The organism is Streptomyces sp. NPDC008139 (assembly GCF_042957025.1).
Classification (GTDB): Bacteria; Actinomycetota; Actinomycetes; order Streptomycetales; family Streptomycetaceae; genus Actinacidiphila.
Genome location: NZ_JBIBHM010000006.1, coordinates 114,414 through 228,436, shown reverse-complemented (window position 1 = coordinate 228,436; position 114,023 = coordinate 114,414). Strand labels below are relative to the sequence as shown.

97 protein-coding genes, 3 tRNA genes and 2 pseudogenes (2 of these 102 cut by a window edge) are annotated in these 114,023 nt (G+C 70.8%); 44 read left to right on the top strand and 58 right to left on the bottom strand.

Features of this window, described 5'->3' with window-relative positions; genetic code table 11:
• A protein-coding gene (paaN, locus tag ACFZBB_RS14590; RefSeq protein WP_391121586.1) for a phenylacetic acid degradation protein PaaN crosses the window boundary here: on the top strand, window positions 1–1,404 show its 3' portion. 273 nt of this gene lie to the left of the window's left edge; only the last 1,404 of its 1,677 coding nucleotides appear in the window; the start codon falls outside the window, past its left edge; the stop codon is at window positions 1,402–1,404.
• Between the two features lie 9 nt (window positions 1,405–1,413).
• Here paaN and ACFZBB_RS14585 read toward each other — a convergent pair whose 3' ends face one another.
• The 3 genes from ACFZBB_RS14585 to ACFZBB_RS14575 are packed head-to-tail and all read right to left on the bottom strand — an operon-like array spanning window position 1,414 to window position 4,303.
• Window positions 1,414–2,298: a TrmH family RNA methyltransferase gene (locus ACFZBB_RS14585; RefSeq protein WP_391121583.1), complete on the bottom strand. Its 885-nt coding sequence runs from the start codon at window positions 2,296–2,298 to the stop codon at window positions 1,414–1,416.
• A gap of 38 nt (window positions 2,299–2,336) precedes the next feature.
• On the bottom strand, window positions 2,337–3,641 hold the full coding sequence (locus ACFZBB_RS14580; RefSeq protein WP_391121580.1) for an HTTM domain-containing protein: 1,305 nt from the start codon (window positions 3,639–3,641) through the stop codon (window positions 2,337–2,339).
• Window positions 3,638–4,303 (bottom strand): DUF5819 family protein, encoded by a 666-nt coding sequence (locus tag ACFZBB_RS14575; protein WP_391121577.1) that lies wholly within the window; start codon window positions 4,301–4,303, stop codon window positions 3,638–3,640. The genes ACFZBB_RS14580 and ACFZBB_RS14575 overlap by 4 nt, the downstream gene beginning before the upstream one ends.
• Before the next feature lie 299 nt (window positions 4,304–4,602).
• On the opposite strand from ACFZBB_RS14575, the gene paaA reads away from it, so the two are divergent.
• From paaA to ACFZBB_RS14545, 6 genes are read left to right on the top strand one after another with little or no spacing between them, the layout of a single operon-like run.
• Window positions 4,603–5,586: a 1,2-phenylacetyl-CoA epoxidase subunit PaaA gene (paaA, locus tag ACFZBB_RS14570; RefSeq protein WP_391121574.1), complete on the top strand. Its 984-nt coding sequence runs from the start codon at window positions 4,603–4,605 to the stop codon at window positions 5,584–5,586.
• Complete coding sequence (gene paaB, locus ACFZBB_RS14565) at window positions 5,583–5,879, top strand: 1,2-phenylacetyl-CoA epoxidase subunit PaaB (protein WP_188279883.1); 297 nt, start codon at window positions 5,583–5,585, stop codon at window positions 5,877–5,879. The genes paaA and paaB overlap by 4 nt, the downstream gene beginning before the upstream one ends.
• Window positions 5,876–6,682, top strand: coding sequence for a 1,2-phenylacetyl-CoA epoxidase subunit PaaC (paaC, locus tag ACFZBB_RS14560; RefSeq protein ID WP_391121571.1), 807 nt, complete (start codon window positions 5,876–5,878; stop codon window positions 6,680–6,682). Before paaB ends, paaC begins: the two co-directional genes overlap by 4 nt.
• A complete protein-coding gene (gene paaD / locus ACFZBB_RS14555) occupies window positions 6,676–7,209 on the top strand; it encodes a 1,2-phenylacetyl-CoA epoxidase subunit PaaD (RefSeq protein ID WP_391121568.1) in 534 nt (177 codons plus the stop codon). Before paaC ends, paaD begins: the two co-directional genes overlap by 7 nt.
• On the top strand, window positions 7,210–8,292 hold the full coding sequence (locus ACFZBB_RS14550) for a 2Fe-2S iron-sulfur cluster-binding protein (protein ID WP_391121565.1): 1,083 nt from the start codon (window positions 7,210–7,212) through the stop codon (window positions 8,290–8,292).
• A 49-nt stretch (window positions 8,293–8,341) separates the two neighbouring features.
• The gene (locus ACFZBB_RS14545) at window positions 8,342–9,496 is read left to right on the top strand and encodes an acyl-CoA dehydrogenase family protein (RefSeq protein ID WP_391121562.1); all 1,155 of its coding nucleotides are present in this window, start codon (window positions 8,342–8,344) and stop codon (window positions 9,494–9,496) included.
• Window positions 9,497–9,511: 15 nt separating this feature from the next.
• On the opposite strand, the gene ACFZBB_RS14540 is transcribed toward ACFZBB_RS14545, so the two are convergent.
• The 3 genes from ACFZBB_RS14540 to ACFZBB_RS14530 form a co-directional block, all read right to left on the bottom strand.
• A complete protein-coding gene (locus ACFZBB_RS14540; RefSeq protein ID WP_391121559.1) occupies window positions 9,512–9,844 on the bottom strand; it encodes a rhodanese-like domain-containing protein in 333 nt (110 codons plus the stop codon).
• Window positions 9,845–10,063: 219 nt separating this feature from the next.
• Complete coding sequence (locus ACFZBB_RS14535; protein ID WP_391121556.1) at window positions 10,064–10,888, bottom strand: hypothetical protein; 825 nt, start codon at window positions 10,886–10,888, stop codon at window positions 10,064–10,066.
• Between the two features lie 213 nt (window positions 10,889–11,101).
• Window positions 11,102–12,550, bottom strand: a complete 1,449-nt coding sequence (locus tag ACFZBB_RS14530; RefSeq protein ID WP_391121553.1) for a DUF2252 family protein — start codon at window positions 12,548–12,550, stop codon at window positions 11,102–11,104.
• Window positions 12,551–12,699: 149 nt separating this feature from the next.
• On the opposite strand from ACFZBB_RS14530, the gene ACFZBB_RS14525 reads away from it, so the two are divergent.
• Both ACFZBB_RS14525 and ACFZBB_RS14520 read left to right on the top strand, forming a co-directional pair.
• Entirely contained in the window at window positions 12,700–16,023 is a 3,324-nt protein-coding gene (locus ACFZBB_RS14525) for a SpoIIE family protein phosphatase (RefSeq protein ID WP_391121549.1), read from the top strand.
• Between the two features lie 51 nt (window positions 16,024–16,074).
• Window positions 16,075–16,515 (top strand): MarR family transcriptional regulator, encoded by a 441-nt coding sequence (locus ACFZBB_RS14520; protein WP_391121546.1) that lies wholly within the window; start codon window positions 16,075–16,077, stop codon window positions 16,513–16,515.
• Between the two features lie 175 nt (window positions 16,516–16,690).
• Here ACFZBB_RS14520 and ACFZBB_RS14515 read toward each other — a convergent pair whose 3' ends face one another.
• Both ACFZBB_RS14515 and ACFZBB_RS14510 read right to left on the bottom strand, forming a co-directional pair.
• Entirely contained in the window at window positions 16,691–17,266 is a 576-nt protein-coding gene (locus ACFZBB_RS14515; protein WP_391121543.1) for a TerD family protein, read from the bottom strand.
• Between the two features lie 296 nt (window positions 17,267–17,562).
• A tRNA-Leu gene (locus ACFZBB_RS14510) sits at window positions 17,563–17,646 on the bottom strand.
• A 415-nt stretch (window positions 17,647–18,061) separates the two neighbouring features.
• Here ACFZBB_RS14510 and ACFZBB_RS14505 point away from each other — a divergent pair.
• From ACFZBB_RS14505 to pknB, 6 genes are all read left to right on the top strand, one after another.
• On the top strand, window positions 18,062–18,973 hold the full coding sequence (locus ACFZBB_RS14505) for an FhaA domain-containing protein (RefSeq protein WP_391121540.1): 912 nt from the start codon (window positions 18,062–18,064) through the stop codon (window positions 18,971–18,973).
• A 10-nt stretch (window positions 18,974–18,983) separates the two neighbouring features.
• Entirely contained in the window at window positions 18,984–19,511 is a 528-nt protein-coding gene (locus ACFZBB_RS14500) for an FHA domain-containing protein (protein WP_355336703.1), read from the top strand.
• 57 nt (window positions 19,512–19,568) lie between these two features.
• Window positions 19,569–21,110, top strand: a complete 1,542-nt coding sequence (locus ACFZBB_RS14495; protein WP_391122264.1) for a Stp1/IreP family PP2C-type Ser/Thr phosphatase — start codon at window positions 19,569–19,571, stop codon at window positions 21,108–21,110.
• A 79-nt stretch (window positions 21,111–21,189) separates the two neighbouring features.
• The gene (locus ACFZBB_RS14490) at window positions 21,190–22,575 is read left to right on the top strand and encodes an FtsW/RodA/SpoVE family cell cycle protein (RefSeq protein WP_355336702.1); all 1,386 of its coding nucleotides are present in this window, start codon (window positions 21,190–21,192) and stop codon (window positions 22,573–22,575) included.
• Window positions 22,572–24,038, top strand: a complete 1,467-nt coding sequence (locus tag ACFZBB_RS14485) for a penicillin-binding protein 2 (RefSeq protein ID WP_355336701.1) — start codon at window positions 22,572–22,574, stop codon at window positions 24,036–24,038. Before ACFZBB_RS14490 ends, ACFZBB_RS14485 begins: the two co-directional genes overlap by 4 nt.
• 264 nt (window positions 24,039–24,302) lie before the next feature.
• Window positions 24,303–26,282, top strand: coding sequence for a Stk1 family PASTA domain-containing Ser/Thr kinase (pknB, locus tag ACFZBB_RS14480; RefSeq protein ID WP_391121537.1), 1,980 nt, complete (start codon window positions 24,303–24,305; stop codon window positions 26,280–26,282).
• An 87-nt stretch (window positions 26,283–26,369) separates the two neighbouring features.
• Here pknB and ACFZBB_RS14475 read toward each other — a convergent pair whose 3' ends face one another.
• The 5 genes from ACFZBB_RS14475 to ACFZBB_RS14455 form a co-directional block, all read right to left on the bottom strand.
• Window positions 26,370–27,104: a class E sortase gene (locus tag ACFZBB_RS14475; protein ID WP_391121534.1), complete on the bottom strand. Its 735-nt coding sequence runs from the start codon at window positions 27,102–27,104 to the stop codon at window positions 26,370–26,372.
• Window positions 27,105–27,107: 3 nt separating this feature from the next.
• The gene (locus ACFZBB_RS14470; protein ID WP_391121531.1) at window positions 27,108–28,475 is read right to left on the bottom strand and encodes a class E sortase; all 1,368 of its coding nucleotides are present in this window, start codon (window positions 28,473–28,475) and stop codon (window positions 27,108–27,110) included.
• Window positions 28,472–29,149, bottom strand: a complete 678-nt coding sequence (locus tag ACFZBB_RS14465) for an aminodeoxychorismate/anthranilate synthase component II (protein ID WP_391121528.1) — start codon at window positions 29,147–29,149, stop codon at window positions 28,472–28,474. The genes ACFZBB_RS14470 and ACFZBB_RS14465 overlap by 4 nt, the downstream gene beginning before the upstream one ends.
• Entirely contained in the window at window positions 29,146–29,346 is a 201-nt protein-coding gene (locus ACFZBB_RS14460; RefSeq protein WP_355336696.1) for a hypothetical protein, read from the bottom strand. The genes ACFZBB_RS14465 and ACFZBB_RS14460 overlap by 4 nt, the downstream gene beginning before the upstream one ends.
• A gap of 120 nt (window positions 29,347–29,466) precedes the next feature.
• Window positions 29,467–30,171 (bottom strand): DUF881 domain-containing protein, encoded by a 705-nt coding sequence (locus ACFZBB_RS14455; RefSeq protein WP_391121525.1) that lies wholly within the window; start codon window positions 30,169–30,171, stop codon window positions 29,467–29,469.
• A gap of 215 nt (window positions 30,172–30,386) precedes the next feature.
• On the opposite strand from ACFZBB_RS14455, the gene crgA reads away from it, so the two are divergent.
• Entirely contained in the window at window positions 30,387–30,644 is a 258-nt protein-coding gene (gene crgA, locus ACFZBB_RS14450; RefSeq protein WP_188281586.1) for a cell division protein CrgA, read from the top strand.
• 295 nt (window positions 30,645–30,939) lie between these two features.
• Here the strand turns inward: crgA and ACFZBB_RS14445 are convergent, their stop codons facing one another.
• Together ACFZBB_RS14445 and ACFZBB_RS14440 are read right to left on the bottom strand one after the other, a co-directional pair.
• Window positions 30,940–31,794 carry a rhomboid family intramembrane serine protease gene (locus tag ACFZBB_RS14445; RefSeq protein ID WP_355336694.1) on the bottom strand — a complete coding sequence of 285 codons (855 nt, stop codon included), beginning with the start codon at window positions 31,792–31,794 and terminating at the stop codon, window positions 30,940–30,942.
• A 171-nt stretch (window positions 31,795–31,965) separates the two neighbouring features.
• A complete protein-coding gene (locus ACFZBB_RS14440; RefSeq protein ID WP_391121522.1) occupies window positions 31,966–32,493 on the bottom strand; it encodes a peptidylprolyl isomerase in 528 nt (175 codons plus the stop codon).
• Window positions 32,494–32,749: 256 nt separating this feature from the next.
• Between ACFZBB_RS14440 and ACFZBB_RS14435 the strand changes: the two genes are divergently transcribed.
• A complete protein-coding gene (locus ACFZBB_RS14435) occupies window positions 32,750–33,562 on the top strand; it encodes a DUF5324 family protein (RefSeq protein ID WP_391121519.1) in 813 nt (270 codons plus the stop codon).
• Window positions 33,563–33,932: 370 nt separating this feature from the next.
• Here the strand turns inward: ACFZBB_RS14435 and ACFZBB_RS14430 are convergent, their stop codons facing one another.
• The 3 genes from ACFZBB_RS14430 to ACFZBB_RS14420 all read right to left on the bottom strand — a co-directional run bounded on the left by ACFZBB_RS14430 (window position 33,933) and on the right by ACFZBB_RS14420 (window position 39,764).
• On the bottom strand, window positions 33,933–35,534 hold the full coding sequence (locus ACFZBB_RS14430) for an MFS transporter (protein WP_391121516.1): 1,602 nt from the start codon (window positions 35,532–35,534) through the stop codon (window positions 33,933–33,935).
• Window positions 35,535–35,737: 203 nt separating this feature from the next.
• Window positions 35,738–39,163 (bottom strand): BTAD domain-containing putative transcriptional regulator, encoded by a 3,426-nt coding sequence (locus tag ACFZBB_RS14425; RefSeq protein ID WP_391121513.1) that lies wholly within the window; start codon window positions 39,161–39,163, stop codon window positions 35,738–35,740.
• A gap of 61 nt (window positions 39,164–39,224) precedes the next feature.
• Complete coding sequence (locus tag ACFZBB_RS14420; RefSeq protein ID WP_391121509.1) at window positions 39,225–39,764, bottom strand: MarR family transcriptional regulator; 540 nt, start codon at window positions 39,762–39,764, stop codon at window positions 39,225–39,227.
• Window positions 39,765–39,848: 84 nt separating this feature from the next.
• Between ACFZBB_RS14420 and ACFZBB_RS14415 the strand changes: the two genes are divergently transcribed.
• Complete coding sequence (locus ACFZBB_RS14415; RefSeq protein WP_391121506.1) at window positions 39,849–40,493, top strand: NAD(P)H-dependent oxidoreductase; 645 nt, start codon at window positions 39,849–39,851, stop codon at window positions 40,491–40,493.
• Window positions 40,494–40,512: 19 nt separating this feature from the next.
• Here the strand turns inward: ACFZBB_RS14415 and ACFZBB_RS14410 are convergent, their stop codons facing one another.
• From ACFZBB_RS14410 to ACFZBB_RS14400, 3 genes are all read right to left on the bottom strand, one after another.
• Window positions 40,513–41,127, bottom strand: coding sequence for a dihydrofolate reductase family protein (locus tag ACFZBB_RS14410; RefSeq protein WP_391121503.1), 615 nt, complete (start codon window positions 41,125–41,127; stop codon window positions 40,513–40,515).
• Between the two features lie 146 nt (window positions 41,128–41,273).
• On the bottom strand, window positions 41,274–42,191 hold the full coding sequence (locus ACFZBB_RS14405) for a methyltransferase domain-containing protein (RefSeq protein WP_391121500.1): 918 nt from the start codon (window positions 42,189–42,191) through the stop codon (window positions 41,274–41,276).
• Between the two features lie 56 nt (window positions 42,192–42,247).
• On the bottom strand, window positions 42,248–42,982 hold the full coding sequence (locus ACFZBB_RS14400; RefSeq protein WP_391121497.1) for a DUF4232 domain-containing protein: 735 nt from the start codon (window positions 42,980–42,982) through the stop codon (window positions 42,248–42,250).
• Window positions 42,983–43,170: 188 nt separating this feature from the next.
• On the opposite strand from ACFZBB_RS14400, the gene ACFZBB_RS14395 reads away from it, so the two are divergent.
• A complete protein-coding gene (locus tag ACFZBB_RS14395; RefSeq protein ID WP_391121494.1) occupies window positions 43,171–44,580 on the top strand; it encodes a helix-turn-helix domain-containing protein in 1,410 nt (469 codons plus the stop codon).
• 47 nt (window positions 44,581–44,627) lie between these two features.
• Here ACFZBB_RS14395 and ACFZBB_RS14390 read toward each other — a convergent pair.
• The 4 genes and pseudogenes from ACFZBB_RS14390 to tgmA all read right to left on the bottom strand — a co-directional run.
• Window positions 44,628–44,885 (bottom strand): annotated as a pseudogene (locus tag ACFZBB_RS14390) (serine hydrolase); the annotation flags it as partial.
• Window positions 44,886–45,013: 128 nt separating this feature from the next.
• Window positions 45,014–46,177, bottom strand: coding sequence for an ATP-grasp peptide maturase system methyltransferase (gene tgmC, locus ACFZBB_RS14385; RefSeq protein ID WP_391121491.1), 1,164 nt, complete (start codon window positions 46,175–46,177; stop codon window positions 45,014–45,016).
• Window positions 46,174–47,136 (bottom strand): ATP-grasp ribosomal peptide maturase, encoded by a 963-nt coding sequence (tgmB, locus tag ACFZBB_RS14380; protein ID WP_391121487.1) that lies wholly within the window; start codon window positions 47,134–47,136, stop codon window positions 46,174–46,176. Before tgmB ends, tgmC begins: the two co-directional genes overlap by 4 nt.
• 4 nt (window positions 47,137–47,140) lie before the next feature.
• Window positions 47,141–47,410, bottom strand: a complete 270-nt coding sequence (gene tgmA, locus ACFZBB_RS14375) for a putative ATP-grasp-modified RiPP (RefSeq protein ID WP_391121484.1) — start codon at window positions 47,408–47,410, stop codon at window positions 47,141–47,143.
• Between the two features lie 155 nt (window positions 47,411–47,565).
• Between tgmA and ACFZBB_RS14370 the strand changes: the two genes are divergently transcribed.
• The 3 genes from ACFZBB_RS14370 (at window position 47,566) to ACFZBB_RS14360 (ending at window position 50,079) form a co-directional block, all read left to right on the top strand.
• Entirely contained in the window at window positions 47,566–48,633 is a 1,068-nt protein-coding gene (locus tag ACFZBB_RS14370) for a hypothetical protein (RefSeq protein ID WP_391121481.1), read from the top strand.
• 65 nt (window positions 48,634–48,698) lie between these two features.
• The gene (locus ACFZBB_RS14365; protein ID WP_391122261.1) at window positions 48,699–49,295 is read left to right on the top strand and encodes an ElyC/SanA/YdcF family protein; all 597 of its coding nucleotides are present in this window, start codon (window positions 48,699–48,701) and stop codon (window positions 49,293–49,295) included.
• Between the two features lie 28 nt (window positions 49,296–49,323).
• A complete protein-coding gene (locus ACFZBB_RS14360; protein ID WP_391121478.1) occupies window positions 49,324–50,079 on the top strand; it encodes a WbqC family protein in 756 nt (251 codons plus the stop codon).
• Window positions 50,080–50,094: 15 nt separating this feature from the next.
• On the opposite strand, the gene ACFZBB_RS14355 is transcribed toward ACFZBB_RS14360, so the two are convergent.
• Window positions 50,095–50,167: transfer RNA gene (locus ACFZBB_RS14355), tRNA-Ala, on the bottom strand.
• 106 nt (window positions 50,168–50,273) lie between these two features.
• Here ACFZBB_RS14355 and ACFZBB_RS14350 point away from each other — a divergent pair.
• On the top strand, window positions 50,274–50,837 hold the full coding sequence (locus tag ACFZBB_RS14350) for a DNA-binding protein (protein ID WP_355336678.1): 564 nt from the start codon (window positions 50,274–50,276) through the stop codon (window positions 50,835–50,837).
• A gap of 17 nt (window positions 50,838–50,854) precedes the next feature.
• Entirely contained in the window at window positions 50,855–52,210 is a 1,356-nt protein-coding gene (locus ACFZBB_RS14345; protein ID WP_391121474.1) for a protein kinase, read from the top strand.
• Between the two features lie 105 nt (window positions 52,211–52,315).
• Here ACFZBB_RS14345 and ACFZBB_RS14340 read toward each other — a convergent pair whose 3' ends face one another.
• The 12 genes from ACFZBB_RS14340 to dnaA form a co-directional block, all read right to left on the bottom strand.
• On the bottom strand, window positions 52,316–53,707 hold the full coding sequence (locus ACFZBB_RS14340) for a hypothetical protein (protein ID WP_391121471.1): 1,392 nt from the start codon (window positions 53,705–53,707) through the stop codon (window positions 52,316–52,318).
• Entirely contained in the window at window positions 53,704–55,803 is a 2,100-nt protein-coding gene (locus ACFZBB_RS14335; RefSeq protein ID WP_391121468.1) for a VWA domain-containing protein, read from the bottom strand. Before ACFZBB_RS14335 ends, ACFZBB_RS14340 begins: the two co-directional genes overlap by 4 nt.
• Window positions 55,804–56,023: 220 nt before the next feature.
• On the bottom strand, window positions 56,024–56,164 hold the full coding sequence (locus ACFZBB_RS14330) for a DLW-39 family protein (protein ID WP_223187219.1): 141 nt from the start codon (window positions 56,162–56,164) through the stop codon (window positions 56,024–56,026).
• Window positions 56,165–56,342: 178 nt separating this feature from the next.
• Window positions 56,343–56,416 (bottom strand) — tRNA-Ile (locus ACFZBB_RS14325).
• A gap of 83 nt (window positions 56,417–56,499) precedes the next feature.
• Entirely contained in the window at window positions 56,500–57,114 is a 615-nt protein-coding gene (locus ACFZBB_RS14320; RefSeq protein WP_391042007.1) for a DUF3566 domain-containing protein, read from the bottom strand.
• A gap of 3 nt (window positions 57,115–57,117) precedes the next feature.
• A complete protein-coding gene (gene gyrA, locus ACFZBB_RS14315; protein ID WP_391121465.1) occupies window positions 57,118–59,769 on the bottom strand; it encodes a DNA gyrase subunit A in 2,652 nt (883 codons plus the stop codon).
• A 41-nt stretch (window positions 59,770–59,810) separates the two neighbouring features.
• Complete coding sequence (gyrB, locus tag ACFZBB_RS14310; RefSeq protein WP_355336774.1) at window positions 59,811–61,811, bottom strand: DNA topoisomerase (ATP-hydrolyzing) subunit B; 2,001 nt, start codon at window positions 61,809–61,811, stop codon at window positions 59,811–59,813.
• A gap of 325 nt (window positions 61,812–62,136) precedes the next feature.
• The gene (locus ACFZBB_RS14305; RefSeq protein WP_391121463.1) at window positions 62,137–62,751 is read right to left on the bottom strand and encodes a DciA family protein; all 615 of its coding nucleotides are present in this window, start codon (window positions 62,749–62,751) and stop codon (window positions 62,137–62,139) included.
• Window positions 62,748–63,878 (bottom strand): DNA replication/repair protein RecF, encoded by a 1,131-nt coding sequence (recF, locus tag ACFZBB_RS14300; protein WP_355336672.1) that lies wholly within the window; start codon window positions 63,876–63,878, stop codon window positions 62,748–62,750. Before recF ends, ACFZBB_RS14305 begins: the two co-directional genes overlap by 4 nt.
• A 52-nt stretch (window positions 63,879–63,930) precedes the next feature.
• Window positions 63,931–64,878 carry a phosphogluconate dehydrogenase (NAD(+)-dependent, decarboxylating) gene (gene gnd / locus ACFZBB_RS14295; protein WP_391122258.1) on the bottom strand — a complete coding sequence of 316 codons (948 nt, stop codon included), beginning with the start codon at window positions 64,876–64,878 and terminating at the stop codon, window positions 63,931–63,933.
• Between the two features lie 63 nt (window positions 64,879–64,941).
• Window positions 64,942–66,072, bottom strand: coding sequence for a DNA polymerase III subunit beta (gene dnaN, locus ACFZBB_RS14290; protein WP_391121458.1), 1,131 nt, complete (start codon window positions 66,070–66,072; stop codon window positions 64,942–64,944).
• An 811-nt stretch (window positions 66,073–66,883) separates the two neighbouring features.
• Window positions 66,884–68,836 carry a chromosomal replication initiator protein DnaA gene (gene dnaA / locus ACFZBB_RS14285; RefSeq protein ID WP_391121455.1) on the bottom strand — a complete coding sequence of 651 codons (1,953 nt, stop codon included), beginning with the start codon at window positions 68,834–68,836 and terminating at the stop codon, window positions 66,884–66,886.
• A gap of 380 nt (window positions 68,837–69,216) precedes the next feature.
• On the opposite strand from dnaA, the gene rpmH reads away from it, so the two are divergent.
• The 9 genes from rpmH to ACFZBB_RS14240 all read left to right on the top strand — a co-directional run bounded on the left by rpmH (window position 69,217) and on the right by ACFZBB_RS14240 (window position 75,817).
• Window positions 69,217–69,354 (top strand): 50S ribosomal protein L34, encoded by a 138-nt coding sequence (gene rpmH / locus ACFZBB_RS14280; protein ID WP_003975051.1) that lies wholly within the window; start codon window positions 69,217–69,219, stop codon window positions 69,352–69,354.
• A gap of 19 nt (window positions 69,355–69,373) precedes the next feature.
• The gene (gene rnpA, locus ACFZBB_RS14275) at window positions 69,374–69,772 is read left to right on the top strand and encodes a ribonuclease P protein component (RefSeq protein WP_355336669.1); all 399 of its coding nucleotides are present in this window, start codon (window positions 69,374–69,376) and stop codon (window positions 69,770–69,772) included.
• The gene (gene yidD, locus ACFZBB_RS14270) at window positions 69,769–70,086 is read left to right on the top strand and encodes a membrane protein insertion efficiency factor YidD (RefSeq protein WP_188282916.1); all 318 of its coding nucleotides are present in this window, start codon (window positions 69,769–69,771) and stop codon (window positions 70,084–70,086) included. The genes rnpA and yidD overlap by 4 nt, the downstream gene beginning before the upstream one ends.
• Window positions 70,086–71,267 (top strand): membrane protein insertase YidC, encoded by a 1,182-nt coding sequence (yidC, locus tag ACFZBB_RS14265; protein ID WP_391122255.1) that lies wholly within the window; start codon window positions 70,086–70,088, stop codon window positions 71,265–71,267. The genes yidD and yidC overlap by 1 nt, the downstream gene beginning before the upstream one ends.
• A 13-nt stretch (window positions 71,268–71,280) precedes the next feature.
• Window positions 71,281–71,799, top strand: a complete 519-nt coding sequence (locus ACFZBB_RS14260; RefSeq protein ID WP_391121452.1) for a R3H domain-containing nucleic acid-binding protein — start codon at window positions 71,281–71,283, stop codon at window positions 71,797–71,799.
• An 88-nt stretch (window positions 71,800–71,887) separates the two neighbouring features.
• Window positions 71,888–72,625, top strand: a complete 738-nt coding sequence (gene rsmG / locus ACFZBB_RS14255; protein WP_391121447.1) for a 16S rRNA (guanine(527)-N(7))-methyltransferase RsmG — start codon at window positions 71,888–71,890, stop codon at window positions 72,623–72,625.
• Between the two features lie 276 nt (window positions 72,626–72,901).
• Window positions 72,902–74,026, top strand: coding sequence for a ParA family protein (locus ACFZBB_RS14250; protein ID WP_355336666.1), 1,125 nt, complete (start codon window positions 72,902–72,904; stop codon window positions 74,024–74,026).
• Complete coding sequence (locus ACFZBB_RS14245) at window positions 74,023–75,123, top strand: ParB/RepB/Spo0J family partition protein (RefSeq protein WP_391121445.1); 1,101 nt, start codon at window positions 74,023–74,025, stop codon at window positions 75,121–75,123. Before ACFZBB_RS14250 ends, ACFZBB_RS14245 begins: the two co-directional genes overlap by 4 nt.
• Window positions 75,124–75,199: 76 nt before the next feature.
• A complete protein-coding gene (locus ACFZBB_RS14240; protein ID WP_391121442.1) occupies window positions 75,200–75,817 on the top strand; it encodes a GNAT family N-acetyltransferase in 618 nt (205 codons plus the stop codon).
• 136 nt (window positions 75,818–75,953) lie between these two features.
• On the opposite strand, the gene trxA is transcribed toward ACFZBB_RS14240, so the two are convergent.
• The 7 genes from trxA to ACFZBB_RS14205 all read right to left on the bottom strand — a co-directional run bounded on the left by trxA (window position 75,954) and on the right by ACFZBB_RS14205 (window position 86,628).
• Window positions 75,954–76,283, bottom strand: a complete 330-nt coding sequence (trxA, locus tag ACFZBB_RS14235; protein ID WP_355336663.1) for a thioredoxin — start codon at window positions 76,281–76,283, stop codon at window positions 75,954–75,956.
• A gap of 55 nt (window positions 76,284–76,338) precedes the next feature.
• Window positions 76,339–77,322: a thioredoxin-disulfide reductase gene (gene trxB / locus ACFZBB_RS14230; RefSeq protein WP_391121439.1), complete on the bottom strand. Its 984-nt coding sequence runs from the start codon at window positions 77,320–77,322 to the stop codon at window positions 76,339–76,341.
• A gap of 134 nt (window positions 77,323–77,456) precedes the next feature.
• The gene (locus ACFZBB_RS14225) at window positions 77,457–78,323 is read right to left on the bottom strand and encodes a hypothetical protein (protein ID WP_391121436.1); all 867 of its coding nucleotides are present in this window, start codon (window positions 78,321–78,323) and stop codon (window positions 77,457–77,459) included.
• Entirely contained in the window at window positions 78,320–78,991 is a 672-nt protein-coding gene (gene sigM / locus ACFZBB_RS14220) for an RNA polymerase sigma factor SigM (protein WP_391121433.1), read from the bottom strand. Before sigM ends, ACFZBB_RS14225 begins: the two co-directional genes overlap by 4 nt.
• A gap of 80 nt (window positions 78,992–79,071) precedes the next feature.
• Window positions 79,072–80,799, bottom strand: a complete 1,728-nt coding sequence (locus tag ACFZBB_RS14215; RefSeq protein ID WP_391122252.1) for a protein kinase family protein — start codon at window positions 80,797–80,799, stop codon at window positions 79,072–79,074.
• 856 nt (window positions 80,800–81,655) lie between these two features.
• Window positions 81,656–84,244: a murein biosynthesis integral membrane protein MurJ gene (murJ, locus tag ACFZBB_RS14210; protein WP_391121430.1), complete on the bottom strand. Its 2,589-nt coding sequence runs from the start codon at window positions 84,242–84,244 to the stop codon at window positions 81,656–81,658.
• 26 nt (window positions 84,245–84,270) lie between these two features.
• Entirely contained in the window at window positions 84,271–86,628 is a 2,358-nt protein-coding gene (locus ACFZBB_RS14205; RefSeq protein ID WP_391121427.1) for a DUF6049 family protein, read from the bottom strand.
• 306 nt (window positions 86,629–86,934) lie between these two features.
• On the opposite strand from ACFZBB_RS14205, the gene ACFZBB_RS14200 reads away from it, so the two are divergent.
• A complete protein-coding gene (locus ACFZBB_RS14200; RefSeq protein ID WP_391121424.1) occupies window positions 86,935–88,350 on the top strand; it encodes a CCA tRNA nucleotidyltransferase in 1,416 nt (471 codons plus the stop codon).
• A 153-nt stretch (window positions 88,351–88,503) separates the two neighbouring features.
• On the opposite strand, the gene ACFZBB_RS14195 is transcribed toward ACFZBB_RS14200, so the two are convergent.
• The 4 genes from ACFZBB_RS14195 to ACFZBB_RS14180 form a co-directional block, all read right to left on the bottom strand.
• Window positions 88,504–89,346, bottom strand: coding sequence for a hypothetical protein (locus ACFZBB_RS14195; protein ID WP_391121421.1), 843 nt, complete (start codon window positions 89,344–89,346; stop codon window positions 88,504–88,506).
• A gap of 43 nt (window positions 89,347–89,389) precedes the next feature.
• Window positions 89,390–90,658 carry an MFS transporter gene (locus ACFZBB_RS14190; RefSeq protein WP_391121418.1) on the bottom strand — a complete coding sequence of 423 codons (1,269 nt, stop codon included), beginning with the start codon at window positions 90,656–90,658 and terminating at the stop codon, window positions 89,390–89,392.
• A gap of 165 nt (window positions 90,659–90,823) precedes the next feature.
• The gene (locus tag ACFZBB_RS14185) at window positions 90,824–91,906 is read right to left on the bottom strand and encodes an inositol-3-phosphate synthase (RefSeq protein WP_355336654.1); all 1,083 of its coding nucleotides are present in this window, start codon (window positions 91,904–91,906) and stop codon (window positions 90,824–90,826) included.
• A 23-nt stretch (window positions 91,907–91,929) separates the two neighbouring features.
• Window positions 91,930–92,574 (bottom strand): PadR family transcriptional regulator, encoded by a 645-nt coding sequence (locus ACFZBB_RS14180; protein ID WP_355336653.1) that lies wholly within the window; start codon window positions 92,572–92,574, stop codon window positions 91,930–91,932.
• A gap of 413 nt (window positions 92,575–92,987) precedes the next feature.
• Between ACFZBB_RS14180 and ACFZBB_RS14175 the strand changes: the two genes are divergently transcribed.
• Both ACFZBB_RS14175 and ACFZBB_RS14170 read left to right on the top strand, forming a co-directional pair.
• Window positions 92,988–95,762, top strand: a complete 2,775-nt coding sequence (locus ACFZBB_RS14175) for a transglycosylase domain-containing protein (protein WP_391121414.1) — start codon at window positions 92,988–92,990, stop codon at window positions 95,760–95,762.
• A 107-nt stretch (window positions 95,763–95,869) separates the two neighbouring features.
• The gene (locus ACFZBB_RS14170; protein WP_391121411.1) at window positions 95,870–97,414 is read left to right on the top strand and encodes a glycosyltransferase 87 family protein; all 1,545 of its coding nucleotides are present in this window, start codon (window positions 95,870–95,872) and stop codon (window positions 97,412–97,414) included.
• Window positions 97,415–97,451: 37 nt separating this feature from the next.
• Here the strand turns inward: ACFZBB_RS14170 and ACFZBB_RS14165 are convergent, their stop codons facing one another.
• The 3 genes from ACFZBB_RS14165 to ACFZBB_RS14155 all read right to left on the bottom strand — a co-directional run bounded on the left by ACFZBB_RS14165 (window position 97,452) and on the right by ACFZBB_RS14155 (window position 100,168).
• The gene (locus ACFZBB_RS14165) at window positions 97,452–98,492 is read right to left on the bottom strand and encodes an alanine racemase (RefSeq protein ID WP_355336651.1); all 1,041 of its coding nucleotides are present in this window, start codon (window positions 98,490–98,492) and stop codon (window positions 97,452–97,454) included.
• A gap of 81 nt (window positions 98,493–98,573) precedes the next feature.
• Complete coding sequence (locus ACFZBB_RS14160; RefSeq protein ID WP_391121408.1) at window positions 98,574–99,695, bottom strand: peptidoglycan bridge formation glycyltransferase FemA/FemB family protein; 1,122 nt, start codon at window positions 99,693–99,695, stop codon at window positions 98,574–98,576.
• A 164-nt stretch (window positions 99,696–99,859) separates the two neighbouring features.
• A complete protein-coding gene (locus ACFZBB_RS14155; protein ID WP_355336649.1) occupies window positions 99,860–100,168 on the bottom strand; it encodes a hypothetical protein in 309 nt (102 codons plus the stop codon).
• A gap of 281 nt (window positions 100,169–100,449) precedes the next feature.
• On the opposite strand from ACFZBB_RS14155, the gene rpsF reads away from it, so the two are divergent.
• The 4 genes from rpsF to rplI all read left to right on the top strand — a co-directional run bounded on the left by rpsF (window position 100,450) and on the right by rplI (window position 102,203).
• On the top strand, window positions 100,450–100,740 hold the full coding sequence (rpsF, locus tag ACFZBB_RS14150; protein ID WP_093711983.1) for a 30S ribosomal protein S6: 291 nt from the start codon (window positions 100,450–100,452) through the stop codon (window positions 100,738–100,740).
• Between the two features lie 99 nt (window positions 100,741–100,839).
• Window positions 100,840–101,448, top strand: coding sequence for a single-stranded DNA-binding protein (locus tag ACFZBB_RS14145; RefSeq protein ID WP_355336648.1), 609 nt, complete (start codon window positions 100,840–100,842; stop codon window positions 101,446–101,448).
• Window positions 101,449–101,497: 49 nt separating this feature from the next.
• Window positions 101,498–101,734, top strand: coding sequence for a 30S ribosomal protein S18 (gene rpsR, locus ACFZBB_RS14140; RefSeq protein WP_031512678.1), 237 nt, complete (start codon window positions 101,498–101,500; stop codon window positions 101,732–101,734).
• 19 nt (window positions 101,735–101,753) lie between these two features.
• Window positions 101,754–102,203 carry a 50S ribosomal protein L9 gene (gene rplI / locus ACFZBB_RS14135; protein ID WP_188280712.1) on the top strand — a complete coding sequence of 150 codons (450 nt, stop codon included), beginning with the start codon at window positions 101,754–101,756 and terminating at the stop codon, window positions 102,201–102,203.
• A 185-nt stretch (window positions 102,204–102,388) separates the two neighbouring features.
• Here rplI and ACFZBB_RS14130 read toward each other — a convergent pair whose 3' ends face one another.
• The gene (locus tag ACFZBB_RS14130; protein ID WP_391122249.1) at window positions 102,389–103,879 is read right to left on the bottom strand and encodes an MATE family efflux transporter; all 1,491 of its coding nucleotides are present in this window, start codon (window positions 103,877–103,879) and stop codon (window positions 102,389–102,391) included.
• Window positions 103,880–104,043: 164 nt separating this feature from the next.
• Between ACFZBB_RS14130 and dnaB the strand changes: the two genes are divergently transcribed.
• Window positions 104,044–107,082, top strand: a complete 3,039-nt coding sequence (gene dnaB / locus ACFZBB_RS14125; protein ID WP_391121404.1) for a replicative DNA helicase — start codon at window positions 104,044–104,046, stop codon at window positions 107,080–107,082.
• 544 nt (window positions 107,083–107,626) lie between these two features.
• On the opposite strand, the gene ACFZBB_RS14120 is transcribed toward dnaB, so the two are convergent.
• Window positions 107,627–108,868, bottom strand: coding sequence for a hypothetical protein (locus ACFZBB_RS14120; RefSeq protein ID WP_391121401.1), 1,242 nt, complete (start codon window positions 108,866–108,868; stop codon window positions 107,627–107,629).
• Window positions 108,869–109,150: 282 nt separating this feature from the next.
• Between ACFZBB_RS14120 and ACFZBB_RS14115 the strand changes: the two genes are divergently transcribed.
• On the top strand, window positions 109,151–109,747 hold the full coding sequence (locus ACFZBB_RS14115; protein WP_391121398.1) for a hypothetical protein: 597 nt from the start codon (window positions 109,151–109,153) through the stop codon (window positions 109,745–109,747).
• A 328-nt stretch (window positions 109,748–110,075) separates the two neighbouring features.
• Here ACFZBB_RS14115 and ACFZBB_RS14110 read toward each other — a convergent pair whose 3' ends face one another.
• Window positions 110,076–110,543: an SMI1/KNR4 family protein gene (locus ACFZBB_RS14110; RefSeq protein WP_391121395.1), complete on the bottom strand. Its 468-nt coding sequence runs from the start codon at window positions 110,541–110,543 to the stop codon at window positions 110,076–110,078.
• A 789-nt stretch (window positions 110,544–111,332) separates the two neighbouring features.
• Entirely contained in the window at window positions 111,333–111,860 is a 528-nt protein-coding gene (locus ACFZBB_RS14105; protein WP_391121392.1) for an ArsR family transcriptional regulator, read from the bottom strand.
• Window positions 111,861–111,917: 57 nt separating this feature from the next.
• Between ACFZBB_RS14105 and ACFZBB_RS14100 the strand changes: the two genes are divergently transcribed.
• A complete protein-coding gene (locus ACFZBB_RS14100; protein ID WP_391121389.1) occupies window positions 111,918–112,859 on the top strand; it encodes a S41 family peptidase in 942 nt (313 codons plus the stop codon).
• A gap of 34 nt (window positions 112,860–112,893) precedes the next feature.
• On the opposite strand, the pseudogene ACFZBB_RS14095 reads toward ACFZBB_RS14100, so the two are convergent.
• A pseudogene (locus tag ACFZBB_RS14095) lies at window positions 112,894–113,562 on the bottom strand (FAD-dependent monooxygenase); the annotation flags it as partial.
• 42 nt (window positions 113,563–113,604) lie between these two features.
• Here ACFZBB_RS14095 and ACFZBB_RS14090 point away from each other — a divergent pair.
• Entirely contained in the window at window positions 113,605–113,700 is a 96-nt protein-coding gene (locus tag ACFZBB_RS14090; protein ID WP_391121387.1) for a hypothetical protein, read from the top strand.
• 3 nt (window positions 113,701–113,703) lie between these two features.
• Here the strand turns inward: ACFZBB_RS14090 and ACFZBB_RS14085 are convergent, their stop codons facing one another.
• A protein-coding gene (locus tag ACFZBB_RS14085) for a PPOX class F420-dependent oxidoreductase (protein ID WP_391121384.1) crosses the window boundary here: on the bottom strand, window positions 113,704–114,023 show its 3' portion. 175 nt of this gene lie beyond the right edge of the window; the window shows 320 of its 495 coding nt (coding positions 176–495); its start codon lies beyond the right edge, outside the window; it ends in the stop codon at window positions 113,704–113,706.

Genomic DNA, 114,023 nt, shown 5'->3' with positions numbered 1-114,023 from the left:
GTGCTGCTGCCCGCGATGCGCGCCGCGATGCCCGCCTGGCGGGACGCGGGACCCGAGGCGCGTGCCATGGTGTGCCTAGAGATCCTGGCGCGGATCAACGCGCGGACGCACGAGTTCGCACACGCCGTGATGCACACCTCCGGGCAGGCGTTCACGATGTCCTTCCAGGCCGGTGGCCCGCACGCGCAGGACCGCGGCCTCGAAGCGGTGGCGTACGCGTACGTGGAGCAGGTCCGCACCCCGGAGACCGCGGAGTGGATCAAGCCGCAGGGCAAGCGCGACCCGCTCAATCTGCGGAAGTCCTTCACCGCGGTGCCGCGCGGCATCGGCCTGGTGATCGGCTGCAACACCTTCCCGACGTGGAACGGCTATCCGGGGCTCTTCGCCTCCCTGGCCACCGGCAACGCGGTGCTGGTCAAGCCGCACCCGCGCGCCGTGCTGCCGCTGGCCCTGACCGTACGGGTGGCGCGCGAGGTGCTGGCCGAGGCGGGCTTCTCGCCCGACCTGGTCTGCCTGGCCGTCGAGCGGCCCGGCGAGGGCCTGGCCAAGACCCTGGCGCTGCGCCCCGAGGTCCGGGTCATCGACTACACCGGCTCCACCGCCTTCGGCGACTGGCTGGAGGCCAACGCCCGCCAGGCGCAGGTCTTCACCGAGAAGGCCGGCGTCAACACCGTGGTGATCGACTCCACCGACGACTACCGCGGCATGCTCTCCAACCTCGCCTTCTCGCTGTCCCTCTACAGCGGCCAGATGTGCACCACCCCGCAGAATCTGCTGATCCCGCGCGACGGCATCGACACCGACGCGGGACGGCGGAGCTACGACGAGGTGGTCGCCGACATCGCGGGTGCGGTCGACGGGCTGCTCGGCGACGACGCGCGGGCCAACGCGCTGCTCGGCGCCCTGGTGAATCCGGACGTCAAGGCACGGCTCGACGCCGCCCCCGGGCTGGGCGAAGTCGCCCTCGCCTCCCGCTCGGTGACCCACCCGGACTTCCCCGACGCGGTCGTCCGCACCCCGGTGCTGGTGAAGCTCGACGGCGCCAAGCCGGACGCCGAGGCGGCGTATCTCTCGGAGTGCTTCGGCCCGGTCGCCTTCGCCGTGGCCGTGGACTCGACCGCCGACGCGCTGGAGCTGCTGCGCCGTACCGTCCGCGACAAGGGCGCGATGACGGTCGGCGGCTACACCACCTCCGCCGGGGTGGAGCGCGGCCTGGAAGAGGTCTGCTGGGAGGAGTGCGCGCAGCTCTCGCTCAATCTGACCGGCGGTGTGTACGTCAACCAGACGGCCGCCTTCTCCGACTTCCACGGCTCGGGCGGCAATCCGGCGGCCAACGCGGCGCTGTGCGACGGCGCGTTCGTCGCGAGCCGCTTCCGGATGGTGGAGGTGCGGCGGCCCGCCTGATCGCGGGGTTCAGGGGCGGCCGGGTACCCGCGGCGAGCGGGACGTGGCCGCCCAGTGGAAGAGCGCCATGCCGACGCTGGTGGCCAGGTTGTAGCTGGAGACCTGCGGACGCATCGGCAGCGCGACCAACTCGGCGGCGCGTCCGCGCAGTTCGTCGGAGACTCCGTGCCGCTCCGAGCCGAAGACGATGAGCGCGTCGTCGGGGAGTTCGACGGAGCGGATGTCCTTGCCCTCCGGGTCGAGGACGTACAGCGGTCCCGGCGGCAGCGCGTCGGCGGCCGTACGTTCCACCGCGGTCGCGTAGTGCAGTCCGGCGCCCGCGCGCAGGGCGTTGGGGTGCCAGGGGTCGAGATCGCCGGTGCTGACCACGCCGGTGACGCCGAATCCGGCCGCCAGCCGGATCACCGCCCCGACGTTGCCGAGATTGCGCGGGCTGTCCAGGACGACGACCGGTGCCTGCCGGGGCCGTTCGGCCAGCAGCGCCAGATTGGCCGCCCGGTCGCGCCGGTCGGCGAGCGCGGCCACCGCGGTGGGGTGCACCCGCGTCACCAGCCCGCGCAGCGCCGCGGCGGGGATCTCGGTGACGCGCGCCGCCAACTCCTCGGCCAGGTCGGGGGCCAGCTCCGCCGCGAGGCGCAGCACGGCCGCCTTGTCGCTGCTGACCGCGGTGCGCACGCGGGCGCCGAAGCGCAGCGCGTGCTTGAGGGCGTGGAAGCCGTCGAGCAGCACCGCGTCCGGCGCGGCGGCCTGCCAGGCGAGGACGGCGGCCGAGGCGCTTGCGGTGGCCGCGTCGGCCCCGGTGGCCTGAGCGGCTTCGGTCGCCGGGTCGGCTCCGGTCGCCGGGTCGGGTTCGGCTGCGGCGCCGGGCCGGTGGGCGGCCTCGTCCTCGGTCATGGTCTCAGCGTACGGTGCGGCCCGCCTGCCCGATCACGTCATGTCACGGCGCTGGGCGGCGGTGGTCCCACGGCCGGTTCCCCCGGCTCGGCGGCCGCGTCGTCGGGGGCGGTGCGCTGTCCGTGGACCACCGGCCGCGGGCGCGCGGCCCCCGGCCGCAGGCGCCGTACGAGCCGGTCCCCGGCCCAGACCAGGAAGGCCGTCGGCAGGAACACCGCGTCGGCGGCGATCATCGCGAGGGAGAAGAAGGGCAGGCCGAGCACGAGGGCGATCGAGGCGTGCTCCAGCATCATCGCGACCAGCAGCACGTTCTTCACCCGGCGGTTGAACAGGGTGAAGGGGAAGGCGACCTGGACGATGACCGTGCCGTAGGTGATGAGCATGACCATCAGCTCATTGCCCGCCAGGGCGTGCGACAGGGCGGGCCAGGGAGTGAAGTCGTCCAGATGGAGCGGGTAGTAGAGCGCGGTGCCGTCCTGCCAGCGGCTGCCCTGGATCTTGTACCAGCCCGCGGTGGAGTAGATCAGGCAGACCTCGGCGACGATCACGAGCATCGCGCCGTTGTGGATGACATTGGCGATGATGTCGAGCACGGTGCGCGGCTCGCCGGGCGCGACCCGCCGCACCGCCCACCACAGCGCCTGGGCCAGCCAGAACAGCCAGAACAGCACCGCCCATTCGGTGCTGAGCTTGCCGAACAGCGTCGCCGCCACGAGCGCGAAGCCGAACACCGCCCACAGGGCGACGCCGACCGGATCGGCGCCCGGCTCCGCGTCGGACGCGGAAGCGGCCGGCGGTCCGGCACCCGCCTCGGCCGCCTCTTCGCGGGCCGCGCGGCGCCGGTCGAGCGACCAGACCTGGCCGCAGCGGGTGAAGACGAGGTAGATCGCCATCAGGTGGATGACGTTGTCGCCGCCGTCGCCCTCGAAGACGCTGCGGTTCTGGAGGGACAGCACGCCGATCATGAAGAACACCGACGCGGTACGGGTCCGCCAGCCCAGGAGCAGCATCGCGCTGGCGACGATCGCGAAAGCGTAGACGCACTCGAACCAGGCGCGGCCGTCGTTCCACAGCAGCACGGTGAAGGCGTGGTTCCCGGCGACCAGCCGCTTGGCGAGGTCCCAGCTCCAGGGCGCGTCGGGACCGTACAGCTCGGCACGGTGCGGGAATTCGCGCAGCAGGAACAGCAGCCAGGTCAGCGAGAAGCCGATCCGGATGATCGCGCTCTGGTACGGGCCGACGGCCCGGCCGGTGATGGCGTTGATCCCCCGCGCGACGGCGCGGTCGAGTCCTTTGCCGAGTCCGGCGAACGGCGAGGGGACGAAGGAGTCGCGCGCGCTCACGATGCGTTCTCCTGACCGGCAGGGGCGGTGGTGACCGGCCACCAGGGCAGTTCCCGGTAGTAGGGCTGGGTGCTGGTCTGCTGCCCGTTGCCCGACGGCGGCGGGACCGCGGTGGTGGCGGAACGTGCCTGCACGCGGACGACGTCACCGCCGTTGAGCCGCGGGCCGAAACGCTCCTGCAAAATCCGCTGGAGATACGTACGGCTCATGTCGCTGCGGTCGCCGCCGGTGGGCTGCTCCTTGTCGTCATGGGTGTCGGTGTAGAAGCTCCAGGCGCGGCGCAGCTCGTTCTGCTGGGTGTGGCTGGGGGCGGGGTTGTGCCGCATCGCGGCGACGTCCATCGCGGTGAGGTCGACCCAGCCGGTGGTGGAGAGGCCGCCGTCGGGCTTGCGGACCTCGGCGCGGGCCTGCACATGGATGTTCTGTTGCAGCGGGTCGGGCGCGAACAGCTTCCAGTTCTGCTCGAACTCCGGATAGATGTAGTCGTCGACCGCCGCGCCGTGCTCCCTGCTGAGCGTGTTCGAGGGCGCGACGTGCAGGAACACCATGCCGAGGTGGTACAGCGCGCCCACGACGACCGCGCCGATCGCCAGGGCGACGGCTATGCGGGCGGGCGTGGACAGCGCCGCGGTCCGGGGCGGCGGCCCCTCGAATGACTCCATCGTCTCTCCGCTCTCACCCGTGCCGGGCACGCACGCCTGCCGGGCAGCACGCTACCCACCGCAGGTCCCGGCGGGGACCATACCGAGTTATCCACAGGCGTGGGAGGTGGCCTTGACACCCTTCGGCCCGCCACCGACCATGGAATGAACCGAACGATCGGTCGGTCGGTTGAGGAGTCGGCCGGTCGGTCGTCCGATGGAGCCGGCGACGGTGACGGGACGGGTGGCCGAGCCCGCGCCGAAGCCCGAGTGGCACGCCTGATGGCACCGATGACGGTGATGACGAAGGAGGGGTCCGCATGACGACGACGGCAGAGCCGACGGCGACCGCAGGAGAGGCGGTGGCGGCAGGGCAGGACGCCTTCCTGGCCGCGTTCGACGCCGCGGTGGCCGAGGACGCCAGGATCGAGCCGCGCGACTGGATGCCGGACGCCTACCGCGCCACCCTCGTCCGCCAGATGGCCCAGCACGCGCACTCCGAAATCATCGGGATGCAGCCGGAGGCCAACTGGATCAGCCGCGCGCCCTCGCTGCGCCGCAAGGCGATTCTGATGGCCAAGGTGCAGGACGAGGCCGGGCACGGGCTTTATCTGTACAGCGCCGCGGAAACCCTCGGGGTCAGCCGCGAGGAGCTGCTCGACAAGCTGCACGCGGGCCGCCAGCGCTACTCCTCGATCTTCAACTACCCCACCCTGAGCTGGGCGGACGTCGGCGCCATCGGCTGGCTGGTGGACGGCGCCGCGATCACCAACCAGGTGCCGCTGTGCCGCTGCTCCTACGGTCCGTACGCCCGCGCGATGGTGCGGATCTGCAAGGAGGAGTCCTTCCACCAGCGGCAGGGCTACGAGCTGCTGCTGACGCTCAGCCGCGGCACCCCGGCGCAGCACGCGATGGCGCAGGACGCGGTGGACCGCTGGTGGTGGCCCTCCCTGATGATGTTCGGCCCGCCCGACGACGAGTCCGCGCACTCCGCCCAGTCCATGGCCTGGAAGATCAAGCGGCACTCCAACGACGAGCTGCGGCAGCGCTTCGTGGACATCTGCGTCCCGCAGGCCGAGGTGCTGGGGCTCACCCTCCCCGACCCCGAGCTGCGGTGGAACGAGTCGCGGGGCGGCTACGACTACGGGGCGATCGACTGGACGGAGTTCCAGGAGGTGCTGCGCGGCAACGGGCCGTGCAATGAGGAGCGGATCGACCGGCGCCGCGCCGCACACGACAACGGCGCCTGGGTCCGGGAGGCGGCCACCGCATACGCGGCCAAGCACGGGGAGGCACGGGCATGACCGAGCAGACAGGCGGCGACTGGCCGCTGTGGGAGGTCTTCGTCCGCAGCCGCCGCGGCCTGAGCCACAGCCACGCGGGCAGCCTGCACGCGCCTGACGCGGAGATGGCGCTGCGCAACGCGCGGGATCTCTACACCCGGCGGGCCGAGGGCGTCTCGATCTGGGTGGTGCCGTCGTCCGCGGTCACCGCCTCCTCCCCCGACGAGAAGGACCCGTTCTTCGAGTCGGCCTCCGACAAGCCGTACCGGCACCCGACGTTCTACGAGATCCCGGAAGGGGTGAAGCACCTGTGAACACGGCACCGAACCCCGCACCGGGCCCGGCCACAGCTACGGCATCGGCCACGACCACGGCATCGGCATCGGCCACCGCGGCGCGCCCCGCACGGGCCTCCGCCCCCGCCGCGCTCGCGCTGGGCGACGACGCGCTCGTGCTCGCCCAGCGGCTGGGGGAGTGGGCGGGGAACGCGCCGGTCCTTGAGGAGGACGTCGCCCTCACCAATATCGCGCTCGACCTGCTGGGGCAGGCCCGCACCCTGCTCTCGCTGGTCGGCGACGAGGACGAGCTGGCGTTCGGCCGCGAGGAGCACGAATTCCGCAATGTGCAGCTCGTGGAGCGGCCCAACGGGGACTTCGCCGAGACGATCGTCCGGCAGCTCTTCTTCTCCGTCCACCAGGAACTGCTGTTCACCGCCCTGGCGGCCGGGGACGGCGAGCTGGCGCCGCTGGCCGCGAAAGCGGTGAAGGAGGTCGCCTACCACCGCGACCACGCCGAGCACTGGACGCTGCGGCTCGGCGACGGCACCGAGGAGAGTCACCGGCGCACGCAGCGCGCGGTGGACGGCCTGTGGCGCTACACCGGGGAGCTGTTCGAACCGCTCGACGGGCTCGGCGCCGACCTTCCGGCGCTGCGCGAGCCTTGGCTGGAGCGCGTCACCGACATCCTGCACCGGGCCACGCTGGAGATACCCCAGGGCGTCGACCGGACGCCGTGGTCGGCGGGGGCCGGACGGCAGGGTGTGCACACCGAGGCGTTCGGCCGGATGCTCGCCGAGATGCAGCACCTGCACCGCGCTCACCCGGGTGCGTCGTGGTGACCGGGAGCGCGCCCGCCGCCGAGGCGACGAGCGCGCTGGAGAAGGAGCTGCTGCGGCTGGCCGGAGCGGTGCCGGATCCCGAGCTGCCGGTGATCTCGCTGGCCGAACTGGGGGTGCTGCGCGACCTGCGGGTCACCGGGCCCGGCCGGGTCGAGGTCGAGCTGACGCCGACGTGGACGGGCTGCCCGGCCCTGGACACGATGGCCACCGACATCACCGAGGTGCTGACCGAGCACGGCATGTCGGACGTCGAGGTGCGCACCGTGCTCTCCCCCGCCTGGTCGACCGACGCGATCAGCGCGGAGGGCCGCCGCAAGCTCGCCGAGCACGGTGTGGCGCCGCCGCGCCCGCTGGCCGGCGCGCGACCGGCGGGCGACGGACCCGTCGCCGTGGAGCTGACCGTGCGCTGCCCGCACTGCGGCTCCACCGACACCCGACTGCTCAGCCCGTTCTCGTCCACCGCCTGCAAGGCGCTGCGCCGCTGCGAGTCCTGCCGCGAGCCCTTCGACCACTTCAAGGAGCTGTGAATGTTCCATTCGCTCCGGGTGACGGAGGTCAGCCCGCTCACGGACGACTCGGTGACCATCGCCTTCGAGGTCCCCGAGGAGCTGCGCGCGGAATACCGGTACGCGCCGGGGCAGCACATAGCGATCCGCCGGTTCGCCGACGGGCTGGAGATCCGCCGCACGTACTCGCTGTGCGACCCGGTGCTGCCCGAGGAGGGTTGCGGGAACGACGGCGTGGAGACCGGGCCGCGGACGCTGCGGGTGGGGGTGCGGCTGGTCGAGCAGGGGGAGTTCTCCACCTACGCGCTCAAGGAGCTGGCCGCGGGCGATGTGCTGGAGGTGATGACGCCCGCGGGGCGGTTCGTGCTGGAGCCGAGGCCGGGGCGGTTCGCCGCGGTGGTCGGCGGCAGCGGCATCACACCGGTGCTGTCGCAGATCGGCACCGCGCTGGCGCGTGAGCCGGGGGCGAGTTTCTGCCTGGTGCGCAGCGACCGTACGGCGGCGTCCACGATGTTCCTCGAGGAGGTCGCGGACCTCAAGGACCGCTGGCCCGACCGCTTCCACCTGGTGTCCGCGCTGTCCCGCGAGGAGCAGCAGGCGGGGCTGCCGTCGGGGCGGCTGGACGCGGAGCGGCTGACGGCGCTGCTCCCGGCGCTGATGCCGGTGGCGGCGGTGGACGGCTGGTATCTGTGCGGCCCGCTGGGACTGGTCGGCGCGGCCGAGCGGGCGCTGCGCACGCTGGGTGTCCCCCGGTCCCGCGTCCACCAGGAGATCTTCCACGTGGACGAGGTACCGGCGGCCGTCACCGCGGCCGAGCCGATACCCGGCGGCGGCACCGTACGGGCGACGCTCGACGGCCGTGGCGGTCAATGGCCGTCCCTGGCAGGGGAGTCGGTGTTGGAAACGGTGCTGCGCAACCGGTCGGACGCCCCGTACGCCTGCAAGGGCGGGGTCTGCGGGACCTGCCGGACGCGGCTGGTCAGCGGCGAGGTGCGGATGGACCGGAACTACGCGCTGGAGCCCGAGGAGACGGAGGCCGGATATGTGCTGGCCTGTCAGTCGCACCCGGTGACTTCCGTCGTCGAGGTGGACTTCGACGCCTGACCGCCCTAATCTGACGCATCGTCAGAATTGGTGGCGGGAGGAGCGGATCGTGGACTTCGGCTTCACCGAGGAGCAATTGGCGGCGGTCGAGGCGGCGAAGTCCGTCTTCTCCGGGGTGGCGGTGGACGGGGTGCCCAGCCCCGCGCTGACCCCCGGCGCGGTCGCCGAGGACTTCGACCGCGCGCTGTGGCGCAAGCTCGCCGACGGCGACCTGCTGAGCCTGACGCTGGACGAGGCGTACGGCGGGGCGGGGCTCGATCCCATCGCGCTCTGCCTCGTACTGCGCGAGGCGGGGCGGGTGCTGGCGCGGGTCCCGCTGCTGGAGAGCTGCGCCGGGGCGCTCGCCGTCCAGCGCTACGGCTCCGCGCCCCTGCGCGAACGGCTGCTGGCGGCGGCCGGTCGCGGCGAGACCGTCCTCACCGTCGCCGCCAACGGCCGCAGCGGGCACGACGGGGCCGAACTCGCCGTCCAGGCACAGCGGGCGGACGTCGGCGGCACCGACGGCGGCGGCTTCGTCCTCGACGGGGTGCAGACCGGGGTGCCGTGGGCGCAGAGCTGTGACCTGGTGCTGGTGCCCGCGCACACGGCGGACGGCGCGGCGGTGGTGGCCGTCGTTCCCCTGGCCGCGGACGGGGTGGCGCTTGCGGAGCAGGTCTCCACCAGCGGCGAGCGGTTCGCCGAGGTCACGCTGGACGGTGTGCGGGTGCCCGCGACGGATGTGCTGGACGCGGACGGCGCCTGGGAGTGGCTGCGGCAGGCGCTGACCGTCGGCACGTGCGCGCTGGCGCTCGGGCTGGGGGAGGCGGTGCTGGGGATGACCAGTGCGTACGCCTCGAAGCGGCAGCAGTTCGGGTATCCGATCGCCACGTTCCAGGCGGTCGCGGTGCAGTCCGCCGACCGTTACATCGACTTGCGGGCGATGGAGGCCACCTTGTGGCAGGCGGGCTGGCGGCTCAGCACCTCGGCGCCCGGACCTCTGCCGGTCGCGGGTGATGTGGCGGTGGCGAAGATCTGGGCGGCCGAGGGCGTCCGCAGGGTCGTACAGACCGCGCAGCACCTGCACGGCGGATTCGGCGCGGACACCGACTATCCGCTGCACCGGTACCACGCGTGGGCCAAGCAGTGGGAGCTGGCGCTGGGCCCGGCCGCGGCCCACGAGGAGGCGTTGGGCGACCTGATCGCCGCCCATCCGCTGACCACGTGACCCCTGCGGGGCCGCTTACAGGACGAAGCCGTCGCTGCCGCTGCCGTCCACCACCGGGCGGCCGGCGGCCTCCCAGTCGAGCATGCCGCCGCTGACGTTCACCGCGTCCACGCCCTGGGCGATCAGGTACTGCGCGACCTGGGCGGAGCGACCGCCGACGCGGCACACCACGTGCACCCGGCCGCCGTCCGGCACCTCACCGATCCGCGAGACGACCTCGCTCATCGGGATGTGCACGGCGCCCTCGGCGTGACCGGCCGCCCATTCCTCGTTCTCCCGCACGTCCAGCAGGATCGCGTCGGCCGGTACGGCGGCGGCATCCACCGCGGGCAGCTCAGAGCGGAACATCGGACGCGGCCTCCTGGGCACGAAATCGCGGCCCGCGAAACCGCGGCCCGCTCACCTTGGCTCACCAGATCACTGGCTGACCCGAAAAAACCTACCTCAGCCCCCAACCACCCCCCGCCCCGCCCGATTCCCCCGGGGTCCCCCGGCGCCCGCACCGGGCCCGGGCCCGCAAGAGGCGTCCGGGCGGAAGCTCGGGTCGTGCGAGCGGGCCGCGGGGCGCTATTCGGGGTCGCGGACCAGTTCCGCCAGGCGGGCCTCGCGTTGGGCGACCTGGGTCAGGAGCTGTTCGGCGATCTCGTTGAGGAGGGCGTCGGGATCGTCCGGGGAGAGCTTCATCATCTGGCCGATGGCGCTCTCGTCCAGCTCGACGGCGATGGCGGCGAGCTTCTCCTTGCGTTCGGCCAGCCACTCCAGCCGGGCGTAGAGGACCTCGGCCTCGCTCGGCAGCTCTTCGTCCGCGACGGGACCCGCGTCCCACTCCGCGGACAGGGCGCGCAGCGTGTCCTCGTCGGCGTAGGCGTACGCCTCGTTGACGCGCGCGATGAAGACGCTGCGGCGCTCCTTCTCCTTCTCGTCCTGGGCGAGGTCGGGGTGCGCCTTGCGGGCCAGCTCGCGGTAGAGGCGCTGCGCCTCCTTGCCGGGGCGGACGCGGCGCGGCGGGTTCGGGTCGTCGACCGGCCGTACCCCGTCCGTGCCGAGCAGCCCGCCGAACAGCTCCTCGACGCCCGGCATCGGCATCACCAGCGCCCTGGCCTCCCAGGCACGCTCGATGTCCTCCCGCTCACCGCTGTGGGCGGCGACGGCCTCCGCGACCAGCGCGTCCAGCTCGTCCAGCCGCGCGTACATCGGGCCGAGCCGCTGGTGGTGCAGCCGGGAGAAGTTCTCCACCTCGACCCGGAAGGTCTCGACCGCGATCTCGAATTCGATCAACGCCTGCTCAGCCGCGCGTACCGCCTTCGCCAGCCGATCCTGCGAGCCGGGCTCGGAGGGTCCGGCGAAGGTGGCGGAAGAGGCGGAGGACTCGGTTCCTGAGCTGTTCGTCACTCGGACAGCCTAGGCCCTGCACGGTCGATCTTCGCGGGGCCGCGGGGCGCGGGAGCGCCCGCCCGCACGGATCACGCCACGGCGCCCCGCCCACCTGCACCGACCCGCGCGCCCGCCCCCGTACGGGCTCGCGCCGCCCCGCCCGGACACCGCCCGGACAACCCGGACGCCCCAGGCAACCCGGTTCCCCGGACACCCCGGCCGGGGAACCCCCTACACCCCCAGCTCCGCCGGCAGCCGCCCCGACCGGACCGCCGCCAGCAGCTCCGCGTGGTCCGCCTCCGTACGGTCCGCGTAGCCGGCGGCGAAGTCCGCGACGGCCTCGTCCAGCGCCTCGCCCTTGCCGCAGTAGCCCGCGATCAGCCGTGGGTCGGCGCTGTGGGCGTGCGCCCTGGCCAGCAGGGCGCCGGTCATCCGCCCGTAGTCGTCGAGCAGGCCCGGCTCCAGCCCGGCGGGATCGACGCTGCCCTTGCGGTTCCTGAACTGCCGCACCTGGTACGGCACCGCGTCCACGTCCGTCCACCCCAGCAGGAAGTCGCTGACCACCTGCATACGTTTCTGGCCCAGCACCACCCTGCGGCCCTCGTGCCCCACCGGATCGGCCGGAAATCCGGCCTTGGCCACGTACGGCAGCAGCGCCGACGCCCTGGCCTCCTTGATCTGGAGCACCAGCGGCTCCCCCAGGTGATCGAGGAGCAGCACCACGTACGAGCGGGTGCCGACGCTTCCGGTGCCGACGACGCGGAAGGCCACGTCGTGGACGGCGTAACGGGCGAGCAGCGGCAGCCGGTCCTCGCCGACCGTCCGCAGATAGCCGTCCAGGGCGCCCGCCACCGCCGCCGCCTCGCGGTCCGCGACCCGGCGCAGCACGGGCGGCGCGTCGGTGAAGCGCCGCCCGCCGCCGTCCACGGCCGCCGTGGCCTTCGCCGCGAATCTGGCGCTGGTGTTGCCCATGGCCTTCGCCGAGACCCGCTCGATCGTGCCGAGCAGGTCGCGGGCGTCGGCGTGGGTGACCAGTTCCTCGTCGGCGATGGCGTTCCACGCGTCGAGCACGGGCAGCTTCGCCAGCAGCCGCATGGTCCGCCGGTACGCGCCCACCGCGCCGTACGCCGCCGCCCGGCACACGTCCTCGGCCGCGCCCGCCTCCCGCCCGGCCAGCACCAGCGAGGCCGCGAGCCGCTTGACGTCCCACTCCCAGGGGCCGACGACGGTCTCGTCGAAGTCGTTGATGTCCATGACGAGACGGCCGCGGGCGTCGCCGTAGAGGCCGAAGTTCGCGGCGTGCGCGTCACCGCAGATCTGCGCGCCGACACCGGTCACGGGGCTGTCGGCGAGGTCGGCGGCCATCAGCCCGGCGGACCCGCGCAGGAAGGCGAAGGGGCTCGCCGCCATACGGCCGACACGCAGCGGTATCAGCTCGGGTATCCGGCCGGCGTTGGAGTCGTGGACGGCCCGGAGCGCGGCCGAGGTCCGGGGCGCGGCCGCCGCGAGCGCACCGGCCACCGCAGGGACGACATCCGCCGTGTCGCGCCACATGCCGGAGGGCGGCCGGCCGTGCGCGGCGCGCGGCACCTTCTCCCGCAGCGCCTTCCCCGCCCGCTTCGGCGACGCCCCGTGCGGCCATCGCGCGAATCCCGCCACATGCGGCACTCTCGAATCCATCGGTCACCCTCCCCACCGCCCACGTCAACGGACGGACGCCAAATCCCCACCGCTGGGGGTAATCCAGCCAATAGGTCGACCCCGCACAGGGTTTCGTGCTTGCCTTGACGTCAGGACCCTACTCAGCGCCGAACCGCAGGTGCACGACGTTGGACGAGATCACCCGGCAGCCCGCAGCCAGCGACGCAGAACACCGGACGGACCGCTCCGCCCGCTACGAACAGCGCGAACAGCAGGACCTCCACGACCAACCGGAGCATCCGGAACCCCGGGCCGACGAGTCGGCACAGGCAGACCGGCCGCGCCAGGGCACCGAGCGGCACCCACGGCGCGACCCCCCTGTCTCCGACCACCCGCCGACCGGTGGCAGCGACACCAGCAGCCGTACGGAGGACATCGATACGGACAGGGCCGGTACGGAGCACGCCGGTACGGACAGCGTCCGTACGAGCATCGACGCGCCCCACAGCGCAGGTCACGACAGCGCGGGTCCCCACACGCGAGAGTCCAACGGCCAAGGTCCCCATGCCCACGGCCCCACCACCCAAGCCCCCGGCGGCCGGAGCACCAACGGCCGGAGCCCCCTCGGCGACGGCCTCACCGGCGTGGCCGCCCTGCTGCGCCTCGCCGTCCTCTGCGTCGACCCCGACGGCCGGATCTCGTACTGGAACCGCGGGGCGGAGGAGCTGTTCGGGCACCGCTGGGATTACGTCTTCGGCCACCGGGCCTCGGGGCTGCTGACGCCCGCCCGGTCCGCCGCGGGCGTCGCGCGCACCTCGTCCTCGCCGCACCAGGACACCCTCGACCTGCTGGACGACCTCACGCATCCCGCGTGGGCGGGCGCGCTCGCGGCCACCGACCGGGACGGCGCGCTGAAGGACGTCCTGTGGTGGACGTACCGCGTCGCCGAGCCGGGCGGACTCAGCCTGCTGGCCATCGCGGCGCACGCGAAGCCGCTGCGCACGGGCGGCCTGCGGATCGCGCTCGGCGGTCGCCTGCTCCCCTACACCGCGGAAGGCCCGCAGCGTCAGGACATCTCGGTGGCCGCCGTCCTGGGCAGCGTCGCCGACCCGGCGCAGGCGCTGGCCCTCGCGGCCCGGCTGGGCACCGTACTGCCCGGCGTCAGCGCGGGACGGCTCGACCGGCTCGTCCGGCAGATCGCGCCGCTCGGTCCCCCGGCGCTCGAAGTGGACGGCGGCACACGGCTCCCGGTCACCCCGCACGACTACGCCCGCATCGCTGCCGCCGCCCGCGCCGACCAGCAGGGCCCGTCCCTGCGCAGGGAGTTGCTGCCCGGCCCGCGCCCCGGAGCGGAGCACGGCCCCGGCCCCGGCCCCGGCCCCGGCCCCGGCCCCGGCCCCGATCAGACTCCCGGACAGACTCCCGGACACGCCGCCGCGTACGGCCCCGGCCACGACCCCGAGTACGTCCACGGGGCGAGCGGCGGCGCGGAGGCCACCCCCGCAGGCGACCGTTCCAGCGCCTCGGCGCTGACCGCCGTGCCCTTCGCCTCCCTCACCTCCCTGACCTCCGACCTCGGCCCCAACGGCTCGGCGGACGCCCTCACCGGCCAACAGCCGCTGTTCCCGACCGAGTTCACACCTGGTCTCGCCCCCGGCTTCGCGCCCGGCCTCGCCCCGGTCCTCAGCGGCCCGCCGTCCGTCCAGCCGCTCGGCACGCCACCGGGCCAGGTTCCCTTCGGCCAACCGCCCTTCGGCCAGGCCCCGTTCGGACACGAACCCGGCGGCCCCGCGTCCGGCGCCCACCCGCTCGGCGGCCACGTACTCGGCCGCCCCTACGGCTCCCACCTGCCGGGCACCGCGCTGGACGAGCAGTTGGCGCTGCTGCGCGAGACCGGCGCGGTGGTCGGCTCCACGCTCGACCTCCAGACCACCGCCCGCGAGCTGTGCGCGGTGACCGTGCCGCGCTTCGCGGACTTCGCGGCCGTCCTGATCGTGGACCAGCTCTTCTCCGACTCCGAGCCGCCCAAGGACGACCGCCCGGCCGCCACCGTGCTCGTCCGGCGCGTCGCCATCGCCCACGACGGACCGCCCGGACCATGGGAAACGGCCCTGCCGGAGGGCGAGTTGCTCTCGCTCGCCGTCGACGGGATCGTGCCCCGGCTCGGCGACCACGTCCTCGTCCCCGTCGTGGACTCCTCGGTCGCACCCGACATAGCGCTCGACCTCGGCGTGCCCGCGCTCGGCCCGCTGCTGCCCGGACACTCGATGATCGTGGCGCCGCTCACCGCGCGCGGCACCGTACTGGGCCGGGTCTGCTTCCTGCGCGGCCCCGGCCGCCGCCCGTTCGACGCGCGGGACGCCGCCACGGCCACCGAGGTCGTCGCGCGCGGCGCCGTCCACATCGACAACGCCCGCCTGCACCGCCAGGAATCGCGTGCCGCCGCCACGCTGCAACGCTCGATGATGCCCACCCGGCCGCCACGGATTCCCGGTGTCCGGATCGCGCACCACTACATGCCGGGCGACCGGCAGGCCCAGGTCGGCGGCGACTGGTTCGACGCCATCCAACTGCCCGGCGGGCGCGTGGCGTTGATCGTCGGCGACGTGATGGGCCACGGCCTTCAGGCCGCGGCCGTGATGGGCCAGTTCCGTACGGCGGTCATCACCATGGCCGCCCTGGACCTGCCGCCCGCCCAGTTGCTGCGGCACCTGGACAACCTCGCGCACCGGCTCGGCACCGAACACCTCGCCACCTGCGTCTACGCCGTCTACGACCCGATCCACCGCAGCCTCACGCTCGCCAACGCCGGTCACATCCCACCGGTCCTGGTCGGATACGACGGGCGCGGCGAGCTGCTGGAGATCCCCGGCGGCGCGCCGATCGGCGTCGGCGGGGTGCCGTTCGAGACGGTGGAGATCCCCGTGCCCGACGGCAGTTGGCTGGTGCTGTGCACGGACGGCCTCGTCGAGGTGCGCGGCCAGGGCATAGACGCGGGGCTCGCCGCGCTGTGCGCCACCGTCATCGAGCCGGAGCAGACCCCCGAGGACGTCTGCGCGCAGATCCTCGCGCGCCTGCACTCGGAGGACCGCAGGGACGATGTGGCGCTGCTCGTCGCCCGGTTCGAGGGCATCGCGTCGCAGGACGTGGCCGAGTGGACGCTGCGGCTCGACCACGCCGAGGTCGCCACCGCCCGCGACCTGACCCGCCGCCAGCTCGCCGTGTGGGGCCTCGAACGCCTCAGCGACACCACGGAGTTGCTGGTCAGCGAGCTGGTCACCAACGCGATCCGGGCCGCCTCGTACGAGGTCGAGCTACGGCTGATGCGGGTCGGGAAGCTGCTGGTCGAGGTCAGCGACGACAACCACAATCTGCCCCAGTTGCAACGCGCGGACGCCGACGACGAGCAGGGGCGCGGGCTGGCGCTGGTGTCGAATCTGTCGCGGCGCTGGGGCACCAGCAGGAAGGCGGTCGGGAAGGTCGTCTGGTTCGAACTTCCGTTGCCCGCTTGATACCGTTGCGTCCCACAACGGCGCAGGTGGAGACGGGATGGAGTGGCCGCGATGTCCGCACGGGAGGCGTCCGTGGAGAGCATCCAGCGGGAGCTGACCGCCTTCGCGCGCCGGGCGCGTGCCACGGCCGCGCGCATGCACCCCGAGCTGTCGCTGGTGTCGTTCACCATCCTCGCGCACCTGGAGGAGCAGCAGGGCTGCCGGGCGACGGACCTCGCCGCGCACTATCTGCTCGACAAGTCCACGGTCAGCCGCCAGGTGGCCGCGCTGGAACGGCTCGGGTACATCGAGCGCCGGGTGGACGCCACCGACCACCGCGTGCAGGTACTGCACCTCGCGCAGCACGGGATCGAGACGCTGGCCGCGGCGCGGGTCAGCCGCAAGGAGATCTTCCAGGAGCGGCTGGCCGCCTGGGACCCGGAGGATCTGGCGCGCTTCGCCGAGTATCTGGTCCGCTACAACGCGGACGCGGCGGCGCACCCGCTGCCGTAACCCGCAGGCGGGCCCGTCATACAAGGGCCCGTAAAGCACGGGCTCGTCACGCGCAGGCTTGTAAGCACGGGCGCTCCAAGCGAAAACGGCCCCGCCCGCGACCTGCACGGTCGCGGGCGGGGCCGCTACGAGCCCGACTCTACGTCAAGCGCCGCGTCGGAACGACGGCGTTACGTCAGAGGTTGACGCCGAAGTCCTGGGCGATACCGCGCAGGCCGGAGGCGTAGCCCTGGCCGACGGCCCGGAACTTCCACTCGGCGCCGTTGCGGTACAGCTCGCCGAAGACCATCGCGGTCTCCGTGGAGGCGTCCTCGGTGAGGTCGTAGCGGGCGATCTCGGTGCCGCCGGCCTGGTTGACGACGCGGATGAACGCGTTGCGCACCTGACCGAAGCTCTGCTGACGGCTCTCGCCCTCGTAGATCGAGACCGGGAAGACGATCTTGTCGACCTCGGCGGGCACGGTGGCCAGGTTGACCTTGACCGCCTCGTCGTCGCCCTCGCCCTCACCGGTGAGGTTGTCACCGGTGTGCTCGACGGAGCCGTCCGGGCTCTTGAGATTGTTGAAGAAGATGAAGTGCTTGTCCGACAGGACCTTGCCCGTGGCGTCGAGCAGCAGCGCGCTCGCGTCCAGGTCGAAGTCCGAACCGGTGGTCGTGCGCACGTCCCAGCCCAGGCCGACAGTGACCGCCGTGAGTCCGGGGGCCTCCTTGGTCAGTGAGACATTGCCGCCCTTGGAGAGGCTGACACCCATGGTGTATCTCCCTGCTCAATCCGGCGCGGGCCGCGCCACTTGACGATTCCTTTGCCCAATGACTCCAACGCACACCACCCTGCACCGGTTCCCGTCCCGATGCCACCGTTCGCCGCCGTTCGATCCCCCCGGCCTTCAGTACGTCACCGTGATGCGCCGCGCGGGGCCGTCCACCGTGAGATCCGCCGGGGGGAAGGTGACCTGCCGGCCGGAGGCGGCCTGTCGGGGAATGAGAAACGGACCCCCGGCCGCGACTTTCGTCACTTCCGGAGGCCCGTTTCGTCGGTACCTCTTTGTGCGCGAGGGGGGAGTTGAACCCCCACGCCCTTTCGGGCACTGGAACCTGAATCCAGCGCGTCTGCCTATTCCGCCACCCGCGCATGGGTGTTGCCGTTTGATTCTCACACACGGTCCGGACTGGTGGGTCCGGGTGGTGTGGGAGGGCCTCCCGACATGCAGAAGATTAGCACGAGGTCCGGGGTGGAATCACATGCGTTCGGGCGGCCCGGGGAGTGCCGGGGGCCGGGCGGGGGCAGGTGGGAGAAGGACCCGGGGCCGGTGCGGGACACTGGGAGGGACAGGGCGGCGGTGAACGACGGCGAACCGGGCACCATGGACAGAACGCGCATCTACCATCCCAGTGGGAGACGGCGGAGGAGGCGCGGGCGGTGTGAGGGTTGACACTGCCCGGTCCAGGGGATTCGGGGAACCACAGGTTTTTCCCGCGCGTGGATACGATCAGTAAGCAGTATCGGAAATCGTTGGGCCGGAAGGTCGCGAGGAGGGAGGTGCCCCGTGGGAGTACTGAAGCGCTTTGAGCAGCGCCTGGAGGGCCTGGTGAACGGCACCTTCGCCAAAGTGTTCAAGAGCGAGGTGCAGCCCGTCGAGATCGCGGGCGCGCTCCAGCGCGAGTGCGACAACAACGCCACGATCTGGAACCGTGACCGCACCGTCGTCCCCAACGACTTCATCGTGGAGCTCAGCTCCGGCGACTTCGAGCGGCTGAGCCCGTACGCGGTGCAGCTCGGCGACGAGCTGGCCGGAATGGTCCGCGACTACGCCAAGCAGCAGCGCTACACCTTCATGGGCACCATCAAGGTGCACCTGGAGCGGGCCGACGACCTGGACACCGGGCTCTACCGGGTGCGCAGCCGCACGCTGGCCTCCAGCGAGTCGCAGCACCAGGGCGGCACACCGCAGGCCGCCCACCAGGCCCCGGCCGCCCCCTCGTACCAGCAGAGCCCGCAGCACCAGCCGCCGGCGCCGCAGCGTCCGACGTACGCGCAGCCCGGCGCACCGCAGCGGCCCTCGGGCCCGCCGCCGATGCCCGCGGCCCCGCCCCCCGGCGGCGGCGGCGCCCGGCACGGTGTGGCGCCCGTCACGCGGCTGCCCGGCACCGGCGCTCCCGCGGGGGCCCCCGGCGCGGCCACCCGCCGCTGGATCGAGATCAACGGCAACCGCCACCAGATCTCCCGCTCGACGCTCGTTCTCGGCCGTTCCACCGAGGCCGACGTGCGGGTGGACGACCCGGGCGTATCGCGCAAACACTGCGAGATCCGGGTCGGAACGCCGTCCGTGGTCCAGGACCTCGGGTCGACAAACGGCATTGTGGTGGACGGACAGCACACCACGCGCGCTACGCTCCGCGACGGCTCCCGCATTGTCGTGGGGAGCACCACCATCGTGTACAGGCAAGCCGAAGGGTGAAGCGGGGGCAATGTCAGAGCTGACCCTGACGGTCATGCGGTTGGGTTTCCTCGCCGTTCTGTGGCTGTTCGTGATCGTCGCGGTGCAGGTCATCCGCAGCGACCTCTTCGGTACCCGGGTGACCCAGCGAGCGGCGCGCCGCGGGGACGGCCAGTCGCGCCCTCCGCAGCAGCGCCAGCAGCAGGCCGCCGCCGCGCAGGCCCAGCCGCGGCAGCAGCCGCAGAACAACCGCCAGCGCCGCGGCGCCCCCACCAAACTGGTGGTCGCCGAGGGCTCGCTCGCGGGGACGACGGTCGCGTTGCAGGGCCAGACGATCACCCTCGGCCGGGCACATGACTCGACGATTGTGCTCGACGACGACTACGCGTCCAGTCGGCATGCCAGGATCTACCCGGACCGCGACGGCCAGTGGATCGTCGAGGACCTCGGATCCACGAACGGCACCTATCTGGACCGGAACCGGCTGACCACGCCGACCCCTGTCCCGCTGGGTGCGCCGATCCGCATCGGCAAGACCGTCATCGAGCTGCGGAAGTAGTCGCACTATGGGCGAGCGGAGCCACGACGCGCGAGCGAGAGGGTGGGCAGCGTGCGGATGTACCCGGAGCCGACGGGGGAGGTGCGCATGTCTTTGAGCCTGCGTTTCGCCGCCGGTTCGCACAAGGGCATGATCCGCGAGGGGAACGAGGACTCCGGCTACGCCGGTCCGCGTCTGCTCGCGATTGCCGACGGCATGGGCGGACAGGCCGCCGGTGAGGTCGCCTCGTCCGAGGTGATCTCCACCATCGTCACGCTCGACGACGACATCCCCGGCTCCGACATCCTCACCTCGCTCGGCACCGCCGTGCAGCGGGCCAATGACCAACTGCTGCACATGGTCCAGGAGGACCCGCAGCTCGAAGGCATGGGCACCACGCTGACCGCGCTGCTGTGGACGGGCCAGCGGCTCGGCCTGGTGCACGTCGGCGACTCCCGCGCGTATCTCCTCCGGGACGGCGTCCTCACCCAGATCACCCAGGACCACACCTGGGTGCAGCGGCTGGTCGACGAGGGCCGGATCACCGAGGAGGAGGCCACCACCCACCCGCAGCGCTCCCTGCTGATGCGCGCCCTGGGCAGTGGCGAACACGTCGAGCCCGACCTGTCGATCCGCGAGGTGCGGGTCGGCGACCGGTATCTGATCTGCTCCGACGGCCTGTCCGGCGTCGTCAGCCACCAGACGCTGGAGGACACCCTCGCCGGGTACCAGGCGCCGCACGAGACCGTGCAGGAGCTGATCCAGCTCGCGCTGCGCGGCGGCGGACCCGACAACATCACCTGCATCGTCGCGGACGTGCTGGACACCGACGACGGCGACACGCTGGCGGCGCAGCTCAACGACACCCCGGTGGTCGTCGGCGCGGTCGCCGAGACCCAGCTCCCGCTGAGCGACCCGCGGCACCTCCAGACCCCGGCGGGACGCGCCTCCGAGCTCGGCCGTACGCCCCCGCCGCAGCAGCAGGGCCCCGCGGGCTCCTTCGGCCCGCCCGGCAGCGGCGACCCCGGCGCGGCCGGCGCCGCGCCGCTGGGCACCTTCGGGTCGTACGACGACGACGACGGCCAGACAAAGGCCGCCAAGACCCGTAAGTGGCCCAAGCGCACGGCGATCACCGTCATCGTGCTCGCCGTCATCGCCGGCGGTCTGTACGGCGGTTACGCGTGGACGCAGACGCAGTACTACGTCGGCGCCAAGGGCAACCACGTCGCCGTGTACCAGGGCATCGACCAGAAGCTGGCCTGGATCAAGCTGTCGAAGGTCCACAAGGACCGCCCCGACATCGAACTCAAGTACCTACCGGCCTACCAGCAGAAGCAGGTCCAGGACACCATCGCGCTCAGCAGCCTCGGCCAGGCCAACGACAAGGCCGACGAGCTGGCGACGCAGGCCGGTGTCTGCAAGAAGGTCGCGACGGCCAAGACCCTCGCCGACCAGGCCAAGGCGGCGGCGAAGGCCGCCGAGGACAAGATGCCCGCAGCGGGCACCACCGGCACGCCGGGTACGAAGAAGAGCAGCGCCACCCCGACTGCGGACCCCACGCCGCCGCTGACGCCCGACGAGAAGAAGCTGGCCCAGCAGTGCGGTACGAGCCAGCAGTAGCGGCTGGTCGCGCACCGGAAACCCCCCGGGGACCGGCGAGCGCGCCGGCGGCGGGACCAGCAGGAGGAGTCGGCTCGTCATGAGCGCCAGCAACACCACCACCATCACGTCGATCGGCGCGCCCAACCGTCGCAACACCGAACTGGCGCTGCTGGTCTTCGCGGTGCTCATCCCGGTCTTCGCCTACGCCAACGTCGGGCTCGCCAAGAACGACTCGGTCCCGGCGGGGCTGCTCAGCTACGGCCTCGGCCTCGGCCTGCTCGCGGGGATCGCGCACCTGCTGGTCCGTAAATTCGCGCCGTACGCCGACCCGCTGATGCTGCCGATCGCCACGCTGCTCAACGGCCTCGGCCTGGTGCTGATCTGGCGGCTCGACCAGGAGCCGTCGCTGGGCAAGGCCATGGCGCCCAACCAGCTCATGTGGTCCACGCTCGGAGTGGCGCTCTTCGTCGGCGTCCTGGTCTTCCTCAAGGACCACCGCATCCTCCAGCGGTACACGTACATCTCGATGATGGTGGCGCTGGCCCTGCTGGTCGCGCCGATCTTCTTCCCCGGGGTGAACGGCGCGAAGATCTGGATCACGCTGCCGGGCATCGGCTCGCTCCAGCCCGGTGAGTTCGCGAAGATCGTCATCACCGTCTTCTTCGCCGGATACCTGATGGTCAAGCGGGACGCGCTGGCGCTGGCCAGCCGCCGCTTCATGGGCCTGTACCTGCCGCGTGGCCGCGACCTCGGCCCGATCCTGGTGATCTGGGGCATCAGCCTGCTGATCCTGGTCTTCGAGACCGACCTCGGCACCTCGCTGCTCTTCTTCGGCCTGTTCGTGATCATGCTGTACGTCGCCACCGAGCGGACCAGCTGGATCGTCTTCGGCCTGCTGCTCAGCGCGGGCGGCGCGGTCGTCGTCTCCTCGATCGAGCCGCACGTCAAGGAGCGCGTCCACAACTGGCTGCACCCGCTGCAACTGGCGTCCAACGGCGGTGTCACCGAGACCGCGCAGACGATGTACGCGTTCGGCTCCGGCGGCATCTTCGGCTCGGGGCTCGGCCAGGGCTACTCCCGGCTGATCGGCGGCATCGCCCCGAAGAGCGACTACATCCTCGCCACCGTCGGCGAGGAGCTGGGCCTGGCGGGCCTGATGGCCGTCCTGCTGCTGTACGCCCTGCTGATCGAGCGCGGTGTGCGGACTGCCCTCGCGGCCCGCGACCCGTTCGGCAAGCTGCTGGCGATCGGCCTGTCGGGCGCCTTCGCGCTCCAGGTCTTCGTGGTCGCGGGCGGCGTCACCGGGCTCATCCCGCTGACCGGCATGACCATGCCGTTCCTGGCACAGGGCGGCTCCTCGGTGATCGCCAACTGGGCGCTGGTCGCGATCCTGCTGCGGATCAGCGACACCGCCCGCCGTCCGGCCCCGAGCCCGGCCCCCTCCCCCGATGCCGAACCGACCCAGGTGGTGCGCACCCAGTGAACAAGCCTCTCCGACGGGTCGCGGTCTTCTGCGGCCTGCTCGTCCTCGCCCTTCTGCTGCGCGTGAACTACGTGCAGTTCGTCCAGGCCGACCAGCTCTCCAACGACGTGCACAACCGCCGGGTCGCCATCAACCAGTACGCGCAGCCGCGCGGTGACATCATCGTCGACGGCGGCAAGGCGATCACCGGTCACACCGAGACCACGGGCAGCGACTTCAAGTTCAAGCGGACCTACGTCGACGGCCCGATGTGGGCGCCGGTCACCGGCCACGCCTCGCAGGCGTTCGGCACCACCTTCCTCGAAGGCGTCGAGGACAAGTTCCTCACCGGCAACGACGACCGGCTGTTCTTCAACCGCACCATCGACCTGCTGACCGGCAAGGAGAAGCAGGGCGGCAACGTCGTCACGACACTGAACGCCAAGGCGCAGAAGGCCGCGTTCCAGGGCCTGGGGAACAAGAAGGGCGCGGTCGTCGCGCTCGACCCCGGCACCGGCGCGATCCTGGCCATGGCGAGCACCCCGTCGTACGACCCGTCGACCATCGCGGGCAACTCCAAGACCGACGAGAAGAACTGGGTCGCGCTCGACAAGAAGAACGACCCCGACGACCCGACGCAGAACCGCGCGCTGCGCCAGACGTACCCGCCGGGTTCGACGTTCAAGCTGGTGACGGCCGCCGCGGCGCTGGAGAACGGCGCGGTGACCGACATCAACGCGAAGACCGACACCCCGCTGCCCTACATCCTTCCCGGCACCACGACCCCGCTGAAGAACGAGGGCAACATCCCCTGCAAGGAAGCGTCGCTGATCGACGCGCTGAGGGTTTCGTGCAACACCGTCTTCGGCCACCTGGGCGCGGACAAGGTGGGTCTCCAGGCGATGGTCGACGAGGCGGAGAAGTTCGGCTTCAACAAGGAGCAGTTCGTCCCGGTCCGCGCGAACGCCAGCAACTTCGACACCAAGATGACCAAGGACCAGGTCGCGCTCTCCTCCATCGGCCAGTTCGACACCGCGGCCACTCCGCTCCAGATGGCGATGGTCGCCTCGGCCATCGCCAACAACGGCAAGCTGATGAAGCCGTACATGGTCGACAAGCTGGTGGCGCCGAATCTGAGCACCATCTCGCAGACCAACCCGAGCGAGATGTCGCAGCCGCTGTCGCCGGAGAACGCGCAGAAGCTCCAGACGATGATGGAGACGGTGGTCAACTCCGGCACCGGCACCAACGCCAAGATCTCCGGCGTCAAGGTCGGCGGCAAGACCGGCACCGCGCAGAACGGCATCAACAACGAGGGCACGCCGTACGCCTGGTTCGTCTCGTACGCGATGACCGACCAGGGGTCGCCGGTCGCCGTCGCGGTCGTCGTCGAGGACGGTGCGGCCAACCACGACGACGTCAGCGGTGGCGGTCTGGCCGCGCCGATCGCCAAGAAGGTCATGGAGGCCGTCCTCAACAAGTGAGGGCCGACCACCCGGAACGGCCCGGTCCCAGGCCCGGTCCCAGGCCCGGCGTCGAACCCGGTGTCAGGCCCGGTCTCGGCGCCGGAAACGGTCCGGCCACCGCCCCCGGGACCGGCGCACGTACCGGACAGGTACCGGTCGGGTATCGGCGGGCGGGCAGGGCGCGAAGGGACCAGAAACGCCCGGTAGCGTATGCCCGAGCATCCGCAGGGCACGGCATTACCGGTTTTGGGTCAAGAACGGGTTTGAGGAGAGGGCAGAGCTATGGAAGAGCCGCGTCGCCTCGGCGGCCGGTACGAGCTGGGCTCAGTGCTCGGCCGTGGTGGCATGGCCGAGGTGTACCTCGCCCATGACACCCGGCTCGGCCGCACTGTCGCCGTGAAGACGCTGCGGGTGGACCTCGCCCGCGACCCGTCGTTCCAGGCCCGGTTCCGCCGAGAGGCCCAGTCGGCCGCCTCGCTCAACCACCCGTCGATCGTCGCCGTGTACGACACCGGCGAGGACTACGTCGACGGGGTCTCGATCCCGTACATCGTCATGGAGTACGTGGACGGCTCCACCCTGCGTGAGCTGCTGCACTCCGGACGCAAGCTGCTGCCCGAGCGCGCCATGGAGATGACGGTCGGCATCCTCCAGGCCCTGGAGTACAGCCACCGGGCCGGCATCGTGCACCGCGACATCAAGCCCGCCAACGTCATGCTCACCAGGACCGGCCAGGTCAAGGTCATGGACTTCGGCATCGCCCGCGCCATGGGCGACTCCGGTATGACCATGACGCAGACCGCGGCCGTGATCGGCACCGCGCAGTACCTCTCCCCCGAGCAGGCCAAGGGCGAGCAGGTCGACGCCCGCTCCGACCTGTACTCGACCGGCTGCCTGCTCTACGAGCTGCTGACCGTACGGCCGCCCTTCGTCGGCGACTCCCCGGTCGCGGTGGCGTACCAGCACGTGCGCGAGGAGCCGCAGCCGCCGTCGGTGTACGACCCCGAGGTCACGCCCGCGATGGACGCGATCGTCCTCAAGGCGCTGACCAAGGACCCGAACTACCGCTACCAGTCGGCCGACGAGATGCGCGCCGACATCGAGGCGGCCCTCGACGGGCAGCCGGTGGCCGCCACGGCGGCGATGGGCTCGGTCGGCTACGGGTACGGCTACCCGGACAGCCAGGCCACCACGGCGCTGCCGTCGCAGAACGACCAGCACACGTCCATGCTTCCGCCGCTGCGCGAGGAGGACGGCGGTTACGGCTACGACGACCGCCCGGACCGCCGCCGGCAGAAGAAGGGCGGCAACAACACCTCCACGGTGCTGCTGGTCGTCGCGGGCATCCTGGTCCTGGTCGGCGCGATCTTCCTGGGCAAGGCGCTGTTCAGCGGCAGCGGCGCCGCGGACAACGGCACCGTGCCGAATCTGGTCGGCGCGTCCCTCACCGACGCGCAGGCCAAGGCCACCAACGTCGACCTGAAGATCGTCCAGGGTCCGGCCGAGTTCTGCGACAGCATCGACAAGAACCTCGTCTGCAAGCAGACCCCGGCCGCCGACGCCGCGATCCCGGACGACAAGACGGTCACCGTCGTCCTGTCCAAGGGCCAGGCGCCGATCGAGGTCCCGGACGTCAAGAACGACAAGTACGACTCGGCGGCGAGCCAGCTCACCGCCAAGGGCTTCCAGGTCGACCGCAAGAACAAGACGACCACCACGGACGACCCGGACACCGTCCTCGACCAGACCCCGAAGGCCGGTACGAAGCAGCCCAAGGGCACGACGATCACGCTGACCGTCGCGGTGGCCCCCGAGAAGAAGGCGCCCACCGACGTCAAGGGCGTCCCGTACGACAACGCGGTCGCCCAGCTCAAGGCGCAGGGCTTCACCAACATCACCCGCGCGCCGCAGGACGTCCCCTCGGACACGACCGCCAAGGGCAGCGTCACCGCCCAGACCCCGGACCCGGGCGCGGGCCCGATCGCCCTGGACACCTCGATCGTCCTGACGGTCTCGTCCGGCCCGCCGGAGTCGCAGGCGCCGCCGCAGACGATGCCCAACTGGCAGATGCAGAAGCTGTCGGACATCCAGGGGCAGCTCAACGCCATGGGCCTGAACCTCCAGGTCAACGTGAACGGCCCGACCGGCGACAAGGCCCGGATCGTGAACTCGGACGTCCCCGCGGGACAGCAGCTCAACGAGGGACAGCCGATCAACCTGACGACGATGGATTTCGGCGGCGGGGGTAACGGAGGCAACTGAACCGGGACCCCCGGCAGTACGAGAGGGGGGCGGCCCGCACACCAGGTGTGCGGGCCGCCCCCCTTTCGCGTGTGTCGCCGTACGCGCCTACCGCAGCTCGACCGGTGGGGTGCGGGCCGCGTTGACCTTCTCGGTGCGGACGAGTTCGCCCCAGACGATGTAGCGGTAGCGGGAGGTGTAGACGGGGGTGCAGGTCGTGAGGGTGATGTAGCGACCCGGCGTGGTCCTGCCGGACTCCTTGGGGACCTGGTCGGTGACGGCGACGTTGTACTTCGAGGTCTGGTCGAGGATCTTGTAGACCTTGTAGACGTACCAGGTGTCCTTCGACTCGAAGACGATCGGGTCGCCGTCGTGGATCTTGTTGATGTTGTGGAACTTGGCGCCGTGGCCGTCGCGGTGGGCGGCCAGGGTGAAGTTGCCGGTCCTGGCGGTCGGCAGCGCGGCGGGGACGGGGTCGGTGTAGTAACCGGCGACGCCCTCGTTGAGGACCTTGGTCGAGGTGCCCTTCTTGACCAGCACCTCGTAGTCCTTGCCCATGGCGGGGACGTGCAGGAAGCCGATGCCGTCCTTGGTGTCGAGACTCCCCGGTCCCGCGTCGGGCGTCCGCGCCCAGTCCTGGCGGACCTTGTCCGCCGCCTTGTGCTCATGGCGGTCGGCGAGGACGTTCGTCCACCACAGCGAGTAGGCGACGAACAGCGCGAGCACCAGGCCCGCGGTGATGAGGAGTTCGCCGATGACGCTGATGGTGGCCGCGATGGGCCCCCGGCCGCCGCGTTTGGTCGTGGTCACGCCGTTCCGTTCCTCAAGTTCCGCTTGGAGCATGGATCACTCCACCAGCGCGTCGGGCTTGCCCTTGCTGCGCGGCCGTTCCTCGGTCAGCTTTCCCCAGACGATCAACCGGTTGGTGCTGGTGAATTCGGGGGTGCAGGTGGTCAGCGTCAGATAGCGGCCGGGCCCGGTGAAGCCGGAGCCGGTCGGCACCGGCTTGATCACGCTGATGTTGGACGGCGGGGTGGACGCCAGGGAACTGGTGATCTCGTACGTGTAGTAGGTGTCCGCCGTCTCGACCACGACCTTGTCGCCGGGGACCAGGTGGTTGATGTAGCGGAACGGTTCACCGTGGGTGTTGCGGTGGGCGGCGACCGCGAAGTTGCCGGTCTTGTCCCACGGCATCGCGGTGTTCAACGCGCCGTCGTAGTGGCCGATCATGCCCTTGTCCAGCACATTGTGCTTCGAGACGCCCTGCGCGATGGGCGCCTTGACATCCAGCTTGGGGATGTACATGATCGCGAAGCCCTGGTCGGGCGAGAAGGTGCCGGGGACCCGGTTCGGGTCGTCCTTCGTGGCGTCCCACTGGTGCTGGAGGTTGTTCGCGGCGCCGCTGGCCTGCTGGTGCGCGCGGACGTTGGTCCACCAGAGCTGGTACGTGACGAACAGCAGCATCAGCACGCCGGTGGTGATGAACAGCTCACCGACGATACGGCTGACGACGACCGCCGGGCTCTCCTTGGCGGCCTTCGCGGCCCTGCGGGCCTCGACCCGGCTGAGCGGGGCGGTTCCGGCGGGGACCGCACCGGCCGCGGCACCGGGCGTACGGCCCCTGGCGCGGTGGCCACCGTGTCCGGCGCCGCCGCGCTGCTGTGCCTGCGCCGCCTTCCGCCGCGCGGCCCGCCCGCCCTCGCCGTCGGGGCCGAGCACGGGGCCCGGCGTCGAACCGGGCCCAGGACCCGCGGGCTCGGGGGCCGGTTCCGGGGCCGACTCCGTGGTGGGGAAGACCGATTCGAGTACGTCGTCCGCGGGCGGTTCGACGGCCGACTGCTCGACCGGCCGTACGACGGGCTGCACGACCGTCGCCGTACCGAGGTCCAGCTCCTCGTCCGCGGTGACGGGCCGGACCGGGGGCGGCGGAGGAGGCGGCGGGGCCGCCTGCGGCGGCTCCTCGGGTACGAACCAGGGCGCGGCCGGCTCGTCGAAGACCGGCTCCTCGTACGCCGGTTCCGGGAAGACCGGTTCATCGAACACCGGTTCCTCGTAGGCCGACTCCTCGTACGACGGCTCGGGGACCGCGGGGGGTCTTCCGGGGAGAGGGTCGTTCAGCGGGTCGTCGAGCTGCTCGACAACGGCTTTGAACTGCCCGGTGTCCTCATAGGACATCGGGCCGTCCGAGGGGCGCTCCGGGCGGAGCGTGGTCACGCCCCGGCCCTCCCCGCAGGACTCCCCGAACCTCCGGCGCTTCCCGCCGTACCGACCACGGGTGCCAGCCCCTCGGAGCGGCCGACGGCCCCCGGATCACCGCACTCGGCGAGCCAGTTGGCCAGCATCAGATGGCCCCACTCGGTGAGCACCGACTCCGGGTGGAACTGCACGCCCTCGACCGCCGCGTCCCGGTGCCGCAGCCCCATGATCACGCCGGACTCGGTCCACGCGGTGACCCGGAACTCCTCGGGCACGGTGTCGCGTTCGACGGCGAGCGAGTGGTAGCGGGTCGCGGTGAAGGGCGACGGCAGCCCGGCGAAGACGCCGGTCCCGTCGTGCGTCACCAGCGACGTCTTGCCGTGCAGCAGCTCCGGCGCGCGGTCCACGACCCCGCCGTACGCGACGGCCATCGACTGGAGGCCGAGGCACACGCCGAAGACCGGCACCCCGGTGTCCGCGCAGTGCCGCACCATGTCGACGCAGACGCCCGCCTCTTCCGGCGTGCCGGGGCCGGGCGAGAGCAGTACGCCGTCGAAACCGTCCTGCGCGTGCGCGGGCTTGACCTCGTCGTTGCGCCGCACCTCGCACTCGGCGCCGAGTTGGTAGAGGTACTGGACCAGGTTGAAGACGAAGGAGTCGTAGTTGTCCACCACGAGAATGCGTGCGCTCATCGGACAGCGGCCGTCCCCGTCTCGCGTACGACGGCCATCCCGTTGTCGACGGTGACCTCGTTGAACGGCAGCAGCGGCTCCGCCCACGGAAAGATGTACTGGAAGAGGAGGTAGACGACGGCCAGGGCGAGCACGAGCGAGATCAGAGCCCTCACCCACGCGTTACCCGGCAGATGCCGCCAGATCCAGCCGTACATGCGCTGCCTTCCTTCCTCTTCCCCGGAACAGAGTAAAGGGAGATCGGCGTGATAGGGGGCCCGGCCGGACAAAGGCTTCGGCATGCGTTCGCCAATGGTTCGGCCCGGGACGCCCGCCGCTCACGACGCCGGCTCCGCGTAGTGCAGGTCGGTCGAGCCCGAGTAACCGGGCAGCGTCGTCCGCTTCTGCGCGCCGACCTTCCAGCCGAGGCCGTACGCGTTCACGTACTGGAGGTAGTTCTGGATGGCCGGGCTGTCGTTGAGCGCCTTGCGCAGCTTGGCCTGGTCGCCGACTGCGGTGATGCGGTACGGCGGGGAGTAGACGCGGCCCTGGAGGATCAGGGTGTTGCCGACGCAGCGCACCGCGCTGGTGGAGATCAGCCGCTGGTCCATGACGCGGATGCCCCGGGCGCCGCCCTGCCACAGCGCGTTGACCACGGCCTGGAGGTCCTGCTGGTGGATGACCAGGTCGTTGGGCTGCGGGTCGGGGACGCCGGGGACCAGCGCGGTCGCGTTCGGCGGGGCGTCGTTGAGCGTCACGTCGATCGCGGGGCCGGTCAGCTTGTCGGTGCCCGCCGCCTTGTCGAGGGCGTCGAGCCTGGCCCGCTCGGCGGGGCTGACGCCGTCGCCCTGCCGGGTCAGCCGGTCCACGTCCTTGCGCACCCCGGAGAGCTGGTCCTCCAGCTGCTGATTACGGGTGTTCTTGGTACGTACGGTGTCGGACAGCTTCGGCAGCGGGTCGTCGCTGCGGATGTCGACGCCCTTGGCGGTGTTGAAGCTGGTCCAGAAGATCAGTCCGGCCAGCGCGAAGACTCCCGCACTCATGGTCCGCAGCGCTACGGTGCGGTGGGCAGGACGGGAGGAGGGGGTGGGGGATACCCCGTCTGAATCCGTCACCGTACCCTGTCTCCTTATAACCCGAGGAAGCACTACGCTAACGGACGCCCGGAAGCGGTAGTGACCCTTACCAGGCCCAGAACCCGCCCGGCTTACCCCGCACACCCGCGCGGTTACGCAGCGCATCGACAGGAGCGTCCCTCGTGCCGAAGTCACGGATCCGCAAGAAGGCCGATTTCACGCCGCCACCGGCGAAGACGGCCACCGCCATAAAGTTCAACACCAACCGCAACTGGGTCGCGCCGCTCATGCTGGCGTTCTTCATCGTCGGTCTGGCGTGGATCGTGCTGTTCTACGTGACGCAGGGCAGCCTGCCCGTCGAAGCGTTCGGCAACTGGAACATCGTGGTCGGTTTCGGCTTCATCGCGGGTGGGTTCGTCGTGTCCACCCAGTGGAAGTAGCCGTCCCCAGCGGGGTGCCGGGGGCCGCGTCGGCGTGCTGCCGGACGTTTGTCCACACGGTTATCCACAGTGGGGAAAAGGTCGGAAGATCTGTGGATAACCTCTACGAGGTTGACGCCGGTACGACCGGTGGCCAGGACGTCGGCCACCGGTCTTTCGCTGATCTTGGGCTTGTGCGGGCGTGAAACACGGTCTTCCGGCGACTTGTGCACAACTTGCGAAGACCCGCCTACACGCTGTGGATAACGTGTGATCAACGCCAATGGACACGGGTCCACTGCCGCGAATCCGTCCCTCAGGACGTGACCTGCGCCACAGCGATCACGCTGAGCGCGATCGAGACCACCAGGACCGCCGCCGTGGTCCCCCACTGCACCAGATCGCGGCGCTCGCGCGGCGCGTAGGCCATCCCTATGGCAATCGCGGTGCCCGCCACCAGTCCGCCGATGTGGCCCTGCCAGCTCACGTCGGCCCAGGTGAAGGTGAACACGATGTTGAGCGCAAGCAGGATCAGCACCGGCCGCATGTCGTAGCGCATCCGCCGCATGAAGACGGCCGTCGCGCCGAACAGGCCGTAGACCGCGCCCGAGGCGCCCAGGGTGAGCGACGACGGGGCGAGCAGCAGCACCAGCGCGCTGCCGCCGAGCGCGGAGACCAGATAGAGCGCGAGATAGCGGGCCCGGCCGAGCATCCGCTCCAGCGGGGCGCCGATCCACCACAGCGACAGCATGTTGAAGCCGATGTGCAGGACCGCCTGGTGCAGGAACGCCGAGGTGATGAGGCGATACCACTGGTCGGGGCCCTGGGCGACGCCGATGCAGCCGTGCTGTCCGAACGGGTCGTTGCCGCAGACCGCGTACAGCCCGAGGTCGTAGACCAGCCGGTCGCCGACCGCCTGGACCAGCAGGAACACCGCGATGTTCAGGCCGATGAGGATCTTGGTGATCAGGAACGGGTCGGCCGCGACCGTGCCGCCGGCGACCGTACGCGGCGCCGCCGTGTGCCGGCTGGACTCGTTGACGCAGTCCGGGCACTGGAAGCCGACCGACGCGTTGACCATGCACTCGGGGCAGATCGGCCGGTCGCACCGGGTGCAGCGAATACCGGTCTCCCGGTCCGGGTGCCGGTAGCAGCAGACCGCCTGGTCCATGAGCCTTCTCCCTGAATGAAGCGCCTCGCGATGCGGCGCGGAGGCGCTGAGACGCCCCGCCCACTCCTACGTGCGGGCGGGGCGCGATGTTCCCGAAGACGTTCCCCTGAGACGTTCCCCGAAGGTGCATCCGAAGGGTACGGGATACGGGCCGCGGGGCGGCGGGCCGCGTCAGCGCTTCTCGATCACGACCGTCTCGATGATGACGTCGTCCAGCGGCCGGTCGGTGCGCGGGTTGGTCGGCGCGCCGATGATCGACCCGACGACCTTCTTGCTGGCCTCGTCCGCGACCTCGCCGAAGATGGTGTGCTTACGGGTCAGCCAGGTGGTCGGCGCGACCGTGATGAAGAACTGCGAGCCGTTGGTGGCCGGGCCCGAGTTGGCCATCGCCAGCAGATAGGGCTTGTCGAAGGCCAGGTCGGGGTGGAATTCGTCGGCGAACTCGAAGCCGGGACCACCGGTGCCGTTCCCCAGCGGATCGCCGCCCTGCATCATGAAGCCGGAAATGACGCGGTGGAAGACGGTGCCGTCGTAGAGCTTGGCCGTGGAAGGCCGGCCGGTACGGGGGTCGGTCCACTCGCGGGTGCCCTCGGCGAGCCCGACGAAGTTGTCCACCGTCTTGGGCGCGTGGTTCGGCAGCAGCCGGATCACGATGTCGCCGTGGTTGGTCCTCAGGGTGGCGTAGAGCTGCTCGGCCACGGTCTACCTTCCATAGTCTTCGCTGACAGGGACAAATCCTTTCACGGACGCGGTGGCGCGCGCGGGGTTCCCCGAGGGTCCGTGGCAAGGGAGCCGGCGTCGCGCCTCGAAGGCCCTCCCGGACACCGGGACGGACCGCTCGGAACGGGTACCTGACCCGTATGCGCGTCCACACATGCCGGACCCGGCATCGACAGGCATGATTTCAAACTGGGTGGAAAGGCGAAAACCGAACGCCACCGAGGAGGAGGATCCCGTGACCCGCATCGACAGCGTGCGCCACGCAGCCGACGTGACCAAGGACAGCGTGCGGCATGCCGCGGAGGTGGCGGCGCCGTACGCGAGCACGGCGAAGGACAACGCCGCGTACTACGCGCAGCAGGCCGGCGCACTGGCCAGGCAGCAGTACGAGGCCCATCTCGCCGACCGGGTCGACCAGGCCCGCGAACAGGCGAAGTCGGCTGTGCCGCCGAAGGCCGCCGACGCGCTCGGCACCGCCGCCAAGCGGACCCGCCGCAGCGCGCGGGCCGCCGCCGACTACACCGCGCCGAAGGTGCGGGCGGCGGCCGACTACACCGCGCCCAAGGTGGAGTCCGCCGTGACCGCGACCCGCTCGGTCGCCGGTCCGGCCAAGGACGAGGCGGTGCTGCGCGGTGCCGCCGCGCTGCACGCCCTGCGCGGTCAGGTGACCGCGGCCGAGATCGACGGGCTGGTCCGCAGGCGGGTGCGCCGCGAGCGCACCGGCCGGGTCTTCCGCGGGCTCGTCGTCGCCGGTCTCGTCGGCGGTGCGGCCTTCGCCGCCTGGAAGTGGTGGTCGAAGCAGACCAACCCGGACTGGCTGGTGGAGCCGCCCGAGGCGACCGACGTCGCCGACCGCGGCCCCGTGCACGGCAGCGGCACCCTCACCGTCGTCGAGCCGATCGGCCACCCCAACGGGTCCTCGCCGAACGGCACGATCGACCAGGTCGACGGCTCCATCGACGCCGATGGCCTCGACCCCGAGGTCGAGGCCAAGCAGGCCGACGCCGACCGCCCCGACGACGAGGGCCGGGGCGGCACCTACCCCTAACCGCCGACGAGGGACGAACCGCGCGATCAGCCCCCACCGACCCGCCCCTCCGTGGCCGGTGATGACGTGCCACGCATGTCACGGCTGATCGCGCCGCCCTGCGTCCGGCCCTTGTGCGCTGGGCGCTGGGGGCGCCTCCCAGCGGTAGCTGGGGGAGGAACTGCGCGACCAGCCCCCACCGGGCCCGCGGCCCGAAAACCCACAGCGACTGCCCCACTGGGGCGGATTCTTCACCCGCGCCACCGCGCCGACTGAGCGCGCAGTTCCCCGCGCCCCCAACTACACGGCGTGCCGCCCAGCGCAAAGGGACCGCCTGGGGCCGCGCCCCGGAAAGACCGGCGCACCGCCCAGCGTGAGCAAACCGCCGGCGTCAGACGGCAGGGGCGGGTTGGGGGGCCTGCTCCACAGGGGATTCGGGGACGTCGAGCACGGCGGGGACCCCGCGGAGGGCGAACAGGGCGGCGACGGCACCGGCCAGCATCAGCGCGGCGGCGATGTAGAGGGTGCCGTGCAAACCGTCGGTGAAGGCCGACTTGGCGGCGGCGGCGACCTGCTGCCCGGTGGCGCCGGGCAGGGCGGCGCCGGTCTCGACGCCGGAGGTGACGGATTCGCGCGCGGTGGCGACCCGGTCGGGGGAGAGCCCGGCGGGCAGCGTGAGGCCGTTGCGGTAGAAGGCGCTGAGGACCGAACCGAGGATGGCGATACCGAGGGCGCCGCCGAGTTCCATGGCGGTCTCGGAAATGGCGGCGGCCGTACCGGTCTTGGTCCTGGGCACGCTGGCCAGCAGGGTGTCGGCGGTGACCGAGAAGACGAAGATCAGTCCGGCGCCGTTGACGACGAGCGCCGGGAGCAGCAGCCAGTAGCTGGTGTCGGCGCTGATCAGCCCGAACGCGGCGGTGCTCAGCGCCATGAGGAGCAGGCCGAACGAGACGGTACGGGCCCGGCCGATCCTCGGGATCAGCAGCGCGGACAGCGGCGCGGCGAAGGCGGCGGACAGCGGTCCCGGCAGCAGCGCGAGCCCGGCGGTCAGCGGCGACCAGCCGCGTACCACCTGGAAGTACAGGGAGAAGCCGAGGGACAGGGTGGTGGCGGTGAACAGCGTCACGACGTTGGAGCCGACGGCCCCCGCGAAGGCGGGGTTGCGGAAGAACCTCAGGTCGAGCAGCGGTTCGGCGAGGGTGGTCTGGCGGCGCAGGAAGAGGACGAGGGCGGCGAGGCCGACGGCTGCGGAGATCCAGACGGCGTGGTCGTCGACGCCGTCGCGTGCGGCGGCCTTGATGGCGTAGATGACGCCGAAGAGCCCGGCGATCGACAGGGGCACGCTCGGCCAGTCCAGCCGTCCGGGGTGCGGATTGCGGGACTCGGGGAGCAGGACGACGCCCGCGATGAGGACGGCCGCCATCACGGGGACGTTGATCAGGAAGACCGAGCCCCACCAGAAGTGGTCGAGCAGCACGCCGCCGACGACCGGGCCGAGCGCGAAGCTGGCCGCGCCGATGCCGCTGCTGACGCCGATCGCGGTGGTCCGCTCCTTGGGGTCGTCGAAGACGCTGCGGACCAGCGACAGGGTCGACGGCATGATCGTGGCCCCGGCCAGACCGAGCAGCGCGCGGGACGCGATCAGCATGCCGGGGCCGTCGGCGTAGGCGGTGAGCGCGGAGGCGGCGCCGAAGCCCGCGACGCCCAGCAGCAGGAGCTTCTTGCGGCCGATCCGGTCGCCGATGTTGCCCGCCACGATCAGCAGGCCGCCGAGGACGAAGCCGTAGATGTCCACGATCCACAGGAGCTGGGTGGAGGACGGGCCCAGCTCTCGGGACAGGGACGGGATCGCGTAGTTGAGGACGCTGTTGTCGATGCCCAGCAGCGCGGCGGCCACGCAGCAGATGGCCAGGACGGCCCAGCGCCGCCGGTGCGCCTGTTCGGCGGCGCTCCCGCCGCCCCTCACGTCGTCGTTCGGTGTCGTCGTCGTCATGGCCAGCAGCATGCGGCGGCCCGCTGACGGCCGGCGTACCGTCGGCTGACAGCGCCGGTGCGCGATCCGGTCAGCGGGCGGTCAGGGCTGGGCCTGGGCGCAGGGTCCCAGGACCGGAGCGCACGCGGCAGGCGGTCGGAGAGCGTCAGGGGCGCGGGTATCGGGACCGGTCACGCACACGCGGCCGGCGGTTCCCCGTCCGCTCAGTCCGCCGTGAGGTACGCCGTCAGGACGGCGAGTGCCGCGTCGCGGTCGAGGGCGGCGGCCCGCGCGCGCTCGCGCTCGTACGCCTCGTCGCCCAGCGCGGCGCGTACGGCGGCCACGGTCGCGGCGGCGTCCGGCCCGGTGGGCGGCCGGCCGCGCAGGGCCTCGGCGGCGCCGAGGAGGGCGGCGGCCCGTGTCGCGTCGCCGTTGAGCAGGGCGAGGCCCGCGGTGGCCTCGGCGGCGACGGCGCCGCTGAGCGGAAGCCGCATGGCGACGCTGTCGAGGGTGACCGCCTCGCGGAAGTAGCCGCGGGCCAGCTCCGGATCGCGGTCGGCGACGGCGGCCCGGCCCAGGGCGACGAGGACGGCGGAACGGGTGCCGTTGCTGGAGAACCAGCCGACCGGGCACTCGGCCAGCGCCTGCTCGTACAGCGCGCGGGCGCCGTCGCCGTCGCCGCGCAGCCGGACGGACTCGGCCAGCGCCAGGTGGGCGAGTGCCAGGCACTCGGGGGTGCCCGCCCGGCGGGACAGCTCCACGGCCCGCTCGCTGTACGCGGCGGCGGTCGCGTAGTCGCCCGCCTTGGTGCTGTACCCGGCGCGGATGCAGAGCAGCTCCGCCATGTCGAGCGCGGAGTCCAGCTCCTCGGCGAGCAGCAGCGCGTCATCGAGGAGGGAGTCGGCGAGCGCGAGTTCACCGCGGTGGTCGGCGAGGTCGGCCAGCACGTTGAGGGTGGTGATCATGCCCCAGCGGTCACCGAGGCGGCGGAACTCCTCGTACGAGGCGGTGCAGTGGATCCGCGCGGCGACCGGGTCGGCGCGCGTCAGCCAGGACTGGAATCCGCTGCCGAGCAGGATCAGCGCGCGGTACCAGGGGTGGTCCCGCTCGGTGAGGAACTCGTCGAAGGCCGCTTCCAGGTCGTCGATGCCCTCGTCGGGGACCCCGGCGAAGGGCGCCCACAGCAAGGTGAGCACGGGGTAACGGCGGGACAGCCGGTGCATCGCCTCGACCACCCTGGTCGCCGCCGCGACATGGTCGGCGAACTCCTTGGGGTCGGGCAGCATCCCGACCACCGCCATCACGCACAGCGCGTACTCCTCCTCCATCCCCTCCGGCGGATTCGGGCCGAGGGCGGCGAGGACCTGGCGGGCGGGTCCGAAGCCCTCGTAGCGCACGCCGCGCAGCAGCCAGTACGAGGACAGGGCCGCGATCAGCCGCATCGCGGTACGCACCTCGCCCGCCTCCAGGCTGCGGTGCAGCGCGGCCTGGAGGTTGTCGCGCTCGTCGCCGAGCAGCCGCAGCCACTCCAGTTGCTCGGCGCGGCGCAGGTGCGGGTCGGCGGTGAGCGCGAAGTCCAGGAAGTAGGCGGCGTGCGCGCGCACCGTCGCCTCGCGCTCCCCCGCCTCCGTCAGCCGCTCGGCGCCGTACGCCCTGATCGACTCCAGCGCGCGGTAGCGGATCCGGCCCGCGCCGTCCGGCTGCTCGGCCACCACCAGGGACTTGTCGACCAGCGCGTCCAGCAGGTCCAGCACGTCCTCGGCGAGGATTCGCGCGCCGTCCGCGCACACCGCCTCCGCGGCGGCGGGCGTCCAGCCGCCCGCGAAGACCGAGATACGGCGGAGCACGGCCCGCTCGTCGTCGGGCAGCAGGTCCCAGCTCCAGTCGACGACCCCGCGCAGGGTGCGCTGGCGCGGCTGGGCGGTGCGGCTGCCGCGCGACAGCAGCCGGAAGAGCGCGTCGGGCCGCACGCCCAGGCTGTACGGGGCGTCGTCGTCGGGGAGCGCGCCGAGCCGGTCGGCGATGTCGGTGACCGACAGCGAACGCAGCCGGGCCGCGGCCAGTTCGATGGCGAGCGGCAGCCCGTCGAGCGCGGTGCACAGCCGCAGGACGGCGTCCACGGTGGCCGGGTCCGCGGTCGCGTCGAAGTCGAGGTCGGGGCGTACGGCGGCGGCCCGCTCGGTGAACAGCCGCACGGCGGGGGAGCGCAGCGCCTGCTCGCGGTCGGTGCCGGGCCGGGGCACGTCGAGCGTGGGCACCGGGCACAGCGTCTCGCCGTTGATGCCGAGGGCTTCCCTGCTGGTGGCGAGCAGCCGCAGCAGCGGTGACCCGGCGAGCAGCCGCTCGGCCAGCCGGGCCGCGTCCTCCACCACGTGCTCGCAGTTGTCGAGGACCAGCAGCAGCGGACGGCCGTCCAGGGCGGCGGTGATCCGCGCGACGGGGTCGTGCGGGCCGGGGTCGTGCGCCTGGCCGCCGGACGCGGCCGATCCGGCCGCCAGCAGCCCGCCGGCCCGCAGGCCGAGCGCGCCGAGGACGGCCTGCGGGAGTTCCGCGCCGTCGCTGAGCCCGGCCAGCGGCACGAAACAGGCGTCGTGCGCGTACCGCCCCGCGGCCTCCACCGCCAGGCGCGTCTTGCCCGCGCCGCCGGGGCCGGTGAGCGTGACGAGCCGCTGGCGTGCCAACTGCTCACCGATCCGCTCCAGTTCGGCGGACCGGCCGACGAAGCTGGTGAGCTGGGCGGGGAGTTCGTGCCGGGGCGGGGCCGGGGCGGGCGCGCCGTCCCCTGAGCCTCCCGCGCCTTCCGTCGATGTTCCACGTGGAACATGTCCGTCGGCGCCCACCCTGTCCGCCGTGTCTGTTTCACGTGGAACACCCCGCCGGGCGCCCCGTGGGGCCTCGCGTGAGACGTCCCGTGGAAGCAGCGCCGGGTCGCCGCGCAGCACCGCGAGGTGGACGGCGGCCAGTTCGGGTCCGGGGTCGGCGCCGAGCGAGTCGGCCAGTTCGCGCCGGGCCTCCTCGTACGCCTCCAACGCCTCGCTCTGCCGTCCGCTGCCGTACAGCGCGCGCATCAACTGGCCGCGCGGCCGCTCCCGCAGCGGGTGCGCGGTGACGAGTTCGCCGAGTTCGGCGACCAGGGAGCGGTGGCGGCCGAGGGCGAGGTCGGCGTCGACACGGTCCTCGACGGCGCCGGTCCGCAGCTCTTCGAGCCGGGTGATCTGCGCGGCGGCGAAGGGGGCGGCGCCGACGTCGGCGAGTGCGGGACCGCGCCACAACGCGAGGGCGGTGCGCAGCAGTCGCTCGGCCAGGACCGGGTCGCCCGCGGCCAGGGCGGCGCGGCCCTCGGCGCTCAGCCGCCGGAAGCGGTGGGCGTCCACCTCGTCGGGTGCGACGGCGAGCCGGTAGCCCGCCGGGAGCCCTTCGAGCGGCACCGGCAACACCTGGCGCAGTCGGGAGACCTGGGCCTGCACGGCGTTCCCGGCGCCCGCGGGCGGCTCGTCGCCGTAGAGGCCGTCGATCAGCCGCTCGGCGGGCACCGCCCGGCCCGCGTCGAGCAGCAGCAGGGCGAGCACCGCGCGCCGCCGGGGGCCGCCCAGCGCGACCTCGGCGCCGTCCGCGCCCACCACCCGCGTCGCGCCCAGGATGCCGAACATCACGCCCCCGTTCTCCGCCCGGGAGCGCGGGCCGACGCCGCCCGTGGCTCCCCCGGCACCGTCAGCAGGTCTCCGTGTCCCCCGCCTCGCCGAGGCACTCCGGTGTGGCGGCGGGGGCGTCGGTCACGCAGCTCAACGCCGCGTCCGCCGCCGTCCCGTCCACGCCGTGTCCCGACGCGGCGAGCTGGAGCAGATCGTAGAGGGTGTCGCGCTGGCCGGTGTCGAGCGCGCAGAGGACTTCGTCCTCGACCCGGGCGAGCGCGAATTCGGCCTTGGCCAGCCGCTTGCCGCCCTCGTCGGTGAGCTGCACCAGGTGGCGCCTGCGGTCCTCGGGCGAGCGGAGCCGTTCGATCAGGCCGTCCGCCTCCAGGTCGTTGAGCAGGCCGACGACATTGGCGCGGTCCATCATCAGCGTCGTGGAGAGCGCCTGCTGGGTGCTGCCGTGCTGGTCACGCAGGACGGTGAGGGCCACCAGGTGCCGTGGGCGCAGGCCGAGCGGGGTCAGCACGGACTCGGCGTGCAGTCGCATTCGGCGCGCGAGCTGTTCGAGCAGCGCGCCTGAACGTCGCGGGGGCTGGTTGAGCACGGGCAGTGAGGCCACTTCAGCAGTCTATCGGGCGGCGAGGAATCATGACGTGCTATAAATCGTTGGCGTTACACAAACCAAGCATGAAGGGTTAACGAGATGCCTCACCTCCTGCACATCGATTCCAGCGTCCAGGGCGACCGATCCGTCAGCCGCCGGTTGACCGCGCGGGCCGCCGCCGCCTGGAAGGCCGCCCACCCCGATGGCACGGTCACCTACCGCGACCTGGGCAAGGACCCGATTCCGCACATCCACTCCGGCACCGTGGGCGTGGCGATGATCCCGGCCGAGGACCGCACCCCCGAGCAGGCCGCCACCTACGCGCTGTCCGAGACGCTGATCGGTGAGGTCAAGGAGGCGGACACCGTTCTGCTCGGTCTGCCCGTCTACAACTTCGGCGCGCCCAGCAGCGTCAAGGCATGGGTCGACCACCTGATCGTGCCCGGTCTCTCCGTCGACGCCGAGACGAGGGACCCGCTGCTGACCGGCCGCGACTTCGTCGTCCTCGCCTCCCGCGGCGGCGGCTACGCCCCCGGCACCCCCCGCGAGGGCTGGGACCACGCGGAGCAGTGGCTCCCGCACGGCGTGGTCATGACCGGCCTGGTCCCGCGCTTCATCACCGCCGAGCTGACCCTCGCGCCGGTCACCCCGGCCATGTCCGAGCTGATCCCGCTCGCCGAGAAGAGCCTCGCGGCGGCGGAGGAGGCCGTCGACGCGCTGTGGCAGCCCGCGCGGGCCGCCTGATCCCCCGGGGTTCGCGGATTCACGCCCCGGCGCCGTAGGTGCCGAACTCCGGAGTGGCGCCCGTCGCCTCGTAGGTGTGGACGGACAGGCCGCCCGGCGTCGTGCGGTGCTCGACGAGGCGCAGGCCCGCGGGGGCGCCGCCGTCAGGGAAGAGGCGGCGTCCCCGGCCCACCACGACCGGGGCGACGGCGAGCCGCAGCGTGTCCACGAGACCGGCGGCCAGCAGCGACTGCGCCAGCCGGGCGCTGCCGTGGATCTGGAGCTCCCGCCCCGGCCGCCGCTTCAGCTCCGCGACCCGCGCGGGGACGTCGCCCGACAGGATCGTGGTCGGATTCCACGCCGCCTCGGTCAGGCTGTCGGAAGCCACGTATTTCGGCAGGCCGTTGAGGATGCGGGCGTTCGGGTGGTCGGTCATCTCCGGCCAGTCCCTGGCGAAGTTCTGATACGTGCGGCGCCCGAAGAGAAACGCGTCCGCCTCGCCCAGCCAGGCCCCCGCGATCCGGTCGAACTCCTCGTCCAGGTGTGGCACGAACCAGCCGCCCCGCGTGAACCCGTCGCTGACGTCCTCGTCCGGCGACCCCGGCCCCTGGGACACCCCGTCCAGCGTCAGGAATTCCTGTACGACCAGCTTCATCGCGCACCACTGCCTTCTCTTCGATACGGGGACGGCCGCCGTCCCCTGCCCTCTTGGACGGCGGCGCGCCCGGAAACTCATCGCTCGCGCGTACCGCCGCAGCCGGAAGGGCATCCCCGGCGCCGTCCCGGCTCGGCCTGCCCCGACTACGCCTGCGCCACCACGATGTAGAAGGTCACGGCCGCGAGGAAGGGTCCTGAGGCCAGGTGGTCCAGCCAGCGACGGGCCCCTTCGACGGTGAAGTACCCGGCGGCGAGGGCCCGTTGCGTGGTCCGCTCCAGGCCGAGGACCTTGTCGGCGGCGCCGACGTCCCGGAAGGCGGGCGTCACCGGGACGACCGTCGGCACCGTGAAACCGGCCTCCGCCGCCAGCCGGGGGAGTTGCCTGCCGATCCGGGCGTTACGGATCACCTCGTCGGTCACGTACCGCGTGTAGGCGCGCGACAGGTCGTCGTCGGGGTGGTCGACGGTCAGCGTGTCCCAGTCCGGCTCGCCCAGCACGAGCCGCCCGCCGGGCCGCAGCACACGGTGGGCCTCGCGCAGCGCCCGTACGGGATCGGCGACGTGTTGCAGCACCCGGTCGGTGCGGGCGCGGTCCACGCTGCCGTCCGCCAGGGGCAGTTCGTGGACGTCACCGAGGTGGACGGTGACGGTGTCCCGGTCGGCGGTACGTTCCCTGGCGGTGGCGACGGCGACCTGGTCGTGGTCCACACCGATGACCGCGCCGGGGGCGGAGCCCGAGGCCGTACGCGCGGCCGTGTCCGTACCGGTGTCCGTGTCCGCGCCCTTGTCCGTATCCGCAGCCGTGCGCGGGCCCGTGCCCGCACCGCCGACCGCGTCCGCGAGGGCGCCGAGGTCGGTGCCGGGGCCGCAGCCGATGTCCAGGACCGTCTGGCCGGTCCTGACATCGAGTGCGTCGAGCATGCGGCCCTTGTAGAAGCGGCCCAGGTCGGTCGCGGCGAGACGGTCGAGGTAGACGACGGAGCCGGGAGCGACGGTCTCGAAGACGGCTGAGGTCGGTGAGGTCGGTGAGCTCGATGAGGTCGATGAGGTCGATGACGTCATGGCGCCAGTCAACCAACCGCCGCCGCGCCTGCGGGCTTCTTCCCCCGAAGGGGCGGTCACCAGGAGATCGCGTCGTTCATCGACTGCTGCCAGTAGCTGACCTTGAGCGAGTCGTCGATGTAGGTGCCGCCGGCGGGCAGCGACGGGTGGGCGCCGGTGCCGACGCTCTCGTTGCCGGAGCGGCCGTGGAAGTAGACGTTCAGGGTCTTCACGGTGCGGCCGTGCTCGGCGCTGCCGTCGGCGGCGGCCAGGACGATGACGGCGTAGCCGGACTCACCCGGGTTCAGGGTGACGACCGCCTGCGGCTGGGACTCCTCGATGACCGGCGGCTCGGCCTGGGCGTCGGTGAACTGCACGGACGGGTACGTGTAGAGGAAGCAGGGGTTGCCGCCGGTGTTGGTGACCGTGAGCAGCATGTGGTTCACGGGACGGTTCAGCGGGGACGCGACCGTCTTGGTGTTGGAGCCCTGGCAGGTGACCACCTTGTCCTTGGCCTCCGGCTTCTTCGGCGCGGGGGCCTTGGCCACGGGCTTCTTGGTCGAGGCGTCCGCGGCCGGCTTCGAACCGACCGGCGTGCCCCCGGCGTCCGCAGTGTTGGAGCCGGAGCCGGGAGTGAGGGTCGGGGTGACCGAGGGCGACCCGTCCGAGGAGGAGGAAGAGGCCGGCGAGGCGCCCTCGTCCCTGGTGCCCGACCCGTCGTCGCAGGCGGTCAGGGCGAACGCGGCGAGCGCCACGGTCGCGGCGGCGGTGACGAAGCGGGTACGGGTACGGGAGTTCCGGATGCTGGACATGTGGCGGGTGCCCCTTAGTCGTTCGGGTGGTGGTGCTGCTTGGATGACTGGAGCTTGCGGGGCAATCCGTCCCAGCCACCACCGTCGGCGGGCAGTTGGGGACGCTGGGATGGAGAAACGGGCTCTGAGCAGGGGGAACGCACAGCCCCTGGAATGCGTGACTGGGACGCGGGGGGATGGAGGAACTGATGTCGGTGGCAACAGGGGCCGGTGAAACGAACGAGTTCGCGACCCTGCTGCGGCAGCTCAAGGACCGTTCGGGCCTGAGCTACGGGGCGCTGGCGAAGCGGCTGCACATGAGCACGTCGACGCTGCACCGCTACTGCAACGGCACCGCGGTGCCGAACGAGTACGCGCCGGTCGAGCGCCTGGCGCGGGTCTGCCGGGCGACGCCCGAGGAACTGATGGAGCTGCACCGCCGCTGGATCCTCGCGGACGCGGCGCGCGACCGGCGCGCGGAACAGGCCGCGGCGGCGCGGGCGGGTGCGGCAGCGGCGGAGGCGGGGGCGGCGGCGGAGGCGGCGAGTACGGAGCAGGCGGCGCCGTTGTCGCAAGCGGCGGAGGCGGAGGCCGGGGCCGAGACCGGGACCGGGGCCCCGGCCAAGACCGAGGCCGAGACCGAGACCGAGACCGACGGGAACGGTGACCTGGTCGTCACCGACCTGCCGCGCACGCCCGCGTCCGCACCGCCGTCACGCCGCCGCCGTCACGCCCTGATCGCGGCTGTCACCGTGGCCGCCGTCCTGGGAGCCGTGGTCCTCGCCGTGGACCAGCCCTGGGACGGCGGGAACGGCGGGGGTCCCGCCGACGGAAAGGAGAGGGCCCTCGGCGCCACCGCCGCTCCGACCACCCGTACGACGGACACCGCGACGCCGTCCGCCACCCCGTCCTCGACCGCGCCGAGCCGCACCCCGTCCACCACGCCCTCGGCCACCAGGACCGGCGGGCCCGCGCCCGCCACCAGGACCGGCGACGGCGAAGGCGACGGCAAGGCCCCGCCGGTCGGCGTCGACGTCCACCCCTACGTCCGCGCCGAGGAGAACCCGTGCAGCCAGCACTTCCTCGTCGACGCCGAGCCCTCGCACATGGGGCCGCCCGCCAGCGAGCAGGACTCGCCGCGCTGGGCCGCCGCGTACGGCGCGGTCTCCTCCGACGAACAGCGCCTGTCCCTCACCGTCCAGGGCACCGGCTCCGAGACCGTCGTCCTGGAGGCCCTGCACGTACGGATCGTCTCCAAGGCCGCGCCGCTCGCCTGGAACGACTACGCGATGGCCGTCGGCTGCGGCGGCAACGTCGGGACGGCGGACTTCGGCGTCGACCTCGACAAGGGCAGCCCGCACGTCACCCCGGAGAACGGCCAGCGCGACTTCCCGTACAGCGTCAGTGAGTCGGACCCCGAGGTCTTCCGCGTCACCGCCACCACCAAGGCGTACGACGTCCGCTGGGACCTGCTCCTGGACTGGTCGAGCGGCACCCGCCACGGCACCCTCCACATCGACAACAAGGGCATCCCCTTCCGTACCAGCGCCGACGTGAACCGTCCCGGCTACGACTACCCGCCCGGCTACACCGACTGGATCAAGCGGGAGGGCGGCTGAGGCGAGGCGCGCGGGTGCTGACGACGCGCTGACGCGGGGTGACGCCGTTACCGCGTCAGCGCTCCGAAGGCGACTTCGGCCGCCCGGGCGATGAGCGCGTCGTCGCGGGTCGCGTCCTCGGCCGCGCGGCGGGACAGGACGGCGAGGACGATCGGCGCGCCCCCGCCGGGCGGCCAGGCGATGGCGATGTCATTGCGGGTGCCGTACCCGCCGGTGCCGGTCTTGTCCCCGATCCGCCACCCGCGCGGCGCACCGGCCCTGATGGTGTGGTCCCCGGTCGTGTTGCGCACGAGCCAGTCGGTCAGCACGGCGCGGCGGCGCGGCTGACGGTGGAAGAACTACGCGGCACCCGCCCCACCCGACCGCCCCGGCCCCCAGGTACGACGGTGGGCCTTCGCGGTGTGGACGACTCGGCGGAGATCCTCACCACGCCTCAGGCGAGGACGTGTTCCCAGTTCAGGGTCGGCGTCCCTTCGATCCAGTAGTGGTGGGACGCCTGTGTGATGCGCAGCCGTACCGAGGTGATCTCAGGGTGTCCGGCGGCCTGCCAGGCGACGAGCGCGCCCTCGATCCTGTCCCAGAGAGGTACGGGGCCGCCCTGCCGGACCGTCCACCTGCCGTCCTGGGCGGTGAATTCCGCGAAGGACTCCCGGTCGGGGTCGAAGAGGTACAGCAGTCCGGTCCCGTCCCTTCGGACGGCGCGGACGAGATGTGCGCCGGGCGCGGCGAGTTGAGCGAGGAAGGCCGGCATCCAGTCGTCGAGGAGGGTCGGTGGCGCCTTCGTCTTCCGCTCGCTGTCCACGTAGGCGGTGCGGGCGGACAGGTCGCCGGCCACCGGCACGACGGCTTGAGAACGTGCCTGCATGAACGACGAGCGGCCGACAATGCGGCCCTCGGCGTTGCCGTCGTCGTCGACGATCACCTTGGCCAGGCCGGTTCCGTACGGCCAGGAGCCCACGGTGGCCAGGATGGTGCCCCCGGGCTTGGTCTGGAGGACCCAGGTGTGCGGGATGCGGTGGACGGCGCAGGTGGCGATCACGCGGTCGTACGGGGCGTTCCGTGGGTACCCGAGGAGGCCGTCGCCGGTGACGGTCCATGCCGAGAAGCCGAGCGTTTCCAGCGCGGTGTCCGCGCGCTCGGCCACCTCCGGATCGACCTCGACCGTGGTCACGTTCTCCGCGCCGAGGCCGTGGCACATCAGGGCGGAGGAGTAGCCGGTACCGGTGCCGATTTCCAGGACCCGGTGGCCGGGCTCCAGGTCCAGATTCTCGATCATCCAGACGACGGTGGCCGGGGTGGTGGAGGAGGAAGTGGGCACCCCGGCAACGGGCTCGGCCGTCTGGTCGGCGGTCAGGTGGCCGTCGAGCTGAGTGGTGAGGGTGTCGCGACCGTACGCGGTCCTGAGCCACTCGGTGGGCTCGGCGCCGGCCGCTGTGACGGGTTTCCAGAGGCCGCCCTCGTCGAGGAACACCCCGGGGCGGAGGAACACCTCGCGGGGTACGGCTTCGACGGCCGCGCGCAGCCAAGGCGAGATGAGGTCGCCGTTTCGAGCCAGCGCCGTGGCGAGGCGGCGGCGCTCGGGTGCGGAATCGGTCACGGGCTTTCTCCCTGTGCGAGCAGGTCGGCGAACGCGGAGGACATCGGGAGGCCGGTCTCCGTGGCCAGCCACCCCCACTGGCCGTTGGGATTCAACTCCAGCCACCAGTAGTCGCCCGCCCGATCCACGGCGAGGTCGAAGCTCCCCGACACCAGGCCGAGACACTCCAGATAGAGGTGGAGCGCCTCGGTCACCCCCTCGGGAAGGCGCTCGACGGTGTAGGCGAGGGCGCTGTAGTCCTTGCGCCAGTCCAGCAGATCGGACTGGATCCGCACGGCGAACGTGCGCCGGCCGACCACCAGGACACGGACGTCGGCGGCTTTCTCCACCTGAGCCTGAAACAGGTGCGGCGCGACACGGACGCTTTCGTCGACCTCGTCGGCGGACACGGGTTCGGCCCAGCCGGTGACCGGTACGCCGTCCCGCACGTACGGGGTCCAGCGCAGCGTTTTGAACAGCACGTCGCCTCGGATACCGGCAATGAACTCGCGTGCTTCGTCCGGGTCGTTGGTGATGAGGGTGGCCGGGACGGCGAGGCCGAGTCGCCGTGCGAGGGCGAGCTGCGCGGGTTTGTAGTCGGCGGCGGCGATCCGCTGGGGATGGTTCACCCAGAGCGGGCCGTCCATCGCGTAGAGGAGACCGCCGAGCCCGAAGCGGACTTGCGCAGCCGCGAACCGGGCGTCGTCCGGGCGCAGATGGGAGAAGGTCGGCCACTCGGGGCGGCGCCAGTACACCGCGCGGACGCGGGCCAGGTCGGCTGTCCTCGACCGGGTGCGCAGCCGCCCGGCCATGGAGTCCGGGCGGGTGCCGAACCGGGTCGAGACCGTCAAGTCGGTACCGATGTCAGCAGGGTTGAACCTGACCACGGGCACATTCCGCCGGTTGAGTTCGGTGATCACCATGTCGGCGGTCAGGTCGTCCGCCTCGGTCACCACCAGAACGGGCCTCTCCTCGGTCACGTCGTCAGTCCTGCTCGGAATCCTGGTCGTGACCCTGATCGTTCTTGGAGTCCGAGTTCGTGGTGGTCGACGTTTCGGTGCCCTTGCTGGTGCCGTGCGCGCCCATCTCGACCACCAGACCGGCGCGATCGCGGAACACACCGAGTTGCGTGCCGGGGTCGACGACGACCGTGGCATACGGGCGCTGTGCGGTGGTCGGGTACGGGGCGAGACGGCCGACGCCCCACGGTGCGGTGGGCTGGGGCACGAGTCGCTGCTCGGTTCGGGTGACCACGCTGATGACCTCCACGGCGGGACGAACGGATCGGGTCCTTCGAGCCTGACGCGGCCCCATCCCCCCGGGAATGAACCGCCGTTGCACCTTTGTGGCACTTCCGTGGCCGCTCGCACACCGTCCGTGATTCCATGGCGGCGGGAGGTAGGCGCGCTGTGGTGAACGTGAGTCGATGGACGGGCCACGAGGCGGGCTTGCTGCGGCAGGCGCTGCGCATGAGTGTGCGTGCTTATGCGGCGCATCTCGGCGTCGGCATCCGCACCGTCTCGAAGTGGGAGAAGTTGGGCACGGACACCTGCCCCTGGCCCGACACGCAAGCCATTCTCGACACAGCCCTCGCTCGTTCCGATGCCGCGGTACAAGCCCGATTCGATCAGCTCATGGGTTCGTTCCCCGGTCGGCGACCGACCAGGACGCCCTCACTCACGGTCGCCGATTACGAGACCTGGACGGAGGATCTGGAGCGCAGCGCGGTGTGCCTCGACCGCCAGGACTTCTCCTTCGCCGCCAGTCTCCTGGAACGTTGGCTCGGCCGGGTCCGGACGCGGGACCTGGCCGATCGCGGCTTGTACCTCTACGGTCGCTCCCTGGTCCTCTCCGGCGACCTGCGCCGACTCCAGGGCACCCTTCAGGACTTGATGACCGCCAAACGCCTCTACTGCGGCGCCCACGATGTGTTCACCGAACTCGGCATCCCCCGCCGGGCCGCGCAGATCGAACTCTCCCTCGCGGTGGTCACCGAGATGGCCGGACGGCTGGCCCCCGCCGCCACGCTTTATCAACAGCTCACCGACGACGAAAGGCTCGGCTCGGCCGACCGCGCACGCGCCCTGCTGTGGATCGGCACCGCCCTGTCCAAGCACGGCCGCAACGAGTTCGCCATCCAGGTCATGGGACAGGCAGCCGAGCGGTTCGAGGACCTGGACGAACCGGAGGACTGGGCGACCGCCCAGCAGAAGCTCGCGCTGGCGCACCGTGGCGTCGGCGATCTCACCCGGGCGCTGGCGTACATCGACACGGCACGCGGCAACGGCCGTTTCGAGACCCCGCTCCAGCGCGTCCAGATCGACACCGCGCACGGTCACATCCTGCTCACCGACCCGGCCACCCGCAGTGCCGGCGACTCCGTGCTCGACCGGGCCTCCGACACCGCCACCCGGTACGGCCTGAAACACCAACTGCGGAGCATCAAGACCGTGCGTGAGAGCGAGGAGTTCGCGTGACCAGCCAGGCACCGATCAGCGACGCGGACCGGGCCGACGCCCGCACCATCTGGGACTTCCACCAGATGGGCCACGAACTGAAGCCCTGCTCCGCCGCGATCACCCTCGGCAGCCTCGACCTCGGTGTGGCCACCACCGCCGCTGACCTCTACCGCGCCGGCATGTTCCCGACCGTGGTCTTCACAGGCGACACCAGCGCAGCCACCCAGGCACGGTTCCCGCGCGGCGAAGCCACCCACTACCGCGAACACGCGCTCTCCCTGGGAGTGCCGGACGAGGCGATCCTGCTGGAGCCCAAGGCCACCAACACCGGCCAGAACATCGGCTTCTCCCGCGAAGTACTGGAGAACGCGGGCATCACGGTGACCGGCCTTCTCCTGATCTCCATGCCGTACATGCAGCGCCGGGCCTACGCGACATGCCGCAAGGTGTGGCCCGAGGTCGAGCCGGTCTGCGTCTCCCAGCCTTTGCCGTACGACGAGTACGTCAGGACGCATGACGACGAGAAGCAGCTCATCGACATGCTCATGGGCGACATGGAACGGGTGATGGAGTACCCCAAGCGCGGATTCGCCATCGAGCAGCACGTCCCTGAAAGGGTCCGCGATGCCTTCGAACGCCTCCGCACCGGCGGCTACGACACCTGGCTCCTGCCCGGCTGACCGAACCGCCCTCTTGCACGCACCGGCCGTGCGCTCGTGCGCGATCCATCAGCCCAACCTCCTGCCCCGCCTCTCCACGCTGGCGAAGCTCTACGCGGCCGACGTCTGGGTGGTCCTCGACGACGTCCAGTTCGTCCGTCGCGACTACCAGCACCGAGCCCGGCTCGCGGGGCTCCACCACCCGGAGCAGCGCCAGTGGCTTTCCGTGGAAACCCGTCTCCCTTACGGGCGCGCAACATTGATCCGCGAGGCCCGACTCGTAGACCCGTCACGCGCCGCCCGGCGCCTCAGCCAGCTGCCCGCACAGCACTACCGCCTCAGCGCCTACTGGCCGTCGCTGCAAGCCGCCCTCCAACCCGCAGTCCAGGCGGTCACTGAAACCGGTGGCACAGCGTCCGTCGCTGAATCCACCACCCGCGCCCTGCTGAACGTCCTGGACTGGCGCGGCTCCATCGTGCACAGCAGCGACCTCGCCGCGTCCCCGGACCGCTCGGCCCGTCTGGCCGACCTCACGAGGGCGGTCGGCGCCGACACCTACCTCTGCGGCACGGGCGGCATGCGATACCTCGACCGAAGCCCCTTCGCGGAGCGGGGTCTCAGCGTCCACGCATTCCGTCCACCATCCTCCGAGGGCCTGTGGACGGGGGCGGCGACAGTGTCGGCGCTGTGGGCACTCGCCGCGTACGGCCCCCGCAACGTCAAGGCCGCGTTCGACGAGTTCCTCACAGCTCGCGTCCCGGACGCCGACGGCCCCCTCGCCCGGACCGGGCGAGAGGGCCGCTGAACTGCACGAACGCTGTGGAGCCTAGGAGATTCGAACTCCTGACATCTGCCTTGCAAAGGCAGCGCTCTACCAACTGAGCTAAGGCCCCGCTACGGGAGACAGCGTACCGGTTCCGGGGGCGGGGGCCGAACGGGTATGGGGGTGGGTCCGTAGGATGGGTTTGCTGGATTCGCGGGAGCAAATTGGGAGCGCGTATGGATGCGTCGGCGCAGGACTCGGCACGTCGCGCGCAGGAGGCGAGGGAGTTGCAGCGGGGGTGGTACGGGGAGCCGCTGGGGGATCTGTTCAGGCGGCTGCTGGCGGACCTGGGGCTGAACCAGGCGCGGCTGGCGGCGGTGCTGGGGCTGTCGGCGCCGATGCTGTCGCAGCTCATGAGCGGGCAGCGGGCGAAGATCGGGAATCCGGCGGTGGTGCAGCGGTTGCAGGCGTTGCAGGAGCTGGCGTGGCAGGTGGCGGAGGGCCGGACGGGGGCGATCGAGGCCGCGGCGCGGATGGACGAGATCCGGGAGCTGGCCGGGTCGTCGGTGCTGGGCGGGACGACGACGCACTCGGCGGCCGGGGAGCTCCCGGCAGCGCCCGCGCGGCAGGTGGTGCGGGGCATCCAGGACGTGCTGCGGTCGGTCGCGTCCGCGCAGGAGATCGAGCGGGCGGCGCACTCCCTCGCGCCCGCCCACCCGCAACTGGCAGAGTTCCTTCGTGTGTACGGCGCCGGGCGGACGGGTGAGGCGGTCGCGCACTACGAGGCGCATCAGGACTGAGGGGAGGGGCGCGCACCATGGGTGAGGTCTTCGCGGGCCGGTACGAACTGGTGGACCCGATCGGCCGCGGCGGCGTGGGCGCGGTCTGGCGCTCGTGGGACCGCCGCAGGCGCCGCTACGTGGCCGCCAAGGTCCTCCAGCAGAGCGACGCGCACGCGCTGCTGCGTTTCGTCCGCGAACAGGCGATGCGGATCGACCACCCCCATGTGCTGGCCCCGGCGAGCTGGGCGGCCGACGACGACAAGGTGCTGTTCACCATGGACCTGGTGCACGGCGGCTCGCTGTCGCACCTGATCGGCGACTACGGGCCGCTGCCGCCGCACTATGTGTGCGTGCTGCTCGACCAGTTGCTGTCCGGGCTGACCGCCGTGCACGCCGAGGGCGTCGTCCACCGCGACATCAAGCCCGCGAACATCCTGCTGGAGGCGACCGGCACCGGCACCCCGCATCTGCGCCTGTCGGACTTCGGCATCGCCATGCGCAAGGGCGAGCCGCGGCTGACCGAGACGGACTACGTGGTCGGCACGCCCGGCTACTTCGCGCCGGAGCAGATGCTCGGCGCCGAGCCCGACGTCCCCGCCGACCTCTACGCGGTGGGCCTGGTCGCGCTCTACCTGCTGGGCGGGCAGAAGCCGGACGCGCAGGCGATCTCGGAGCGCTTCCTGACGATGGGCATGCCGCCCGCGCCCGTGGGGGTGCCGGAGCCGCTGTGGCAGGTCATCGGCGCGCTGCTGCAACCCGACCCGCGGGCCAGATTCCGTACGGCCAACGGCGCGCGCAAGGCGCTGGCCGCCGCCGTGGAGCTGATCGGGGAACCGGCCGCGGGCGACGAACCGGTGGAGGTCTTCGACCAGATCGGCCCGCTGCCCGAGGGGTTCGGCCCGGACGGCCCGCTGCCCGCCAAGTCCTCGCAGTCCGCGGAACGCGCGAGGCACGCGGGGCCCGCGGAACCGGCACCCGCCGCGCCCGCCGCCACGGCCGCCCCGGAACCGGCCCGCGCCCTCACCACCGGCTTCCCCCTCGCCGCCCCGCAGACGGCCGCCCCGCAGACGACGGCCCCGCAGACGACGGCCCCCGCCCCCGTACAGCCGGTCACCCACACCAGGACCCGCGCGGAGCCGTACACCCCCGCCCAGCCGCTCCCCCCGGCCGCGCCCGCCGCCCGTACCGCCCCGACGCGCCCGCTGCCCGACCCGGCGGCCACCGGCCCGGCCGCCGCGGACCCCGCGGCCGGTCACAGCGCCGGTACGGTCTCGGCCCACCTCCCGGTCCGCGCGCCCACGCCGGGCCCTTCGGCCAAGGTGGTCGTGCCGGTCCTCGTCGTCGCCGTTCTGTGCTTCGTCGTCGGCATCCTGGCGCTGCTGGCCTCCTAGAGCCGCCGGCCTCCGCGCGGAAACGGGTAACAGCCGCCCTCCAGGAGAGCGACTGTTACCCGCACCCGTACAAGAACCCGTAGGAGAGCCCCTACAAGACGCTCGCTACCAGGCAGGCGGCGGCCCGTACCCCGGCTGCGGCGGCACCGCGTCCGCCGTCCGCGCCGCCCGGCGCCGCGCGGCGACGAACCACACCACGAGCGTGAGCAGCAGCACCGTCCCGGCGCCCATGGCGCCGAAGGCGAGGAAGCGCAACCCCGAACTGCCGGACGCCCCGGACGACCCGGTGCCCGAGCCGTTCGCCGCCGAGACGTCGTGCGCGCTGACGCCGATGTCGGCCGCGCCCGGATCACCGTCGTACGCGGGCGCGGGCAACGCCTCGCCCTTGACGTCCACCCGCAGGGTGACCGGCACCGCGCCCGTCACCGCCTTGGCGACATCGGGGTGCACGGTGACCGCGAAGTAGTACCAGCCCGCGTACCGCACCCGCACCACATCGGTGGCGCTGCCCGCCCTGTTGGCGTACGAGACCGGCGCCAGCCGCTCGTTCAGCGAGGTCGGCGCGCCGGAGTAGGAGTGGTCGACGGAGTCGATCAGCTCGCGGACCGGGCTGTACGCCGTCAACCGCACGCCCTGGCCGATGTACGTGGCGCTGTCGCCGTTGGCCGGCGCGCTGGAGAAGTCCGAGAAGACGGTGGCCTGCTGGCCCCAGTCGACCGGGACCTTGTAGAAGCGGGTCTCGCCCGGCAGCACCTTGTCCTTCCAGATGCCGGTCTTGACGGCCGCCGCCGTCTCGAAGCTGGGGCCGCCGCGGGCCTGCCGCGGCGTGCCCGCGGTCAGCGGGGTCGGCGACGCGGAGCCGAAGTTCGGCGCGGGCTGCGCCGTCGTCCCGGCCTTCAGCGCGGGTTCGAGGACGAAGCGCAGCTCCAGCGGCCACGCGCCGGGGTCGGACGTCCCCGCGCTCGTCCGGTGCACCGACAGCGTGTACTGGTTGGCCTCCTGGCACGACGAGCCGACGCCCGCCAGCCGCGCGACCGCCGAGCCGATCGGCCGGGTCGCGTCGTCGTCGCGGAAGTTGGCGTCCCGGCTGTCGCACGTGGTGCCGTCCGCGCTCTGGAGTTCAAGCTCCAGCCCGTCGTTGTACGCCACCCGCGAGCCGGTCGGCGGCAGCGCGAAGGCCGAGGCGTACGCCGAGGACGTGGCGTCGAGCGTGATCCCGTACATCCGGGTCTCGTTCGGCTTGATCATGTCCCGGTACGTGGTCGCGGCCTTCAACGGCGGCGCGTCCGCCGTGGTCGCCGCCCCCGAGACGGCGGTGCCCTCCGGCTTCCAGGTGGCCGGGGCCTCGGTCGGGACCCCCGTGGAACCGGCCGAGGACGACCCCGACGCGGAGGACGGGGGCGCGGACGGTGACGCCGTGTCGGCCGCCGCCTGCCCCTGGAGCGCGGCGAGCGCGAGCACGCCCGCCGCCGCGGTGAACGTCAGTTGGCGCTTCATGCCCCACCCCTGTAGTCGTCGCCGGACTGAGTGCCCGGTTGAGTGCCGGACTGAGTGCCCGGTTGAGTGCCGGACTGCGTGCCGGTCTGAGCGCCGGTCTGAGCGCCGGTCTGAGGGCCGACCAGCGTGTCGGCCTGCGCACGGAACCGCTGACGGGCCCCGGCACGGCGGATCAGCGCCGCCACCCCGACCCCGGCCAGCGCCACGGCGCCGCCCGTCCCCGCAGCGAGCAGGTCCTTGCCCGTGACCGAGCCGATGCCGGACCCCGCGGCGGAGCCCGTACCGTCACCGTCCCCCGCGGCCCGGCCCTTCGTACCGCCGTCGGCGCCGCTCGCGCCGTTCTGGTCGCCACCCTGCTGGGCCAGCTTCGGCGCCTGGTACTCCGGGCCCGCCAGCTCGTCACCGGTGACCGCGACCCGCAGGATGACGCCGACAGCGGCGTTCTTGGCCAACTGCGCCGCGTTCGGGCCGAGTCCGACCGCGATCCAGTAGTCGCCCGCGCTGTGCACGGTGTCGGCCGGGTCGCCGACCGTCCAGCGGTTGGTCCAGGTCACCGGGACCGTACCGAGGCCGACCGACAGCGGCTTGCCGAAGTACGAGCGCTCGCCGCGGGCGTCGGAGGCGCTCTCGATCGGGAGCCTGCCGGGCGCGAAGGCCGAGGTGGTGACGAAGGTGGACGCGTGGGACGAGGAGTCGTCCAGGACCGGCTCGTTGGCGAATTCCGCCGCGTAGGTGAGCTGCTGGCCCCAGCCGAGGTGGACCTTGTAGTAGCGGGTCTGGCCGGGCAGCAGGTGGTCCCGCCAGACGCCGGTGCCGACCCGTGCGGCGTCGTTGAAGCCGGTGCCGCCGACGAGGTCCTTGGGCGTGCCGGTGACGGGCGCGGGCGCGGTCCCGTAGTCGGTCCGCGCGGCGGCCGGTGTGGTGCCCGCGGGCAGCGGCGCCTCGGCGTCCAGCCGCAGTTCGACCGGCCAGCGGCTCCGGTCGGAGGCGGGCGCGCTCGTCCGGTGCACCGACAGCAGGTAGCGGCCCGCCTTGTCGCAGTCGTCCTTGTGGTCGGCGGACGGCACCCGGCTGACCGCGCCGGTCAGCGTCATCGCGCCCTCGTTCTGCCCGAAGTGCGCGGACTGCGTGTCGCAGGAGTAGGCGTACTTGCCCGTCCCGGTGAGCTTCAGCTCCAGGCCGTCGCCGTAGGTGACCGGCACGCCCGGCTGCGGGGCCGCGGTGACCGACGCGTCGGCGGTCGAGACGCCGTCCAGCGTGGCCGCGTACCAGCGCGTTTCGCCGGGGCCGATGGTGTCGAGGTACTGGCCGGTGCTGATCGAGGCGGCGTGCTCCGCCGAGTCGCCGCCGGCGATCCGGGTGCCCTCGAAGCGGTACGCGTCCGCGCTCAGTTGGGAGGCGCGCACGAGCTGGCGGGCGAGCGAGGCGGCGTCCGGCGCGTCGTAGTACGAGCCGTGCCCGGCGCGGGCGACGCACTCCAGCTCGTCGCGGGCCGCGCCCTTGACCTGGAAGCCGACCGTGTTGATCCGCAGGTCGATGCCGTCCCTGCCGTCGCCGGCGAGCCGCGCGGCCACGTCGCACGGCTTGGGAGCCCCGCAGTTGGACTCACCGTCCGAGATCAGCAGGATCGTGCGGCGCCCGTCGGCGGGCAGGTCGTCGGCCGCCTTGGTGAGCGCGAGCGCCGTCGGGGTGTCCCCCTTGGGCTGTACGGCGTCCACCGCGCGCTTGACGGCGTCCCGGTCGAGCGGGGTGACCGGCTTGGCGAGCGAGGTGTCGTCGCAGCCGTGCGGCTTGCCCGCGCCGTAGACCCGCAGTCCGGTCGGGTAGCCGTCCGGCAGCGAGTCCACGACGGAGCCGACGGCCTTGCGGGCCGAGGCGATCCGGGTGCTGCCCGAGCCGTCGGGGCCCGCCATCGAGCCGGAGGAGTCCAGCACCATGATCAGGCTGCCGTCCTGGCCGGCGGCCGGGGCGGCGGGTGCGGCCGGGGCCGCGGCGGCGGTTCCCGCGCCGGTCAGCACGGCCGCGCAGGCCAGGAGCAGCGCCCCGAGCAGCGCGGCGGTGGCGGGTCCCCGCCCCGGTGGTGGTCGTCGTTCCATGCCGTCACATCCCCCTCGCTCCACTTCATTTGCAAGAGCAAACCTAAGGATTTGCTCAGGCAAACTCAAGCGGTTCCTGTCACGGTCCCGCAACAGCCGGGCCGCCGGGCCCGCCGCCGCTGCCCCGCGCCCCCACGGCCCCCACCGCCCCCGGAAACAGCGAAGCCCCGGCGGCACTCACCCATGAGTGCGGCCGGGGCCCGAAGACAGTACGTACGGTTCACACGGTCGTGCTGGATCCCGCCGGAACCGTGTCGGTGGCTTCGGTCCACAGGTCCTGCTCGGCGCGGTCCGCCTGAATCTGTCGGTATACGAACAGTCCGGCGACGGCGGCCAGGGCGACCAGGAGAAACTTCTTCATCGCGTGACCTCCTCCTTGATTCCGTGGGGAGAGCTTCTGACGCGCCCGACTATACACAGCGGCCGATACCGAACGGTGACCTGTGGGGCCATTCGTTCTACCCTCAACAGCGCGGCCTCACACCCCTCGTACACACCGAAGGCCCCCAACCGACTTGCGGTTGGGGGCCTTCACGCGGTGGGGCTACCAGGACTTGAACCTGGGGCCTCTTCCTTATCAGGGAAGCGCTCTAACCGTCTGAGCTATAGCCCCGCGCTGCACCGAAAGATTAGCGCACCCTGGGCCATGTCCCAAAATCGGTATCCGCCGCCCCGACCTGCCGCCCTGACGGACGGCTACTCGTCCTCCGCCAGCGTCAGCTCGACACCGCCGACGAAGCCCGCCGAGAGGTTGTAGACGAAGGCGCCGAGCGTGGCCAGCGCGGTGGCCAGGATGACGTCGATCACGGCGATCACACACGTGATGACCATCACCCGGGAGAGCGACAGGAACGACACCAGGTCGAAGCCGCCGCTGCCGCCCTGCTCGGACGTGGTGGCCTCGCTGATGGTGTCGCCGACGGTGCTGAAGACGCCGATCGCGTCCAGCACCATCCACAGCACCGCCACGGCGATGATCGTGCAGATGCCCAGTGCGATGGAGAGCAGGAAGCTCACCTTCATCACCGACCAGGGATCGGCCTTGGCGATCCGCAGCCGCGCCTTGCGGGTGCGCGGCACCGACCGGGCCGCGGGACGCGGCCTGCGCACCCCCGCGGCGGCGGGCGAACCCGGCGTCGGCGGAGGTGTGGCGGGTGCCGGCGGCGCGTACGCCTGCGCCGGCTGGTGCGGCGGCGGCTGACGCGTGTCAGTCACGGTGTATCCCCCCTCTTGCGGGCCGTTGAGGTTGGCCGAGCCATGGGCACCCCCGGTCCTGCCCGCCCCACCTGCGGCGCCCGTGGCTCCACTCACGGCTTACTCCTCCGGTTCACCGGCCTCGGGCTCCAGGCCCGCGACCGCTCCGTCGTCCTCACCGGCTTCGGCCACGATGGCCGACTCCGGGTCGTCGTCCGCTTCGGCGTTCCGCGCGATGCCGACGACGGCGTCCCGCTTACCGAGGTTGATCAGTTGGACGCCCATGGTGTCACGGCCCGTCTCCCTGACCCCATTGACCCGCGTACGGATCACCCCACCGCTGAGCGTGATGGCCAGGATCTCATCGGTCTCCTCGACAACCAAAGCGCCGACCAGAGAACCGCGGTCCTCCACGATCTTCGCCGCCTTGATGCCGAGTCCGCCGCGCCCCTGGACCCGGTACTCGTCCACCGATGTGCGCTTCGCGTACCCGCCGTCCGTGGCGGTGAACACGAACGTACCGGGCCGGACGACATTCATCGAGAGGAGTTCGTCACCTGGACGGAAACTCATGCCCTTCACGCCCGAGGTGGCGCGGCCCATCGGGCGCAGCGCGTCGTCCGTGGCGGTGAAGCGGATGCACTGCGCCTTACGGCTGACGAGCAGCAGATCGTCCTCCGCGGAGACCAGCTCGGCGCCGATCAGCTCGTCGGAGGTGCCGAGCACCGCGCCCTCGCCGTCCGCGTCGCCGTCCACCGCGCCGGACTCGCGCAGATTGATCGCGATGACACCGCCCGCGCGCGGCGAGTCGTAGTCCTTCAGCGCGGTCTTCTTCACCAGCCCGGCCTTGGTGGCCAGCACCAGGTACGGCGCCGCGTTGTAGTCCTTGATCGCCAGGATCTGGGCGATCCGCTCGTCCGGCTGGAAGGCCAGCAGATTCGCCACGTGCTGGCCGCGCGCGTCCCGACCGGCGTCCGGCAGCTCGTACGCCTTGGCCCGGTAGACCCGGCCCTTGTTGGTGAAGAACAGCAGCCACTGGTGGGTGGTGGTCACGAAGAAGTGGTCGACGATGTCGTCCTGCTTCAGCTTCGCGCCGCGTACGCCCTTGCCGCCGCGCTTCTGCGACCGGTAGTCCTCGGTCTTGGTGCGCTTGACGTAGCCGCCACGGGTGATCGTGACGACGATGTCCTCCTCGGCGATCAGGTCCTCCATCGACATGTCGCCGTCGAAGGGCACCAGCTTGCTGCGCCGGTCGTCGCCGAACTTGTCGACGATGGCCTGGAGCTCCTCGCTGATGATCTGCCGCTGCTTCTCCGGCGAGGCGAGGATCGCGTTGTACTCGTTGATCTTCTGCTGCAACTCGTCGTGCTCGGCGATGATCTTCTGCCGCTCCAGGGCGGCCAGCCGGCGGAGCTGCATCTCCAGGATCGCGTTGGCCTGGATCTCGTCGATCTGGAGCAGGCCCATCAGGCCCTCGCGCGCGACCTCGACGGTGTCGCTGCGCCGGATCAGCGCGATGACCTCGTCGATCGCGTCCAGCGCCTTGAGCAGACCGCGCAGGATGTGGGCGCGCTCCTCGGCCTTGCGCAGCCGGAAGCGGGTCCGCCGCACGATGACCTCGACCTGGTGGTTCACCCAGTTGCGGATGAACGCGTCCAGCGACAGGGTGCGCGGCACGCCGTCGACCAGCGCCAGCATGTTGGCGCCGAAGTTGGACTGGAGGTCGGTGTGCTTGTACAGGTTGTTCAGCACGACCTTGGCGACCGCGTCCCGCTTGAGGACGATGACCAGCCGCTGGCCGGTGCGCGACGAGGTCTCGTCACGGACGTCGGCGATGCCGCCGATCTTGCCGTCCTTCACCAGGTCGGCGATCTTCTGCGCAAGATTGTCCGGGTTGGTCTGGTACGGCAGCTCGGTGACGACCAGGCACTGCCGGTTCTGGATCTCCTCGACCTCGACGATCGCGCGCATCGTGATCGAGCCGCGGCCCGTACGGTAGGCGTCCTCGATGCCCTTGCGGCCGACGACCAGGGCGCCGGTCGGGAAGTCCGGGCCCTTGATCCGCTCCATGAGGGCGTCGAGCAGTTCCTCGGGCGTGGCGTCCGGGTTGGCCAGGCACCACTGGGCGCCGTCGGCGACCTCGCGCAGATTGTGCGGCGGGATGTTCGTCGCCATGCCGACCGCGATGCCCGCGGAACCGTTGATCAGCAGGTTCGGGAAGCGCGCCGGGAGGACCGTCGGCTCCTGGTTGCGGCCGTCGTAGTTGTCCTGGAGGTCGACGGTCTCCTCGTCGATGTCCCTGACCATCTCCATGGACAGCGGCATCATCTTGCACTCGGTGTACCGCATCGCGGCGGCCGGGTCGTTGCCCGGGGAACCGAAGTTGCCGTTGGAGTCCACCAGCGGCATCCGCATCGACCACGGCTGCGCGAGACGGACCAGCGCGTCGTAGATCGAGGAGTCACCGTGCGGGTGGTAGGTGCCCATCACGTCGCCGACGACGCGCGCGCACTTGTAGAAGCCCTTCTCGGGCCGGTAGCCGCCGTCGTACATCGCGTACAGCACGCGGCGGTGCACCGGCTTGAGGCCGTCCCGCACGTCCGGCAGCGCGCGCGAGACGATGACGGACATCGCGTAGTCGAGATAGCTGCGCTGCATCTCGGTCTCGAGCCCGACGGGCTCGATGCGCAGGCCACCCGACTCGTTGCGCTCGTCCATCTCGGACGGGGGTACGTCGGGCACGGGGGGAACGTTGGAGGTGTCGTCGGCCATCGCTGTCGATTAGTCCTTTCACACGGCCAGTGGGGGCCGACTCAGATGTCCAGGAACCGGACGTCCTTGGCGTTGCGCTGGATGAAGGAGCGGCGCGCTTCCACGTCCTCGCCCATCAGCACCGAGAACAGGTCGTCGGCCTGGGCCGCGTCGTCGAGCGTGACCTTGCCGAGCACGCGGTGGTCGATGTCCATCGTGGTGACCCGCAGCTCCTCGGCGTTCATCTCGCCCAGACCCTTGAAGCGCTGGATCGAGTCCTCGCGGATGCGCTTGCCGGCCTGCTTGCCGATCTCCACCAGCGCGTCCCGCTCACGGTCGGAGTACGCGTACTCGAAGTCGTCCCGGCCCCACTTGATCTTGTACAGCGGCGGGCGGGAGAGGTAGACGTGCCCGGCCTCGACCAGCGGCCGCATGAAGCGGAACAGGAAGGTCAGCAGCAGGGTGTTGATGTGCTGGCCGTCGACGTCGGCGTCCGCCATCAGGATGATCTTGTGATAGCGGAGCTTGGAGATGTCGAAGTCCTCGTGCACACCGGTGCCGAAGGCCGAGATCAGGGCCTGGATCTCGGTGTTCTGGAGGATCTTGTCGATCCTCGCCTTCTCCACGTTGAGGATCTTGCCGCGGATCGGGAGGATCGCCTGGTACTGCGGGTTGCGGCCGGACTTCGCGGAGCCGCCGGCCGAGTCGCCCTCGACGATGAAGATCTCGCACTTCGTCGGGTCGTTGGACTGGCAGTCGCTCAGCTTGCCGGGCAGCGACGCGGACTCCAGCAGCCCCTTGCGGCGGGTCAGGTCCCGCGCCTTGCGGGCCGCGACCCGGGCGGTGGCCGCCTGGATCGACTTGCGGATGATGTCCGCGGCCTCGTTGGGGTTGCGGTCCAGCCAGTCGGTCAGGTGCTCGTGCACGACCTTCTGGACGAACGTCTTCGCCTCGGTGTTGCCCAGCTTCGTCTTCGTCTGGCCCTCGAACTGCGGCTCGCCGAGCTTCACCGAGATGATCGCGGTCAGACCCTCGCGGATGTCCTCGCCCGCCAGGTTGTCGTCCTTCTCCCGGAGGAACTTCTTCTCGCGCGCGTAGCGGTTGACCAGGCCGGTCATCGCCGCGCGGAAGCCCTCCTCGTGCGTGCCGCCCTCGTGCGTGTGGATCGTGTTCGCGAAGCTGTACACACCCTCGCTGTACTGGGTGTTCCACTGCATGGCGACCTCGACCGACAGCAGCCGCTCCTTGTCCTCCGCCTCGATGTCGATGACGGTGGGGTGGATCAGCTCGCCCTTGCGCGAGTTCAGGTACTTCACGTAGTCCACGAGGCCGCCCTCGTAGTGGTACGTGACGGTGAGCGGCTTGCCCTCCTCGTCCACGTGGTCGGCGCGCTCGTCGGTCAGCGAGATCCGCAGGCCCTTGTTGAGGAACGCCATCTCCTGGAAGCGCCGCGACAGCGTCTCGAAGGAGTAGTCGGTGGTCTCGAAGATGTCCGCGTCTGCCCAGAAGGTGACCGTGGTGCCGGTCTCGTCGACCGCCTCGTTCTTCAGCAGCGGCGCCGTCGGCACACCCAGCTTGTAGTCCTGCGTCCAGCGGTGGCCCTCGGTGCGCACCTCGACCGCGACCCGGGAGGACAGCGCGTTGACCACGGAGACGCCGACGCCGTGCAGACCGCCGGAGACCGCGTAACCGCCGCCGCCGAACTTGCCGCCCGCGTGCAGCACCGTCAGCACGACCTCGACGGCCGGCTTCCCCTCGGAGGGGACGATGCCCACCGGGATGCCGCGGCCGTTGTCCACGACGCGCACGCCGCCGTCTTCGAGGATCGTGACGTCGATGGTGTCCGCGTGACCGGCCATCGCCTCGTCGACCGAGTTGTCGACGACCTCCTGGACGAGGTGGTGCAGGCCCCGCTCACCGGTCGAACCGATGTACATACCGGGGCGCTTGCGCACCGCTTCGAGACCCTCGAGCACGGTGATCGCGCTGGCGTCGTAGGACTTGCTGGAATTCTCGTTGGGGTTGCCGGAATCGGCCACGAAGCGCCCTTTCTGGCACAGCACGAGCCGTCTCCCGCGGGGCGGGATCGGCTGCGTCTTCGACATGTTCCGCTGGTGTCCCCCTGTCTGCTGCCAGGGGAGGGCGGTCTGTCTATCAGTCTACCGGTAGCGCCGACATGAATGGGGCTTTGGCGGTACCTGAGTTCCCATGTGCCGTCCCGAACCGCCGCCGCCCGACTCCCTACACGCGGCCCTGGTGCCAAAACCGCTCACACGGGCGTCCAGGGCTTCCGGCTGTCAACCCCCGGCTACGCTGAGCAGGGTCGGCGCGAAGTCGCTACGGACGCCGTACGAACGCGCTCCCCGCCGTACGCGCACCGGCGCGTTCTCAGCCGTACGTGTCGCCGGGGCCGACGCTGCCGGGGGCGCGCAGCCGTCCGTACGAGCGGGCCGGGCCCGCGGGGCCGAGCACCTTGATCAGCTTCACCGTGCCGTGGCCGAGATCCGCGTTGAGCCGGGCCACCAGGGTCGGCGCCAGCAGCCGGAGCTGGGTCGCCCAGGCGGTCGAGTCGCACTGGACGGTCAGGACGGAGGCCTCCTCGTCGTACCGCGCGGGCGCGCAGTGCAGCGCCACCTCGGGACCGACGAGCTGCGGCCAGCGGCCCATCACCCCGCCCACCGCGGCCGGGGCCTCCCAGCCGCGCTCGGTGATCAGCCGGTTGATCGCGGCGCCCAGCGGCAGCGGGTCGCGGCCGTCGGCGCGCGCGCCGCTGCGCAGCCCGCCGCGCCTGGCCTGCTTCTTCTGCACGGCCGCCGCGCCACGGGCCCTGGCCTGCTCCTTCGCGGCGCGCAGCGCGACCCGCGCGAGGTCGACGCCGGTCTGCTCGGGGAGCGTGCCGGACGGTGTACCCGCGGGCGCGGCCGGAGCGGTGTCGGCCGCGCCGTCCGCCGGGAGTGCCGGGCCGCCCGCGCCCCTGGCCCGCTTCGCGCCGCGTTCGCTCATACCCGCTCCACCGTCCCCTGCTCCACCGCGAACCGGGCCCCCACCAGGACACCCGGCACATCGTCGTCCACCGCCGCCGTCACCAGCACCTGCTCGCCGGGCGCGACCAGCTCCGCCAGCCGCTCGCGCCGCTTGGTGTCCAGCTCGGCGAAGACGTCGTCCAGCACCAGCACCGGCTCGCCGCCGTCGGAGCACAGCAGTTCGTACGACGCCAGGCGCAGCGCGAGCGCGTACGACCAGGACTCGCCGTGGCTGGCGTAGCCCTTGGCGGGCATCGGGCCGAGCTTGAGCAGCAGGTCGTCGCGGTGCGGCCCGACGAGCGTCACCCCGCGCTCGATCTCCTGCCTGCGCGCCTCGCCCAGCGCCTCCAGCAGCCGCCCGTACAGGTCCTCGCGGCCCTCGGCCCCGGCCATCCTCTCGCCCATCGAGCCCCGGTACTCGAAACCGACCGGGCCGCCGCCGGGGGCGAGCTGTTCGTACGCCTTGTCGGCCAGCGGCTGGAGCGCGGCCACCAGGTCCAGGCGCTGCGCGAGCAGCTCCGCGCCGACCCGCGCCAGATGCTGGTCCCACACGTCGAGGGTGGACAGGTCGCCGCCCTTGCCGCCGTGCCTGCGGGCCATCGCGGCGGACTTCAGCAGGGTGTTGCGCTGCTTGAGCACCCGGTCGTAGTCGCTGCGGACCCCGGCCAGGCGCGGGGTGCGGGCGGTGATCAGCTCGTCGAGGAAGCGGCGGCGCTCGGTCGGGTCACCCTTGACCAGCGCCAGGTCCTCCGGCGCGAAGAGCACGCTGCGGACGATGCCCAGCAGGTCGCGCGGGCGGCCGGGCGCCGAGCGGTTGATCCGGGCGCGGTTGGCCCGCCCCGGATTGATCTCCAGCTCCACGAGCTGCTGCCGGTCGCCCTGCACGACCTGGGCCCGGACGACCGCGCGCTCGGCGCCCATCCGGACCAGCGGCGCGTCGGTGGAGACCCGGTGGCTGGACAGCGCCGCCAGATAGCCGACGGCCTCGACCAGATTGGTCTTGCCCTGCCCGTTGGGCCCCACGAAAGCGGTGACGCCCGGGTCGAGGGGGACCTCGGCCCGGGCGTAGGAACGGAAGTCGGCGAGCGAAAGGTGCGCTACGTGCATCGCGTGCTGTGGCGCGGGACCGCGCCGACCTCCCTGCTGTCTGGCTTTCGTACTACTCGGCGGCGGTGACCGCGTGCCCGCCGAATTCGTTGCGGAGCGCGGCGACCATCTTCATCTGCGGCGAGTCGTCCTGGCGGGACGAGAACCGGGCGAACAGCGACGCGGTGATGGCGGGCAGCGGCACGGCGTTGTCGATGGCGGCCTCGACCGTCCACCGGCCCTCGCCGGAGTCGTCCGCGTGGCCGCGCAGGGCGCCCAGGTGCTCGTCCTTGTCGAGCGCGTCCACGGCCAGGTCGAGCAGCCAGGAGCGGATGACCGTACCGGACTTCCAGGAGCGGAAGACCTCGCGGACGTCGGTGACCGAGTCCACCGCCTCCAGCAGCTCCCAGCCTTCGGCGTAGGCCTGCATCATCGCGTACTCGATGCCGTTGTGGACCATCTTGGCGAAGTGGCCCGCGCCGACCTTGCCCGCGTGCACGGCGCCGGAGTCGCCCTCGGGCTTGAGCGCGTCGAAGATGGGCTGCGCCTTGGCGACGTCCTCGTCCTTGCCGCCGTACATCAGCGCGTAGCCGTTGGCCAGGCCCCAGACACCGCCGGAGACGCCGCAGTCGACGAAGCCGATGCCCTTGGCCGCCAGCTCGTCGGCGTGCCGCTCGTCGTCCGTCCAGCGCGAGTTGCCGCCGTCCACGACGAGGTCGCCGGGGGAGAGCAGTTCGCCCAGCTCGTCGATGGTCGACTGGGTGGCGGCGCCCGCGGGGACCATGACCCACACCACGCGCGGTCCCTTGAGGGAGTCCACAAGCTCCTGGAGGCTGTGGACGTCGGCGAGATCCGGGTTCCGGTCGTACCCGATGACGGTGTGTCCGCCGCGGCGGATGCGCTCGCGCATGTTGCCGCCCATCTTGCCGAGACCGATGAGACCGAGCTCCATCGCAGATCCTTCGTTCGAAGCGTGTCTGACCTGAGCCGAGCCTACGACGGCCCGCTGTGACCGGCTCAGCCGGACGGTGTGTCCGGCGGGCGGGGGCGGCCCCGGCGGCCGTCAGCCGGCCGACAACAGCCGTCAGCCGGACAGCCGGACCGGCATGATCAGGTACTTGTACGCGTCGTCCGCCTCGGCGTCGAGCGCGGGACGGCCGCTGAGCAGCGCGGGCTTGGTCGAGGTCGTGAAGGAGAGCTGGGCGACGGCGGAGTCGATCGCGCTGAGGCCGTCGAGCAGGAAGGTCGGGTTGAAGGCGATCGAGATGTCGTCGCCCTCCAGCCTGGCGTCGACGCGCTCCACAGCCTGTGCGTCGTCGCTGGAACCGGCCTCCAGGGTGAGCACGCCCTGCTCGAAGCTGAGCCGCACCGGGGTGTTGCGCTCGGCGACCAGGGCCACGCGCTTGACGGCCTCGACGAACGGCGCGGTCTCGATCACCGCGACCGAGGCGAACTCGGTCGGGAAGAGCGTGCGGTACTTCGGCAGGTCGCCTTCGAGCAGCCGGGTCGTCGTACGGCGGCCGGCGCCCTCGAAGCCGATCAGGCCCTCACCGGCGCCGGATCCGGCGAGCGCGATGGAGACGGTGTCTCCGCTGGTGAGCGACTTGGCGGTGTCCAGCAGCGTCTTGGCGGGCACCAGGGCGACGGCGGAGATGTCGGCCTGCTCGGGCTTCCACAGGAACTCGCGGACCGCGAAGCGGTAGCGGTCGGTGGCGGCGAGCGTGACGGTGTCGCCCTCGATCTCGATCCGCACCCCGGTGAGCACCGGGAGCGTGTCGTCGCGGCCCGCGGCGATGGCGACCTGGGAGGCGGCGGCGGCGAAGATCTCGCCGGGCACCGTGCCCGAGGCTTCGGGCATCGCGGGCAGCGCCGGGTATTCCTCCACAGGCAGGGTGTGGAGTGTGAACCGCGAGCTGCCGCAGACCACGGTCACGCGGATTCCGTCGGTGGAGATCTCCACCGGGCGGTTGGGCAGGGCCCGCGAGATGTCGGCGAGCAGCCGCCCCGAGACCAGGACCGTGCCCTCCTCGTCGACCTCGGCCTCCACCGACACCCGTGCCGAGACCTCGTAGTCGAAGCCGGAGAGGCTGAGCTTGCCCTCCTCCGCCTTCAGCAGGAGCCCGGCGAGGACGGGCACCGGGGGACGGGCCGGGAGGCTACGGGCTGCCCAAGCCACTGCCTCGGCGAGTACGTCGCGCTCCACCCGGATCTTCACCGGAACCGCCTCCTGCTTGTTGCTGGCTGTCGGGGAACAGTCTGACGCACAGCACCGACAGTCGGTGCGGGTTGGCGTCAAGCCGCGACACGAGCCGCAGGGCGGGTCCGGGCCGAGTTGTGCACACCCCCCGCTTCGAAGCAGGTTCCCATCTATCTCTACGTAGTCGTAGTAATAGGGGTTGTGGATACCGTGGATAAGTGGTTCCGGTGCAGGTCAGACCCTGTTTTTTATCCACCGGGCCTGTGGGTGGGGCATGGGGACAACCAGGGGGTCCTGTGGACGGCCGGAAGTTGTGCACACCCGATTCACAGGTGACCCCGGGTTCTCCCCAGCGCTGTCCCCAGAAATACCCGGGTTCTCCCCAGGCCAACCCACCACCTTGGTGTGACGCCTTTCACTCTTCCGTGGGACCAGGCGCGTTTCGTTGCCGAACAGTGGACAGAGATGTGGAGAAACGATCCCATGCTGTGCACAACGAGCCCCAACCTGTGGGCGAGCGGTGGACAACGCGAAGTGACCCCCAAGAGGTGTCCTTTCTGTCCACAGTCTGTGGATTCGGGTTGCCCACATATCCACACCCGGCTGAGCTGGGCGTACTTCCGTTGCGGCGCCCGGCCTGTGGAGACTTTCTGGACAACTCCGGTGTCCCCAGGGTGTGGACGGTCCATTTGCCACAGTCCTGTGGAGAACTGCCCCTCGGCGTACGGGAATCGAACAGGGCGCGGCGCGGCGGACAACGCGAAGCGCCCCGGGACAGGTCTCCCGGGGCGCTCTGAGGGGCTGTGTGCGGCGCTTCTCAGCGCGCGGCTCAGCTCTTGATGCGGTTGGTCAGCTCCGTCACCTGGTTGTAGATGGAGCGCCGCTCGGCCATCAGGGAGCGGATCTTCCGGTCGGCGTGCATGACCGTGGTGTGGTCGCGGCCGCCGAAGAGCGCGCCGATCTTCGGCAGCGACAGGTCCGTCAGCTCGCGGCACAGGTACATGGCGATCTGCCGGGCGGTGACCAGGACGCGGCTGCGCGAGGAGCCCGACAGGTCGTCCACGGCCAGCCCGAAGTACGCGGCGGTCTCGGCCATGATGGCCGTCCCGCTGATCTCGGGCACCGAGTCCTCGCCGCCGGGGATCAGGTCCTTCAGCACGATCTCGGTGAGCTGGAGGTCGACCGGCTGCCGGTTGAGGCTGGCGAAGGCGGTGACCCGGATGAGCGCGCCCTCCAGCTCGCGGATGTTCCGCGAGATCCGGGACGCGATGAACTCCAGCACCTCGGGCGGGGCGTTGAGCTGCTCCTGCACAGCCTTCTTGCGCAGGATCGCGATCCGGGTCTCCAGCTCGGGCGGCTGGACGTCGGTGATCAGACCCCACTCGAAGCGGTTGCGGAGCCGGTCCTCCAGGGTGACGAGCTGCTTGGGCGGCCGGTCGGAGGAGAGCACGATCTGCTTGTTGGCGTTGTGCAGGGTGTTGAAGGTGTGGAAGAACTCCTCCTGCGTCGACTCCTTGCTCGCCAGGAACTGGATGTCGTCGACGAGCAGGATGTCCATGTCCCGGTACCGCTTGCGGAACGCGTCCGCCTTGCCGTCCCGGATCGAGTTGATGAACTCGTTGGTGAACTCCTCGGAGCTGACGTACCGCACCCGCGTCCCCGGGTACAGGCTCCGCGCGTAGTGCCCGATCGCGTGCAGCAGGTGCGTCTTGCCGAGCCCCGACTCCCCGTAGATGAAGAGCGGGTTGTACGCCTTGGCCGGGGCCTCGGCGACGGCGACCGCGGCCGCGTGCGCGAAACGGTTGGACGCGCCGATCACGAAGGTGTCGAAGAGGTACTTGGGATTCAGCCGGGCGGTCGGCTCGACGGCGCCGCCGGAGGAGGAACCCGAATGGCCCGAGTGGTTCTGGCGGCCCGAGGGGTCGGAGTGCCCGGAAGGCCCCGAGGGCCCGTCGAGCCGGCCGCCCGACAGGTTCGGCGACGCGTGCCGCCCGGTGGACTGCGGCTGCTGGTCCTGCCGGCCCTGACCCTGCTGCCGGTCCTGCTGCTGGTAGCCGCCGGACTGCGGCACGTAACCGCCCTGCGGGGACTGCGGGTACGCCTGGTGCGGTACGACCGGGTAGCCGTCGTGCGTGTCCTGTCGGTACCGGTGGCTCTGCTGTTCCGGGTACGGCTCGCGGTCCTGGAAGCCGCCGCTGTTCTGCGCGGGCAGGGACCAACTGTCGGTACGCGGCTGCCGCCAGCCGTCGTCGCTCTGCCGCGGCGGCCACTCGTCGGGGCCCGCGTGCCTGCCCTGGCTCTGCTGCTCGGGGTAGGCGCGGCGCATCCGCATGCCGTCGTCCCCGAGGTCGCCGCCGTGCCGGTCGTCCCGCGGGCCGTCCCGCATGCCGTCGCGGTGATCGTCGCGGAGCTCGTCCCTGTGGTCCGCGCGGTGCCCGTCGCGGCGGTCGTGCCGCTCGTGCTGCTGCTCGTACGGGTCCTGGTCGTGGTCGGCCGGGGCCGGCTCCTGGTCGCCGCCGGACGCGACGGCGATGGCGATCCCGACAGGGTGACCGAACTCACGGCTCAGCACCTCGGTGATCAGCGGCAGCAGCCGCCCCTCCAGGACGCTCTTGGCGAATTCGTTGGGCGCGGAGAGCACGGCGGTGCCCGCGACCAGGGCCAGCGGCTGGGTGCGCTTGAGCCACTCCGCGTCCTTGGGCTTCAGGTCCTCGCTGTCCACCAGCAGTTTCTGGAGTACGCGCGGCCACACTGCGGCAAGATCGGCGGTTACGTCAGCCACAGGGCACGCTCTCTCGTCGCTTAATGGTGCAAGTGCGGGCAACTCCCGCGAAAGTGTGGTCCTGAAGACAGGCGGGAAGAGTTGGGAGTTCAGCCACGGTAGTCAGGGGGTAGGCGCGGTTCAAGTCGTTGTCCACAGGGTGTGTACAAATGCCGGGCCCGCGACCGCCGGGTTTGACCGGATGGCCTAGCCGCGCGTACCGTATCGAGGTCGAGTTGTCGATGGCTGCTGCCGCCTGCCTACCGATGGGCGAGGGTCTTCCGGAAGTCCCCGGATGATCGTCAAGCGGTGCACCTGACCCGTTCCGCGAGTTTCTTCGTGGGCGCACGGTGACAGCCAGGCGACGCCCCGCCGGACACGATTTTCCCTGGAGCCCCCGAGTGAGCAAGCGCACCTTCCAGCCGAACAACCGCCGTCGTGCGAAGACCCACGGCTTCCGTCTGCGTATGCGCACCCGCGCCGGCCGCGCGATTCTCGCGACCCGCCGCAGCAAGGGCCGCGCCCGCCTGTCCGCCTGATCGTCACAGGTCTCATGCCGTGCTGCCCACCGAGAATCGGCTGAGGCGGCGCCAGGACTTCGGAGAAGCGGTTCGCCGAGGACGCCGAGCGGGTCGACCGCTGCTGGTGGTCCATCTGCGCAGCGACATCACGGACCCGCATGTGCCGGGGGGGAGCACTCCCCCGGTGCGTGCGGGTTTCGTCGTGAGCAAGGCGGTGGGTGGCTCGGTGCAGCGCAATCTGGTCAAGCGCCGACTCCGTCATCTGGTCCGCGAACGCTTGTCGCAGCTGCCCCCCGGTAGCCTGGTAGTCGTACGAGCGCTACCCGGAGCCGGTGGCGCTGACCATGCGGAGCTGGCCCACGACCTGGACGCCGCCCTCAAGCGGCTGCTGGGTCGCGACACCCGAGGCGAAGCCGAGGGGAGGGTGTCCCGATGAAGTACCCGCTGCTGGCACTGATCAAGCTGTACCAGTGGACGATCAGTCCGCTGCTCGGCCCGGTCTGCCGGTACTACCCCTCGTGCTCCCACTACGGGTTCACGGCCATCGACCGGCACGGCGCGATCAAGGGCACCGCCCTGACCGCGTGGCGCATCCTGCGCTGCAATCCCTGGTCGCCGGGCGGCGTGGACCATGTCCCGCCGCGCAAGCGGCCGCCATGGCACGATCGGCTGCGCCGCGCACTGCGGGGCGGCTCCGACGGGCCCGTCACGCCCGAGCCCACCGGACCCTCTCACGCCCAAGGAGCCTGATCGTGGGGATTCTGAACCCCCTCTACGACGCCGTCTCGTGGATCATCGTCCAGTTCCACTCGTTCTACAGCCTGATCTTCGACAAGGACAGCGGCTGGGCGTGGGGTCTGTCCATCGTCTCGCTGGTGGTCCTGATCCGGATCTGCCTGATCCCGCTGTTCGTCAAGCAGATCAAGTCGACCCGGAACATGCAGGCGCTCCAGCCCAAGATGAAGGCGATCCAGGAGCGCTACAAGAACGACAAGCAGCGCCAGTCCGAAGAGATGATGAAGCTGTACAAGGAGACGGGTACCAACCCGCTCTCCTCGTGCCTGCCGATCCTGGCGCAGTCCCCGTTCTTCTTCGCGCTCTACCACGTGCTGAGCAACATCGCCAAGGGCCACGAGGTCGGCGTGATCCACGCCAACCTGGTCGACAGCGCCAAGAACGCGCACATCTTCGGAGCCCCGCTGGCGGCGAAGTTCCTGGACAGCGCGACCAAGGTCGAGTCGCTGGGCGCCACGCAGACCAATGTGCGCATCGTCACGGTGATCATGATCCTCATGATGTCGGCGTCGCAGTTCTACACGCAGCGCCAGCTCATGACGAAGAACGTCGACATGACGGTGAAGACCCCGTTCATGCAGCAGCAGAAGATGCTGATGTACGTCTTCCCGGTCATCTTCGCCGTCATGGGTATCAACTTCCCCGTCGGTGTCCTCGTCTACTGGCTGACCACCAACGTGTGGACCATGGGCCAGCAGATGTTCGTGATCCGGCGTAACCCCACCCCCGGCAGCCTCGCGTTCCAGCAGCGCCAGGAGCGGCTGCGCGCCAAGGGCAAGCTCGTCGAGCCCCCGGAGGAAGTGGCCGCCAAGGAAGCCGTGGAGGTCGCGCGCGCCAACCGCACCCAGCCCAAGCGGCAGCCGAAGTCCAAGCGCCAGACGACCCCCACGGGCACTGGCGCCGGCGGCGGCGCGGCGGGCGGCACCGGTGGCGGCGGCGCTCCCAGGGCGGGCGGTGGAGCCCCGCGGGCGGGCGCTCCCAAGGCCGGTGCCCCGAAGGCGAGCGGCGGCTCGGCAGGCACAGGCAGGACAGGCGGCGGTACGAAGCAGGGCGGCGCTCCGGGCAAGCAGGGCGGTTCGCCCGGCAAGCAGTCCGGTGGCAAGTCGAAGCCGACCAACCTGTCGAAGAAGAAGTAAGAGGAGCCCAGGCGTGAGCGACGTCAACACCACCACCGCACCCGACAACGGCTCGGCCGCGACCCTGAACCGGCTGGAGCAGGAGGGTGATATCGCCGCCGACTACCTGGAAGGTCTGCTGGACATCGCGGACCTCGACGGTGACATCGACATGGATGTCGAGGGCGAGCGCGCGTCGGTGTCGATCATCGGTGACACCGGCACCCGTGATCTGAACAAGCTGGTCGGCCGGGACGGCGAGGTGCTGGAAGCCCTCCAGGAGCTGACCCGGCTCGCGGTGCACCGGGAGACCGGTGAGCGCAGCAGGCTGATGCTGGACATCGCCGGGTTCCGGGCGCGCAAGCGGGCCGAGCTGGCGCAGCTCGGCGCGAAGGCGGCGGCGGAGGCCAAGGCCAGCGGTGAGCCGGTGAAGCTGGACCCGATGACGCCGTTCGAGCGCAAGGTCGTGCACGACGCCGTGGCCGCCGCGGGCCTGCGCAGCGAGTCCGAGGGCGAGGAGCCCCAGCGCCGGGTGGTCGTCATCCCGGTCTGACCGGACGCTGTGTGGTACTGCTCTGTCGGCCCCGTCTGTTCGCAGGCGGGGCCGAACCTTGTGAGTGACCTAGGAAAGGACAGCCCTCGTGACGGAGGCAGCAGCGGAGCTTCCCGCGCCGCCCGAGCAGGCCAGGACGGTCTTCGGCGACCGGTTCGCCGACGCCCTGCGCTATGCCGAGCTGCTCGCGGACGCCGGGGTGCGCCGCGGCCTGATCGGCCCGCGCGAGGTGCCCCGCCTGTGGGAGCGGCACCTGTTGAACTGCGCGGTGCTCTCCGAGGTCATCGATGAGGACGTGTCGGTGTGCGACGTCGGCTCGGGCGCCGGCCTGCCGGGTATCCCGCTGGCGCTGACCCGGCCCGATCTGCGGATCACGCTGCTGGAGCCGCTGCTGCGCAGGACCACCTTCCTCGAAGAGGTCGTCAAGGTGCTGGGGCTGACCAATGTCACGGTGGTGCGCGGTCGGGCCGAGGAGATGATGGGCAAGCTGCCCCCGGTGGACGTGGTGACCGCGCGCGCCGTGGCGCCGCTGGAACGGCTCGCGGGCTGGGGCCTGCCGCTGCTGCGCCCGCACGGTGAGATGGCGGTCCTCAAGGGCGACACCGCGCTGGACGAGCTGAAGGCGGCCAGGGCCGCGCTCGACCGGCTGGGCGCGGTCGACACTTCCGTGGTCCAGGTCGGCGAGGGCATCGTGGACCCGCTCTCCACCGTCGTACGCGTCCTGGTCGGCGAGAGCCCCGGCGGTGTACGCGCCGCGACCCGGCGGGCGAAGGCCGCGCGGGCGAGTCGTAACCCGCGGGGCGGCGCTCCCCGCCGTCGCCGCTGAGCCGTCGTTCCTCGAACGGTCCCGCGCTGAACCCTCCCTCTACGCCATACAAACGGCCAAACAGACATAATCCGGAGTGTCTGCGGAGTTAGTGGTCCGGCGCTGTGCATCGTGTTCCACGTGAAACGTCGCTCGCTGCTACCAGGAGTCCTCAGCCGCGGCCGAGCCGCGGCCGAGGCACACGCCAACAAGCCCTCCAAGACGCCCCAGTCGGTGGATAGATCTACGGCTTCATCCACAGGCAGCCAAGTCTCGCTGGTTCATCACCCCTCCGGCATGGCAGGCTCTTCTCATAGCGAGCCTGAAGTCGAGGAGTGTGAGTCCTTGCGGTCCGACGCCAACATCGCGGGACCGATGGCCGATCCGGTCCCCGGTCCCCGCACAGCAGAGTTTGCCGGGGGCCCGATTGCCGTGCCCCCGGGGTTCGGAGACGGTGTTTCACGTGAAACATTGCCTCCCATGGATGACACCCCGATCGGCCGCGCCGCGCAGTTGGCCGTCGAGGCACTGGGACGCGCCGGGGAAGGACTTCCCCGGCCGGCCCAGACCCGGGTGATGGTGGTCGCCAACCAGAAGGGCGGGGTCGGCAAGACCACGACCACGGTGAATCTGGCGGCGTCCCTGGCGCTGCACGGCGCCCGGGTGCTCGTGGTCGACCTGGACCCGCAGGGCAACGCCTCCACGGCGCTGGGCATCGATCACCACGCCGAGGTCCCCTCGATCTACGACGTCCTGGTGGAGAGCAAGCCCCTGTCCGACGTCGTGATGCCGGTCCCCGATGTGGAGGGCCTGTTCTGCGCGCCCGCCACCATCGACCTGGCGGGCGCCGAGATCGAACTGGTCTCCCTGGTCGCCCGCGAGAGCCGGCTCCAGCGGGCGATTGAGGCGTACGAGCAGCCGCTGGACTACGTCCTGATCGACTGCCCGCCCTCGCTCGGCCTGTTGACCGTCAACGCGTTGGTGGCCGGGGCCGAGGTCGTCATCCCGATCCAGTGCGAGTACTACGCGCTGGAGGGGCTGGGCCAGCTCCTGAAGAACGTGGAACTGGTCCGCGCGCACCTCAACCCGAAGCTGCATGTGTCGACGATCCTGCTGACCATGTACGACGGACGGACCCGCCTCGCCTCCCAGGTCGCGGAGGAGGTGCGCACGCACTTCGGCAAGGAGGTGCTGCGGACCAGCATCCCGCGGTCCGTCCGGATCTCCGAGGCACCCAGCTACGGCCAGACCGTACTGACCTATGACCCGGGCTCCAGCGGCGCGCTGTCGTATCTGGAAGCCGCCCGGGAGATGGCCCTGCGCGGAGTCGAGGCGTCCGTCGCCGTCGAGTACGACCCGCAGGGTGACTACACCCAGCACGATGAGCAGAACCCGCACAGCATGTCGGAGGGGATCCAGTGAGTGATCGACGCAGAGGGCTCGGCCGTGGTCTCGGCGCGCTGATCCCGGCCGCGCCGCAGTCGACGGGAGGCGCCCAGGGCGCCGCACCGGTACTGACGCAGGAACGCGGCGTCGCCGCGGCCAAGGTGGCCGGACTGGTGGACCGCAGAGTCCCCGAGGCCGCGCCGCCGCCCGTGGTGGACATCCCTGTTTCACGTGAAACAGAACCGGACCTCTCCGACGCGAAGAACCCCGTACCGGGTGCCTACTTCGCGGAGCTGGACCTGGACTTCATCACGCCGAACCCGCGCCAGCCGCGTGAGGTCTTCGACGAGGACGCCCTCAACGAACTGATCACCTCCATCAAGGAGGTCGGTCTGCTCCAGCCGGTCGTCGTGCGTGAGATCGGCAAGGACCGCTTCGAGCTGATCATGGGCGAGCGCCGCTGGCGGGCGTGCCGCGAGGCCGGCCTGGAGCGGATTCCGGCGATCGTCCGGGCGACCGACGACGAGAAGCTCCTCCTGGACGCCCTCCTGGAGAACCTGCACCGGGCCCAGCTCAACCCCCTGGAGGAGGCGGCGGCGTACGACCAGTTGCTCCGTGACTTCTCCTGCACCCACGAGCAGTTGGCGGACCGGATCGGGCGCTCCCGCTCGCAGGTCTCCAACACGCTCCGGCTGCTGAAGCTGTCCGCCCCGGTGCAGCGCCGGGTCGCGGCCGGGGTGATCTCCTTCGGCCACGCGCGGGCGCTGCTCTCGCTGGACGACCCCGAGGAGCAGGACAAGCTGGCCCACCGGATCGTCGCCGAAGGGCTGTCGGTGCGCGCGATCGAAGAGATCGTGACGCTGATGAACAGCGACCCGAAGCCCACCAGGAAGAGCGCGGCGCCCCGGGCCGGGCGTCGGGTCTCCCCGGCGCTCACCCACCTCGCCTCCCGGCTCTCCGACCGCTTCGACACCCGGGTGAAGGTCGACCTGGGGCAGAAGCGCGGAAAGATCGTCGTGGAATTCGCGTCGATAGAGGATCTGGAGCGCATCCTCGGGGCGATGGCCCCGGGCGAGGGCAATGTGCTGGAGAACCGGCTCGAAGAGGAAACCGAGGGCGAAGACGGCGAGTGACGAGGGCGCACCCCGGCGTCCGCGCCGGGGTGTACGTGGGCAGTTCGGTTCACGGCAGAGATGGGGTTCAGGCCACATGGGACGTCGGCTGGCACCACTGACGCTCGACAATCTCCCGGACCTCCCCAAGCCATGCCGCCACTGCGTCTTCTGGGAACTGGACCCGGTCAGCGGCGAAGCGGCCGTCCAGGCGGGCAAGCCCGAACTGGAGAAGGAGGCGTGGATCTCCGCCGTTCTGCTGGAGTGGGGTTCCTGCGGCCGGGTCGTCTACGTCGACGAGGTGCCCGCGGGCTTCGTGCTCTACGCGCCCGCCGCGTATGTGCCGCGCTCCCTGGCCTTCCCGACCAGCCCGGTGTCGGCGGACGCCGTCCAGCTCATGACCGCGCGCATCCTGCCCGGCTTCCAGGGGCAGGGCCTCGGCCGGGTGCTGGTGCAGACCGTCGCCAAGGACGTCATCCGGCGGGGCTTCAAGGCGATCGAGGCGTTCGGCGACGCCCAGTGGACCGCCCCCTCGTGCGTCCTGCCCGCGGACCATCTGCTCGCGGTGGGCTTCAAGACGGTCCGCCACCACCCGCGCTATCCCCGGCTGCGACTGGAGCTGCGCTCCACGATCTCCTGGAAGGAGGACGTCGAGATGGCCATCGACCGCCTCCTGGGCGCCGTCCAGAAGGAGCCTGCCCTCCGGCCCCTGTGAGCCGCCGGCGCTTCGAACGGCCGCGCCGTGCACCCGGCCCGGACAAGCGAGAGGGCCGGCCCCCGGATCGGGGGCCGGCCCTCTCGTGTTCCACGTGGAACAGCGTCAGCCGGTGAAAAGCGTCAGCCGGTGAGCGTCAGCCGATGAAGTCGGACAGGTCGCGCACGATGGCGGCCTTCGGCTTGGCGCCGACGATGGTCTTCACGACCTCGCCGCCCTTGTAGACGTTGAGCGTCGGGATGGACATCACGCCGTACTTCGCCGCGGTGACCGGGTTCTCGTCGATGTTCAGCTTGACGATGGTGATGTTCTCCGCGTGCTCCTCCGCGATGGCCTCCAGCGAGGGGGCGATCTGGCGGCACGGGCCGCACCACTCCGCCCAGAAGTCCACCAGCACGGGCTTGTCGCTGGCGAGCACCTCCTCGGCGAACGTCTCGTCGGTCACGTGCTTGGTGTTGCCGGCCACGGCGGTCTCCTCAGGTCGTGATGTGTGCGTGTCGGGGGTGAGGGGTGGAAGCGGGTCAGACGGCGGCCTTGTCGGCCGACACATCGGCCGTCTCGGCCTTCTCGGCGTCGGCGAGGGCGGCCAGGTAGCGCTCGGCGTCCAGCGCGGCGGAACAGCCGGTGCCGGCCGCGGTGATCGCCTGACGGTAGGTGTGGTCCACGACGTCTCCCGCGGCGAAGACACCGGGGACGTTGGTCCGGGTGCTCGGCGCCTGGACGGTGAGGTAGCCCTCGCCGTCGACGTCGAGGACGCCCTTGAACAGCTCGCTGCGCGGGTCGTGGCCGATCGCGATGAACAGCCCGGTGACGGGCAGCTCGGAGGTCTCGCCGGTCTTCGTGTTGCGCAGGGTCAGACCGGAGAGCTTGCCGTCGCCGTGGATCTCGGCGACCTCGCTGTCCCAGACGAAGGAGATCTTCGGATCGGCGAAGGCGCGGTCCTGCATCGCCTTGGACGCCCGCAGGCTGTCCCGGCGGTGCACGATCTTCACGGACTTGGCGAAGCGGGAGAGGAAGGTCGCCTCCTCCATCGCGGTGTCGCCGCCGCCGATCACGGCGATGTCCTGCTCGCGGAAGAAGAAGCCGTCACAGGTGGCACACCAGGAGACGCCACGGCCGGAGAGCTGGTCCTCGTTGGGGAGGTTCAGCTTGCGGTGCTGCGAGCCGGTGGTGACGATGACGGTCTTGGCGCGGTGGACGGTGCCCGCCGAGTCCGTGACGGTCTTGATGTCGCCGCCGAGGTCGACCGCGACCACGTCGTCCGGGACCAGCTCCGCGCCGAAGCGCTCGGCCTGGGCGCGCATGTTGTCCATGAGGTCCGGGCCCACGATGCCGTCGCGGAAGCCGGGGAAGTTCTCCACCTCGGTGGTGTTCATCAACGCGCCGCCGGCGGTGACCGACCCCTCGAAGACCAGCGGGTTGAGGGATGCGCGCGCCGTGTAGAGCGCCGCGGTGTACCCCGCGGGCCCCGAGCCGATGATGATCACGTTACGGACGTCGCTCACGGGTGTCTTCCTCGTCTCTGCGGACAACTGCGGGGGCCCTGGCTGGACTCTCGTCCTGCCTAACGGATCCTACGGGTCCAGCATTCCCCGGACGGCACGGCGCACGCCGTACGCCACGCCCCCGGACGAACGGCTCAGCGCGGGTAGGTGCTCCGGAAGAGAACCGCGCCGGGGCTGGTCGCCGTACAGGCGGCGCTGACCACGAACGCGTCGACCGCCGAGGCGTCACTCGGGTGCGGCAGCACCACGAGATAGGAGTCCGTCCCGTGGAAGGACTCACGCTCGGCGGCCAGCGCCGGGCCGGTACGTTGGGTGGCCTTGAGCACACACGGGGGGACGGTGGTCACCGCCGTGTCCGGGCTCATGGTGGCGCCCTCGCTGCTGACGCCGGGACCGCTGAGCATCGGGGAGTCGGACTCCCCGGCCGCGTGGTTCGGCGCCGCCTCATCGAGCAGCTCCCGCACCTGGACCGCGATCGGGTCGGCGGCGGTGTCCGCCTTCTTGCTGCTGGCGGTCGCGTCGCTCTGCGAGGTGGTGTCGTCGCCGACGTGATAGATCGTGACGCCCAGGCCGACGACGACCACGGCGGAGGCGGCGACGAGCAGTCCGCGCCGCCAACGCCGACCGGTGCGGCCGGGACCGGTGGACCCGGAGGCATGTCCGTCGGGACCGGTCGATGTTCCACGTGGAACATGCGTCGGTGTCGGTGTCGGCTGCGATGTTCCACGTGGAACATCGGGCTTGGTGGCGTCGAGGAGCGCTTCGGCGGCGAGCGCCGCGTCGATCCGTCCGGCGATGTCGGCGGGCATCCGCTGCGGTCCCGGCAGGGTGCCGAGCAGCCCCCTGATCTCCTCCAGGGAGTCCCGGACGTCGGCGCACAGCGAACAGCCCGCGATGTGCTCGGTGACCTCCGTGGCGCGCTCGGGGCGGAGCAGCCCCTCGGCCAGGTCGGCGATCTCGGCGACCTCGGGATGCGCGTCGTGGTCCGCTGTCGATGTCACCGCTGTTCACCTCCGCCCTGTTCCGGTCCCGTCTCTGGGACGGATGTCCCCTCCGCCCGGTTCCTTCCCCCACCGCGATCGGCGCTATCCACGCCCTGCGCGCGCAGATGGGTGACGAGGGGAAGTAGTTTCGCCCGGCCTCTGGCGCACCGGCTCTTGACCGTACCGGTGGGCACATCGAGCACCGCGGCGGCTTCGGAGACCGAGTAGCCCTGCATGTCGACCAGGACCAGTGCGGCGCGCTGGTCGGGCGGCAGCGTGGTGAGGGCGGCTATCAGCTCGCGGTGGAGTTCCCCGCGTTCGGCCGGGACCTCGGCCGACTCGTGAGGTTCGAGCAACGCCTCGAAGTTCTCCTCGTCGGCCACCGGGGCCGTCCTGCGGGAGGCGGCCTTACGGGCCCGGTCGAGGCAGGCGTTGACCGTGATGCGGTGCAGCCAGGTGGTGACGGCCGACTGGCCGCGGAAGGTATGGGCGGCCCGGAAGGCGGACACCAGCGCGTCCTGGACGGCGTCAGCGGCTTCCTCCCGGTCCCCCAGGGTGCGCAGCGCCACCGCCCACAGCCGGTCGCGGTGGCGGCGCACCAGCTCGCCGAAGGTGTCGGGATCGCCCGCGACATGACGGGCGAGGAGATCGGCGTCGGCGACATCGCCGAGCGGATTTGCCTCCAAGGCCGTTCTCCCCCGTCCCCTGTGGATCTCGCCGTGGGCGTCCCTGCGGCCGTCGCCGCGGGGTCAGCCCGTCTCCGGGATCAGCCCGTCACGCTGATCTCGGAGATCCTGCCACGGAAGTGACCGGATTCGGCAGGCGCCAGACGCGTCATCCACACCAGCACGTAGCGCGAGGTGAGATCGGCGCTCGGCTTGAACGTCACCGAACTGCCCGAGCCCTGGGCCACCTTGGTGAAGGCGTCGAACGTGGTCGGCATCGCGGAGGTGCCCTTGGGTGCGGCCAGGAGCTGCGCGGTGACGTCGCCCACGAAGTCGACCTTCACCGTGCTCACGTGCTTGGCGCTGCCCAGGTCGACGATGACGCCGACACCCGGCTTGAGATTGCCCAGATCGGCGCCCAGGTAGTAGTTCGTCTCCCAGTACGTGGAGGGGTCGCCGTCGAACGCCTTGGGGAGATCCTTCGGATTCTCGCTGCCGTCGCCGAGCGGGTCGAAGTCCTTCAGCCCGGCGATCTTGATCGGGACCGGGGCCTTGCGCGTCGGATCCTGGCTCGCCTTCTGGCCGGTCGTCGGGTGACTGGTCGGCCGGTCCTCACGCGACTTGAGGGTGTCCGCGAGCTGCCAGCTCCCCAGGCCGATCGCCACGATCACCAGTGCCGAGACGGCCCATTTCAGTGCCCGGCCGGTACGGCCGGGCAGAGCGGGCGGCGGAGCGGGGGCCGCGACCGCGGGCGGCTGCGGCGTACCCGGTGGCGCGGGCGGCTGGCGGAAGGCGGCGACCGGGTAGACCGGCGGTGCCTGCTCCGGCGGCCGGATGCGCGGGATGCCCGCGACGGCCTTGGCCAGCTCCTCGGGAGTGGTGCAGGGCGGGTCCTGCCGGGAGGCGGTCGCGCCGTCGTTGACGAGCGCGCGCATGGCCAGCTCGGACAGCCCGCGGTGGACGCCCGCGCGGACCTGGTCGGGTGCGACCAGGCCGACGCCCTTGGGCAGCCCCGCCAGACCGTGCGCGTCCTCCTCGTACGGCCAGCGCTGCGTGAGCGAGGCGTAGAGCAGCGCGCCGATCGCCTCGGTGTCCTGCCGCTGCGGACGCTCGGAGTTGAGCCCGCGCAGTGCGGCGGCGACCGCGAGGCCGCGGATGCGGTACTGCCCGGAGACCGTACGCAGCACGGCGCCGGGGTCGAGACGCAGGTGCGCCAGGCCCTCGCGATGGGCGGCGGCCATGCCCTGGGAGACCTGGCTGACCATCTGGTACGCCTCGTGCGGCTCCATCGCGCCCGCGGCGAGCAGGTCGGCCAGCGAGGAGGCGTCGGGCAGCCACTCGTGGATGACGTACACCAGGTCGTTCTCCTCGACGGCGTCGAGGACCTGGACGAAGCGCGGGTCGCCGAGGAGCGCGGCCGACCGGGCGGCGGCCAGCACATGGCGGGCCCGCCGGTGGTCGGCGGGCAGGATGTGGATGCCGACCGCCCTGCGCAGCTTCTCGTCGACCGCGCGCCAACTGCTGAAGCCGTCGATCCGGGTGACGCACTCCGCGAGCTGGTAGCGCCGGGCGAGCTTGTGACCACTGTGCAGCTCGGGCTGCGCGCTGCGGACGGGCCTGGGCGCCGTGGTGGCGCTGCCGCCGCCCTTTGCGGTGCCGGCGGCCCGCTGGCCGTCGGCGGGCGCTGTGGAGGCGGCTGTGGGGCTTCCTGGGACGGCCTCGGTCGCCGGGCGGTCCGCGTCCCCGGTCTTCTCGTCGGGGGCGAGCGTGGCGGTGCCCCCGGAGCCGGACGACGAGGGCGCGGGGGACGGTGCGGACGGGGCCTTCACGGAGGCGACCGGCGTGCCCTTGGCCGGGGTGCCATTCGCCGGCGTGCCCTTCGCGGAGGTGCCCTTGGCGGGCGTCCCCTTGGCGGGGGTGCCCTTGGCGGGAGTGCCCTTGGCGGGAGTGCCCGTCCCGACGGGCGCGGCCGCGGAGGCCGCCTTGGCGCCGTTCGTCGAAGCGGACGCCTTGGGGCTCCGGCCGTCCTTGACGGTCTGCTTGGCGGCCTTCTTGGCCGGGGCCTTGGCCGCCGACTTCGTCGCCGACGTCGTCGCGGGCTTGGCCGTGGTCTGTGCGGCGGCGTTGGCGGAGGACGCGCCCGAGGACGCGGGAGGGGTCGTGGTGGATGTTCGGGCGGCGGCCGGTGTCCCCTCCGATGACGGGGGCACCGCGGGCAGCACGGCGGTCGTCAGTTTCGTCGTCGCCGTCGGCGAGGACGCGGGGGACGCCACGGGCACAGGCGCGGTCATTTCGGCGGTCGCGGCCACTGCGGTGTCGACCACCACGGTCTCGCTGGTCGCGCTGTCGCCGTCGTCCGCGGCCGACATCGAGGTTTCGGCGGTGGTCTGCGTGCCGTCCGGCCCGTCCTGGGATCGTGTGCCGGAGTCGGCGCTGCTGCTGGTCTGGTCGTCCGTCGTCGTCCCGTCGGATGTGGCGCCGTCCTGCTGGGCCGCGAGCGGGGGCTCGCCACCCTCATTGGCCACTCCGACGGCGGCCGTGCTCCGATCCGCCACCGTCGTTCCTGCCTCCCCATCCATTGCGCGATCCCACATCGAGCCGATGACAATTGTGCCCACAGTCCGGCTCTATCCACGACACACAGCGAACCGTGATGGTTGCCCGCCGCTTCGCGACGGTGTTCGTTCAGCGCCCGAGCCGTCCTCGCACCATGCCGATCATGGCGGTCATCTCCTCGATCCTCATCCGCTTGGCCGCGAAGAGGAAGATTCCGAGCAGCAGGCCGCCGCCCACCACGAGTGCGGCGAGCGAGCCCACGGCGCCGCTGCCCAGCGCCCCGAGCACGGCGTAGACGGCCAGCCCCGCGATCAGCGCGGCGGGCACGCAGGCGCCGGTCAGACGGGCGTAGGTGCGTACCACCCGCTTGCCGTCCAGGTCGCCGTCGAGCCGCGAGCGCAGCCGCTTGGCGGCCACCCCGACGCCCACGGCGTACGCGAGACCGTACGCGGCGGCCATGCCGACCACGGCCCAGCGGGAGGGCAGCACCACGAAGCAGATGGCCGCCGCCGCCGCGTTGACCGCGGCCACGATGACCGTGTTGTAGAAGGGCGTGCGCGTGTCCTCGAAGGCGTAGAACCCGCGGAGGATCACGTACTGCACCGAGAAGGGGATCAGTCCGGCGCCGAAGGCCATCAGGATGAATCCGATGTTGCGCGCGGAACCGGCGCCGGTGCTCGCGTAGAGCAGGCTGCACATCGGGACGCCCAGGGCCAGGAAGGCGAAGGCGGCGGGCACGATGGCCACCGCCGAGGTGCGCAGGCCGTAGGAGATGTCGTCGCGCACCGCGGAGATGTCGTTGTCCGCCGCGGCCCGCGAGATCCGCGGCAGCACCGCGGCCATCACCGAGACGGTGATGATCGCCTGGGGCATCTGCCAGATCAGCAGCGCGTTGTTGTACGCCGTGATGCCGGTGCCCTGGTTGCCGCTCTTGTCGGCGTTGGCACCCGCCCAGGTGGCGAGCTGGGTGACGACGATCAGGCCCGCCTGGTTCGCCAGCACGAAGAAGAACGTCCACTTGGCGAGCTTGGCGGCCTTGCCGAGGCCGTGGCCGCGCCAGTCGAAGCGCGGGCGGAACTTGAAGCCCGCGTCCCGCAGATACGGCAGCATCGCCAGCGACTGCACGGTCAGACCGAGCAGCGTGCCGATGCCGAGCAGCCGCGCGCCCTCGGGAGTGATGGTCGTCGCGTCCATCCGGGTGGTGCTGTAAGCGCCGTACACCCAGATGAACATGCCGAAGCTGAAGATCACCACGATGTTGTTGAGGACCGGCGTCCACATCATCGCGCCGAATTTGCCGCGCGCGTTGAGCACCTGGCCCATCACCACGTGCACGCCCATGAAGAAGATGGTCGGCAGGCAGTAGCGGGCGAAGGTGATGGCGATGTTGTACGTGTCGGGGTTGTCGGCGATCTTCGCGGACATCAGCCGGATCAGCAGCGGGGCCGCGATCACGGTCACGGCCACGATGCCGCCGAGCACCACCATCACGACCGTCAGCAGCCGGTTCGCGTACGCCGTACCGCCGTCGTCGTCGTCCTTCATCGCGCGGACGAGCTGCGGGACGAAGACGGAGTTCAGACCGCCGCCGATGGTGAGGATGTAGATCATCGTCGGCAGCGTGTTGGCGACGGCGTACGAGTCGCCGAGGGTCGCCACGCCGATCGCGGCGGCGATCACCAGGGTGCGGACGAAGCCGGTGAGGCGGGACACCAGGGTGCCCGCGGCCATCAGCGCGCTGGACTTGAGGATGTTGCCCGCGCGCGTGTTGGAAGTGGACTCCGCCGCGCGCGGCGGCCTGGCGGCCATCGGCGGCGCGGCCGGGATGATCGGGATCTGCCCGGTGGCGTCCAGGGCGGACACCGGCTCGCCGATGTACGAGGGCGTGTACGCGTACTGCACGGGCTGCTGTTGCTGGTTCGGGTACGGCAGATTCGCGTAGCCGTACCGCGGGTCGGCGTACCGCTGGTCCTGGTAGGCGGCCTGCCCGTACGCCGGATTCTCGTACGCGGGCTCGGCGTACCCCGTCTCGGCGTTGTCCGCGGGCGCGGGCGACTGTCCGTACGCCGCCGGGTAGCCGGGCGCCTGCTGCTGGTGCTGCGGCGGATAGCCGTAGCCCTGCTGCGGCTGCTGCTGCGGGTAGGCGTACCCCTGCTGGGGGTGCTGCGGCTGCTGGTACTGGGCGGGACCCGGCTGCTGGTACGGCTGCTGCTGTTGCCTGGGGTCCTGCGGCGGCGCGTACCCCTGCTGCGGCTGCGGGGCCTGCTGCTGGGGGTGCTGGGCCTGGGGCGCCTGCGGGGCCTGGGGCTGTTGCGGCTGCTGCGGGGGCGCGCCGCCGCCGCGCTGGTCGCGGAAGAGGTGATCGAACGCGTCGTACCCCGGGTCCTGCTGGCCCTGACCGCCCTGCTGCCCCTGGGGCGACCCGCCGACCAGGTCGTCCACGCCGACGTACTGGGTCGCGGAATTGTCGCCGTACGGCATCTGGGGGTACGCCGAAGGCTGCTGCTGCGGATACTCCTGCCCGTACGGCGGCGGCGGGTGCGCGGCGCGGTCGTACAGCGCCTCGCCCACCGGGTCCTGCGCGGTGGGGTCCTGCTGCTGGTACGGGTCGTAGGCGTAGGTGTTCTGCAGATACGGGTCAGGGGGTGAGGGACGCTGCTCGGGCGATGGAGGCATCTGGCCCGCAGAGTCGCGATCACCGTCATACGGCGCGTTCATCAGTGCCCCACCTTATTGTCCGCCGGCTATCCCTCCACCTTCTCACCCGTCGGGGACAGCTCAACGCTTTCCCGACCGGTGTCCTCGGTGTCAGTGCCAGGGTCACCCGGCTGCCCCGGATCACCGTCCTCCTGCCCGCCGCCGTTGTCCCCGTCCTCACCGTCCCCGCCGTCTCCACCGCTGTCCGCGGCTGCCTGCCGCTTCCGCTGACGGTAGATGCGAACGCCCGCGAGCACCAGAAGGAGCAGACCGGCGGCGATGATCAGCATCACCAGATCGGTGACCTTGGTGATCTTGACGTCGAACTCGACGGCGTTGCTGTTGCGGTAGAGCACGCCCTGAGTGCTGTAGAGCGCCGCGGTGACCCTGACCTTGCCGTTCGCGCTCGCCGACGTCTGGAACTTCAGGGTACGGGTGTGGCCGCCGTCGATCGCGATCGGCTGCTGCGGGTCCTTGATCTCCAGCCGGATGTCGGTGTTCGACGTGAGACGCAGCACAAGGTTGGTGATCGGCTGGTTCAGCTCGTTCTTCACCGTCACCGGAATGGTCCCGCTGCGGCCGGAGAGGGTGAGGGTGGTCTTGGGCAGGATGCGGACCGCGTTGATCAGGTCCTGGAGGTAGCCGCCGATCGAACTGCGGAATTCGGTCGCGTCGGCGGGGTCGCCGCGCCAGCCGACCGACATCGCGCGCAGCACCGAGTTGCCGAAGGGCACCGTCACCTTGTCCTTGCGGGTGAGGATGGTGACGAAGTCGTTGAGATAGGTCTGCGTCTCGCTGAGCTGCTGGAAGGCGCCCACGGACAGCTCGTGCTTGCGCAGCGCCTTGGGGTACTTCTTCGCCGACGGCACCTTGCGGTTGGCGTCCGGGTCGGCCTTGGCCTTGGCGGCGGTGTCGAAGCCGACGGTGGCGGCCCACGGGCTCGTGCCGACGGTGCCGATCGCCTCGGCCATCGCCTGTGCCTGCGAGACCGTGGGCATGCGCTGCGGGGCGACCAGGATGGTGCGCTGCTTCTCCGGCGCCTGCATGGTGATCATCAGGGTCTGCGCGATGAAGTCCTGCACGGCGAGATCGGCGGGCTCCGCGCGCAGCATGTCGCCCTCGAACGCGGTGGACAGCGAGGCGTCGGCGACCACCGCGGTCACCCCGTGGCCGATCGGGCGGGCCGCGTTGGGCGTGTAACTGAGCGCATCGCTCTCGCCGACGCTGTCGCTGCGGGCGACGATCCGCTTCGCGCCGCCGGTACGGGCGACCGAGACGATGTCGGGGTCGACGGCCCCGTCCACCGGCCAGGCCACGTCGGAGGTGGCCTGGACGCCGAGGACGGTGTCGAGGGTGCTCACGCCCAGTTCGGACGCGGTCTTGAGGTGGTTGAGGGTGCCGGGCACGCGCAGGCCGTTGTGCGCGACGGAGGCCAGGTCGGTGTCGGCGAACGGCAGCGCGATCACCTGGTCTCCTGCGACAGCGCTCTTGAGCGAGTTCAGCCACGCCTTGGCGACCGCGCCGCCGGTGCCCTCAGTGGTGTGGGTGACGTCGCCGCCGGGCCCGGCGACCCGGTACGGCTTGGTCATGAAGTCGATCGAGGCGAGCAGGTCGGGGTCGATGACCCAGGTCACCGGCAGCGACTTGGCCAGGTCCACCATCACCTGGAGCCGCCCGCCGGGGGACAGCTCCTTGGCGAGGTCGTCGTCGAGGAAGATCGGGCTCTGCTGGGAGTCGGTGTCGCCGCGGGCGGCCACGTGCGGCCGGTCGGTGAGCGGCCACAGGTACGTGATCTGCGTGGCCTTCGCGGTGGTGGTGTTCGTGTCGTACCAGGGCAGGAAGGTGCGCTTGATGCCCAGGACGTGCTCGCCGGGCTCCGCGGACGTCTCGCCGTCCAGCGCCACGCCGAGCTGGTAGACGCCCGAGGCGTCGAAGCCCAGGGACTTCACCGGGACCTTGAGGGAGAAGGGCTGGCTCTGCCCGGCCGGGATCTTCGGGAGGTCGACCGTGTGGCCGTCGATCTCCGAGCCGTCCAGGTAGCTGGTGTAACCGGTACGGTCCTGGGCGCTCTTCATCGCGCTGAGGGACGTCAGGGGGCCGTCCGGGGCGACCCTGACGCCCATCCGGGCGCCGGTGATCGTCGTCTTGCCGTTGTTGGTCACCGTGCCGGACACGGTGACGGAGCCGTCCTTGGCGGGGACGCGGGGGTCGACCTTGTTCAGCGTCACCGCGGCGGTGCGCGATCCGCTGCCGACAGCGGCCTGCGCGCCCGGCGCCTGGAGCGTCTGGACGACCTGGAGCAGCCCGGTGAGCAGCGTGCCCGCGGCGATCAGGGCGACCGCCCGCAGCAGACGCGGCGAGCGCGCCGACGGGGGTCTTCCGGGTGCCTGTGCCGCCTCGCCCACGCGTTCGCCCGTCCCTCGTGTCGGATGTCGACGGGCGGGCGACGGTGGTCGTCGGTCCGCGCCATCTGATGTGCGTGCTGGCATGTTAACGATCGGCGCTGTGCCAAAGTGCTGCGGAGTCCGGGGAAGGGGCCCGATGCGGCCCAGTCGAGATCTGGCCGAGGTCCGGCCGATGCCCCGCCGGGGTCCGCCGAGGTCCGGAACCGGGCGGTATGCCCTCGGGACGCGCGCCATATGCGCCCGCGATGCGGTCCCGCGGGGAAACCCGGCAGCCGTGGGCTCCGCGGACCCGTACCCTTTTACGTTGTGCCGAATGCCAACAATGCCGCTCAGACCCCGCAGGCCCGCCACCAGGTCGCGCCCGTCGCCGAGGAACTCGGCCATCGATTCCGCGACGCCGGATTCCGGCTCGCCCTCGTCGGCGGCTCCGTCCGGGACACCCTGCTGGGCAGGCTCGGCAACGACCTCGACTTCACCACCGACGCCCGCCCCGAGCAGGTGCTGAAGATCTTGCGGTCGTGGGCGGATTCGGTGTGGGAGGTCGGCATCGCCTTCGGCACGGTCGGCGCGATGAAGGACAGCTTCCAGATCGAGGTGACGACGTACCGCTCCGAGGCGTACGACCGGACCTCGCGCAAGCCGGAGGTGTCCTACGGCGACACCATCGAGGACGACCTGGTCCGCCGGGACTTCACGGTGAACGCCATGGCGGTCGCGCTCCCCGAGGGCGACTTCGTCGATCCGTACGGCGGTCTGGACGATCTGGCGGCCCGGCGGCTGCGTACGCCCGGCACCCCGGAGTCGTCGTTCTCCGACGACCCGCTGCGGATGCTGCGGGCCGCCCGCTTCGCCGCGCAGCTCGACTTCGAGGTCGCGCCCGAGGTGGTCGCCGCGATGTCGGCGATGGCCGACCGGATCGGGATCGTCTCCGCCGAGCGGATCAGGGACGAGCTGAACAAGCTGATCCTGTCCGACCACCCGCGCAAGGGGCTGCGGCTGCTGGTCGACACCGGGCTCGCCGATCTGGTGCTGCCCGAGCTGTCCGCGCTGCGCCTGGAGCGGGACGAGCACTTCCGGCACAAGGACGTTTACGAGCACTCGCTGACCGTGCTGGAGCAGGCGATCGGCTTGGAGACCGACGGGCCCGATCTCGTACTGCGGCTGGCCGCGCTGCTGCACGACATCGGCAAGCCGAAGACGCGCCGCTTCGAGACGGACGGCCGGGTCTCCTTCCACCACCACGAGATGGTGGGCGCGAAGCTGACCAAGGCCCGGCTGACCCAGCTCAAGTACCCCAACGATCTGGTGAAGGACGTCTCCCGGCTGGTCGAACTGCACCTGCGCTTCCATGGATACGGCAGCGGCGAGTGGACCGACTCGGCCGTACGCCGCTACGTCCGCGACGCGGGCCCGCAGCTCTCCCGGCTGCACAAGCTGACCCGTTCGGACTGCACGACCCGCAACAAGCGCAAGGCAGCCGCCCTGTCCCGTACCTACGACGCCCTGGAAGCGCGCATCGCCGAACTCCAGGAGCGCGAGGAGCTGGACGCGATCCGGCCCGACCTCGACGGCAACCAGATCATGTCGATCCTGGGTGTCCCCCCCGGCCCCCTGGTCGGCAAGGCGTACCAGCACATGCTGGAACTCCGGCTGGAGAACGGTCCGATGACCGAGGACGAGGCCATCGCCGCGCTCAGGACGTGGTGGTCCGAGCAGCAGTGAGAACGGCGGCGTGAAACGCCAAAGGGGCGATGTTCCACGTGGAACATCGCCCCTTTGGCGTCTCGCCGAACGCGATGTTCCACGTGGAACATCGGCATCAGCTCACGAGCGTCAGCTCAAGGCATCGGCCTCGGCGACATCAGCTCAAGTATGTCAGCCCACGCGCGTCAGGCAGAGCGCGTAGTCGCCGCCGGGTCCCGAGTGGTCGTACTCGGCGTCGCCGTCGGAGCAGGCGTCCCCGTAGTGCTTGCCGCCGTGCCGCTCCACGACGCGGTACGCGGCCGAGCCCGACGTGCAGTCGACGACCTTCAGGGTCGGGTCGGAGTCGGAGCCGCTCTTGCTGACGCAGTCACCGGCGGACGCCGAATTCGCGTCGTTGCCGCCCATCGCGACTCCCGCGACGATGAGGGCGAGCACCAGCAGCGGCGCCAGCATGACGTACGCGCCGCCGCGCAGGAAGATCGGCTTGCCCGGGTTCATGGGCGGTCCGAAGCCGCCGTTGGGCGCGGGCAGCTTGTTGAACTTGCCGCGCGGCCCGAGGTTGATCAGCACCGTGATCGGTGTGATGACGAACGAGGCGATGCCCCACCAGCCCTGCCACAGCGTCTTGGTGGTCATCTCGCGGTGCGTGGCTATCCCGCAGGTGCGGCAGTAGTTCGCCCGTCGCTTCAGGAAGCGCATGATGATCAGGAAGCCCTGGTGGCCGCGGACGGTGGCCTGCACGGCGGGGAAGCCCCCGCAGAAGGTGCACGCCGGGCCGCCGTCCGGCGCCGTCTGCGGCCCGGTCTGCGGGTAGCCGAACGGCTGCTGCCCCTGGCCCTGCGGCGGCCCGTACGGGTTCTGGCCCGGCTGGCCCTGCCCGTACGGATTCTGGCCGTAGGGGTTCTGGCCGTACGGGTTCTGTCCCGGCTGCGGAGGCGCGGGCGGAGGCGGTGCTGTCTGCTGTGCGTACGGCTGGCCGTAGGGATTGCGGCCAGGAGGTGGCGGAGTAGCCACGGTTTCCCCCATGTGTGGTGTGCGTCCCGGCGCGACGCCGGGGTCAGGAGCGGAGTCGGGTCATCGTGGCGGCCACCCCGGCATAGAGCAGGGCTAGGACGGTGATCAGCGCTGGGGAACGGCCGTCGGGCGGCAGCATCAGGGCGGAGACCGCCGCGGCGCCTACGAAGGCGACGTTGAAGGCGACATCGTAGAGGGAGAAGACGCGCCCGCGGTAGGAGTCCTGGACGTCGGTCTGCACCACGGTGTCGGTGGCGATCTTCGCGCCCTGCATGGTGAAGCCCAGCACGAAGGCCGCGACCATCATCGGTCCGACGGCGAACGGGAGCGCCAGCGGGAGCAGCAGCACGGCGGACGCGGCGGCGCACACGGTGATCCAGCCGCCGGTGCCGAAGCGGCCGGTGGCCCACGGGGTGAAGACCGCCGCGGTGAAGAATCCGGCCGCCGACAGGCCGACCGCCAGACCGAGCAGGGCGAGACCCGCGTTGGTGTCCGAGGGGTCGGACCAGGTGTAGCGGCTGAGCATCAGCAAGGTGACGGTCAGGGCGCCGTAGCAGAAGCGCATCGCCGTCACCGCGCCCATCGCCCGCCGCGCCGCGGGCCGTTGGCGCAGATGTCGCCACCCGGCGGCCAGGCCCTGCGCGGTGCCCGCGAGCGCCGTGCGCAGCCGCTGCCGCACCTCGGAGGGATCGGGCCCGAGCCGGTCGCGGCCCAGCGTCAGCGCGGACAGCCCCGCCACCAGATAGACGCCCGCGCCGAGCAGCACGGTCGCCGCGTTGGCCCCGGCGCCCTCGGGCAGGAAGAGGTGCACGACGAAGGCGACACCGCCGCCCGCGGTCGCCGCGAGCGTCCCGGCCGTCGGGGACAGCGAGTTGGCGATCACCAGCCGCTCGGCGTCCACGACCTGCGGCAGCGCGGCGGACAGCCCCGCGAGCACGAAGCGGTTGACGGCGGTGACCGACAGGGCGGAGAGATAGAACAGCCAGTCCGGCACGTGCAGCAGGATCAGCGCGGCCGTCCCGCAGGACAGCACTGCCCGCAGCAGATTGCAGTGGAGCAGCACCTGCCTGCGCCGCCAGCGGTCGAGCAGCACGCCGGCGAACGGGCCGAGCAGCGAGTACGGCAGCAGCAGTACGGCCAGGGCGGAGGCGATGGCGCCCGGCGAGGTCTGTTTCTCGGGCGAGAAGACGACATAGGCGGCCAGCGCGGCCTGGAAGACGCCGTCGGAGAATTGGGACAGCAGGCGCACCGCGAGCAGCCGCCGGAAGCCCGACAGCCGCAGCAGCACGCGAAGATCGCGCACAACAGCCATGGTCACAGCCTCACATGACGCGGAAGGCCCCGGGCACGCGACCCGGGGCCTTTCCTTGGTACTGCGGTGGTGCCGTCCTGCGGTGATGCGGTGATGCGGTGATGCGGTCCTGCGGTGACGCTGTGGCGCCGTGCCGCGTGAGGCGGCGTTGTCCGGCTCAGCCGGTCAGCGCTCGACCTCGCCGCGGATGAACTTCTCCACGTTGTCGCGGGCCTCGTCGTCGAAGTACTGCACCGGCGGGGACTTCATGAAGTACGAGGACGCCGACAGGATCGGGCCGCCGATACCGCGGTCCTTGGCGATCTTCGCCGCGCGCAGCGCGTCGATGATGACACCGGCGGAGTTCGGGGAGTCCCAGACCTCCAGCTTGTACTCCAGGTTCAGCGGGACGTCACCGAAGGCGCGGCCCTCGAGGCGGACGTACGCCCACTTGCGGTCGTCCAGCCACTGCACGTAGTCCGACGGGCCGATGTGGACGTTCTTGGCACCCAGCTCACGGTCCACGATCTGCGAGGTGACGGCCTGCGTCTTGGAGATCTTCTTGGACTCCAGGCGCTCGCGCTCGAGCATGTTCTTGAAGTCCATGTTGCCGCCCACGTTGAGCTGCATGGTGCGCTCCAGCAGGACACCGCGGTCCTCGAAGAGCTTCGCCATCACGCGGTGCGTGATGGTGGCGCCCACCTGGGACTTGATGTCGTCACCGACGATCGGCACACCGGCCTCGGTGAACTTGTCCGCCCACTCCTTGGTGCCGGCGATGAAGACCGGGAGGGCGTTGACGAAGGCGACCTTCGCGTCGATGGCGCACTGCGCGTAGTACTTGGCCGCGACCTCGGAGCCGACAGGCAGGTAGCAGACGAGGACGTCGACCTGGCGGTCCTTGAGGATCTGGACGATGTCGACCGGGGCCTCGGTGGACTCCTCGATCGTCTCCCGGTAGTACTTGCCGAGACCGTCGTTGGTGTGGCCGCGCTGGACGGTCACGCCGCTCTGCGGGACGTCGCAGATCTTGATCGTGTTGTTCTCGCTGGCCCCGATGGCGTCCGCGAGGTCGAGGCCGACCTTCTTCGCGTCGACATCGAAGGCGGCCACGAACTCGACGTCACGTACGTGGTAGTCGCCGAACTGCACGTGCATGAGACCAGGCACCTTGCTGTCCGGGTCGGCGTCCTTGTAGTACTCGACACCCTGCACCAGCGACGCGGCGCAGTTGCCTACGCCAACGATGGCTACGCGAACCGAACCCATACCGGTTGCTCCCTGTGTAATCGTCACGCGGTTCCCCGGTTTTCGGGTCGGCCGCCGTTCTCTTGGTTGTTGTCGTGTGTGTCCTGCTCGGAGTCCGGGCGCGTGGTGCTGCGTCCGGCCCGCTCGGTCTCGATCAGCTCATTGAGCCAGCGGACCTCGCGCTCCACCGATTCCATGCCGTGCCGCTGAAGCTCAAGCGTGTAGTCGTCGAGCCGTTCGCGGGTGCGCACGAGTGAGGCGCGCATCTTCTCCAGCCGTTCCTCGAGGCGGCTGCGCCGCCCCTCGAGGACCCGCATCCTGACGTCCTTCGACGTCTGCCCGAAGAAGGCGAAGCGAGCGGCGAAGTGCTCGTCCTCCCAGGCGTCCGGGCCGGAGTGGGCGAGCAGCTCCTCGAAGTGCTCCTTGCCCGCGGCCGTCAGCCGGTAGACGATCTTCGCCCGGCGGCCGGCGAGGGGTGTCGCGGGCGGATCGCTGTCCACCACCGACTCCTCGATCAGCCACCCCTGAGTGACCAGCGTCTTCAGGCAGGGATAAAGACTGCCGTAGCTGAAGGCGCGGAACACCCCGAGCGAGGTGTTGAGCCGCTTGCGCAGCTCGTAGCCGTGCATAGGGGACTCGCGCAGCAGACCGAGAACCGCGAATTCGAGGATTCCGGAGCGCTTGCTCAATCCCTCGTCCCCTCGTTCCGGCCGGTCGCCGCTGTCCCGTACTGTGTGCCGACCCGATGCCTCCGCACGATGCATCGGAGCGATGTGTCGGTGCGATGTATCGAGTCGATACATCGGGACGATAGAACGGTTCGACACATCATGCAAGGCGGTCCGCGGTGACCACCGTCACAGCGGGTGTCACAACATGAAACCTGTGAGGTCTCAACCGTCCGTTATGTGATGAACGCTCGCATCGTGCGTCTTTTGACCGTGCGTACTCTGTTCGCCATGCAGAGCACCGGGAACCCTGGGACGTCGGCGTGCGTCTTGGTCCTGGGTGCAGTGCGGCCTGACACAGCCGCACTCAGGGGGACAGACCGGAATGTCATCGATGCCTGCAGGCGATCCCGCCTGTCGAGGAGTAGCTGTTCATGAGCGAGCACCGTCGCAAGCCGCCGCAGTCGCCCTCCGGCGGCCGTGCTGCCGCCAGGCGCGGGGGACAGCAGCCGACGCCCCCTGCGTCAGGCGGCCGACGCGCGGCCGGCGGCCCCCCCGCCGGTTCCCGTAGCGGTATGCCCAGTGGCGGTACGCCGCCCGGCGGTACCCCGGGCGCCGTACCCGGCCGTCCCCCCGGCCCTCCCCCTGGCCCTCCCGGCGGTTCCCCTTCCGGCACCGGCGGCCCCGGCGCCCCCTACGAAGGACGCGCCGCGGCCCGCCGCGCCGCCCAGGGGCGCGGCGGTGGCGGCAACGGCAACGGCGGCGGTCGCCGCCGAGGCACCGGCGGCCCCGGTGAACCCGGCGGCCCCGCGGGCCGAGGAGGCCGCAGGCCCGCCAAGAAGCGCTTCATCGACTACCCGCGCTTCGGCAAGGAGGGCTGGCGGCACTGGGTGCCCTCCTGGCGCCAGGTCACCGCGCTGTGCATCGGCTTCGTCGGCACCCTGGTCGGCATCGCGGGCATCGCGTACGCCATGGTCGACATCCCCGACGAGAACAAGGCGGCCGTCGCCCAGAACAACGTCTACTACTGGGCCGACGGCACCCGCATGGTCGCCACCGGCGGTGACTTCAACCGGCAGAACATCACGTACGACCAGATCCCCAAGGCCATGCGCTACGCGGTGATCTCGGCCGAGAACAAGACCTTCGAGACCGACTCCGGTGTCGACCCGATGGGCATCACCCGCGCGCTGTTCAACATGGCCAGGGGCGGCGAGACGCAGGGCGGCTCGACCATCACCCAGCAGTACGTGAAGAACTCGATGCTCGACCAGTCGCAGACGGTCAGCCGGAAGTTCAAAGAGCTGTTCATCTCCATAAAGGTCGGCGCGAAGGTCAGCAAGAACGACATCATCACCGGCTACCTGAACACCTCGTACTTCGGCCGCGGCGCCTACGGTCTCCAGGCCGCCGCGCAGACGTACTACGGCGTGGACGCGGTCAAGCTCGACCCCAGCCAGTGCGCCTTCCTGGCGGCGTTGCTCAAGGGCCCGACGTACTACGACCCGATAGGCGCCACCAACATCGACACGTCGGCCACCGCCGAGGCCAACACCAAGCGCTCCACGCAGCGCTGGGGCTGGATCCTCGACCAGGAGGTCAAGTACGGCCACATGACGACGACCGAGCGCGCCAAGTACACCAAGTACCCGATGCCCCAGGGGCTGAAGGTGCAGGCGGGCATGAGCGGTCAGATCAGCTACCTGGTCGACACGGTGAACAACTACGTCACCACGCACTCCTCGCCGAAGATCACCCAGAAAGACCTTGACCTGGGCGGATACCAGATCTACACGACCTTCGACAAGGCCAAGGTCAACGCCCTGAAGAAGTCCGTCGAGGCGGTCCGCAAGGCGAACATCAAGCCCGGCGGCTCGCACAAGTACCTGGGCGACGACCCCGACTACAAGGGCACGGACGCGGACAGCAATGTGCAGTTCGGCGCCGCCTCCGTGGTGCCGGGCGACGGCAAGATCGTGGCCATCTACGGCGGCGAGGGCTACGAGCACAACGAGTTCAACAACAACGCCAACACCGCCGGTGTGCCGGTCGGCTCGACCTTCAAGCCGTTCGTGCTCTCCGCGGCCATGATGTACGGCACCAACCACAGCGACGGCAAGCCCATCACGCCGGACAGCAAGTACAACGCCAACGACCTGCTGGTGATCAAGGACCACGACGGCAATGTGGTCCTCGACAAGGAGAACAAGCCGTTCCGGCAGAAGAACGAGGACTCGATCAAGCACGGCTACGTCACGCTGACCAAGGCCATGCAGAACTCGATCAACACCCCGTTCGTCCAGCTCGGCGAGGACGTCGGCCTGCCCAAGGTCAAGGCGACGGCGGAGAGCGTGGGCCTGCTCGACGAGAGCATGGCCACCATGGTGCCGTCGTTCTCCATCGGTACGTCCACGCCCAGCGCGATCCGGATGGCCGACGCGTACGCCACCTTCGCCAAGTCCGGCGTGCAGGTGGACCCGTACTCGGTCACCAAGGTGATCCACAACGGTGACCAGATCAACGGCTTCTCGCGGCCCAAGCCCAAGCAGGCGCTGCCGGACAACATCGCCAACAACGTCACCAAGGTCCTCCAGAACGTGGTCGAGAACGGCACCGGCACCAAGGCCAAGGCCCTGGGCCGTACCGCGGCGGGCAAGACCGGTACCACCGACAGCCCCGGCGGCACCCGGTCCGCGTGGTTCGTCGGCTACACCCAGCAGCTCTCCACGTCCGTGGTGATGTTCCGCCAGGACACCAAGGCCAAGAAGCTGCTGCCGATGTCCGGCACCGGCGGCAACTCCTCCATCCACGGTGGTGACCTCCCGGCCACCATCTGGACCGACTACATGAAGGCCGCCCTCGGCAACTCCGAGGACCCCGGCTTCCCGGACGCCAGCAAGATCGGCGAACCGCAGAACGAGCCCGGCGCCCCGTCGCCGACGCCGTCCATGACGACGCCGCCGCCGAGCCCGACCGACACCGCGACCACCCCACCGCCCACCACGACGACGCCGCCGACCACCCCGCCGACGACGCCGCCCACCACGCCGCCCACCACGCCGAGCGGCCCGTGCCTGCCGTGGGACCAGACCTGCAACACGCCGACGCCGAGCGACACCCCGACCACGTCGGGCAGCACCGGAGGACCGGGCGGCGGCGGAGGCAACAGCGGCGGAACATCCACCCGCAAACCCGGCGACGGAGGATGACGGACGGCGGCTGACGGGGGACGGCGACCGTCGCTGACAGCAGACAGCGACGGTTGGTGTCCCCGGAGACTCTCGCTCACACAGACCGGTACGGCAGGATGTTCGCCATGACGAGCGTGCGCGACCGCGAAGAGGCCGACCGGCGAGAGCTCCCCGTGCGACCCTCCGACGAGGACCCGGTCGCCGCGGCCGGCAGTGAGTTCCTGGGCGGGCCCGCCGGACGGTGGGCCCGCTCCGGCGGTTACCGCTGGTGGAACCCGGTCCGCGTGATGGTGCTCGTCGTCATCGGGATGTTCGCCCTCGGCATGGCGCAGAAAGCGTCCTGCTACTCCGGCGGCTGGTTCCAGGGCGGCTCCCCGCAGTACATCCACGCCTGCTACTCCGACATCCCGCACCTGTACTCGCAGCGCGGCTTCGCCACCGACCTGGTCCCGTACTTCGACCGGATCCCGGACTCGGTCTCCGGCAGCGGCTTCCACTACCTCGAGTACCCGGTGCTCACCGGCCTGTTCATGGAGGTCGCCTCCTGGCTGACCCCGCACGGCGGCGACCTCCAGCACCGCGCGCAGATCTACTGGATCGTGAACTCCGCGATGCTGATGATCTGCGCGGTCGTGCTCGTCACGTGCGTGGCGCGCACCCAGCGGCGGCGCCCCTGGGACGGCCTGCTCATCGCCCTGTCCCCCGCGCTCGCGCTCACCGCGACCATCAACTGGGACCTGTTCGCCGTCGCCCTGACCGCCGTCGGCATGCTGCTGTGGGCCCGCAGCCGACCGCTGGCCGCGGGCATCCTGATCGGCCTGGCCACCGCGGCCAAACTCTATCCCGTCCTGCTGCTGCTCGCGCTGTTCCTGCTGTGCCTGCGCGCCGGGCGGCTACGGGCCTTCGGCACGGCCCTCGGCGGCGCCGTCCTGTCCTGGCTGGTGGTCAACGGGCCGGTGATCCTGCTCGCCCGGCACGGCTGGTCGGAGTTCTACAGCTTCAGCCGCACCCGCGGCGTCGACTACGGCTCGCTGTGGCTGATCATCATGCAGCGCACCGGCAACCCGCTGACCGGCGTGAGCGCGTACGTGGCCGCCCTGATGCTGCTGCTGTGCGCCGGGATCGCCGCCCTCGCGCTGTACGCCCCGCGCCGCCCGCGCTTCGCACAGCTCGCCTTCCTGCTGGTGGCCGCGCTGGTGATCAGCAACAAGGTCTACTCGCCGCAGTACGTGCTGTGGCTGCTCCCGCTCGCCGTGCTCGCCCGCCCGCGCTGGCGCGACCTGCTGATCTGGCAGGGCGCCGAGGTGCTGTACTTCATCGGCATCTGGATGCAGCTCGCGTACGTCACCGGCGGCACCAAGCACCATGGTCTGTCCGCCGACGGCTACCACCTCGCCATCGCCGTGCACCTGCTCGGCACGCTCTACCTGTGCGGCATGGTCATCCGCGACATCCTCCTGCCGCAGCACGACGTACTGCGGCAGGACGGCGACGACGATCCCTCGGGCGGGGTCCTGGACGGCGCGGAGGACGTGTTCGTGCTCGGCGCCGTCCACCACGAGCCGCGCCACGCGGCGCCCTTCGCCGGACAGCGGGTCGAGTGGGGCACCACGATGCCGACGGACTCCGCGCCCACGACGCCTTCGCCCGCGGTGGACGAGAAGGACTAGCGACGGACGAGACGACTGGAGAAGGGCGACAGGCGTCCTACGACGGGTGGCGGTCCACGACCCGGTCGAACTGGGTCGTGGTGTGCCGCAGGTGCGCCACCAGCTCGTCGCCGACCGCGGGCGGCGCCACGTCACCCGGCAGGAACAGGATCGACACCTGCATGTGCGGCGGCTCCGCGAACCAGCGCTGCTTGCCCGCCCACACGAACGGCGACAGATTGCGGTTGACGGTCGCCAGGCCCGCCCGCGCGACCCCCTTGGCCCGCGGCATCAGACCGTGCAGCGCCTTCGGCGCCTCCAGGCCCACGCCGTGCGAGGTGCCGCCCGCCACGACCACCAGATGGCCGTCGGCGGCCGACTTCTCCTGCCGGTAGCCGTACCGGTCGCCCTTGACGATCCGCGTGACGTCGAGCACCGCGCCGCGGTACTCCGTCGCGTCGTGGTCGCCGAGCCACATCAGCGTGCCGATCCGCGCCCGGAACCTGGTCTGCGGGAACTGCTGCCTGAGCTGCGCCAGTTCGGTCGCCTTGAGGTGGCTGACGAACATCGTGTGCAGCGGCAGCCGGGCCGCCCGCAGCCGCTCCATCCAGGCGAAGACCTCCTCGACCGCGTCCGTACCGTCGGTGCGGTCCAGCGGCAGGTGGATCGCGAAACCCTCCAGGCGTACGTCGTCTATCGCCGTGTGCAGCTTGACCAGGTCGTCCTCGGCCACGCCGTGCCGGCGCATGCTGCTCATCACCTCGATGACCACCCGCGCGCCGACCAGACCGCGCACACCCTCCACCGAGGACACCGAGCGGATCGCCCGGTCCGGCAGCGGCACCGGCTCCTCGCCCAGCCGGTACGGCGTCAGCACCAGCAGGTCGCCGCTGAAGTAGTCCTTGATCCTGGCGGCCTCGTACGTCGTGCCGACGGCGAGCATGTCGGCGCGCAGCCGGGTCGCCTCGTCGGCGAGGCGCTCATGGCCGAAGCCGTACCCGTTCCCCTTGCATACCGGCACGATGCCGGGGAACTGGTCCACCACGGACTGGTGGTGTGCACGCCAGCGTGCGGTGTCGACGTACAGGGTGAGGGCCATGGCCTGGTCGGGACCTTTCCTTGAGCGAGCCTTCGGCGGGCCGCGCGCGGGCCTTGTCGGGGCCCATGCGCGGGCCCGGGGTCAGCGACGCGACATGTAGATGTCGAGCGCCTTGTGGAGCAGCTTGTTGAGCGGGAAATCCCACTCGCCCAAGTATTCGGCAGCCTGCCCGCCCGTGCCCACCTTGAACTGAATCAGACCGAACAAATGGTCGTTCTCGTCCAGGGAATCGCTGATTCCGCGCAGATCGTAGACGCTGGCGCCCATCGCGTACGCGTCCCGCAGCATCCGCCACTGCATCGCGTTGGACGGCCGCACCTCGCGCTTGTGGTTCGCCGAGGCGCCGTAGGAGTACCAGACGTGCCGGCCGACGGTCAGCATCGTCGCCGCGGCGACCGCCTCGCCCTCGTGCACCGCCAGGTAGAGCCGCATGCGGTTGGGGTCCTCGGCGTTCAGCGAGGTCCACATCCGCTGGAAGTACGACAGCGGGCGCGGCCTGAAGTGGTCGCGCTCGGCCGTCACCTCGTAGAGCTTCTGCCAGGTCGGCAGGTCGTCGTAGCCGGCCTGGACCACCTCGACACCGGCCTTCTCGGCCTTCTTGATGTTGCGCCGCCAGAGCTGGTTGAAGCCCTTGAGGATGTCGTCCAGCGAACGGTTCTCCAGCGGGACCTGGTACACGTACCGCGGCTGTACGTCGCCGAAGCCCGCGCCGCCGTCCTCGCCCTGCTGCCAGCCCATCCGGCGCAGCTTGTCCGCGACCTCGAAGGCGCGCGGTTCGATGAAGTCGGCCTCCACGTCGCGCAGCCGCTTGACGTCCTGGTCGGCGATGCCGGTCTTGATGGTGTTCGCCTCCCACCGGCGGATGATCACCGGCGGGCCCATCTTCACGGTGAAGGCGCCCTGCTGCTTGAGGTGGGCGAGCATCGGCTTCAGCCACTCGTCCAGGTTGGGCGCGTACCAGTTGATGACCGGGCCCTCGGGCAGATACGCCAGGTACCGCTTGACCTTCGGGATCTGCCGGTAGAGCACCAGACCGGCGCCGACGATCTGGCCGGTCCTGTCGTCGATCCAGCCGAAATTCTCCGACCGCCACTCCGACTTCACATCAGCCCATGCCGGGACCTGGCAGTGGCTTGCCGAGGGCAGGCTCTGGATGTACGCCAGATGCTGCTCGCGGCTGATGGTCCTCAGGGTCAGGCTCATGCGGGGCGCTCCCCAAACTCACGACGAACTCACGACTGCGGGCTGGAATGCTCACTACTTGCTTGTGGTGGGTTTCCGGTGCTGTTTTCTGGCCCGAAGCCTACTGCGCGGGGGAAGCGCCCTCGCTACTGCTCGCCGGTGCTGTCGGCGACTGTCGGCCGCCGCTACCAGAGCCCGCCGAACAGCCCGCCGTGCGCGACACCGATGTAGAAGCCGACCGCCGCCATGCCGAGGCCGATGACGAGAGCGAACCGCTCCGCCGTGGTCGCCGAGATGAACTGGCCGTAGCCGCCGGTGAGGATGCCGACCAGACCGGTCCAGGAGCTGAGCAGATGCAGGCTGTTGAAGGCCGAGGAGATGATCGCGATCGCGCCGAGGACGACGGTCACCGCGACCAGCGTGTTCTCCAGCGGGTGCGGCCGGCCGTCGGTGTTGAAGGTGAGGTGGTGGGTCCGTTCCGCGTGCTGTGCCATGGGGCACCTCCGTGACGGAGTAGATGTGTCCAGATTGGGGGCAAAAGGGGGCGGATTTCAACCCGGGGGACCTGTGCGGGTAGTCTGTACGGTCTGCACCGGTGTCTGTGTGCGTGGGCCGGGCCTCGCCCGACTCGACGGAACGGTCATCAGACCGATTCGTCGCTCGACTGTCTGTCACTCGACTGTCAGTGCCCCGCGCTACCGTTGCGACGCAGATACAAACCCTCCTGCCACGGAAACGCCGTGGCCGCCTGAGTCCAAAGGAGGTGGGTTCCCCTATGCGTCACTACGAGCTCATGCTCATTCTCGACCCCGATCTTGAGGAGCGCGCTGTCTCCCCGCTGATCGAGTCCTTCCTCGCCGTCGTCCGCAATGGTGGCGGCAGCGTGGAGAAGGTCGACACCTGGGGCCGTCGTCGCCTCTCCTACGAGATCAACAAGAAGCCCGAGGGCATCTACTCGGTCGTCGACCTCAAGGCCACGCCTGAGGTCGTCAAGGAGCTCGACCGTCAGCTCAACCTGAACGAGTCGGTTCTGCGGACCAAGGTCCTCCGCCCCGAACTGCACTGAGCTCTCCGCTCAGCGCACCGGGGCAGTAACCGAGTAGTAGCCAGCAGTAGTCAGTAGCAGCAGCCAGAAGCAGTCAGCACACCGCCGAGAGGTCATCCCATGGCAGGCGAGACCGTCATCACGGTTGTCGGCAATCTTGTCGACGACCCCGAGCTGCGCTTCACCCCGTCGGGTGCGGCGGTCGCGAAGTTCCGAGTCGCGTCCACTCCGCGCACCTTCGACCGGCAGACCAACGAGTGGAAGGACGGCGAGAGCCTGTTCCTCACCTGCTCGGTCTGGCGGCAGGCGGCCGAGAACGTCGCCGAGTCGCTCCAGCGAGGCATGCGCGTCATCGTGCAGGGCCGGCTGAAGCAGCGGTCGTACGAGGACCGTGAGGGCGTCAAGCGGACGGTCTACGAACTGGACGTCGAAGAAGTCGGCGCCAGCCTGAAGAGCGCGACGGCCAAGGTCACCAAGACCAGCGGTGGCGGTCGTGGCGGTCAGCAGGGCGGCGGGTTCGGCGGAGGCGGCGGCCAGGGCGGCGGCGGCAACTGGGGCGGAAGCTCTGGTGGCGGCCAGCCCCAGGGCGGCGGCGGTGCTCCCGCCGACGACCCGTGGGCGACCAGCGCGCCGGCCGGCGGCGGCCAGGGCGGCGGTGGCGGTAACTGGGGCGGCGGCTCCGGTGCCGCTTCTTCCGGCGGCGGCTACTCGGACGAGCCGCCCTTCTAGGGCGGGCATCCTCACTTCTTGATCGCAAGATCGCATTAGGAGAATCACCATGGCGAAGCCGCCCCCGCGCAAGCCGAAGAAGAAGGTCTGCGCGTTCTGCAAGGACAAGACCGTGTACGTGGACTACAAGGACACGAACATGCTGCGGAAGTTCATTTCCGACCGCGGCAAGATCCGTGCCCGCCGCGTCACCGGCAACTGCACGCAGCACCAGCGTGACGTCGCCACGGCCGTGAAGAACAGCCGTGAGATGGCGCTGCTGCCCTACACGTCGACCGCTCGATAAGGAAAGGGTGACCTGAAGCATGTCGAAGATCATCCTTACCAACGAGGTCAGCGGCCTGGGTGCCGCGGGCGACATCGTCGACGTCAAGCCGGGCTACGCCCGCAACTACCTGATCCCGCGTGGCTTCGCCATCGCGTGGACCAAGGGTGGCGAGAAGGACGTCGAGCAGATCCGCCGTGCCCGCCGCATCCGCGAGATCCACTCGCTGGACGACGCGAACGCGGTCAAGGCGCAGCTCCAGGGCGTCAAGGTCAAGCTCAGCACCCGCGCCGGTGACACCGGCCGGCTGTTCGGCTCGATCACCCCGGCCGACATCGCCGCGGCGATCAAGACCGCCGGTGGTCCGGCCGTCGACAAGCGTCGTCTCGAGGTCGGTTCGCCGATCAAGACGCTGGGCGCGCACAAGGTGACGGTGCGACTGCACCCCGAGGTCGAGGCCGTCCTCGACCTGGAGGTCGTGGCCGCGTAATCGCGACCGGTGTGTTCCACGTGGAACAGCGAGGGCCGGGCACCCCGATTGCGGGGGTGTCCGGCCCTTCGTCGTTCCGGGTGCGGCGGGCGCTGTGAGGTCTGGCCGCTCGCTGTGAGGTGTGTCGGGCGGCGCCTCGCGCTCTCAGCGAGTGCCTCGGGCTCCTCAGCGGGCGGCTCGGGCTCTCAGCGGGCGGCGCCCGTGACGATCCAGCGGCCGGAGCGGGCCCGGAGCCACAGGGCGGCGAGCCGGGTCAGCATCATCAGGGTCATCGCCCACCAGAGCGCGGTCAGCCCCCAGCCGAGAGCGGGCACGGCCAGCGCGGCGGGCGCGAAGACGGCCAGCGTCCCCAGCATCGACCAGGCGAGATACGGCCCGTCGCCCGCGCCCATCAGCACGCCGTCCAGGACGAAGACGATGCCGCAGACCGGCTGCGCCAGCGCGACCACCAGCAGCGCGGACGTCAGCGCGTCCCGTACGGCCGGGTCCGAGGTGAACAGCGGTCCGATCAGCGGCCGGGCCAGCGTCACCAGCAGCCCCAGGACGACCCCGCAGGCCACTCCCCACTCGATCATGCGGCGGCAGGCGGCGCGGGCGCCCTCGGGGTCGTCCGCGCCCAGGTAGCGGCCGATGATCGCCTGTCCCGCGATGGCGATGGCGTCCAGGGCGAAGGCGAGCAGGGACCAGACGGTGAGGGTGATCTGGTGGGCGGCGATCTCGGCGTCGCCGAGCCCCGCGGCGACGGCGGTGGCGATGAGCAGGACGGCCCGCAGGCTGAGGGTGCGGACGAGGAGGGGGACGCCGGCTCGGGCGCAGGCGCGTATGCCGGCGGGGTCGGGGCGCAACAGGGTCCACAGGGCGGAGCGTGCACCCGTACGGGCATCCGTCGCCGTGTCGTGTCGCGGTGCGTCGTGTGGCGCGGCGTCGTGTCGCGGCGCGAGGTGCCGCGCTGTGTCGTGCCGCGTCGTGTCGTGCCGCGTCGCGAGGTGCGGCGTGGCGAGGTGCCGCTTGGCGCCGCGGATCACCACGCACACATAGACGGCCGCCATGCCGTTCTGGGCGATGACCGTGCCCCACGCGGAGCCCGCGATGCCGAGTCCCGCGCCGTACACCAGGCCCGCGTTGAGCCCCGCGTTGGCGGCGAATCCGCCGACCGCCACGTAGAGCGGGGTGCGGGTGTCCTGGAGGCCGCGCAGGACGCCGGTCGCCGCCAGCACCATCAGCATCGCGGGGATGCCGAGCGAGCTGATCCGCAGATACGTGGTCGCGTACGGGGCGGCGGTCGGCGACGCGCCGAACAGGTCGACCACGGCCGGGGCGGCCGGGAGGACGACGGCGATCACCAGCGCGCCCAGCAGCAGCGCGAGCCAGATGCCGTCCACGCCCTGGCGGATCGCGGCGGGCAGGTCGCCCGCGCCGACCCGGCGGGCGACGGCGGCGGTGGTCGCGTACGCCAGGAAGACGAAGATGTTGACGGCGGTGGTGAGGAGCGCGGCGGCAACGCCGAGGCCCGCGAGCTGGGCGGTGCCGAGATGGCCGACAACCGCGCTGTCGGCCATGACGAAGAGGGGTTCGGCGACCAGCGCGCCGAAGGCGGGGACCGCGAGGGCGAGGATCTCCCGGTCGTGGCGGCGCCGGGCGGGCCTGCGGGGGGACGAGGCCGGATCCTTCTCCACTGCGGGCTTGGCGACCGGATTCACATGCACAGGGTAATCGTCCACAAGTAAGAGGTAAAGGTCACCCTCGACTATTACTGGTGACTGCGTAGAGTGATCTCCTCCGCGTTGTTTGTGGCGATCTTGGGCCGACCGTGAATTTTTTTCTCCTGCACAGGCTATGGATGGAGAAAGGCCAGGTCAGAGCCGTTCCCCCGAGTAGATTGCCAGCTTGTCCACAGCGTCGTCCCAAGGGCTGTACACAGGTTGGGGCCACTTCTCCACAGGTATGCCGCCGTCGTCCACACCCCCTGTGGATAACCGGGTTGGTCAGGGCCGCCGAGAGCCCTACCGTGGACCGTCCCCCGACGCGCCGCGAGCGGCCCCGGGTGACTCAAATGTCGGCGCCGTGCCGTAAGAAAGAGCCGTGCCCCACGAACGCGTGGCACGTAACGGGGTGCGGTCGAACGCGGTCGAACGGTCCGCAGGGACGGGAGGAGGTGGCGCGGATGAGCCAGCCCGAACCCGCGGACGAGCACTGGGGGGAAGCACCCCCGGAAGCCGGTCCGAGCGACCGGCCCCCCGTCACCCGCTTCCGCAAAAAGAACGGTAACGACGACAGCGACAGCAACCGCTGGTCCGAGGGCGGCGGCGGCTTCGAGCGCGTCCCCCCGCAGGACCTCGACGCCGAACAGTCCGTCCTCGGCGGCATGTTGCTCTCCAAGGACGCCATCGCCGACGTCGTCGAAGTCCTCAAGGGCGCCGACTTCTACCGCCCCGCCCACGAGACGATCTACGCGGCGATCCTCGACCTCTACGCCCGCGGCGAGCCCGCCGACCCCATCACCACCGCCGCAGAACTCACCAAGCGCGGCGAGATCGCCCGCGTCGGCGGCGCCCCCTACCTCCACACCCTCGTCAACGCCGTCCCCACCGCGGCCAACGCCGAGTACTACGCCGAGATCGTCCACGAACGCGCCGTCCTGCGCCGCCTCGTCGAAGCCGGCACCCGCATCACCCAGATGGGATACGCCGCCGACGGCGACGTCGACGAGATCGTCAACAACGCCCAGGCCGAGATCTACGCCGTCACCGAACAGCGCACCTCCGAGGACTACCTCCCCCTCGGCGACATCATGGAGGGCGCCCTCGACGAGATCGAGGCCATCGGCTCCCGCAGCGGCCAGATGTCCGGCGTCCCCACCGGCTTCACCGACCTCGACTCCCTCACCAACGGCCTCCACCCCGGCCAAATGATCGTCATCGCCGCCCGCCCGGCGATGGGCAAGGCCCTGGCGCTCGACACCCCCCTGCCCACCCCGACCGGCTGGACGACGATGGGCGCGGTCCAGGTCGGCGACCACCTCCTCGCCGCCGACGGCACACCGACCCGAGTGGTCGCCGCCACCGACGTCATGGTCGGGCGTCCTTGCTACGAGGTCACTTTCGATGACGGCACGACCGTCATCGCCGACGCCGACCACCAGTGGCTCACGGACACCCGCTCCTCGCGCCGGGCCGCCCGTCAGCACGGCCCGGACGGCCGTGGTGCCCGCGCCGCGGTCAGGACGACCAAAGAGATCGCCGAGACCCTGCGCTGCACGACCCTGGCCGATCAGCGCTTCAACCACACGGTGCGGAACCCGACCCCCCTCGCCCTCCCCGCCCTTGACCTGCCTGTTCCGCCTTACGCGCTTGGCGCGTGGTTGGGTGACGGGCACAGTGACGCCGCGAAGATCACTTCGGCGGACCCGGAGATCGTGCACCGCATCGAGCAGGAGGGTCTCGAAGCCCGCCGCTCCGGCTCATCGATCACCTACTCGCTGGGCTTCTCGGTGGAGCGCCCGCAGCCGCTGGAACGCTCATGCGTCGTCTGCGGCAAGGCGTTCGTACCCAAACTCGCCCACGTACGGACCTGTGGGAAGTCGTGCGGAGGCAGAGCGCGCAGCGTGTCGGCGCCGGTTCCCCCCACCACCTGCGCGGACTGTGGGGCCGAGTGCTTCCCGCCGTTCTCCGGGCCCCGGTGCTCGACGTGCACCAGGCGGCACGGAAGCCTGCTCGTGGTGCTCCGGGACTTGGGCGTTCTCGGCGACAAGCACATCCCGCAGGAGTATCTGCGGAGCTCTGTCGACCAGCGCCGGGCGCTGCTCGCCGGGCTTCTCGACACGGACGGGACGGTCACCAACACCGGATCGGTGCGGTTCGCGGTCACCAACCGGGCGCTGGCCGAGGGTTTCCGCGAGCTGCTGATGAGCCTCGGCTATCGCTGCGGGTTCGCGACCAAGCGGGTCAAGGGGCGCTCGGAGCAGTCGTCCACGGCCTACATCGTCAACTTCACCACCGGCGACGACGTGTTCGGGCTCGACCGCAAGCGACGCCTGCACCAGGAGCGGCGGCGGCCCGGCACCGCCCGGCTGACGCAGCGGGTCATCACCGACGCGCGCGAGGTCACGAGCGTCCCGGTCCGCTGCGTACAGGTGGACAACCCGGACCACATGTACCTGGCCACCCGCTCCATGGTGCCCACCCACAACAGCACGCTCGCGCTGGATTTCGCGCGGACGTGTTCCATTGCCAACAAGATGCCCAGCGTCATCTTCTCGCTCGAAATGGGGCGCAACGAGATCGCGATGCGGCTGCTGTCCGCCGAGGCGCGGGTGGCGCTGCATCACATGCGGTCGGGGACCATGACGGACGACGACTGGACGAAGGTGGCCCGGCGGATGTCGGACGTCACCGAGGCGCCGCTCTACATCGACGACTCGCCGAACCTGTCGATGATGGAGATCCGCGCCAAGTGCCGTCGCCTCAAGCAGCGCAACGACCTGCGCCTGGTCGTCATCGACTACCTCCAGCTCATGCAGTCGGGCGGCTCGCGCCGCCCCGAGAGCCGTCAGCAGGAGGTCTCGGACATGTCCCGTAACCTCAAGCTCCTCGCCAAGGAGCTCGAAGTCCCGGTCATCGCGCTCTCCCAGCTCAACCGTGGCCCCGAACAGCGCACCGACAAGAAGCCCATGGTCTCCGACCTGCGCGAATCCGGCTCCATCGAGCAGGACGCCGACATGGTGATCCTCCTCCACCGCGAAGACGCCTACGAAAAAGAGTCCCCCCGCGCGGGCGAGGCCGACCTGATCGTCGCCAAGCACCGTAACGGCCCCACCGCCACCATCACGGTCGCCTTCCAGGGCCACTACTCCCGCTTCGTGGACATGGCCCAGACCTGATCGAGGACGCCGGCAGGACGGCACGGCAGAAGACCGGGCGTGGGCGTCCACGACAGCGCGGTCGATGGAGTCGGCTGCTCCATGCTCGCTGCGGGTCGACCACCAAGGCTGTCCCGGTTGCGGGATACCATCCCTTTACACGCAGCATGCGACCGATCTCGGTCTCAGTGCCATCGAAGATGGCGGTCCATCCGGTCTGATTGAAGTATCGGAGTTGCATGGCGTCATGATCCCGAAGGTCCGGAGACCTGCTCGACCTCCGTGTCGTGGAAGCCGTGGTTATCAAGAAACCGGCAGGCCGGTGATGCTGATGACAAAGACCCGCGGACTGTGGAAGCGGACCCAGACATTCCTGTAGGGCTCACGGAGCTTGTGACCGACCGGCGGGCAGCCGGGCCAGCGTTGCCGCCACAGATCCGTCAGAAGCACCCGCACATCTCCATTCAGTGGAGCCGCGACTGGCTTCCCAAGCAGGGGAGGTCGCCGAGGAGGTGGGAGAGAGCGCGGTCAGTGGATTCGATGCTTTCTATGCTGGTGCCCACGTTCACTCGTTGGGGGACTCCGTTGCCGGTGGGATACCGCACCGCCAGCAGTCGTTCGCGTGGTCGTCCTGGCAGACGTAGCCGATGGCACCATCCACGCACCATTCGGCGGCCTCCTCGGACAGCAGATCGGGCCCGGCAAGGAGTAGCCGACGAAATTCCGTGGTGTCCGCAATGTCGGCCGGGCGGTTGGTGAACCACTCGTCGAACCAAGGCTTGTCCTGGTGCATGCGCCAGTGCGCATTCTCCCGGTCGTCGACAGCCGTAAGGAACCGATCGACGATGCGCCCCCAACTCGGAGCTCCGAACCAGCCGTTGTCGGACGCGCAGAAGGATTCGATCAGGGTTCGCAGGCCGAACTCCTTCTCGTGAAGGCAGTACCTTCGCCCCCATGAGATCGCCACCTGTGCCATCTCCGCGAGTTCTTCTCGCGGATCGACCTCGTGCGCCGGATCGTCAGCGTTGTGGCAGGCCAGCCCGAGCTCGAGCACGGACTGCCCTGTCGGTAGAACCCGAGACGGGTTGACGATCGCGAGACCGACAGCGATCCAGTCGACATGGTCGAACGACAGCATCGAGCGCACGAATCGGGTGGTTGCCACGTTGATCCGCATCATCGTGCCGTCGTGGAGCGGACTCATACCGGCATGCCAGTTCTCGACGGGTGTGTTGCGCCACACGGCGAGCGTGATGCGGGTGGCAGCGAGCCACAGCAGGGCGTCGTCGTCGAGGTGCCCGAACCGCTTGGCACACTCCTGGGCGCCGTAGGTGATCAACTCTTCCGGTTTCGGCCACCTGTGGCTGTCGGGCCCTTCAGGCGCGTACTCGTAGTCGTCGGCGTACTCGTCGAGGATCGCGCTCAACTCGGGTGCGCTGTAAGCCTCGCTGTACTCGGAGCCGTCCGGCCCCTCGACGGTGTACATGTCGTGGTCCCAGGAGACGTACACGTCGCCCCAGAGCACGACGTCATCGCACTCGCTGGCGTTGTCCGTCACAACCGGCCTGATGGTGATCGGGGCAGTACGCCCGTCGGTTCGCTCGCCGTCTTTCTCGGCGGCCCATGTGGTGATGATCCCGAGCGGCTTCGGAAGGAGAGGGCCGACCTCGGTGATGCTGAACGGCTCGTCGTCGTCATCGGTGCCGAACCGGCTGTTGACGAACGCGACTGCCTCGGAGGGCGTGCTGACGATGGACTGGGTACCACTCTGGTTGTCAACCACTCGCCACAACGCGCTGTTCTTCACGATGCTCTCCGATCGCGGTGAATGCACCCGGGGCGGGCGCGATGCACCGGGTCGCCCGATACTGACTCCGATTAGGTACTCAAAGGGGCCGGGCTGACAGGCTGCACTCGTGGCCCTCAACGATGCCTGGACGCCGGTTGGGCCCAACCACCCCCGAGCAGACCAGGGAAGCCGCCGTTTTCCGTGCTGGCGGTCTCGGGGCCGGCCCCGTCTCGCCGAACTCTAGGCGCAGGGTCTGACATTCGAACCGGGCCGCAGGTTCATGCGGTCGACAATGAGCGCATGGACGTCCCTGAGTTGCTCGAAGCCGCTTTTCTGTTGGTTCCGGAAGAGACCGCCACCGAGAATGACATCACGGTGCGAGACATCTGGGACTACCTCGTTCACGACGAGTGGGAGATCGCCCTAGGTCTGCTCGAGGAGTTTGGGGATGCTGGCTCGCTCCCTTTGGCTTTCTGGGAGAGGCTCGCCGAAGCGGCTGATCAGCCCCAATTGGAGCGGAGTGCAGCTTGGTGCCATTGGCGATGCTCCGAGCTTCGCAACGGCGTGATCAGGGCGGATTTGACGCTCCGCCCTGCCGCCGAGGCGCGACGCACGACGCCGATCTCCGGCGCGGGCGTTCTGCGACCCATGTGGGATATAGGTCTCCTCTCACCCACCGGCGGACATGCGGTCAGCATCGCTGGGTTCTGGGTTGAGAACATGCCCATGCTGGAGCCCGGCGGGCGAGCCACGGTTCGCCTTGTGCCCCTCACTCCCTCCCACTGGACGCACGTCCGGCCCGGCCAGCAGATCACCATGCACGAGGACCGAGCCGTGGCCGGCACCGCAGTCATCCTGGAGGTTTGCTGCCCTGCCACCGTCACGCCCGCGCGATGACATGAACGGCTTGCCGGTGCACGTATCTCCATACGTAGTGGTGCACTCAGACCGGGACGCAGACAAGTGGTGCAGTCTGCTGAACAGCCTGAGGAAATGACACCGCTCTGAGACAGCCGCCCGCCGACACGTCGTGAGACTGAAGGGGAACGTCCAGGTCGCAGCGTCGGCGCCTGACACCGAAAGTGAGAACCTACAGCCGTGTCCCCTGATCGGCCCTTGGGACAGATTTCACGGAACGGCAGATCAGTGTGTTCGCTCGATCGAGTGATGGGCGGTGGGGGTCCAAGACAGCGGGTGCGCACGCTCGACATTGGGAAATCGGAGGTCACTTGGTGCTGCGGTGCTGGTCAGCATGCGTCCGGAGCCAGTCGGTGAATCTCGGGGCACTGCGGAACGGAGTGACCGGGTGGTGGTAGATCTCGTTGTAGGTCAGGACCACTGGGTCAGGTCCGCTTCCTTGCAGGAAGTCGAAGCAGTACCCCTGGTGCATGAGGATCACTCTGTCCGTTGGCGCCAAGGTGACTGGGACCTTGTTCTCCGCCAACAGGTCCTCGGCGGCTTGGCGCAGGCCCAGAACCAGAGGGTGAAACACGTCGCTGCCCTGCAGGAATGTACCCACGCCACCGCCGACAAGTTCGAGGAACCGACGGTAGGCAGCGCCGATCGGTGCCGTCTGGTCGTACTCAATGGCCTCGATTTCCCCTGGGGACAGGCCGATAGGTGTGGAGGCACTGGCAGCACGCTGGTCGACGAGACTGGCCACCACCGCTTCGACGCGCTCCTCGGGACTCATGCGGGGCCACGCCCGGTCATCGATCAGCGGTGGCGGGACCTTCGACTGAACACCAGTCCCACTCCTCCTGCGGCGCTTTCGGGTCCATCTTTGGATGACCACACACCCCCATCTGCTCGGCACCGACCGACCGTTGGTGACACCGAAGTCGGGACTTTGGAAGCCACTTGAGGAAGTCTCATCGAACGTTTTGCGCGGCGTGACATCGCCGAGCAGTCGTCTTGGGCCTCTCCTCGGCTCAGGGCGGCCGCGCGATGGTGTTCCTCGCGCCAGAACTCCAGCGTGATCACCAGGCGGTCCTCTTCACGGAACAGGTAGGCCGTCACATTGTCGGTGGTGGGATCCCAGAGTAGGACCCGAAACCGGCCGCGCAGTTGGTAGTCGGCCTCGGACGCATCGTCCCCCGCACGCTGCGTGAGACGACGGTGCGTGGCTTCGGCGGACAAGTCGGCGAACGGCAGGCGACAACCTTCGCCAGACCGCAGCCATGCGGCGGCGTCCAGCACATCGCGGCGGAACTGGGGGACGTACGCCATGTTGTCGTCGCAGGTCAGCCACTTCCAGATGGCCTGAGGTCGACCCGGCGCAGTGGGCCTGGCTCGCCGATCTCTGCGGCGAACCTGAGTTTGTCTCCCAGAACCACGTTCATGCGGGTGACCGTCGCAGGTTCAGCCCGTCATGATCAACCGAATACTTCGCTGGGCCGGTCCGAGCGGCGGCCTCTGCAACTGGAGCCTCTGACCGTCCGTGAGCCTCTTCGTGAGCGGCGGTCGCCGGGGGCGGGGCCGATCATGGGGTGGGCGGGGTGTGGTGGTAGAGGGCTACCAGGACGCCGTGGACGGGCTCGGCTTCGGTGTTTTCGGGGGTCTCGTCGACGAGTCGGGTGAGGGTGTCGCCGAGGTGTTTCGCTTGGGCGGGGCTGAGGCGGAGGTGGCGGAGGGTCAGGTGGGGGGTGACGGGTGAGCGGTCCAGTTCGTGGGCGACGGCGGCGAACATCGCGGCGGTGCCTGCCGCTTGGGGTTCGGCGACGAGCATGCGGCGGGCCGTGCGCTGGTAGGAGTGCTCGGTACCGCCGCGGACCTGGCGGGTCTCGGCGATGTGGACGAGCCCGGCTTCGCGGAGCACTTTGAGGTGGTGGGCCACGTTGCCCTTCTTCGCGTCGAGCTGGGCCGCGAGCCCGCTGACGGTGGCGGGCCGCTGGCCCAGGGCGAAGAGCAACCGCTGGCGCAAGGGGTGGGAGAGCGCCGCGAACTGCTCGGGCGCGCTGATCTCCAGGACGTCCTCGGGAGGCGGCGGGTAGGTCGGCTGATCGGACATACCGAAAGTGTCTAAAGTCTTTGACGCTTTCGCAAGGACGGTGCTCTACTCCCTGCCATGACGATTCCGACGAACCTTCGCCCGGCCCCTGTCATCGACGAGACGGTCCGGCTGCTCACCGAGCACTACGTCTTCCCCGAGACGGCCGAGCAGCTCGCCGGCCTGCTGCGACGGCGTCTCGCCGAGGGCGCGTACGGCGTCGACGACGCCGAGGAGCTGGCCCGGCTGGTCACCGCGGACCTCCAGTCCGTCAACGGCGACCGGCACTTGAGGCTGAAGCACCACGCCGACCCGGTCTCTCCTGAGCAGGGGGCGGCCGGCCTGGCCGCCATGCGCCGGGACTTCGACACCTCGCTGGGCGGTGTGCCCCGGCTGGAGCTGCTCGACGGCGGCGTCGCCGTACTGGCGCTTGGACCGATGCTGTTCCCGCTGGAGTGGGCCGCGGAACCGCTGGGCGCCGCGCTCACCCTGGCCTCCCGTGCCCAGGCGCTGATCGTGGACCTTCGGGCCAACCGGGGCGGTGACCCGGACACGGTCGCCTTCGTGTGCAGCTACCTGCTGGACGAGCGCACCCACCTCAACACCATGTACTGGCGCGGCGATGAGCGCGGCGATGAGCGTGGCGGCGAGCGCAACGGCGAGCGCGGCGAGCAGTCCTGGAGCCTGCCGCACGTTCCCGGCGCCCGCTTCGGCGGCAGCGGGCCGGTGTACGTGCTGTCCAGCGAGAGCACCTTCTCGGCCGCCGAGGAGCTGGCCTACGACCTGCAACAGCTCGGCCGCGCCGTCGTCGTCGGCGAGCGCACCCGCGGCGGCGCGCACCCGTGCAACGGCTGGACCGTACACCCGCACCTGGAGGCCACCATCCCCGTGGGCCGCGCGGTCAACCCCGTCTCCGGCACGAATTGGGAGGGCACCGGTGTGCAGCCGGACGTCTCCTGCGCCGCCGCCGACGCCCTGGACCGTGCGCACGCGCTGGCCCTCGCGCGACTGGCGGGCTGAGCCCCTTCACGCGGGTGAGGTTCCCTCCACGCGGTCAGGCCGGTTGGAAGAACGCGAGAATTCTCCGGCCGGCGTCGGGCGACGTCAGGACGTCGTGGATGCGGGCGGACTCGCGGGCGGCGGCGCCGGTACGGGCGAACATCTCGCGTTCGTACTCCGCGCGGGCGCGGGGGACGTCCGCCGGGTGCGCGGCCAGGGTGAGGCCGAGGAGGGCGCCGTCGAGAAGGGCCATGTCGGCGCCCTCGCCGACCGGTGGCATCAGGTGGGCGGCGTCGCCGACGAGCGTGACGTCCGGTGCCGACGGCCAGGTCAGGCCGGTCGGGAGGGTGGTGATCGCCCGTGGCACGACGGTGTCGTCGCAGGCCGCGATCAGGGCGGTGAACCGCGGGTGCCAGCCGGGGAGCAGGTCGATCAGGCGCGCCCGGGCGGCGGCTGGATCGTCGAAGGGGATCCGGCTGGTGGCGAACCGGTCCTCGTCGGTGTTGTAGAAGCTCAGACCGATACGGACGCGGCCGTCTCCGTTGCGCTGCGCGGCCAGCGACAGTCCGCCGCCGAGCACCCAGTAGTCGCCGCGCCCGACCATGGCCGCGAGGTCGGGGTGCGTGCGGTCGATGTCGGGGATGCCGAGCTCGACGATGTTCTGGCCGATGTGCGCCGGGCGGGCGTCGGTGAGCAGGGGGCGGACCCGGGACTGCGCGCCGTCGAACGCGCCTTCGCCACCGGCCGCTTCCCCGCCCTGTCCACCGTGATCCACGACGCCGCCCACCTCGACGCCGACCACACCTTCCGCCTCGGCCTCGACTTCCTCCTCGACGGCATCGAGGCCCACATCTCGCGGTAGGGCTCAGCCCCGCTCACCGTCCCGCGAGGGGTCCTCGGCGGGAGGGGGTTGCTCCGGGGTCGGGGTCATTTCGAAGTGGACGGTCTTGCCTGTTCTGCGGTGGGCGAGGCGGTGGGCGAGGGGGACCAGGAAGCCGTGGAGGGTGCGGTATTTGGCGGCGAGGACCTGGGCGGCGTGGGCGGCTTCCTCGCCGTCGAGGCGGCGGAGGGTCGCGTGGACCGGGAGGCCGGTCGGTTTGCCGCGGCCGGTGCTGGGGGTGACCTGGGCGGCGGGGTTGTTGCGCAGGCGCCGCGTCTTGAGCGCGGTCTCGAAGCTGCGGATGT

What these genes read in the sequence shown, in the direction of transcription:
- ACFZBB_RS14585 (WP_391121583.1), bottom strand. Translation starts at nt 2,298, where the DNA reads ATGACCGAGGACGAGGCCGCCCACCGGCCCGGCGCCGCAGCCGAACCC.
- ACFZBB_RS14575 (WP_391121577.1), bottom strand. Translation starts at nt 4,303, where the DNA reads ATGGAGTCATTCGAGGGGCCGCCGCCCCGGACCGCGGCGCTGTCCACG.
- paaA (WP_391121574.1), top strand. Translation starts at nt 4,603, where the DNA reads ATGACGACGACGGCAGAGCCGACGGCGACCGCAGGAGAGGCGGTGGCG.
- paaB (WP_188279883.1), top strand. Translation starts at nt 5,583, where the DNA reads ATGACCGAGCAGACAGGCGGCGACTGGCCGCTGTGGGAGGTCTTCGTC.
- ACFZBB_RS14550 (WP_391121565.1), top strand. Translation starts at nt 7,210, where the DNA reads ATGTTCCATTCGCTCCGGGTGACGGAGGTCAGCCCGCTCACGGACGAC.
- ACFZBB_RS14540 (WP_391121559.1), bottom strand. Translation starts at nt 9,844, where the DNA reads ATGTTCCGCTCTGAGCTGCCCGCGGTGGATGCCGCCGCCGTACCGGCC.
- ACFZBB_RS14530 (WP_391121553.1), bottom strand. Translation starts at nt 12,550, where the DNA reads ATGGATTCGAGAGTGCCGCATGTGGCGGGATTCGCGCGATGGCCGCAC.
- ACFZBB_RS14520 (WP_391121546.1), top strand. Translation starts at nt 16,075, where the DNA reads ATGTCCGCACGGGAGGCGTCCGTGGAGAGCATCCAGCGGGAGCTGACC.
- ACFZBB_RS14515 (WP_391121543.1), bottom strand. Translation starts at nt 17,266, where the DNA reads ATGGGTGTCAGCCTCTCCAAGGGCGGCAATGTCTCACTGACCAAGGAG.
- ACFZBB_RS14500 (WP_355336703.1), top strand. Translation starts at nt 18,984, where the DNA reads ATGTCAGAGCTGACCCTGACGGTCATGCGGTTGGGTTTCCTCGCCGTT.
- ACFZBB_RS14495 (WP_391122264.1), top strand. Translation starts at nt 19,569, where the DNA reads ATGTACCCGGAGCCGACGGGGGAGGTGCGCATGTCTTTGAGCCTGCGT.
- ACFZBB_RS14490 (WP_355336702.1), top strand. Translation starts at nt 21,190, where the DNA reads ATGAGCGCCAGCAACACCACCACCATCACGTCGATCGGCGCGCCCAAC.
- pknB (WP_391121537.1), top strand. Translation starts at nt 24,303, where the DNA reads ATGGAAGAGCCGCGTCGCCTCGGCGGCCGGTACGAGCTGGGCTCAGTG.
- ACFZBB_RS14475 (WP_391121534.1), bottom strand. Translation starts at nt 27,104, where the DNA reads ATGCTCCAAGCGGAACTTGAGGAACGGAACGGCGTGACCACGACCAAA.
- ACFZBB_RS14465 (WP_391121528.1), bottom strand. Translation starts at nt 29,149, where the DNA reads ATGAGCGCACGCATTCTCGTGGTGGACAACTACGACTCCTTCGTCTTC.
- ACFZBB_RS14460 (WP_355336696.1), bottom strand. Translation starts at nt 29,346, where the DNA reads ATGTACGGCTGGATCTGGCGGCATCTGCCGGGTAACGCGTGGGTGAGG.
- ACFZBB_RS14455 (WP_391121525.1), bottom strand. Translation starts at nt 30,171, where the DNA reads ATGAGTGCGGGAGTCTTCGCGCTGGCCGGACTGATCTTCTGGACCAGC.
- ACFZBB_RS14445 (WP_355336694.1), bottom strand. Translation starts at nt 31,794, where the DNA reads ATGGACCAGGCGGTCTGCTGCTACCGGCACCCGGACCGGGAGACCGGT.
- ACFZBB_RS14430 (WP_391121516.1), bottom strand. Translation starts at nt 35,534, where the DNA reads ATGACGACGACGACACCGAACGACGACGTGAGGGGCGGCGGGAGCGCC.
- ACFZBB_RS14425 (WP_391121513.1), bottom strand. Translation starts at nt 39,163, where the DNA reads ATGTTCGGCATCCTGGGCGCGACGCGGGTGGTGGGCGCGGACGGCGCC.
- ACFZBB_RS14415 (WP_391121506.1), top strand. Translation starts at nt 39,849, where the DNA reads ATGCCTCACCTCCTGCACATCGATTCCAGCGTCCAGGGCGACCGATCC.
- ACFZBB_RS14410 (WP_391121503.1), bottom strand. Translation starts at nt 41,127, where the DNA reads ATGAAGCTGGTCGTACAGGAATTCCTGACGCTGGACGGGGTGTCCCAG.
- ACFZBB_RS14405 (WP_391121500.1), bottom strand. Translation starts at nt 42,191, where the DNA reads ATGACGTCATCGACCTCATCGACCTCATCGAGCTCACCGACCTCACCG.
- ACFZBB_RS14400 (WP_391121497.1), bottom strand. Translation starts at nt 42,982, where the DNA reads ATGTCCAGCATCCGGAACTCCCGTACCCGTACCCGCTTCGTCACCGCC.
- ACFZBB_RS14395 (WP_391121494.1), top strand. Translation starts at nt 43,171, where the DNA reads ATGTCGGTGGCAACAGGGGCCGGTGAAACGAACGAGTTCGCGACCCTG.
- ACFZBB_RS14365 (WP_391122261.1), top strand. Translation starts at nt 48,699, where the DNA reads ATGGGCCACGAACTGAAGCCCTGCTCCGCCGCGATCACCCTCGGCAGC.
- ACFZBB_RS14350 (WP_355336678.1), top strand. Translation starts at nt 50,274, where the DNA reads ATGGATGCGTCGGCGCAGGACTCGGCACGTCGCGCGCAGGAGGCGAGG.
- ACFZBB_RS14345 (WP_391121474.1), top strand. Translation starts at nt 50,855, where the DNA reads ATGGGTGAGGTCTTCGCGGGCCGGTACGAACTGGTGGACCCGATCGGC.
- ACFZBB_RS14340 (WP_391121471.1), bottom strand. Translation starts at nt 53,707, where the DNA reads ATGAAGCGCCAACTGACGTTCACCGCGGCGGCGGGCGTGCTCGCGCTC.
- ACFZBB_RS14335 (WP_391121468.1), bottom strand. Translation starts at nt 55,803, where the DNA reads ATGGAACGACGACCACCACCGGGGCGGGGACCCGCCACCGCCGCGCTG.
- ACFZBB_RS14330 (WP_223187219.1), bottom strand. Translation starts at nt 56,164, where the DNA reads ATGAAGAAGTTTCTCCTGGTCGCCCTGGCCGCCGTCGCCGGACTGTTC.
- gyrA (WP_391121465.1), bottom strand. Translation starts at nt 59,769, where the DNA reads ATGGCCGACGACACCTCCAACGTTCCCCCCGTGCCCGACGTACCCCCG.
- ACFZBB_RS14305 (WP_391121463.1), bottom strand. Translation starts at nt 62,751, where the DNA reads ATGAGCGAACGCGGCGCGAAGCGGGCCAGGGGCGCGGGCGGCCCGGCA.
- recF (WP_355336672.1), bottom strand. Translation starts at nt 63,878, where the DNA reads ATGCACGTAGCGCACCTTTCGCTCGCCGACTTCCGTTCCTACGCCCGG.
- yidD (WP_188282916.1), top strand. Translation starts at nt 69,769, where the DNA reads ATGAAGTACCCGCTGCTGGCACTGATCAAGCTGTACCAGTGGACGATC.
- ACFZBB_RS14250 (WP_355336666.1), top strand. Translation starts at nt 72,902, where the DNA reads ATGGCAGGCTCTTCTCATAGCGAGCCTGAAGTCGAGGAGTGTGAGTCC.
- ACFZBB_RS14240 (WP_391121442.1), top strand. Translation starts at nt 75,200, where the DNA reads ATGGGACGTCGGCTGGCACCACTGACGCTCGACAATCTCCCGGACCTC.
- murJ (WP_391121430.1), bottom strand. Translation starts at nt 84,244, where the DNA reads ATGAACGCGCCGTATGACGGTGATCGCGACTCTGCGGGCCAGATGCCT.
- ACFZBB_RS14190 (WP_391121418.1), bottom strand. Translation starts at nt 90,658, where the DNA reads ATGGCTGTTGTGCGCGATCTTCGCGTGCTGCTGCGGCTGTCGGGCTTC.
- ACFZBB_RS14185 (WP_355336654.1), bottom strand. Translation starts at nt 91,906, where the DNA reads ATGGGTTCGGTTCGCGTAGCCATCGTTGGCGTAGGCAACTGCGCCGCG.
- ACFZBB_RS14175 (WP_391121414.1), top strand. Translation starts at nt 92,988, where the DNA reads ATGAGCGAGCACCGTCGCAAGCCGCCGCAGTCGCCCTCCGGCGGCCGT.
- ACFZBB_RS14170 (WP_391121411.1), top strand. Translation starts at nt 95,870, where the DNA reads ATGACGAGCGTGCGCGACCGCGAAGAGGCCGACCGGCGAGAGCTCCCC.
- ACFZBB_RS14165 (WP_355336651.1), bottom strand. Translation starts at nt 98,492, where the DNA reads ATGGCCCTCACCCTGTACGTCGACACCGCACGCTGGCGTGCACACCAC.
- ACFZBB_RS14160 (WP_391121408.1), bottom strand. Translation starts at nt 99,695, where the DNA reads ATGAGCCTGACCCTGAGGACCATCAGCCGCGAGCAGCATCTGGCGTAC.
- ACFZBB_RS14155 (WP_355336649.1), bottom strand. Translation starts at nt 100,168, where the DNA reads ATGGCACAGCACGCGGAACGGACCCACCACCTCACCTTCAACACCGAC.
- rpsF (WP_093711983.1), top strand. Translation starts at nt 100,450, where the DNA reads ATGCGTCACTACGAGCTCATGCTCATTCTCGACCCCGATCTTGAGGAG.
- ACFZBB_RS14145 (WP_355336648.1), top strand. Translation starts at nt 100,840, where the DNA reads ATGGCAGGCGAGACCGTCATCACGGTTGTCGGCAATCTTGTCGACGAC.
- rpsR (WP_031512678.1), top strand. Translation starts at nt 101,498, where the DNA reads ATGGCGAAGCCGCCCCCGCGCAAGCCGAAGAAGAAGGTCTGCGCGTTC.
- rplI (WP_188280712.1), top strand. Translation starts at nt 101,754, where the DNA reads ATGTCGAAGATCATCCTTACCAACGAGGTCAGCGGCCTGGGTGCCGCG.
- dnaB (WP_391121404.1), top strand. Translation starts at nt 104,044, where the DNA reads ATGGAGAAAGGCCAGGTCAGAGCCGTTCCCCCGAGTAGATTGCCAGCT.
- ACFZBB_RS14115 (WP_391121398.1), top strand. Translation starts at nt 109,151, where the DNA reads ATGGACGTCCCTGAGTTGCTCGAAGCCGCTTTTCTGTTGGTTCCGGAA.
- ACFZBB_RS14110 (WP_391121395.1), bottom strand. Translation starts at nt 110,543, where the DNA reads ATGAGTCCCGAGGAGCGCGTCGAAGCGGTGGTGGCCAGTCTCGTCGAC.
- ACFZBB_RS14105 (WP_391121392.1), bottom strand. Translation starts at nt 111,860, where the DNA reads ATGTCCGATCAGCCGACCTACCCGCCGCCTCCCGAGGACGTCCTGGAG.
- ACFZBB_RS14100 (WP_391121389.1), top strand. Translation starts at nt 111,918, where the DNA reads ATGACGATTCCGACGAACCTTCGCCCGGCCCCTGTCATCGACGAGACG.